Annotated in this window: 92 protein-coding genes and 1 riboswitch (1 of these 93 running past the window's edge); of the genes, 60 read left to right on the plus strand and 32 right to left on the minus strand. The window is 61.7% G+C overall.

The features are described from left to right. Positions 1-92: 92 nt before the first annotated feature. Both BM346_RS15190 and BM346_RS15195 read right to left on the minus strand, forming a co-directional pair. A complete protein-coding gene (locus BM346_RS15190) occupies positions 93-977 on the minus strand; it encodes a hypothetical protein (RefSeq protein ID WP_092015105.1) in 885 nt (294 codons plus the stop codon). A gap of 122 nt (positions 978-1,099) precedes the next feature. Next, positions 1,100-2,443 carry a hypothetical protein gene (locus tag BM346_RS15195; RefSeq protein WP_092015108.1) on the minus strand — a complete coding sequence of 448 codons (1,344 nt, stop codon included), beginning with the start codon at positions 2,441-2,443 and terminating at the stop codon, positions 1,100-1,102. A 944-nt stretch (positions 2,444-3,387) separates the two neighbouring features. On the opposite strand from BM346_RS15195, the gene BM346_RS15200 reads away from it, so the two are divergent. The 7 genes from BM346_RS15200 (at position 3,388) to BM346_RS15230 (ending at position 12,394) form a co-directional block, all read left to right on the plus strand. Further along, entirely contained in the window at positions 3,388-4,212 is an 825-nt protein-coding gene (locus BM346_RS15200; protein ID WP_092015111.1) for an IclR family transcriptional regulator, read from the plus strand. Between the two features lie 439 nt (positions 4,213-4,651). Then, a complete protein-coding gene (locus tag BM346_RS15205; protein ID WP_092015114.1) occupies positions 4,652-6,748 on the plus strand; it encodes a 3-hydroxyacyl-CoA dehydrogenase NAD-binding domain-containing protein in 2,097 nt (698 codons plus the stop codon). Positions 6,749-6,871: 123 nt separating this feature from the next. Continuing rightward, positions 6,872-8,056, plus strand: a complete 1,185-nt coding sequence (locus BM346_RS15210) for an acetyl-CoA C-acyltransferase (protein WP_092015995.1) — start codon at positions 6,872-6,874, stop codon at positions 8,054-8,056. Positions 8,057-8,289: 233 nt separating this feature from the next. Continuing rightward, positions 8,290-9,399: a Zn-dependent alcohol dehydrogenase gene (locus tag BM346_RS15215; protein WP_092015117.1), complete on the plus strand. Its 1,110-nt coding sequence runs from the start codon at positions 8,290-8,292 to the stop codon at positions 9,397-9,399. Between the two features lie 26 nt (positions 9,400-9,425). Further along, a complete protein-coding gene (locus tag BM346_RS15220) occupies positions 9,426-10,841 on the plus strand; it encodes an aldehyde dehydrogenase family protein (RefSeq protein ID WP_092015120.1) in 1,416 nt (471 codons plus the stop codon). Between the two features lie 182 nt (positions 10,842-11,023). Next, positions 11,024-11,410: a hotdog fold thioesterase gene (locus BM346_RS15225; protein ID WP_092015998.1), complete on the plus strand. Its 387-nt coding sequence runs from the start codon at positions 11,024-11,026 to the stop codon at positions 11,408-11,410. Between the two features lie 234 nt (positions 11,411-11,644). Then, the gene (locus tag BM346_RS15230; protein ID WP_227662913.1) at positions 11,645-12,394 is read left to right on the plus strand and encodes an SDR family NAD(P)-dependent oxidoreductase; all 750 of its coding nucleotides are present in this window, start codon (positions 11,645-11,647) and stop codon (positions 12,392-12,394) included. 248 nt (positions 12,395-12,642) lie between these two features. On the opposite strand, the gene BM346_RS15235 is transcribed toward BM346_RS15230, so the two are convergent. Beyond that, the gene (locus tag BM346_RS15235; protein WP_227662800.1) at positions 12,643-13,266 is read right to left on the minus strand and encodes a QsdR family transcriptional regulator; all 624 of its coding nucleotides are present in this window, start codon (positions 13,264-13,266) and stop codon (positions 12,643-12,645) included. Positions 13,267-13,505: 239 nt separating this feature from the next. Here BM346_RS15235 and BM346_RS15240 point away from each other — a divergent pair, with 239 nt between their 5' ends. After that, on the plus strand, positions 13,506-15,095 hold the full coding sequence (locus BM346_RS15240; protein ID WP_092015126.1) for a diguanylate cyclase: 1,590 nt from the start codon (positions 13,506-13,508) through the stop codon (positions 15,093-15,095). Positions 15,096-15,111: 16 nt separating this feature from the next. Here the strand turns inward: BM346_RS15240 and BM346_RS15245 are convergent, their stop codons facing one another. Further along, entirely contained in the window at positions 15,112-16,797 is a 1,686-nt protein-coding gene (locus tag BM346_RS15245) for a methyl-accepting chemotaxis protein (RefSeq protein WP_092015128.1), read from the minus strand. Between the two features lie 374 nt (positions 16,798-17,171). Between BM346_RS15245 and BM346_RS15250 the strand changes: the two genes are divergently transcribed. The 5 genes from BM346_RS15250 (at position 17,172) to msrB (ending at position 24,051) form a co-directional block, all read left to right on the plus strand. After that, positions 17,172-18,554, plus strand: a complete 1,383-nt coding sequence (locus tag BM346_RS15250; protein WP_092016005.1) for a DUF1329 domain-containing protein — start codon at positions 17,172-17,174, stop codon at positions 18,552-18,554. Positions 18,555-18,961: 407 nt separating this feature from the next. Then, complete coding sequence (locus BM346_RS15255) at positions 18,962-20,593, plus strand: carboxylesterase/lipase family protein (RefSeq protein ID WP_092015131.1); 1,632 nt, start codon at positions 18,962-18,964, stop codon at positions 20,591-20,593. A 143-nt stretch (positions 20,594-20,736) separates the two neighbouring features. After that, on the plus strand, positions 20,737-21,711 hold the full coding sequence (locus tag BM346_RS15260) for an NAD(P)H-dependent flavin oxidoreductase (RefSeq protein WP_092015134.1): 975 nt from the start codon (positions 20,737-20,739) through the stop codon (positions 21,709-21,711). 12 nt (positions 21,712-21,723) lie between these two features. Beyond that, positions 21,724-22,620 (plus strand): SMP-30/gluconolactonase/LRE family protein, encoded by an 897-nt coding sequence (locus tag BM346_RS15265; RefSeq protein WP_092015137.1) that lies wholly within the window; start codon positions 21,724-21,726, stop codon positions 22,618-22,620. A 201-nt stretch (positions 22,621-22,821) separates the two neighbouring features. Beyond that, positions 22,822-24,051, plus strand: coding sequence for a peptide-methionine (R)-S-oxide reductase MsrB (gene msrB, locus BM346_RS15270; RefSeq protein ID WP_227662798.1), 1,230 nt, complete (start codon positions 22,822-22,824; stop codon positions 24,049-24,051). Positions 24,052-24,085: 34 nt separating this feature from the next. On the opposite strand, the gene BM346_RS15275 is transcribed toward msrB, so the two are convergent. Continuing rightward, positions 24,086-24,814 carry a 3'-5' exonuclease gene (locus BM346_RS15275; RefSeq protein WP_092015144.1) on the minus strand — a complete coding sequence of 243 codons (729 nt, stop codon included), beginning with the start codon at positions 24,812-24,814 and terminating at the stop codon, positions 24,086-24,088. Positions 24,815-24,824: 10 nt separating this feature from the next. Further along, positions 24,825-26,705, minus strand: coding sequence for a putative nucleotidyltransferase substrate binding domain-containing protein (locus BM346_RS15280; RefSeq protein WP_092015147.1), 1,881 nt, complete (start codon positions 26,703-26,705; stop codon positions 24,825-24,827). Between the two features lie 88 nt (positions 26,706-26,793). Between BM346_RS15280 and cobU the strand changes: the two genes are divergently transcribed. Beyond that, positions 26,794-27,321, plus strand: coding sequence for a bifunctional adenosylcobinamide kinase/adenosylcobinamide-phosphate guanylyltransferase (cobU, locus tag BM346_RS15285; RefSeq protein ID WP_092015150.1), 528 nt, complete (start codon positions 26,794-26,796; stop codon positions 27,319-27,321). 1 nt (position 27,322) lies between these two features. On the opposite strand, the gene BM346_RS15290 is transcribed toward cobU, so the two are convergent. Both BM346_RS15290 and cobT read right to left on the minus strand, forming a co-directional pair. After that, complete coding sequence (locus BM346_RS15290; protein ID WP_092015153.1) at positions 27,323-27,946, minus strand: histidine phosphatase family protein; 624 nt, start codon at positions 27,944-27,946, stop codon at positions 27,323-27,325. Beyond that, entirely contained in the window at positions 27,943-28,998 is a 1,056-nt protein-coding gene (gene cobT, locus BM346_RS15295; RefSeq protein WP_092015156.1) for a nicotinate-nucleotide--dimethylbenzimidazole phosphoribosyltransferase, read from the minus strand. Before cobT ends, BM346_RS15290 begins: the two co-directional genes overlap by 4 nt. A 137-nt stretch (positions 28,999-29,135) precedes the next feature. On the opposite strand from cobT, the gene cbiB reads away from it, so the two are divergent. The 12 genes from cbiB to BM346_RS15355 all read left to right on the plus strand — a co-directional run bounded on the left by cbiB (position 29,136) and on the right by BM346_RS15355 (position 47,136). After that, complete coding sequence (cbiB, locus tag BM346_RS15300; RefSeq protein WP_092015159.1) at positions 29,136-30,104, plus strand: adenosylcobinamide-phosphate synthase CbiB; 969 nt, start codon at positions 29,136-29,138, stop codon at positions 30,102-30,104. Continuing rightward, entirely contained in the window at positions 30,101-31,138 is a 1,038-nt protein-coding gene (gene cobD / locus BM346_RS15305) for a threonine-phosphate decarboxylase CobD (RefSeq protein ID WP_092015164.1), read from the plus strand. Before cbiB ends, cobD begins: the two co-directional genes overlap by 4 nt. Beyond that, positions 31,139-31,377: riboswitch (cobalamin riboswitch) on the plus strand. 153 nt (positions 31,378-31,530) lie between these two features. After that, complete coding sequence (locus tag BM346_RS15310; protein WP_227662797.1) at positions 31,531-33,381, plus strand: TonB-dependent receptor domain-containing protein; 1,851 nt, start codon at positions 31,531-31,533, stop codon at positions 33,379-33,381. A 13-nt stretch (positions 33,382-33,394) separates the two neighbouring features. Then, positions 33,395-37,594 carry a cobaltochelatase subunit CobN gene (locus tag BM346_RS15315; protein ID WP_092015168.1) on the plus strand — a complete coding sequence of 1,400 codons (4,200 nt, stop codon included), beginning with the start codon at positions 33,395-33,397 and terminating at the stop codon, positions 37,592-37,594. Further along, positions 37,588-38,487, plus strand: a complete 900-nt coding sequence (locus tag BM346_RS15320) for a cobalamin-binding protein (RefSeq protein ID WP_092015171.1) — start codon at positions 37,588-37,590, stop codon at positions 38,485-38,487. The genes BM346_RS15315 and BM346_RS15320 overlap by 7 nt, the downstream gene beginning before the upstream one ends. Positions 38,488-38,767: 280 nt before the next feature. Next, entirely contained in the window at positions 38,768-39,745 is a 978-nt protein-coding gene (locus BM346_RS15325) for a FecCD family ABC transporter permease (protein ID WP_092015174.1), read from the plus strand. Continuing rightward, positions 39,745-40,515 (plus strand): ABC transporter ATP-binding protein, encoded by a 771-nt coding sequence (locus tag BM346_RS15330; RefSeq protein ID WP_092015177.1) that lies wholly within the window; start codon positions 39,745-39,747, stop codon positions 40,513-40,515. Before BM346_RS15325 ends, BM346_RS15330 begins: the two co-directional genes overlap by 1 nt. Positions 40,516-40,674: 159 nt before the next feature. Continuing rightward, entirely contained in the window at positions 40,675-41,997 is a 1,323-nt protein-coding gene (locus BM346_RS15335) for a cobyrinate a,c-diamide synthase (RefSeq protein ID WP_228704342.1), read from the plus strand. Next, complete coding sequence (cobO, locus tag BM346_RS15340; RefSeq protein ID WP_092015183.1) at positions 41,990-42,601, plus strand: cob(I)yrinic acid a,c-diamide adenosyltransferase; 612 nt, start codon at positions 41,990-41,992, stop codon at positions 42,599-42,601. Before BM346_RS15335 ends, cobO begins: the two co-directional genes overlap by 8 nt. A 184-nt stretch (positions 42,602-42,785) precedes the next feature. Then, on the plus strand, positions 42,786-44,240 hold the full coding sequence (locus BM346_RS15345; protein ID WP_092016011.1) for a cobyric acid synthase: 1,455 nt from the start codon (positions 42,786-42,788) through the stop codon (positions 44,238-44,240). 434 nt (positions 44,241-44,674) lie between these two features. Further along, a complete protein-coding gene (locus BM346_RS15350) occupies positions 44,675-46,000 on the plus strand; it encodes an SAM-dependent methyltransferase (RefSeq protein WP_092015186.1) in 1,326 nt (441 codons plus the stop codon). Continuing rightward, a complete protein-coding gene (locus tag BM346_RS15355; protein WP_092015189.1) occupies positions 46,000-47,136 on the plus strand; it encodes an NAD(P)/FAD-dependent oxidoreductase in 1,137 nt (378 codons plus the stop codon). The genes BM346_RS15350 and BM346_RS15355 overlap by 1 nt, the downstream gene beginning before the upstream one ends. Here BM346_RS15355 and BM346_RS15360 read toward each other — a convergent pair. Beyond that, the gene (locus BM346_RS15360; RefSeq protein ID WP_092015191.1) at positions 47,130-47,939 is read right to left on the minus strand and encodes an alpha/beta fold hydrolase; all 810 of its coding nucleotides are present in this window, start codon (positions 47,937-47,939) and stop codon (positions 47,130-47,132) included. The genes BM346_RS15355 and BM346_RS15360 overlap by 7 nt on opposite strands. Position 47,940: 1 nt before the next feature. Continuing rightward, entirely contained in the window at positions 47,941-49,713 is a 1,773-nt protein-coding gene (locus BM346_RS15365; protein WP_092015194.1) for a putative bifunctional diguanylate cyclase/phosphodiesterase, read from the minus strand. Between the two features lie 258 nt (positions 49,714-49,971). On the opposite strand from BM346_RS15365, the gene BM346_RS15370 reads away from it, so the two are divergent. The 6 genes from BM346_RS15370 (at position 49,972) to BM346_RS15395 (ending at position 54,993) form a co-directional block, all read left to right on the plus strand. Further along, a complete protein-coding gene (locus BM346_RS15370; protein ID WP_092015197.1) occupies positions 49,972-50,226 on the plus strand; it encodes a TFIIB-type zinc ribbon-containing protein in 255 nt (84 codons plus the stop codon). Between the two features lie 22 nt (positions 50,227-50,248). Continuing rightward, a complete protein-coding gene (locus tag BM346_RS15375; protein ID WP_206675659.1) occupies positions 50,249-51,493 on the plus strand; it encodes a lipase family alpha/beta hydrolase in 1,245 nt (414 codons plus the stop codon). 160 nt (positions 51,494-51,653) lie between these two features. Beyond that, entirely contained in the window at positions 51,654-52,778 is a 1,125-nt protein-coding gene (locus BM346_RS15380; RefSeq protein WP_092015203.1) for an App1 family protein, read from the plus strand. 76 nt (positions 52,779-52,854) lie between these two features. Further along, positions 52,855-53,754: a DUF1853 family protein gene (locus BM346_RS15385; protein ID WP_227662796.1), complete on the plus strand. Its 900-nt coding sequence runs from the start codon at positions 52,855-52,857 to the stop codon at positions 53,752-53,754. A gap of 122 nt (positions 53,755-53,876) precedes the next feature. Further along, positions 53,877-54,128, plus strand: coding sequence for a YkoF family thiamine/hydroxymethylpyrimidine-binding protein (locus BM346_RS15390; RefSeq protein WP_092015208.1), 252 nt, complete (start codon positions 53,877-53,879; stop codon positions 54,126-54,128). A 262-nt stretch (positions 54,129-54,390) separates the two neighbouring features. Next, on the plus strand, positions 54,391-54,993 hold the full coding sequence (locus tag BM346_RS15395) for a methyltransferase family protein (protein WP_092015211.1): 603 nt from the start codon (positions 54,391-54,393) through the stop codon (positions 54,991-54,993). Positions 54,994-55,030: 37 nt separating this feature from the next. Here the strand turns inward: BM346_RS15395 and BM346_RS15400 are convergent, their stop codons facing one another. From BM346_RS15400 to wrbA, 3 genes are all read right to left on the minus strand, one after another. Further along, a complete protein-coding gene (locus tag BM346_RS15400; protein ID WP_092015214.1) occupies positions 55,031-55,687 on the minus strand; it encodes a DUF6064 family protein in 657 nt (218 codons plus the stop codon). 24 nt (positions 55,688-55,711) lie between these two features. Beyond that, entirely contained in the window at positions 55,712-56,653 is a 942-nt protein-coding gene (locus BM346_RS15405; RefSeq protein WP_092015217.1) for an aldo/keto reductase, read from the minus strand. 68 nt (positions 56,654-56,721) lie between these two features. After that, positions 56,722-57,321, minus strand: coding sequence for an NAD(P)H:quinone oxidoreductase (wrbA, locus tag BM346_RS15410; protein ID WP_092015220.1), 600 nt, complete (start codon positions 57,319-57,321; stop codon positions 56,722-56,724). Between the two features lie 207 nt (positions 57,322-57,528). Here wrbA and BM346_RS15415 point away from each other — a divergent pair, with 207 nt between their 5' ends. Continuing rightward, positions 57,529-57,969, plus strand: coding sequence for a VOC family protein (locus BM346_RS15415; RefSeq protein ID WP_092015223.1), 441 nt, complete (start codon positions 57,529-57,531; stop codon positions 57,967-57,969). 37 nt (positions 57,970-58,006) lie between these two features. Next, positions 58,007-58,246, plus strand: coding sequence for a hypothetical protein (locus BM346_RS15420; protein ID WP_092015226.1), 240 nt, complete (start codon positions 58,007-58,009; stop codon positions 58,244-58,246). Here the strand turns inward: BM346_RS15420 and trxC are convergent. Then, positions 58,236-58,682: a thioredoxin TrxC gene (gene trxC / locus BM346_RS15425; RefSeq protein ID WP_092015229.1), complete on the minus strand. Its 447-nt coding sequence runs from the start codon at positions 58,680-58,682 to the stop codon at positions 58,236-58,238. The genes BM346_RS15420 and trxC overlap by 11 nt on opposite strands. Before the next feature lie 132 nt (positions 58,683-58,814). On the opposite strand from trxC, the gene BM346_RS15430 reads away from it, so the two are divergent. Both BM346_RS15430 and BM346_RS15435 read left to right on the plus strand, forming a co-directional pair. Beyond that, on the plus strand, positions 58,815-59,549 hold the full coding sequence (locus tag BM346_RS15430; RefSeq protein WP_092015232.1) for a polyamine aminopropyltransferase: 735 nt from the start codon (positions 58,815-58,817) through the stop codon (positions 59,547-59,549). Continuing rightward, positions 59,546-60,319 carry an ATP-binding protein gene (locus BM346_RS15435; protein WP_092015235.1) on the plus strand — a complete coding sequence of 258 codons (774 nt, stop codon included), beginning with the start codon at positions 59,546-59,548 and terminating at the stop codon, positions 60,317-60,319. The genes BM346_RS15430 and BM346_RS15435 overlap by 4 nt, the downstream gene beginning before the upstream one ends. Before the next feature lie 4 nt (positions 60,320-60,323). Here BM346_RS15435 and BM346_RS15440 read toward each other — a convergent pair whose 3' ends face one another. Together BM346_RS15440 and pdsR are read right to left on the minus strand one after the other, a co-directional pair. Continuing rightward, positions 60,324-62,324: an ATP-binding protein gene (locus BM346_RS15440; protein ID WP_092015238.1), complete on the minus strand. Its 2,001-nt coding sequence runs from the start codon at positions 62,322-62,324 to the stop codon at positions 60,324-60,326. Between the two features lie 3 nt (positions 62,325-62,327). After that, complete coding sequence (pdsR, locus tag BM346_RS15445; protein ID WP_092015241.1) at positions 62,328-63,029, minus strand: proteobacterial dedicated sortase system response regulator; 702 nt, start codon at positions 63,027-63,029, stop codon at positions 62,328-62,330. 212 nt (positions 63,030-63,241) lie between these two features. Between pdsR and BM346_RS15450 the strand changes: the two genes are divergently transcribed. The 3 genes from BM346_RS15450 (at position 63,242) to BM346_RS15460 (ending at position 64,505) form a co-directional block, all read left to right on the plus strand. Beyond that, positions 63,242-63,550, plus strand: a complete 309-nt coding sequence (locus tag BM346_RS15450; RefSeq protein ID WP_092015245.1) for a hypothetical protein — start codon at positions 63,242-63,244, stop codon at positions 63,548-63,550. A gap of 306 nt (positions 63,551-63,856) precedes the next feature. Then, the gene (locus BM346_RS15455; RefSeq protein WP_092015248.1) at positions 63,857-64,099 is read left to right on the plus strand and encodes a GlsB/YeaQ/YmgE family stress response membrane protein; all 243 of its coding nucleotides are present in this window, start codon (positions 63,857-63,859) and stop codon (positions 64,097-64,099) included. Between the two features lie 4 nt (positions 64,100-64,103). Continuing rightward, the gene (locus BM346_RS15460; protein WP_092015251.1) at positions 64,104-64,505 is read left to right on the plus strand and encodes an MAPEG family protein; all 402 of its coding nucleotides are present in this window, start codon (positions 64,104-64,106) and stop codon (positions 64,503-64,505) included. Between the two features lie 66 nt (positions 64,506-64,571). Here the strand turns inward: BM346_RS15460 and BM346_RS15465 are convergent, their stop codons facing one another. Further along, entirely contained in the window at positions 64,572-64,775 is a 204-nt protein-coding gene (locus tag BM346_RS15465; RefSeq protein ID WP_092015254.1) for a hypothetical protein, read from the minus strand. Positions 64,776-65,042: 267 nt separating this feature from the next. Here BM346_RS15465 and BM346_RS15470 point away from each other — a divergent pair, with 267 nt between their 5' ends. The 3 genes from BM346_RS15470 to BM346_RS15480 all read left to right on the plus strand — a co-directional run bounded on the left by BM346_RS15470 (position 65,043) and on the right by BM346_RS15480 (position 69,158). Then, positions 65,043-66,491 (plus strand): rhomboid family intramembrane serine protease, encoded by a 1,449-nt coding sequence (locus tag BM346_RS15470; RefSeq protein WP_092015257.1) that lies wholly within the window; start codon positions 65,043-65,045, stop codon positions 66,489-66,491. Between the two features lie 334 nt (positions 66,492-66,825). Then, on the plus strand, positions 66,826-68,004 hold the full coding sequence (locus BM346_RS15475; protein ID WP_092015260.1) for an acyl-CoA dehydrogenase family protein: 1,179 nt from the start codon (positions 66,826-66,828) through the stop codon (positions 68,002-68,004). 14 nt (positions 68,005-68,018) lie between these two features. Further along, complete coding sequence (locus BM346_RS15480) at positions 68,019-69,158, plus strand: acyl-CoA dehydrogenase family protein (RefSeq protein WP_092015262.1); 1,140 nt, start codon at positions 68,019-68,021, stop codon at positions 69,156-69,158. Between the two features lie 48 nt (positions 69,159-69,206). Here BM346_RS15480 and BM346_RS15485 read toward each other — a convergent pair whose 3' ends face one another. Continuing rightward, on the minus strand, positions 69,207-70,685 hold the full coding sequence (locus BM346_RS15485) for a hypothetical protein (RefSeq protein ID WP_092015265.1): 1,479 nt from the start codon (positions 70,683-70,685) through the stop codon (positions 69,207-69,209). Positions 70,686-70,905: 220 nt separating this feature from the next. Here BM346_RS15485 and BM346_RS15490 point away from each other — a divergent pair, with 220 nt between their 5' ends. Together BM346_RS15490 and BM346_RS15495 are read left to right on the plus strand one after the other, a co-directional pair. After that, on the plus strand, positions 70,906-72,732 hold the full coding sequence (locus BM346_RS15490; RefSeq protein ID WP_092015268.1) for an ABC transporter ATP-binding protein: 1,827 nt from the start codon (positions 70,906-70,908) through the stop codon (positions 72,730-72,732). Between the two features lie 111 nt (positions 72,733-72,843). Continuing rightward, positions 72,844-74,913: a TonB-dependent receptor family protein gene (locus tag BM346_RS15495; RefSeq protein ID WP_092015271.1), complete on the plus strand. Its 2,070-nt coding sequence runs from the start codon at positions 72,844-72,846 to the stop codon at positions 74,911-74,913. 197 nt (positions 74,914-75,110) lie between these two features. Here the strand turns inward: BM346_RS15495 and BM346_RS15500 are convergent, their stop codons facing one another. Continuing rightward, entirely contained in the window at positions 75,111-80,096 is a 4,986-nt protein-coding gene (locus BM346_RS15500) for a diguanylate cyclase (protein ID WP_092015273.1), read from the minus strand. A 317-nt stretch (positions 80,097-80,413) separates the two neighbouring features. Between BM346_RS15500 and acnA the strand changes: the two genes are divergently transcribed. The 7 genes from acnA (at position 80,414) to BM346_RS15535 (ending at position 88,656) form a co-directional block, all read left to right on the plus strand. Beyond that, positions 80,414-83,173, plus strand: coding sequence for an aconitate hydratase AcnA (acnA, locus tag BM346_RS15505; protein ID WP_092015277.1), 2,760 nt, complete (start codon positions 80,414-80,416; stop codon positions 83,171-83,173). A gap of 218 nt (positions 83,174-83,391) precedes the next feature. Then, on the plus strand, positions 83,392-83,712 hold the full coding sequence (locus BM346_RS15510; RefSeq protein WP_092015280.1) for a DUF2288 domain-containing protein: 321 nt from the start codon (positions 83,392-83,394) through the stop codon (positions 83,710-83,712). 7 nt (positions 83,713-83,719) lie between these two features. Beyond that, positions 83,720-84,091, plus strand: a complete 372-nt coding sequence (locus BM346_RS15515; protein ID WP_092015283.1) for a PA4575 family protein — start codon at positions 83,720-83,722, stop codon at positions 84,089-84,091. A 37-nt stretch (positions 84,092-84,128) separates the two neighbouring features. Continuing rightward, positions 84,129-85,055: a LysO family transporter gene (locus tag BM346_RS15520; RefSeq protein ID WP_092015286.1), complete on the plus strand. Its 927-nt coding sequence runs from the start codon at positions 84,129-84,131 to the stop codon at positions 85,053-85,055. Positions 85,056-85,238: 183 nt separating this feature from the next. Next, positions 85,239-85,886, plus strand: coding sequence for an SCO family protein (locus BM346_RS15525; protein ID WP_092015289.1), 648 nt, complete (start codon positions 85,239-85,241; stop codon positions 85,884-85,886). Beyond that, positions 85,876-87,384 carry a methyl-accepting chemotaxis protein gene (locus BM346_RS15530; RefSeq protein WP_092015291.1) on the plus strand — a complete coding sequence of 503 codons (1,509 nt, stop codon included), beginning with the start codon at positions 85,876-85,878 and terminating at the stop codon, positions 87,382-87,384. The genes BM346_RS15525 and BM346_RS15530 overlap by 11 nt, the downstream gene beginning before the upstream one ends. Positions 87,385-87,522: 138 nt before the next feature. Further along, positions 87,523-88,656 carry an HDOD domain-containing protein gene (locus BM346_RS15535; protein WP_092015294.1) on the plus strand — a complete coding sequence of 378 codons (1,134 nt, stop codon included), beginning with the start codon at positions 87,523-87,525 and terminating at the stop codon, positions 88,654-88,656. Positions 88,657-88,669: 13 nt separating this feature from the next. Here BM346_RS15535 and BM346_RS15540 read toward each other — a convergent pair whose 3' ends face one another. After that, entirely contained in the window at positions 88,670-89,878 is a 1,209-nt protein-coding gene (locus BM346_RS15540; protein WP_092015297.1) for an HD-GYP domain-containing protein, read from the minus strand. 30 nt (positions 89,879-89,908) lie between these two features. Further along, positions 89,909-90,718 carry a TatD family hydrolase gene (locus BM346_RS15545; protein WP_092015300.1) on the minus strand — a complete coding sequence of 270 codons (810 nt, stop codon included), beginning with the start codon at positions 90,716-90,718 and terminating at the stop codon, positions 89,909-89,911. Between the two features lie 119 nt (positions 90,719-90,837). On the opposite strand from BM346_RS15545, the gene BM346_RS15550 reads away from it, so the two are divergent. After that, a complete protein-coding gene (locus tag BM346_RS15550) occupies positions 90,838-91,662 on the plus strand; it encodes a polyphosphate kinase 2 family protein (RefSeq protein WP_092015303.1) in 825 nt (274 codons plus the stop codon). A gap of 39 nt (positions 91,663-91,701) precedes the next feature. On the opposite strand, the gene BM346_RS15555 is transcribed toward BM346_RS15550, so the two are convergent. The 3 genes from BM346_RS15555 to BM346_RS15565 all read right to left on the minus strand — a co-directional run bounded on the left by BM346_RS15555 (position 91,702) and on the right by BM346_RS15565 (position 95,783). Then, a complete protein-coding gene (locus BM346_RS15555) occupies positions 91,702-93,699 on the minus strand; it encodes a TRAP transporter permease (RefSeq protein WP_092015305.1) in 1,998 nt (665 codons plus the stop codon). Between the two features lie 79 nt (positions 93,700-93,778). Then, positions 93,779-94,939, minus strand: coding sequence for a TAXI family TRAP transporter solute-binding subunit (locus tag BM346_RS15560; RefSeq protein WP_092015308.1), 1,161 nt, complete (start codon positions 94,937-94,939; stop codon positions 93,779-93,781). 148 nt (positions 94,940-95,087) lie between these two features. Next, complete coding sequence (locus BM346_RS15565) at positions 95,088-95,783, minus strand: tRNA/rRNA methyltransferase (protein ID WP_092015309.1); 696 nt, start codon at positions 95,781-95,783, stop codon at positions 95,088-95,090. Between BM346_RS15565 and BM346_RS15570 the strand changes: the two genes are divergently transcribed. Further along, positions 95,782-97,029, plus strand: coding sequence for a methyltransferase (locus BM346_RS15570; RefSeq protein WP_092015312.1), 1,248 nt, complete (start codon positions 95,782-95,784; stop codon positions 97,027-97,029). The genes BM346_RS15565 and BM346_RS15570 overlap by 2 nt on opposite strands. A gap of 49 nt (positions 97,030-97,078) precedes the next feature. Here the strand turns inward: BM346_RS15570 and BM346_RS15575 are convergent, their stop codons facing one another. From BM346_RS15575 to BM346_RS15585, 3 genes are all read right to left on the minus strand, one after another. Next, positions 97,079-98,203: an OmpA family protein gene (locus tag BM346_RS15575; RefSeq protein ID WP_092015313.1), complete on the minus strand. Its 1,125-nt coding sequence runs from the start codon at positions 98,201-98,203 to the stop codon at positions 97,079-97,081. A gap of 183 nt (positions 98,204-98,386) precedes the next feature. Next, on the minus strand, positions 98,387-98,911 hold the full coding sequence (locus BM346_RS15580) for a DUF4124 domain-containing protein (RefSeq protein ID WP_227662795.1): 525 nt from the start codon (positions 98,909-98,911) through the stop codon (positions 98,387-98,389). A 51-nt stretch (positions 98,912-98,962) separates the two neighbouring features. Continuing rightward, the gene (locus BM346_RS15585; protein WP_092016018.1) at positions 98,963-101,251 is read right to left on the minus strand and encodes an ATP-dependent helicase; all 2,289 of its coding nucleotides are present in this window, start codon (positions 101,249-101,251) and stop codon (positions 98,963-98,965) included. A 90-nt stretch (positions 101,252-101,341) separates the two neighbouring features. On the opposite strand from BM346_RS15585, the gene BM346_RS15590 reads away from it, so the two are divergent. Continuing rightward, the gene (locus BM346_RS15590; RefSeq protein ID WP_092015316.1) at positions 101,342-101,725 is read left to right on the plus strand and encodes a DUF2237 family protein; all 384 of its coding nucleotides are present in this window, start codon (positions 101,342-101,344) and stop codon (positions 101,723-101,725) included. After that, positions 101,725-103,836: a tRNA(Met) cytidine acetyltransferase TmcA gene (locus tag BM346_RS15595; protein ID WP_092015319.1), complete on the plus strand. Its 2,112-nt coding sequence runs from the start codon at positions 101,725-101,727 to the stop codon at positions 103,834-103,836. Before BM346_RS15590 ends, BM346_RS15595 begins: the two co-directional genes overlap by 1 nt. A 4-nt stretch (positions 103,837-103,840) precedes the next feature. Here BM346_RS15595 and BM346_RS15600 read toward each other — a convergent pair whose 3' ends face one another. After that, positions 103,841-104,944 (minus strand): enoyl-CoA hydratase/isomerase family protein, encoded by a 1,104-nt coding sequence (locus BM346_RS15600; RefSeq protein WP_092015322.1) that lies wholly within the window; start codon positions 104,942-104,944, stop codon positions 103,841-103,843. 203 nt (positions 104,945-105,147) lie between these two features. On the opposite strand from BM346_RS15600, the gene BM346_RS15605 reads away from it, so the two are divergent. Further along, positions 105,148-105,483: a c-type cytochrome gene (locus BM346_RS15605; protein ID WP_092015325.1), complete on the plus strand. Its 336-nt coding sequence runs from the start codon at positions 105,148-105,150 to the stop codon at positions 105,481-105,483. Between the two features lie 67 nt (positions 105,484-105,550). On the opposite strand, the gene ppnN is transcribed toward BM346_RS15605, so the two are convergent. Further along, complete coding sequence (gene ppnN, locus BM346_RS15610) at positions 105,551-106,927, minus strand: nucleotide 5'-monophosphate nucleosidase PpnN (RefSeq protein ID WP_092015328.1); 1,377 nt, start codon at positions 106,925-106,927, stop codon at positions 105,551-105,553. Between the two features lie 143 nt (positions 106,928-107,070). Between ppnN and thiI the strand changes: the two genes are divergently transcribed. Continuing rightward, positions 107,071-108,525, plus strand: a complete 1,455-nt coding sequence (thiI, locus tag BM346_RS15615; protein WP_092015331.1) for a tRNA uracil 4-sulfurtransferase ThiI — start codon at positions 107,071-107,073, stop codon at positions 108,523-108,525. A 31-nt stretch (positions 108,526-108,556) separates the two neighbouring features. Further along, positions 108,557-109,306 carry a YdcF family protein gene (locus tag BM346_RS15620; RefSeq protein ID WP_092015334.1) on the plus strand — a complete coding sequence of 250 codons (750 nt, stop codon included), beginning with the start codon at positions 108,557-108,559 and terminating at the stop codon, positions 109,304-109,306. 8 nt (positions 109,307-109,314) lie between these two features. Here BM346_RS15620 and BM346_RS15625 read toward each other — a convergent pair whose 3' ends face one another. Then, a complete protein-coding gene (locus BM346_RS15625; protein WP_092015337.1) occupies positions 109,315-110,331 on the minus strand; it encodes a histone deacetylase family protein in 1,017 nt (338 codons plus the stop codon). 207 nt (positions 110,332-110,538) lie between these two features. Between BM346_RS15625 and BM346_RS15630 the strand changes: the two genes are divergently transcribed. Continuing rightward, positions 110,539-111,990, plus strand: a complete 1,452-nt coding sequence (locus tag BM346_RS15630; protein ID WP_092015340.1) for an NAD-dependent succinate-semialdehyde dehydrogenase — start codon at positions 110,539-110,541, stop codon at positions 111,988-111,990. A gap of 116 nt (positions 111,991-112,106) precedes the next feature. Further along, on the plus strand, positions 112,107-114,272 hold the full coding sequence (gene uvrD, locus BM346_RS15635; protein ID WP_092015343.1) for a DNA helicase II: 2,166 nt from the start codon (positions 112,107-112,109) through the stop codon (positions 114,270-114,272). 22 nt (positions 114,273-114,294) lie between these two features. Here uvrD and BM346_RS15640 read toward each other — a convergent pair whose 3' ends face one another. Further along, on the minus strand, positions 114,295-115,305 hold the full coding sequence (locus BM346_RS15640) for a c-type cytochrome (protein WP_092015345.1): 1,011 nt from the start codon (positions 115,303-115,305) through the stop codon (positions 114,295-114,297). Beyond that, positions 115,302-115,343 carry the 3' portion of a c-type cytochrome gene (locus tag BM346_RS15645; RefSeq protein WP_092015348.1) on the minus strand. The gene runs 633 nt beyond the window's last position, so the window shows 42 of its 675 coding nt (coding positions 634-675); its start codon lies beyond the right edge, outside the window; its stop codon occupies positions 115,302-115,304. Before BM346_RS15645 ends, BM346_RS15640 begins: the two co-directional genes overlap by 4 nt.

Raw genomic sequence — 115,343 nt, forward strand, 5'->3', positions numbered from 1 at the left:
CCCAGCTATCGGCCCCTTCTCACCATCAGAACCGGAATCCAGGCACCACATTCCTCGCTGGCAGGCCGGCTCCTACAGTTATGGCGAAGAGGCTACTCTTCAATCAGGATCAGATCATGTTCCGGGGTGGGTCGTTGGCCCTGAACGGGTGCCAGTGACGCCAGGTCACTGCCATACAGCTCTCCGATTCGTACTGTTCCGATTCGCTCACCCTTGCGCCAGGTGACTGGCTGGCCGTTGGGGGAGCGCACCAGGGTGCCGGGCTCGTGGACAGCGAATTCCATTCCGGGCTCGACGCCATTGGCGCGGCCGGCGGAGAGGTACAGGCGGCCATCGTCGGCGAGGAACGGTTTCATGGCCCAGGGAGCAATTTCGGTTCTGGCGACGGCCATATCCAGGATTTCTCCGGCCAAATCCGGGCCGTCCAGGGGGATATTGCCCCAACTCGCGCCGCTGGCGGCATCCACAATGGTGGCCTGCTCATTGTTGCTGACGGTGATTACCAGGCGTGCCCCCGGATAGGCCGCCATGGCTTCGGCACAGGCCAGGCTGGTAGTGTCGCCGCAGGCTTCTATGCGGTTCAGCGCCTCGCTGGTATCCGCCGGGGGAATGATCCGGAAACCATAGTCGGGGGCGGCGCGGCCCATGTTCCGGACCACGGAGCTGGGTGCCCCGATAACCGCGATATTCTCCAGAAGGATGCCCGCGGGAACCTCGTAGGTCCGGTTTCTGGCCTCACGGATCGCGGACTCCAGCGGTTCGGATCGGCTCTCCTCTTCATCCTGTTCTCTGCGCGGGGAATCGGTTTCCCAGAAAGGACGCTCCCAGTTGGAGGCCTCCCGGTTCAGGAGCGCATCCGAGTCGACAGTGGCAATCTGTTCAGCGGCCTGCTCTGAAGAGACGCAGCTAGTGACGGTGACGGCTGCCATCAGGGCGAGCATTGCGGACTTACTGGTGGCGGTAAAGGCTCGGGACATTGCGGAGCTACCTTGGTTGTTCGTTGTGGAGTAGGTGAGGGCTATCAAAACAAAAAGGGCGGGTCAGGGCAATGCCCTGACCCGCCCGAGGGGTCGCTAAATTACCTGTTTAACTAAAAGTCTTAGAACTTCACATCCAGGTTGATGCTGGCAGCCATGATGTCGTCATTTGCAAGGCTGACACCCTGGGAACCTGCAATCAGGCTGTTACCGGCAGTGGCGAGAACGTCACTTTTGGTCACCATGCCCCAGGTGGCAGAAGTGGTAACGGCATCGTTGATCTTGTAGCTGGCGCCCAAGTCGTAAACCATGGAGTCATCATCGGCGGTGCCGGTGTCGATCATCAGGGTGCCGATAGAGCCGTGAATCATCAGCTGCGGGCTGACATTGAAGCCGGCCTTCGCGATGAACAGGTTCTCTTCGTAGTCCTCAAGACCGGAAGCGCCACCCATGCGAATCACGCTGGTGGGATTGGCAGTGGATTCGGGATTGTTGTTCACCAGGCTGGAGTAGGTGTCGAAACCCGGAGACACCAGACCACCGTCCTGCGTGCCAACCCACTGGGCGTTCAGCTGGATTGCACCCAGGTTGGTGCCCAGACGGACGTATTCGGAAGTGGCAGCGTCGGCGAAGATCTGGCCGTTGCCGAAGTCAATGGCGTTGCCGTCAAAGTAGTTCAAGCCAGCGGTCAGGGTTACCGCATCACCCAGCTTGCCGCTGATGTATGGGGAGAACAGGTGGGTGCCCTGCAGGGCGTACTGGCCACCCGGTGCGCCGTCAGAGTTTTCCATCCAATAAACATACAGCAGGCCGGTGGTGAAGCCACCCAGACGGGTAACCAGGCCGGCGTTGACCATGTCACCATTGTCCGGGTTGCGGAAGCTGGTGCTGTCCTGACGACGGTCGTAGCCAACAATCACGGTGCCCAGTGAGGTCGGGGTGATGGTGATGATACGGTCGCGACGGTCGTCACAGACCAGGAAGCAATTGCTCCAGTTGGCTTCCTGACGGCCAACCCGCAGGATGGTGCCGTTGGCGAACGGTACCTGAACGTAGCCCAGGTCCAGGCGCACGTTGGAGCCCAGGTTGCCGTTGTTGTAGGCGCCGGTAATGCCGCCACCGCCGCCAGTGCCGCCAGCCGGGGTGTTACGGCCGCCGTCACCGGTCCAGCGATCGCCAGCCAGCTCGGTACGGGTGTGAACGGAAACGCCGGTGCCCTCGTGCTTGAAGTCGGCCTTTACGCGCAGCAGATTGGCGAAACCGGTGTCAGTGGCGCTGTCGCGGCCAGCGGCTTCATAGGCGTCGGAATCTACGGCAAATGCAGAAGACTGGAAATCAACACCAAAATCAGTCTGGATCGCGTTCGCCATGTTGGCGCCGGCGATGGCCAGACCCAGGATGGAAGCAGTACCCAGTGCCTTGGTCAGCGGGCGGGAAGTCAGAGCAGTTTTGCTTTGTTGTGCCATGGTTTTAAACCCTTTTATTGTCTTATCGACTCGATTGTTGGACTCAGTGACGCTTTACTACGTGCTTTGTTTTTTAACGTGCCTGTTCTTCGTTGCTTGATCAAACCTCCGGTTGTTATCCCTGTGGCCAGTTGGTGCCAGGCCATGGAAAGCCTGCAGTTGTTCTGGTCGACTGCCGCCGGGTGGTTGCAAAGTGCAGTCCAATCAAGGCGGTTATAGGCGAAAGATCAAGTATAGTCTTAGCAGAGAATCCAGCAAAGGCAAGAGCCTTGACGGCTGGGACACACTTTTTTTCTGTGTGTCTGATGAGAGTCACACTTCCGTGATGCTTTTCTTGTTCTCTGCTCCGACCGCAGCCGATCATCTCTCAGCCATGTCAGTCAGGATGCCTTCCTTAAAGCAGTCCACCGGATAGTAGGAATAAATTTTTTGTCATGCAATAGCCACATGGACTTTTTTGCGTGAATTTTCATGAAATCATGCTGCACAGTGAAACCGGAAACCTTTTTCCGGAACGACGGGCTCATCGCTGCCAGCCCCTGGCGGGGCGGATCCGTCAAGAGACGCCCTGCGTGAAACCCATGATGACAATCTTTTCTCCGTACGCCCTTGATAACCGACAAATGTCGTTGGCATCCGCTTCTGAAATTGACTAAGCTGTTTCGCAAAGCAGAATTCCATACCGAAAATGTGTAGCAAGCTGCGATTTTTTGCTCGTGGGTGTGCAGTTAACGGTTGGGTGTCTTACCTGCCCGAAGGCGGTTCCGCCATGGCGTGTATAATAGGCCAAATCTGGAACTGGCGATGGCCGTAGGCCGAAAGTGCAAGTAAACTGCCAGGTATTCTGACTTTCTACATTCATTGTTTTTAGCGCCCTGCGGGCCCTGCCTGACCCGGTGGAATACGGGGGGCGGCCTCGGGGCTTTTTTGAGGCACCGGAAACCATGACCTTAACCACTAAAACAAAAGCAGATCTGGTCGAAGCGTCCGCCGATGCACCTGACAAGCCGGAAAAGGACCGCAAGTTTGTCGAAGCCCTCTCCCGGGGGCTGGATGTGTTGCGGGCTTTCAGCCAGGGCTCTGTGATCCTGGGCAACCAGGACATTGCCCGCCTGACCGGCTTACCCAAACCCACTGTATCCCGGATGACCTATACCCTCACCAAACTGGGCTACCTGAGTTACAACCCGGTGCTGGAAAAGTACCAGCTCAGTTCCGGTGTGCTGGCCCTGGGCTATGCCTACGTGTCCAATCTCAAGGTGCGCCAGCTGGCCAAGCCTTACATGGACGAGTTCGCCCGGCGGAACAACATGTCCGTCGGTCTGACCTGCCGCGACCGCCTCCATATGATCTATGTGGAAAACCGAATGCCGCCGGAAGCTTCGCTGCTGCGAATGGAAATCGGCCTGAAGCTGCCCATGGGCACCACCGCCGCCGGTCGCGCCTACTGCTCATCCCTCACAGAAGACGGTCGCAAGATCCTGATGGAAGCCCTGGCCGAGAAATACGGTCCGGAAGCCTGGCCGGAAAAGAAGAAAGGCATGGAGCAGGCTCTTGAGGACTACCGCGAGCACGGCTTCTGCCTCTCCCTGGGCGAATGGGATCGCAACATCAACGCCGCCGGTGTCCCGGTACGCCTGCAGGATGGCACCACCATGGCCCTGACCTGCGCGGCTCCGTCCTATCTGGTGTCAGGCGACAAGCTACGTAGCTCCATTGCCCACCAGCTGGCAATGCTGGCGAGCGATATCGAGTCGCTCGGGGTCTGATTTTTTGCCGCGGAACCGTCGGAGAGACGCGGAAGAAAAGACTGTTTAGCCACGGAATCCACGGAAGGGCACGGAAAGGAAAAGATGGTCACGGATGAAAACAAAGGCAGTATTTAGGTCTTTGTTCGTGTGCGTCCGTGAGTGTCCGTGGCAAACCTCTTCTTCGTCGTTTCCTTTCGCGTCCTTTCGCGGATTCCGCGGCAAAAATTATGTTTTTCTTCCGTGTCCTTCCGTGGATTCCGTGGCTAAAAACGCTTTCCACTGTCCCCCAGATCCCAGGTTTTCCCCTCCCGCCCCATGAGGCGTACAATTATTGGCCCTGGCTTGAGTGAGCAGCGTTTAGCCAACCGAAGGTTGAAACATTCCACAAACTTGTATTAAATCACCGGACTGTTTCGCTTAATAAAACTCTATTCCATGTTTGCCGCAAGGAGGATCTATGTCCGACGTCGTAACCTATAACCGCGAAGGCGCCATTGGCGTTATCACCGTTAACTACCCACCGGTGAATGCGCTCAGCCATGCCGTGCGTTCCGGTCTCCAGGATGCCATCCAGCAGGGTCGTGATGATGCGGACGCAAAGGCCCTCCTCATCGTTTGTGAAGGTCGCACTTTTATCGCCGGCGCGGACATCCGTGAATTCGGCAAGCCCATGCAGGAGCCGGGCCTGCCGGACGTGGTCAATTTCATTGAAGCCACCGACAAGCCAGTCGTTGCCGCGATTCACGGCACTGCCCTCGGTGGTGGTCTGGAAGTGGCTCTGGGCTGCCATTACCGCGTAGCGGTAGCCAGCGCCAAGGTGGGCCTGCCGGAAGTGAAGCTTGGTCTGCTGCCCGGTGCCGGTGGTACCCAGCGCCTGCCGCGCCTGACCGGTGCCCAGACCGCACTGGAAATGATCACCACCGGTGATTTTGTCGGCGCCCAAAAAGCCGCTGATCTGGGCATCGTTGATGAAGTGGCGGAAGGTGGCGACGTCAAGGCCGCTGGCCTGGCCTTCGCACAGAAGGTGGTTGACGAAGGCAAGCCGGTCCGTCGGGTCAGCGAGATGAACGAGAAGCTGGAAGCCGAGAAGGGCAGCGACGTGTTCGACAAGTTCCGCGAAGGCCTGAAGAAGAAGGCCCGTGGTATGATTGCTCCGTTCAAGTGCACCGACGCTGTGGAAGCGGCATTCACGTCCTCCTCCTTTGAGGAAGGCATGAAGCGTGAGCGGGAACTGTTCGGCGAGCTGATGCAGTCCGACCAGCGTGCGGGCCTGATCCACGCCTTCTTCGCCGAGCGTGAGGTTTCCAAGGTTCCGGGCCTGCCCAAGGACACCCCCACCCGTGACATCAAGACAGTGGGCGTTATCGGCGCCGGCACCATGGGTGGCGGCATTGCCATGAACTTCGCCAACGTTGGCATCCCGGTCACCATCGCTGAGGTCAAGCAGGAAGCCCTGGACAAGGGTCTGGCAGTAATCCGCAAGAATTACGAGAACACGGCCAAGAAGGGCCGCATTACCCAGGAGCAGGTCGAGGAGCGCATGGGCCTTATCAGCGGCACCCTGACCTACGACGACTTCAAGGACGTTGACCTGGTTATCGAGGCGGTCTTCGAAAGCATGGACCTGAAGAAGAAGATCTTCAGCGAGCTGGATCAGAAGTGTAAGCCCGGAGCCATCCTGGCATCCAATACGTCCACCCTGGACATCGACGAGATTGCCTCTTCCACCAAGCGTCCGGACGACGTGATCGGTCTGCATTTCTTCAGCCCGGCCAACGTCATGAGGCTGCTGGAAATCGTCCGTGGCGAGAAGACTTCCGATGAAGTGAAGGCCACCGGCATGGAGCTGGCCAAGCGGATCAAGAAAGTGGGTGTCCTGGTGGGCAACTGCCACGGATTCGTCGGCAACCGCATGCTGCACAAACGTGGTGCCGAGGCCATGGCACTGGTCAACGAAGGCGCCAGCCCGCAGCAGGTGGACAAGGTGCTGACCGACTTCGGTTTCCCCATGGGGCAGTTTGCCATGGGTGACCTGGCCGGTATCGACATTGGCTACAGCATCCGCGAAGAGCGCCGCAAGGCAGGCGAGGACGTACCGCCGAGCTGGATGGACAAGCTGGTGGAGAAGGGCCGCCTGGGTCAGAAGACCATGGCCGGCACTTACCGCTACGAGGAAGGCAACCGCAAGCCGATCCCGGATCCGGAAGTGGACCAGCTCATTGCCGAGTTCCGCAAGGAGCAGGGTATTGAACCCCGCGAAATCTCCGACCAGGAGATTCTCGAGCGGTGCCTGTACGTGATGATCAACGAAGGTTCCAAGATCCTCGAGGAAGGCATCGCCGACCGTTCCCTGGATATCGACGTGGTCTGGATCTACGGCTACGGCTTCCCGTCCTACCGCGGTGGCCCCATGTTCTGGGCGGATCAGGTGGGCCTGAGCAAGATCCTGGACGCGGTGAAGAAGTACAGCCAGGAGGTCGGTGGCGAGCAGTGGAAGCCGTCTTCACTGCTGGAGAAGCTGGTTGCCGAGAACAAGAAGTTCGGCGACCTGTAACTACGATTTTTTAGCCACGGAAACCACGGAACGACACGGAAAGGAAAGATAAAAGATGTTTTTGTTTATTCCGTGTTCTTCCGTGGATTCCGTGGCAATCCCATCTTTAGAGAGGGCAACACAATGTCTGATGCAGTTATCGTCTCCACCGCCCGTACCGGGCTGGGCAAGTCCTACCGCGGTGCGCTGAACAACACCCACAGTGTCGACCTGGCCGGTCACGTCATCAAGCATGCCGTTGAGCGTGCCGGTCTCGATCCCAACGTTGTTGAGGACGTGATCCTCGGCGCCACGTTCCACGAAGGCGCCCAGGGCAAGAACATGGCGCGCCTGGCGGCCATCCGGGCTGGCCTGCCGGTGACCACCGCGGGTCTGTCCATCAACCGTTTCTGCTCCTCCGGCCTGCAGTCCATCGCCATCGCCTCCCAGCGTGTCGTGTCCGAGAAGATTCCGGCTATCGTTGCCGGTGGTGTTGAGTCCATTTCCCTGGTGCAGAACGACAAGCTCAACCAGTTCCGCGCCACCAACGAATGGATCATGAAGAACAAGCCCGAGCTGTACCTGTCCATGATCGAAACGGCGGACATCGTGGCCCAGCGCTACAACGTCAGCCGGGAAGCCCAGGACGAGTACGCCCTGATCTCCCAGCAGCGCACCGCCGCTGGCCAGGAGTCCGGCAAGTTCGACGACGAGATCGTTCCTTACGACGCCACCATGCTGGTGAAGAACAAGGAAACCGGTGAAGTCAGCGAGAAGCAGGTAACCCTGACCAAGGACGAGTGCAACCGTCCGAACACAACCCTGGAAGGCCTCTCCGGTCTCGACCCGGTTCGTGGACCGGACCAGTTCGTCACCGCCGGTAACGCCTCCCAGCTGTCTGATGGCGCCTCTGTATGCACCGTGATGAACAGCACCTACGCCGAAAAGAACAACATTGAGCCCATGGGTATCTTCCGCGGTTTCGCCGTGGCCGGCTGTGAGCCGGACGAGATGGGTATCGGCCCGGTCTTCGCCATCCCGCGTCTGCTGGAGCGCAACGGCCTGACCATGGACGATATCGACTTGTGGGAACTCAATGAAGCCTTCGCTTCCCAGGTCGTATATTGCCGTGATCGCCTGGGTATTCCCATGGAGAAGCTGAACGTCAACGGCGGCTCCATCGCCGTGGGCCACCCCTACGGTGTCACCGGCTCTCGCCTGACCGGCCACGCCCTGATCGAGGGTAAGCGCCGCGGCGCCAAGTACGTGGTGGTGACCATGTGCATCGGCGGCGGCCAGGGGGCTGCCGGCCTGTTCGAGGTGGTGTAAGCCACGGACAGACGAAGGGGGACGGGCGAGAGTTCGTCCCCTTTTTTGTTTTTTAGCCGCGGAATCCGCGGAAGGACGCGGAAAGAACGAGGATTAGCCACGGAAACCACGGAAACCACGGAAAGACACGGAAAAAAGATAAAGGACAAAAAAGTCTTTTTAGGGTTTTTAATTTTTTCGTCCGTGCATTTCCGTGGCAAACATTCCCAATAACGAGAAACAAGGAGAGCATCATGAGTCGTCAGGCAAAAGCCGTCGTCTGTCGTGAGTGGGGCCAGCCCGTTCAGGTGGAGACCATAACCATTGACCCGCCAAAGCGGGGTGAAGTCACCATCAAGGTGGCCGCCTGTGGTGTGTGCCACAGTGATCATTCCGCCACTACCGGTAAGATCCAGTACCCGCCACCTCTCGTACTCGGCCATGAAGGCGCCGGTGTCGTGGTGGAAGTGGGGGAAGGCGTGACCGAGCTGAAGGAAGGGGACTATGTGGTCAGCACTTTCATCACCATGTGCGGCAAGTGCCGCAACTGCGTCCGTGGTCGCCCCGTATTGTGTGAGAACGCCCGCAAGTCCATGGTCACCCTGCCGGACGGCACCGTTCGCACCCATGGCAAGGACGGCGAGGACCTGTACGTGTTCGGCGCCTGCGGGGTGATGGCAGAATACGCCACCATGCACGTGGATAACTGCGTAAAGATCGACGATGACGTGCCCATGTCCAGTGCCGCACTGGTGGGCTGCGCCGTGATCACCGGCGTGGGTTCGGTCTTCAACACGGCACAACTGGAGCCGGGCTCCCGGGCCGCGGTGTTCGGTATCGGCGGCGTCGGTCTGAACGCCATCCAGGGCTGTGTCACCGCCGGCGCGGAAATGGTCATAGCGGTGGACACCAACGAGAAGAAGCTGGAAATGGCGAAGGCGTTCGGTGCCACCCACACCATCAACACCAACGAGGTGGAAGACGTCAGCAAGGCCATCAAGAAACTCAGCGCCGGCGGCGTTGACTACGCCTTTGAATGCGTGGGCAATGGCAAGGTGGTCGAGCAGGCCTACAAGGCCCTGGGGCGTGCAGGAACGGTGGTGGTGGTCGGTGTCGCCGACATGAAGGACAAGACCTCCATCAGCACCTTTGCGTTGCCAGCGGACGAGCGTACCCTCAAGGGCAGCTGGCTGGGCTCCGCCCGTCCACAGTATGATTTCCCGAAGATTCTCAACCTCTACAAGGCAAACCGCCTCAAGCTGGATGAGCTGATTACCAAGACCTATAGCATCGACGAGGCGCCACAGGCCTTTGAGGACATGATTGCCGGCAAGAACGCCCGCGGCGTGATTGTATTCGAATAACACGGATTCCGATCAGGAGCACAACAATGAACGATCTGAGCAAGAACTACATCAACGGCCAGTGGGTTGACTGGTCCGGTGACACCATTGAGGTACACGAAGGCACCAATGGCGAAGTCATCGCCCGGGTCCCTTCCTCCGACCGTGCCACCATGGAGCAGGCCATCGACGCCGCCGACGCGGCCTTTGAAAGCTGGAGCGAGACCACCCTTGACGATCGCATCAAGGTCATCAGGCAGTTGCATGCCGGTCTCAAGGGGCGCGCGCCGGAAATCGCCCAGACCGTGGCCCGGGAAGTGGGTATGCCCATCAAGCTGGCGGGCATGATCCAGGCCGGTATGCCCATCAAGGTCACCGAGACCTATCTGGACATGCTGCCGGACTACCCCTTCAGCGAGCAGTCCGGCAATTCCGAAGTGCAGTACGCGCCGGTTGGCGTCGTGGGCTGCATCACTCCCTGGAACTACCCGTTGCACCAGGTCATCCTGAAGGTGGTGCCGGCACTGGCTGCGGGTTGCACCATTGTCCTCAAGCCCAGTGAGGTTTCCCCCCAGACCGCCTATATCCTGGCGGAGATCCTGGACGGCACCGACCTGCCGAAGGGCGTCTTCAACGTGGTTTGTGGCCATGGCCAGGAAGTGGGTGACACCCTGATCAAGCACCCGAAAGTGCGCATGGTGTCCTTCACCGGCTCCACCCGTACCGGCCACCTCATCGCCCACGCGGCGGCGGATGATTTCAAACGCATTGCCCTGGAAATGGGCGGCAAGTCCGCCTCCATCATCCTGCCGGATGCCGACCTCGAGGCTTCCGTGAAAGGTACCTTCACCAACTGCGTGATGAACAGCGGCCAGACCTGCACCGCCCTGACCCGGATGCTGGTCCACAAGGATCACCACGACCAGGCCTGCGAGATTGCCGGCGCCATTGCCAACGGCCTCAAGCTGGGCGACCCCCTGGACGAGAACACCCGCCTGGGTCCGCTGGCCTCCGCCGATCAGCGGGATATCGTGGTGAAGTACATCAAGCTGGGTATCGAGGAAGGCGCCCGACTGGTTGCCGGCGGCCCGGACGCGCCGGAAGGCCTCGACAAGGGCTACTTCGTCAAGCCGACAGTGTTCGGCAACGTGGACCCCAGCAGCCGCATCGCCCAGGAGGAAATCTTCGGACCGGTGATGTGCGTGATCCCTTACGAAACCGAGGAGGAAGCCATCCGCATTGCCAACGGCACGGCCTACGGCCTGTCCGGTGCGGTGTTCTCCAGCGACCAGGAGCGGGCGAAGAAAGTCGCTGGCAAGATGCGCACCGGCCAGGTGTTCGTCAACGGCGGCGCCTTCAACCCCCTGGCACCCTTCGGTGGTTTTGGCCACTCCGGCATTGGCCGCGAGTTCGGCAAGTGGGGCCTGGAGGAGTTCCTCGAGGTTCGCGCACTGCAGTTGTAATGGCCGCCCCCTATGGGGTAAATATAGAAGGCTAACGGAAAACGGGCACCCTCCGCCGGAGGTTGCCCGTTTCCTTTTTGAGGGGAGTGTTCCCCCATGGCTGTTAACTCGTCGACAATCATAAAAACTCAGAGGGCAACGCTTTGAGCAGCATCTGGACCACAACCCCCACCGTCGAAAGCATGCAGGAGCGGGTGAAAAACACCGCGGTTGATAATCTGGGCATCGAGTTCGTTGAAGTCGGCGACGACTACATCAAGGCGCGGATGCCGGTGGATGACCGCACCGTCCAGCCCTATCGGATTCTCCACGGCGGCGCCTCCGTGGTGCTGGCGGAAACCCTCGGTAGCGTGGCAACCAACCACTGCCTGAAAAAAGAAGGAACAGCCGGGGTAGGACTGGAGGTCAATGCCAACCACATCCGCTCCGTCAAATCCGGCTGGGTGTACGGCACAACCCGCCCCCTCCATCTGGGCGGCTCCACCCAGGTATGGGAAATCCGTATCGAGACTGAAGACGGCAAGCTGGTGTGTGTGTCCCGCATCACCATGGCTGTTATAAATCTTTAAGAACTAGCCGCGGAAACCGCGGAAGAGCGCGGAAAGAAAAGACCAGGGAACAGATTGGCCACGGAATCCACGGAAGGACACGGAAAAAAGATAAAGATAGAAATCTCTTTGGTATTTGTCTTTTACTTTCCCTTCCGCGTCCTTTCGCGGCAAAAAAGTCTGTTTTCTTTTATTCCGTGTTGTTCCGTGGTTTCCGTGGCTAACGATCTTTTATAGGAGGGTATAACCGTGGAAATGGGTCTGAAAGGCAAGAACGCCGTGGTAACCGGCGGCAGCAAGGGCATTGGCCGGTCCATCGCCCTGGCGCTGGCCGCCGAGGGTGTGAACGTGGCGATTTGTGCCCGTAGTGAGGGGCCGCTGGATGATACCCTGAAGGAGATTGAAGCCCTGGGTGTGAAAGGTTACCGGGAGGCCTGCGATGTGGGTGACAAGGACAGCCTGGATGGCTTTCTGGACAATGTGAAAAGGACGTTTGGCAGTGTCGATATCCTGGTGTGCAACGTCTCCGCCCTGGGGGCCGGCAACGACCTGAAAGGGTGGGATGCCAATATCACCCTGGATCTGCTGTCCACCGTCCGGGCCGTGGACAGGGTGCTGCCCTGGATGAAGGAAGCCGGAGCCGGCAACATCATTATCCTCTCGTCCATTTCCGGTATCGAGGTGGGAACCACCCAGCCCTATGCCGCCACCAAGGCCGCGCTGATCAGTTACGCCAAGTCCCTGGCGGTCGATCATGGTCCCGATGGCATCCGGGTCAACAGCATTGCCCCGGGCTCGATAAAGTTCCCCGGTGGTGTCTGGGACAAGGCAGAGAAAGCCAACTCACCCCGCTACCACAGCACTCTTGAGCGAATCCCCTGGGGGCGTTTCGGCCGCCCGGAGGAAGTGGCCAACGTGGCGGTCTTCCTGGCTTCCGACGCCGCCAGTTGGGTCACCGGCGCCTGTATCCCCGTGGACGGCGCCCAGCACCGGTCCAATATGTAGGAATGTGGCATTTGCCGCGGAATCCGCGGAAAGAAAAGAAGATTTAGCCACGGAATCCACGGAAGGGCACGGAAAAAAGATTAAGATAGAAATCTCTTTGGTTTTCGTCTTTTACTTTCCTTCCGCGGTTTCCGCGGCAAAAAAGTCTGTTTTCTTTTTTTCCGTGTCCTTCCGTGGTTTCCGTGGCCAATCTGTTCCCTGGTCTTTTCTTTCCGCGTTCTTCCGCGGATTCCGCGGCTAAAAGTCAGTCAGGGCTTGCCGCCAAGCAGGATTTTCACCGCCAGGCAGGCCTCCTCCACCTCTTCTACATTGGGCTCGCGACCGATGATGACGTCGGAGTACAGGCAGGACTCCGCCAGGCGGACCATGAAGTACGAGAGGCTTTCCACCCGCATAGGGGGCTTTTCCAGGTGACCCTTGTCGATCTGGTCCTGGATCATCACCGTGTTGGCCTCGACAACCCGGCCATGCATGGTTGAGGCGGATGAGGTGAGCACCCTCAGGGCATGTTCCGGATCCTGTTTGATGAAATCCCGAAGGGGCTTGGCGCTGATCAGCTCAATGGTGATGCGGCGGTAGACCTCAACGATGAAATCCACCCCGGTGCCGGGGGTTGAGGCGACGACGGAAGCCCGGATGGGAGCGTAGAGAGACCAGAGAATATCCCCTAGCAGGAGATCCTTGTTGCCCACCCAGCGGAAGAGGGTCGCCCGGCCGATTCCCAGGTCCTCGGCCAGTTCGGCCAGGTGAAGGCGCTCGCCGTTCAGCCAGGTCCGACGGGCCCGGTTGAAGGCATCAGCCGGGGTTGAGCCCGATGATCGTTTGCGTGTCTTCTGCAGTTCTTTCTGCAGCGGAGAATGCGTTGTTGCCACGGAGGTCTCACTTCTAGCACTGAAAAGGCATTGAGTGCGTCCCTGTCACGCCTTTTTTGACATTGTTTTTGTTACAAACTCCATGTATTTCTGTTGGAATATCCGACATAGGCGTACCTATGTGGGTAATGTCTCTCAGATGGATAGGACTTTCCAACAGTTTTGTCATAAAAATAACGGCCAGATTGGTTTAAAGCCGCCAGATTGGTTTAAAGCCGATAGTATCGGGGATTCCGTGAATGCTGTTTATTACGGCGCTCTTCATTTCCTGCCTGCTGACCTTGATACTCGGTATTTATGCCTGGCGCCGACGAGAGGTTCCCACTGCTGGAACTATAGCGGTAATGATGGGCGGGCTCAGCTGGTGGACTTTTTTCTATGCCCTGCAGATCCTTCATGTCCGTTTCCCTGAGCTGATTCCGACATTTTTTGGTGATTCGCTGTTCTGGTTCCGGGTAATGTTCGCCGGCGTTGTTCTTCAGCCCGCTGCCTTTTTGATATTCGTGCTTCAGTACACAGGTTATCGTCATCGTATTGGCGCCCGACTGATACTCCTTCTCTCTTTCATGCCTTTTCTCACGCTGCTGGCCATTTTCAGCGATGGCCATGGGCATCAGCTGTTCATGGGTGGCTTCGAACCGGGCGCCAAGCAGGCTTTCCGGGGCGGACCGGCTTTCTGGCTGCATTCGCTTTACTCTTACCTCATCATGCTCATGGGCTTGGTATTACTGATCCGTTTCGCTTTCCAGAATCGCCCCTACCGACGCCAGGCACTGATCTTTATCTCTGGCTACATGGCTGTGGTGGCCTCCAACCTCATGACGATCTTCAATTTGGTTCCGCAATCCTTGGAAAGGCTGGACCTGAGCCCATTCGGCTTCCTGGTTGCAGGATTTGTGATGAGCCTGAATATCCGCCGCGAAGGGTTTCTGGATCTGATGCCAGTTGCCCGTTCCTTGGTGTTTGAGCGTATGGCTGATGCAGTTCTGGTGACCGATCGACAGAACCGGTTGCTGGATCGCAATCCCGCGGCTCAGCAGTTGTTCGGCCACGCTGGCGTGGATATCGGCCGGGGTGTCCAGCTCCAGCAGGTACTGCCGGAACTGTTTGAGAACGGTGAGCCGGCGGAAGAGCTTACTTTGAAAAAACGCCATAACGGGAACCAGGACAGTTGGTGTCTTGACGTCCGCCGCACTGAGATAAAAAACGGAAATGAGACGGTCAGGGGGTATGTTTACGGGTTCCGGGATGTCACTGACCTGAAGCAGGTGGAGGAGTCGCTTCGACAGCAACTCTCCAATAATGAACAACTGCGGCAGGCCCTCAAGGAAGAGTCCATTCGCGACCCTCTCACGGGCCTGTTCAACCGGCGCTGGCTCGATGAGGTGCTTGAGCTGGAAATTCCCCGGGCGATTCGGGAGGAGAGTGAGCTGAGCCTGTGCGTCATCGATCTGGACCACTTCAAGCGGGTCAATGACGGCTGGGGTCATGATATGGGTGACCGGATTCTGGTTTCGCTGGCGCAACTGCTCCAGGATGAAAGCCGCAAGCACGATGTGGTGGCGCGCTTTGGTGGCGAGGAGTTCGTCCTGGTGCTGCCGGGTATCGGGGCCGACCAAGCCCGGGAAGTGATCGAGCGGATGCAGGACCGCTTTCGGGCCATGAGCTTCGGACCTGACGGACCAACGAACCTGACCTTCTCGGCCGGGCTGGCGGTGATCCCCGGGCACGCCAGGGATCGGGAGACCCTGTTCAGGCTGGCGGACCGGGGTCTTTACCGCGCCAAGGAGGAAGGTCGCGACCGCTTGGTGATTGGGGGCCGCACCTGAGTGCTCTGGCTGGTCACTACACCCGGAACTGGCTGATCTGAGCCCTGAGGTTCTCTCCGAGCCGCGCCAGCTCCCGACTGGCATCGTCGGTCTGGCTCACGCCGGCATCACTGCTCTGGGCCGCTTCCACAATACGGGTCACATTTCTGTTGATCTCTTCGGCCACCTGACTCTGCTGTTCCGATGCCGTTGCGATCTGGGTGACCTGATCGTGGATGTGTTCCACCGATTGCTCAATGGTATTCAGGGCCGAACTCGCATGGTTGATGCGCTCGACGGTCTGCTCCGAAAGCCCCTGGGACGACCGCATGCGGTCCACGGCGCCACGGGATTCGCTGATGAAGCCGTCAATCATCTCCCGGATCTGACCGGCGGACTCGCCGCTGCGCCTGGCAAGCTGACGGACCTCGTCTGCCACCACGGCGAAACCACGACCGTGCTCGCCGGCCCGGGCCGCCTCGATGGCGGCGTTCAGGGCCAGCAGGTTGGTCTGGTCCGTCACTTCATGGATGACGTCGAGGACCTTCTGGATCTCATCGCTGCGAGCCGCCAAAGCCTCAATGGCCCCGGCGCTCTCTGATATATTCCGCGACAGCTCATCCACTGACTTCTGGGACGCCTGCATGGTCCGGCCGCCGTCCTTGGCAAGCCGGTCGGCGTCGGATCCCGCCTGCTGGACTTCGTTGGCATTCTTTGAAATCTGGTGAATGGTGGCCGCCATCTCGTTGATGGCGGAGGCGATCTGATCCGTCTCGGAGCTCTGGGTCCGCACCGAGGCCCGGGTTTTCCCGGCAATCTGGCTCAACTGCTCCGCAGCGGACGCCAGCTGGTTGGTGGTATCGCCCACCTTCCTGATCGTGGTGTGGATCTTGCCAACGAAGGCATTGAACTGACGGCCCAGGTCAGCCAGTTCGTCATTGCCGCTGTCCGGCAGTCGGCGGGTCAGGTCGCCTTCGCCTTCGGCGATATCCTGCATGGTGCGGGTAATGCGGCGAAGCGGCACAGTAACGGTACGACCCATGGACAGGCCAAAGCCAATGGCGATCGCCACGATAACGAGTGTCACGAGCAGTATGGTCGACAGTGTCTGGGCGATGTTCTGTTCGATAACGGCACGGGCCGCAGCGACGGTTTCATCGACGCCGGTAACATAGATGCCCGAGCCCATGACCCAGTTCCACTTGTCCAGACTGACGGAGTAGGAAATCTTTGGTTCGACCTTGCCTGTCGCCGGATTTTTCCACTCATAATTATGGAAGCCATCACCGGATTTGCCGGCTTCGAACAGGTTCTTGAGCAGAGCCTTGGACTCGGGAGTGCTGTTCTTGACGTAGCCCTCGACCGACGGCTTGGGACGGAAAGCCAGGTTAAAGGAGTCGTGGGTGTAGGCAAAAATATAATTGTTGTTGCCGAACCCCATTGATCGAATGGTATCGCGAACTCTGGCTTTGGCCTCTTCTTCAGTCAGCGAGGGATCTGTGTAGTCGTCCTCAACCGCAGTCCTGGCAGCCTGAACGATGTGTTTGAGGCCCTCCTTGTGAGCTTCAAGCAGATTTTCCCGGAGGCGCTCCACTTCAGCCTCGCCATTTACCCGCAGTTGGTGGGCGGTAACCCAGGCCGTCGCGCCGGCGGTGAGAAGAACCGGCACCAGCACCGCAATCAGCAGACGTGAACGGATGCGCAGTTGCTCGAGAAAATTCATGTTAGAACTCCAGTATCGGAAGAAAGCTCGGCATGGGGGCGGGGAAGATCGTCCGGGGGATTATCCGGTTTTGCGGAAGCAATGCCGTTCCAAAGTGTAACTTTATATGCATCTTTCTTTGTCCTTTGCCTCAGCGGTCGTTGCCCAGGCTGCCGGTATACGTTGTAAATTGTTGTGAAATTAACGTGATGTGGCTCGTAACAATGAGCCTGAGGCTGTGACAGGGATGGCGCCCGGTGGCAAGCTCAGCAGAAATAGTGAAGAATCAGACGAAATCCCATACTGTCCCGGATATAAGCGCGACAGGAATGATGACTCACGGATTCCTGTCCGGAGTCAAAACAATAAGATGGTCGGCCGAGATGTACGAGACAATGCAGAAAAAACTTATCCCCGCCCTTTGCTTTTCGCTGCTGGTCATGACCGGCGTATCCTCCACCCAGGCTGCTGTCTCACAGGCAGAGGCCAATAAGCTCGGCAATAGCCTGACGCCGTTTGGAGCCATCCGCGCCGGAAACTCGTCGGGAACCATACCCCGCTGGACCGGTGGCGACACCACCGCTCCTGAGGGCTACCAAGGCACCGGCGATCACCATATCAATCCTTACCCGGACGATAAGCCGCGCTATGTGGTGACAGCGGAGAACCTGGAAAAATATCGCGATGTAGTGCCCGACGGCGCCGCCGCGATGATCCAAAAGTACCCGGAGACCTTCCGGCTGCGTGTATTGCCGACACGAAGGCCCCATACCGCACCGGATCACATCGTCGAGAACACCCGTAAGAATGCTACCCGCTCCAGTCTCGTGGATGGCGGCAATGGCGTGCAGAATGCGTTTGGTGGCTACCCCTTCCCGATCCTCCATGGCTCCAGCGAAGAAAAGGCCATGCAGGCCATGTGGAATCACCTTTTGCGCTGGCGCGGCCGCTGGGCGGAACGTGAATACACCGAAGTGGTTGTGGTCGGCGGCAAGTACCGGGGTGTGACCATGCGTCAGGAAGTGTTCTTCAACTGGAACCGCGAGGGCGGCAGCCCGGAAACTCTGGACAACATCGTCAACTATTACCTGTCGACGGTAATTGCGCCGAAAGAGTACGCGGGTGGCGGCATCCTGGTGCATGAAACCCTGGATCAGGTAAAAGAACCCCGCAAGGCCTGGGGCTTCAGCGCCGGCGAGGTGCGTCGCGCGCCCAGTCTTGGCTACGATGCTCCGATCCGGTCTTCCGGCAACCTGCGCACGGTGGACGACACCGATGTGTTCAACGGCGCCCTGGACCGCTTCAACTGGGAATACAAGGGGCTCAAGGAAAAACTGATCCCCTACAACAACTTTGAAATCACCAGTGACAAGTACACCTACGACGACGTGCTGGACAATCAGCACCTGAATCCGGATCTGACGCGCTGGGAACTTCATCGGGTACACGTGATCGAGGCGACTCTGCGTGAAGATGCCCGCCACCTCTATCACAAGCGGGTGTTCTACATCGACGAGGACAGCTGGAACGTGGCCCTGGTGGACCAGTACGATGACGAGGGCAACCTCTGGCGGGTCACCATGGCGATGCTCAAGAACTTCTACGATCTGCCCGGCGTATGGACCGATCTTGAAGCGTACCATGACCTGAAACTTGGCATTTACCATGTCACCGGCCTGATCAACGAGACAGAAGGTACCCGTATCTTCAAGGACGAGTTCCCGGGTAAGCGTTATTTCTCGCCGTTCACACTGCGCCGTCGCCTTTCCAACTACTGATCCCCAGCAAGCAACGGCAACTCGTGTCACAAGGATGTGGCACGTAATTCCTTGAAAGCTTCGCTTCCTTGATCCCTCCCTGGTCTTTTCTCAACACTGATCCGTCTGTAAAACGGGCCTCCGGCCCCCGCAGTCACGGGATTTGTGTTCGCCGGATCCGTATCCCTCTCAGGCTCTCGTTTCCAGTTCTCTGCCCTTCTTCCAAATAGTCGACCAGGTACGGGGAAAGAGACTTCAGTTACCAAGTGGCTGTCATCATTGGCCTATCCCGCTCCAGACAGGCTCCAGCGAGCTCTTTAACCTTAATGGACGTTCATTAAGGCTGTGCTCTTTGGTGAATTCCCCCAATAGCGACGGCAGGTGAACTCCAAGAATCGACTGTCCCACAATAACAACGAGGCATCTTCATGCAACATAAATACAACAAACCCTGGCAACTGGCTCTGTGCGCCGTCCTGGGCTCGGTCATACTTTCCGGCTGTGGTTCGTCCGACTCCGATGACGAATCTACGGCGCCCGTTCGGGAAACCCAGGCCGGTGCGGTTCAGGGGGTCGAGGTAACCTACGGCTATGCTTTCAAGGGCATCCCGTATGCCCAGCCACCGGTGGGTGAGCTGCGCTATGCCGATCCGGTGCCAGCGGAGGCCTGGGAAGATACGCTTATCGCGAACGAATTTGGTGGGGCCTGTATCCAGCCGGCCAGCACCTTCGGGACTGCGGAGTCTTTTGAAGACTGCCTCTATCTTAATGTTTATACCCCGAAAGACGCCGAAAACCGGCCGGTGATGGTCTGGATCCATGGAGGTGCCTTCGAGACCGGGTCAGGCGGTGCGAGTTACACCCCCTCAGGACTCCTTGAGCAGGATACGGTCGTAGTCACCCTTAACTACCGCATGGGGGTACTGGGCTTTCTGTCTCATCCGGATTTGGCTGCAGATGGTCCATCCGGCAGTTATGGCATCATGGATCAACAACTGGCTCTGCAATGGGTTCAGGATAATATTGCCAACTTCGGCGGCGACCCGAATAACATAACGATCTTTGGTGAGTCAGCAGGCGGCGCCAGTGTCATGACTCACGTTGCCTCGCCGGCAGCCACTAATCTGTTCCATAAAGCCATTGTCCAGAGCGGCGCCTATATCGGTGTGGTAGATCAGCCAACGGAAGCAGAAATCGCAGCTCTTGGCGAGGCTTTCTATACTGCGCTTGGCTGTGAGGATATCGCCTGTATCCGGGGCCTCAGTGCCGAAGATATCCTGGCAGCACAACAGGCATCAGGATTCAGTTATGTACCCAGCCTGCGATCTGATATTTTGCCCAGTGATGTGAAAACCACTCTGGCTGAGGGAAGTTACAATAAGGTTCCTGTTCTGGCAGGCAGCAATCTGGATGAAGGTCGGTTGTTTGTTGGAATTGCGGAGCTGGGCCGTATTAATGCTGCACTGGAGGAGGATAAGACTTACGAGGAGGCTGCCGCCGAAGCTGCGCTGAAACCTGAGGACTACCGGGATCAAGTGGCTGCGCTGGTGCCCTCGAGCCTTGTTGATACCGTCATTTCCCTGTATCCACTTTCCAACTACGAGAATACCAGCGTGGCTGTAAGCGCTATTAACACCGACTCGCGCTTTGCCTGCCCGTCCCTGCCTCAGGTTCAGCAGCTAGCAACCGGCGGCCAGATGGTATATGCCTACGAATTTACTGACAGGGATGCTCCATCCATTATCCCCGAGGGCAATACCTTTGACCTGGGTGCTGCCCACGCCTTCGAGATCCAGTATATCTTCGGATCCCGAGCAAGTCGCGAGGCCCGCGGTATGAATGCGGCGTCCCTTGATCTGGCGGATGCCATGACCGCCTATTGGGCGCGGTTCGCTGAAAATGGCAACCCCAATAGCTCCGATGGTACGGGGACGCTCTGGGAGAATCTCCAGGCGAACGGCAATATGCTGGAGCTTGATCCTGAGCAGATCGATAACCTGTCGGCTGCCGATTTTGCCCAGCGGCACGTCTGTGCTCTGTGGAATCAGTCTGGCTCGTAAGCCTGTTATAGGTGAAGCACGCTAATCAAAGGGACGCCGGCAGGCGTCCCTTTTTTGTAAATCTCCCGCCCCTGATGAATAATGGAATCCGACTTCAATAACCAGTACAAATGCGCACATCTGTCTCTACTCAGGGGAGTTCCATGAAGACAAGAATCACCGAGCTGTTTGGTATCGAGCATCCGATCATTCAGGGTGGCATGCACTGGGTTGGCTACGCCGAGCTGGCCGCCGCCGTCTCCAACGCGGGTGGACTGGGCATCCTCACTGCGCTGACCCAGCCCACACCGGAAGATCTGGCGAAAGAAATCGCCCGCTGCCGTGAAATGACCGACAAGCCATTTGGTGTCAACCTCACCTTCCTGCCTTCCTTCCAGGAGCCTCCCTATCCCGAGTACATCCAGGCCATTATCGAAGGTGGCGTTAAGGTGGTGGAAACTGCCGGCCGCAGCCCCGAAAAATACATGCCGACTCTCAAGGACGCCGGCATCAAGGTCATCCACAAATGCACCTCGGTCCGTCACGCCCTGAAGGCGGAGAAGATCGGCTGCGATGCAGTCAGCGTGGACGGCTTCGAGTGCGGTGGTCACCCGGGCGAGGATGACATCCCCAACTTCATCCTGCTGCCGCGGGCGGCGGAAGAGCTGAAGATTCCGTTTGTGGCCTCCGGTGGTATGGCAGACGCCCGCAGCCTGGTGGCGGCCATGGCCATGGGTGCGGATGGTATGAATATGGGTACCCGGTTCCTGGCCACAAAGGAAGCGCCGGTCCACGAGACCGTGAAGCAGACCATTGTGGAATCGGATGAGCTGCAGACACGGCTGGTCATGCGGGGCTTGCGGAACACCGAGCGGGTCCTCAATAACAGGGCGGTGGAGGAAATTCTCCGCATCGAGAAGGAAAAGGGGCCGGACATCCAGATCGACGATATCCGTCACCTGGTCACCGGTGCCAAGGGCAAGATGGTGCTCCACGAGGGCAAGATGGACGAGGCGGCATGGAGCTGCGGCATGGTGGCGGGTCTGATCCATGATGTGCCATCCTGTGAGGAACTCATCAACCGCATCATGCGCGAGGCGGAAGGGCTTATTCGGGATCGCCTTACCGGCATGCTGTAAGGAGACAGGCTCATGGCAGAACTCAACCTTTTGACCGACGGCGGCAGTTTCTTCGAAGGGCCCCGCTGGCGGGACGACCGCTGGTGGGTGTCGGATTTCTACCGCCATGGCGTATTCACTGTTACCCCCTCGGGTCTGATGGAGAAGGTGCTGGACGCTCCCCATCAGTCATCGGGGCTGGGCTGGCTGCCGGACGGCTCGCTGCTTTATGTATCCATGCTGGACAGGAAGGTGATGCGCCGCTCTCCCGAGGGCGATATCACGGAGTATGCCGATCTCAGCCAGCACGCCACGGGTCACGTCAATGATATGGTGGTGGCCAACGATGGCAATGCCTGGGTAGGGAATTTCGGCTTTGACCTCATGGAAGGCGCGGACCTCACGCCGGCGAAACTGATGCGCATCGATCCGGCCGGCAAACTCAGTGTGGCGGCCGAGGATCTTTACTTCCCCAACGGCATGGTGATCACGCCGGACCAGAAAACCCTGGTGGTGGGGGAGACCTTTGGCAACCGCATGACAGCCTTTACCATCGCCGATGACGGTGAACTGTACGACCGCCGCGACTGGGCCGAATTCGGCCCCCGGCCCGAGCCGGGTCCCCGTGCCGATATGCTGAAACAGCTCAGCGTCGGTCCCGACGGCTGCGGTATGGATGCCGAGGGCCAGATCTGGATCGCCGATGCCTTCAACCGACGCTGCATCCGTGTGGCCGAGGGTGGTGAGATCACCGATGAGGTTCCGGCGCCCGAAGGCCTGGGGGTATTCGCCTGCATACTGGGGGATTCCGACGGCCGGACACTGCTGATGTGCTGCGCTCCGGACTCCTCCGCCAAGCGCCGCAAACAGGCCAATGAGGCCAGCCTGTACACGGCCCGAGTCGCCGTTCCCCACGCCGGCAATCCTTGAGTTCAGCCTGCCACACTGTTCCCTTCCGGTTCAGTGTGGCAATCCTCCCTGCCTGATCCATAGCCCCCACCGCTGTTTCCGGGATCTTTTACCGGTGGCCGCCAATCCACATGGCCGGACATTCGTAGTTCCCTGCAGGAGAGGAACCAATTCCCGTCTGTGCCCTCATACCGCCATGGCACTGTTATGGAGACAGGCATTATGAAGAGATTTGTTGCGACCGCATTGCTGGCCACATCCCTTGGCCTGGCCGCCCTCGCGTCCATCGCGATGGCCGATAAGGCCGGGGAGTCATCCTTCGCGCCCGACGATCCGGACCTCGCGGTGGCGACCTTCGCCGGTGGCTGCTTCTGGTGTGTGGAAGAGGGGTTCGAAAAGATCCCCGGCGTCGTGGAGGCGGTCTCCGGCTATGCCGGCGGCTCCGAAAAAGACCCTACCTATGATGAAGTGGCATCGGGCCAGACCGGCCACACCGAGGCCGTACAGGTATATTACGACCCGGAAAAGATGACCTACGAAGGCCTGCTCCAGGGCTTCTGGCGCATGATGGATCCGACCGATGCTGACGGACAGTTCGTGGATCGGGGCCAGCAGTATCGCCCCGAGATCTTCTACCACGACCAGGAACAGAAACGCCTGGCGGAGGCCTCGAAGGAGGCTCTGGCGGAATCCGGCCGTTACGATGAACCGGTGGTCATCGACATCACTCCTCTGGAGACGTTCTACGAGGCGGAGCAGTACCACCAGGATTATTACAAGAAAAATCCGATCCGCTACAAGGTCTATACCTTCAACAGCGGCCGCTACCAGTTCATCGACAAGGTGTGGGGCGATGACCAGGACATTGATTTCTCCCGGTTCAGGCCCGAGCCCGGGAACCAGGACGCCAGCGAACAGAGCAGCGATGGCACAGCAAGCGGGAACCGTTCGGAGGACGGGAATGGCGAGAGTCGTGAGATCGTCACCGGCGAGGGCTTTGACCCCGACACCTTCAGCAAGCCCTCCGATGAGGTCCTGCGCAAGCAGCTGACGGAAATGCAGTATGAGATCACCCAGGAAGATGGCACTGAGCCGGCATTCAATAACCGCTACTGGGACAACAAGGAACCCGGGCTGTACGTGGATATCGTTTCCGGAGAACCCCTGTTCTCCTCCCGGGACAAGTACAAGTCCGGCACCGGCTGGCCGAGCTTCACCCGCCCCATCCATGAAGATGCGGTGGTGGAAAAGGAAGACAGGAAACTGTTCATGGTCCGTACCGAAATCCGTAGCCGGTACGCGGACTCCCACCTGGGTCATGTGTTTGATGACGGACCCCAGCCCACCGGACTTCGTTACTGCATGAATTCCGCGGCGATGCACTTCATCCCTCTGGAGGAAATGGAATCCGCCGGCTACGGGGCCTACGTGGATGCGGTAAAGTCGAAGTAGCCCTTTCCGGGCGCTTGCCTGGCCGCCCCCGGCATCAGAGCCAGAGGTCGTCCACTGGCGTTTCCGGGCCGAAATGGTGCCAGATCTGCGCCTGCAGTAACTCAGCCGTGGCAATAGCGTCAATCAGGGCGTTGTGGCCCGGGTAGTGGGGCAGATGGTAGCGCTGGCGGCTGTCCGCCAGGCGGATTGAGACCGGTTTTTTGCCCCGCCACCTCTGCCAGCGGGTGGGATTACGGTCCGGGTGGAGGTGGGCTTCGATCGCCATGGTGTCGAGTACCGGGAAATCGATGCCCTCCTTCAGCCGCCACTGCAGTGCCCGCTCAAAGAACGGGCGCTCGATGGCGCGGTAGTGAACCACGACAACGCGTCCCGCCAGCGCCGGTAACAGTTCGTCAAGGATATCCGCCAGGTCCGGCGCCTCCTGGATATCCGAATGGGTAATCCCGTGAATAACCACCGAGGTCTGCTCCAGGGGGAGGACGGGCCGGACAATCCAGTGGCGGGCACCAGGCAGCTGGATCCGGCCAAGGGTGAAAGGCACCAGACCAATGCTGACGATGGAGTGCTGATTCGGATCCAGGCCGGTGGTCTCGAAGTCCAGGGCCACCATGGGCACTTCGGACAGGGGCGTGGCGGGACTGACGCAACCGGCCTCATAGAATTGCCTGAGGCCCGGATAGCGCGCTTCCTCCGCCAGGCGAGCCATGCGTTCTGGCCAGTTCCTGGCTGGCGGGGGAGACTGGCGGATCGTCGGTGTGGCCATGGGACTCCTGTTACTGAAACTGACGGCCTACCTGCGCATGATAGCGGAACCTCAGGAATTTCTGGGCCTGACTGACCACCTGGAATGCTTCCTTCAGGTGACTGCGTTCAAAGGAGGACAGTTCTTCCGGCCGGACGCTGTTGTCCGGCTCCCGCCCCTCCTCCATGGCAAGCGCCTGGTGGCGGATGCGTACAATGGCAATGAATTCAAGCGCATCCCTGAGGTTTTCCACGCTGTCCGCGGGTATCAGCTTGGTGGCGGCGATGTCCTGCAGCCGGAGAAACGAATTCTGCGAGCGGGAGCCGCAGGCCAGTGCGTGGACCCGGATGAGGTCTGACACCGGTGCTGTGCCCCGTCGCTTGAGGTTGAAGGTCTTTGCCTGCTGACCACTCTCCTCCATGACGAACTGGCGGAAGAACCCCAGCGGCGGCGTCCGGTTGAGGGCATTGCGTGCCAGCAGGGCCAGGAATCGCTGACTGCTGCGGGCCTTGGTGGCGATCAGTGTTTTCAGCTGCTCCGCGAAGTCGGTCTTGCCATGGACCCCGTCCAGGTCGAAGAAGATGTTGCTGTTCAGCAATGCCTCCGCCTTGGGGTTCTCGATCCAGTCCGTGAAATAGTCCTTCCAGACACTCAGCGGCTGGCGCCACTTGGTGTTGGTGGCCATGATATCGCCGGTGCAATAGGTGTAGCCGCACTCCGCCAGCCCGTCACTGACGAATTTGGCCAGGGCCAGGAAATAGGCATCGTGCTTCTCGGGGTCGAAGCTGTTGTCCAGTACCATGGCGTTGTCCTGGTCGGTGACGATCAGTTGTTCGTCCCGGGCCATGGACCCCAGTGCCAGGAAACAGTAGGGCACCGGGGCGGGCCCCAGTTTTTCCTCCCCTATCTCCAGCAGGCGCTGGGTGAAGCTGCGGCCGATGCCCGCCATGGCACTGCCGATCATGTGGGAGTTGGCATCCTCGTTCACCATGCGGATGAAGCTGGCGCGCACGTCCTTGCTCACCGTCTTGAGTCCCTCGACGGTCTGCTGGCGGTGGATGTTGCCCACCACGTACAGACTGTTCTGGGACTCATATTTCATGATGTCCGACAGGGCGATTACGCCCCTGGGCTTGCCCCGCTCGATGACCGGCAGGTGATGCACGTTGTTGTGCAGCATCTTCAGCATGGCTTCGAAAATGTAGGCATCGGAGCGAATGGTGATCAGGCCGTCCGACATGATGTCGGCAATGGGCGTTTCCGAGGGGAGGGCGTCTGTCAGGGCCCGGGTGCGGAGGTCCCGGTCGGTGATAATTCCCACCAGGTCGCCCTCGAGATCTCCTGATCCCTCCACCAGCAGCAGGGATGAGACCCGCTGTTCGGTCATTATCCTGGCGGCCTCCTGCAGGCGGACGGTGGACGGGGCGGTCACCGGAGCGCGCACGATCAGTCGTGAGACCCGCGACGTCATCAGCTCATTGGCCTGCGTCGATCGGGAAACGGCACTCCTCAGCCGACTCTTGTCCTCCACCTCCACAAAGTCCGCGAATACATCCTGGGTTTCGAACAGGTGCTGGAACATATCGTCGGGAATCAGGTAAACCAGGGTGTCTTCCAGGGCCTTGGCGGGAAAACGGACCTGTTTGCCCATCAGAAGACCGATCTGTCCGAAAATCTCTCCTTCCCCCAGGCGATTGTAGAGTTCGCCGGATCGCCGGTATATTTCCACCGCACCGCTGCGAATGTAATGCAGCCAGGTGTTTCTCTCGCCGCCCTCGAGGATCGGTGACCCGGCCCGGAAGTAGGCGATCTCGATACTGCCGGCGACTTCGTCCAGGAGCGATTCGGGCAGCTCGTCAAAGGGCGCGTGCTGCTGCAGGTGGTTACGGATGTCGATCAGTTCCGCTTGCATGGGGCGCCTGTCGTCCTCTTGATCGATGCGTGGGTGGCCGGGCGGTCACGTTTATCGCAATATAGCAGCCAACACGGGGAGGGGGCGAATGAGCAAAACGGCTAAGCATACTCTGGTGCTGGGTGGTATCCGTTCCGGCAAGTCGGCGCTGGCGGAACGGCTGGCGGCGGACGCGGGGCCAAGGGTGGTCTATCTCGCCACCGCGACCGCCGGCGATGGGGAGATGGCGAAGCGTATCGCCCGACACCGCGAACAGCGTCCTCGGGAGTGGGGGCTGGTCGAGGAACCGCTGGACCTCGCCGGGGCGATAGGAGCGCAGGGCGGGCAGTCCCCGGCACCCTGCCTGCTGGTTGACTGCATGAGTCTGTGGCTGAGCAACCTGCTCCATGAAGGGGAGGCGGTGTTCGCCAGTCATCGCAAGGCCTTTCTGGAATCCCTGCTGGAATACCCGGGGCCGATGGTCATCGTCAGCAACGAAGTGGGGCTGGGCACCATCGGCATGGATCCGCTGACCCGGCGCTTCTGTGATGAACTGGGCTGGCTCAATCAGACACTGGCCCGCCAGTGCGACAGGGTTCTGATGAGTGTGGCGGGCTTGCCGCTCACACTGAAATAGCTCAGAGAAGCCTTCCGGGTCCCGGTCCATGACTGATCAGGCAGGCCAGGCGCCCGTGGGACGAGGTATCAAGGCGTATGCGGCTGTGGCAGGCGTAGGGAACCGCCAGACCCTGGAAGGCGGAGTTCAGGGGAATACCCATCACCCGGGCCAGGATCATCCGTATCACCCCGCCATGGCAGATAACCAGGATGCGCTGACCCGCCAGCTCCTCGCACCAGTGGTTCCATGCCTCGATAACCCGGTCCTGGAAAGCTTCCACCTGCTCCCCGCCCGGCGGGGGATTGGCCACCGGATCGCTCCAGAACCGGGTGAGGGCCTGGCCCCAGGAGGCCTCGACCTGCTCGATGGTCTTGCCTTCCCAGGCACCGAAGCCGATTTCCCGAAGTCGCGGTTCCCGGTGCACCGGCAGGCTGTGTTCCCGGGCCAGCACCTCAGCGAAGCCGGCGCAGCGGATCAGCGGTGAGGTGACAACGGCATCCCAGGGCGCCCCCTCTCCCAGGGTGTCAAGCATCTGCTGCCAGCCGGTCTTGCTGAGCGGATCATCAATGTCGCCGCGAAACCCTGGCCCGCCCTCGGGTTCCCCATGGCGAAGCAGGTCAACCAGGGTGGTGGCAGGGTTCATGAGCGGTTACTCACACCGGCATCCTCGAAACTGGCCATGTCATTGTGGAGATCGCATGCCAGCCGCATCAGGGGCACGGCCACCGCGGCACCGCTGCCCTCTCCGAGCCTCATGCCGAGATCCAGCAATGGCTGCGCGTCCAGGGCTGCCAGCACCCTCTGATGACCAGGCTCGGCGGAACGATGGGCGAAGAAGAGCCAGTCCCGCAGGGCGGGCTGCTGACGGACCGCCACCAGTGCCGCCACGGAAACGATAAAGCCATCCACCAGGACCGGAATCCGGCGACTGGCGGCACCCAGTATGGCGCCGGTCAGGGCCGCGATCTCAAGCCCTCCCAGTGAGGCCAGCACCGACAGTGGCTCCCGGCCCGTACCGTGGCGCTCCAGGGCCCGTTCCACCACTCGCGCCTTGTGGCTCACGCCCTCGCTGTCGAGCCCCGTCCCCGGCCCGACCAGATTCCGCGGATCCTCATCCAGCAGGGCACAGGCAAGGGCTGCCGCCGCGGTGGTGTTGCCAATGCCCATGTCCCCGCCGATAAACAGCTGCCCATGGTTCTCTGCTGCCCGCGCAGCAGCAGTGTCGCCGACCCTCAGTGCAGCCACTGCCTGGTCATCGGTCATGGCGGGCTGCCGCGCCAGGTTGGCAGTTCCCGCCGACACCATTTCGTGACGGACTCCCGGTAGTTGGTGATCCGGGGGTGTCACGGTTCCCACATTGACCACATCCAGGCTGGCACCGAGGTGATTTGCCAGTACGCTGATGGCAGCTCCGCCAGAGGCGAAGTTGGCGATCATCTGGGCGGTGACTTCCTGCGGGAAGGCCGAGATGCCTTCGGTGCATACCCCGTGGTCGCCGGCGAACACGCTGATGGCGACCCGCTCAACGGAGGGCCTGTCCGTTGCCTGGAGTGCGCACAGAGTGATGGCAAGCTGCTCCAGTCGTCCCAGGGAGCCCCGGGGCTTGGTCAGCCCATTCTGGCGTTCTCGGGCGCGCTCACGGGCGGCGGGATCGGGGGCGGGGGGTTTTACAGTCCAGGCGGATGGGGCATTCATGGCGTATATCCCTGATGGCGGCAAGGAGCAGGATACTCCGATGTGTGTCCGGCAGTGTCAAGACGGCGGCCCGGTGGCGTAGACTATATCGCTTCCTGTCACTGTAACGACGCCATGGCTTTTGAGGATTGATCGGATTGGACTGGCTCCCTGTGCCGGCCGCGGTCTGCGCTGCCGCTTTACTGCTTGATTATGGTCTGGGGGAGCCACGGCGCTGGCATCCCCTGGTGGGATTCGGCCGGCTGGCGTCGGCTCTGGAAGCGCGGCTCAATTCCTCGCCCTCGCCCTCGCCCTCGCCCTCGCCCTCGCCCTCGCCGGGTGTCGGCCGGGGTTTGCTGGCGGTACTGGTGTTGACCGCCCCCCTCACCGGCCTCGCCTGGCTGACCGTCAGTCTGGCGCCGGCCTGGCTGGCGCTGGTGCTGGAGGTTACGGGTCTTTGGCTGGCGCTGTCCCTGCGGGGGCTGAAGGAGCATGGTCTGGCCGTGGCCGAACCACTTCGGGCCGGTGAGCTGGACGCGGCGCGAAGTTCGGTAGGTCGCATCGTCAGCCGTGACACGAAGGCTCTGGATGAGACGGAGGTGGCTGCGGCGGCAACGGAATCGATGCTGGAGAACGGTGCCGACGCGGTATTCGCCAGCCTGTTCTGGTACCTGCTGGCAGGACTGCCAGGGGTACTGTTGCACCGTATGATCAACACCCTGGACGCCATGTGGGGATACCGTACCGAGCGGTTCCTCACCTTTGGCCGGGTGGCGGCAAGGCTGGACGATGCCATGAACTGGTTTCCGGCACGGCTCACCGCTCTCACCTACGCGGTGCTGGGCAGGACCCGGCAGGCTCTCAGGTGCTGGCGGACCCAGGGGCCGACCTGGGAGAGCCCGAATGCGGGCCCGGTCATGGCGGCGGGCGCCGGCGCACTGGGTGTCACGCTGGGCGGGCCGGCACCCTATCACGGTGGCCTGAAGCAGCGGCCTGTCCTGGGTGTCGGCCCGCGCGCTTCAGCGGACAGCATCGCGGCGGCCCTGGTTCTGGTGGAGCGCGGTGCCTGGGTGTGGGTGGTGTTGTATGCAATGGGCATATTGATCATGACAGGAGGACACGGATGAATCCGTCGACGATCCATGGCGGTCGCCTGATCGAGGCCGCCCGGCGCTGGGGGATCCCCCCGGACCACTGGCTGGACCTCTCCACCGGCATCAACCGCAAGGGTTGGAAGGTGCCGCCTTTGCCGCCTCATGTCTGGCAGCACCTGCCCGAGGAGGACGATGGTCTCGACCAGGTGCTGCGGGAATGGGGCGGCGCCCCCGGCAGCGCCGGCTGCCTGCCCGTACCTGGCACCCAGGCGGCGATCCAGGCCTTGCCGCTGCTGCGCTCGCCCTGTCGGGTGGGTGTGCCCCGGCCCGGCTTTTCCGAGCATGCCCGCTGCTGGGCCCTCGCTGGCCATGAAGTGGTGCCGGTGCCACTGGAGCAGCTGGCCGGGGATGACGGCTGGCTGGATGAGCTGGACGTACTGGTATGGATCAACCCCAACAACCCCACCGGCATCACCGTTGGACGGGACCGCCTGTTGGACTGGCATGCCCGGCTGGTGGCGAAGGGCGGCTGGCTGGTGGTGGACGAGGCTTTTGCCGATGGCTATGGCGGCATCAGCCTGGTGCCCATGTCCTCCGCCCCGGGGCTGGTGGTGCTCCGTTCCCTGGGCAAGTTTTTCGGTCTGGCCGGAATAAGGGCCGGGGCGGTGTACGGGGAAGCAGCCATAACGGGAGCCCTGCAAAGCACGCTCGGGCCCTGGGCCCTGAGCCATCCGGCCCGTTACCTGATGGCCCGGGCGCTCAAGGACAAGCGCTGGCAGTCTCACACCGCCGAACGTCTGCAACTGGACAGCGAGCGCCTTGACCAGTGCCTGCGACAGGCGGGACTGCCCCCGACGGCAGGTACGCTGCTGTTTCGCTACCTGCCCCATCCCAATGCCCGGCTGATGGCGGAATCCCTGGCCCGTCAGGGCGTACTGGTTCGCTACTTCGAGACGCCATCGGCCCTGAGGTTCGGTTTGCCAGGTGACGCCTTTGAGTGGGAACGCCTGGAGCGAACCCTAGGATATATGAGAAATGTCATTGACCGGCGATTGGTCGATTGCTAGCCTGTCGCCTCGTTTTCAGGTGCCCCTGGCCAAAGCTGGTCCGGGGTGAAACGGGAAGTCGGTGCGCCTGGTACGTCCAGGTCAGTCCGACGCTGCCCCCGCAACGGTAAATGAGTCAAGCGTGACCGAATGCGCCACTGTGCCAATCGAATCCCAATCGGGGCGAGGCATGGGAAGGCGGTCACGCCGGTGAATCACCACTCATGAGCCCGGAGACCGGCCTGTCAACACACCGAGCGCTGCGGAGGGCAGTGCTGGTGGGTGAATCCTGCCCGGCTCCCGGCCGCGCCCCTCCGCCCACCTTGCCCTCAGGGTTTTCCGACTCACTGACTTCCGCAGCAGTATGAAGCGACGCCGTGCGGGTGCGCACGGTCTGCCAGTGAGAACGAATAATGCGTGTTACCCGTATTCCCGGTGTCCGGTTTCTGGCCGGTCCGGTTTTTACCCTCCTTCCCCTGTCCGCAGCGATTGCCGCTACCAGCGATGCCCCTGATAACGCCACTCCGCTGATGGAGCCCATCGTGGTTACCGCCACTGTCGGCCCCAGGACGGTGGGTGAGAGTCTTTCCTCGGTTACCGTGCTGGATGAGGATGACCTTGACCGGCAGAACCCGTCCTCCGTTGCCGAAGCGCTGCGGGGCCAGCCGGGTATCGATGTGGTGACCAATGGCTCGTTTGGCAAGAGCACCAGCGTCTTCACCCGCGGTACCGGTGCCGAGTCCACCGTTTTGCTGGTGGATGGGGTGCGGCTGAGATCGGCAACCAATGGCAGCCCACCCTGGCAATTCGTGCCCATGGAGCTGGTGGAGCGTATGGAGTTGGTTCGTGGCCCCCGTAGCGCACTTTATGGCGCCGACGCGGTCGGCGGTGTCGTGCAGGCGTTCACCCTGGACCCCGAGGCGGGGCGTAAAGGCTGGATTGAGGCCGGCGCCGGTAACTTTGACAATCAGAAGGTCAGCGGCGGAGCCTCCGCAACCGCCGGTGACACCCGCGTGAGCCTCAGTGGCCTGCATCAGGACACCGACGGCACGGCGATTGTCGAGGATGGGGAGGACAAGGGTTTCCGCAACACCGCCGGCGTCGGCCGTGTGGTCCATACGCTGCCCAACGGTGGCGAGGCCAGCCTGGTGATGATGCAGTCCGAGGGCAACACTGAGTACACCGGCGGCGACACGGATTTCATGATCCGCACAGTGGGGGTCGCCCTTGAAGCACCCGTGAGTGACTACTGGTACAGCCGGGTTCAGCTTTCGGAGGCGCGGGACGAACAGAAAAGCCATTCCTCCGGCAGCACAAGCGTATTCGATACCAGCACCCGCACCGCACGCTGGGAAAACACCCTCACTGCCGGTGTCCATGAGCTGGCACTGGGGGCCGAGCTGCAATCCGACGAAGTGGAAAGTACCACCCCGTTCGATGAAGACAGCCGCAACAACGCCGCCATCTTCTCGCAACTGCGGCTGAATTTCGGGCCCACCGACCTGCAGCTGGCCTTGCGTGGCGACGACAACGAGGCCTTCGGCCGGCAGGAAACGGGCGCGATCGCCCTGGGCCATCAGTTTGACCGTTCTCACCGGATGCGCATGAGCTATGGCACCTCGTTCAGGGCCCCCACCTTTAACGATCTCTATTTCCCGAGCACCGACTACGGTTTCTTCGTTTACGAGGGTAACCCGGACCTGGCGCCGGAAAAGGGCAGCTCGGTTGAAGTTGGTTTCAGTGGGCATTACCCCTCCTGGTACTGGGACGTCGCCCTGTACCAGCTGGACGTGGACAATCTGATCCAGACCGAGCAGGGAGCCGTCTGGCGCCCGGTCAACGTCGCCGAGGCCCGTGTCCGGGGTATCGAGCTGGCCTCGGGTTATGAAGCCAACTACTGGCACCTGGCCGTAAAGGCGTCACTGATGGATCCCCGTGACCGGGCCACCGACAATCGCCTGCCACGACGCACTCACCAGTCCCTGCGGGTTGACCTGGACCGGGAGCTGGGTAACTGGACTCTTGGCGGGAGTGCCATCGCCAAGGGCTATCGGTACAACGACGCCGACAACACCCAGCGTCTGCCCGGTTACGTGACCTTTGATGCCCGCGCGGCCTGGCGGTTCGCTCCGGACTGGACCGCGCAGTTCACCATTGAGAACGTGACTGACAAGAAGTATTCAACTGCCAGGGCTTCTCGCACCACGGACTACATCGCCGCCGGAACCACGGCCTTTGCGTCGGTGCGTTACGACTTCAACTGACCGGAAACAGGGCATGGTCGCGCGGGCAATTCACTATGCATCCGTTCTGATTGTCTGTCTCTCCCTCGGAGTGACCGGTCGGTTATCGCTGGCCGCCACCGTGGTGGGCATTGTCTCCGAACGCTCCGCCGCGGAAATGGCCGCCGGTGCCGAGCGGCTTCTGCAGGCCCACCCGGAGCATCGGGTGATCCTGCGGACCCCGGAGCAGGTGGCGGAACTGGGCGACAGGGCGCTGGAAAAACTGCTTGGCCAGGCCGATGGGGTGGTCCTGGCGGCGGTGTTCGGTGACCAGGTGGGGCGCCTGGCCCGTGCGCTGGAGCGGTCAATGGGCGACCGTGCCTTCCCGGTTCTGGCAGTCAATGGTGACCGGACCCTGACCCGGCTTTCGCGCCTGGACGGCGAGGCTCCGCTACAGGGCCTGGACGACCAGACCCTGAACGAACTGATGGCCGCTCCGGAGCCGGGCGCGGATGTGGCGGAGTACAACGACGCGCTCAAGTCCCGGTTCCCTGCCCAGATGTCCTGGCTGGAAGGGCGCATTCTCTATCAGGGCCGGACCCCCGCCCATCTGGATGCGCTGCTGCGCTGGATGCTGCTGCGGGCAGGGCAGGAGCTTACGGTGCCGGAACTGGAACCCCGGCCGCTGATCCGCTACTACCGCCATGGCGATGCGACAACGGATGCCTCGGCCCTGGCACTGGAACCGGGCCCGGTAGTGGTGCTGCTGGATCTCGACAGTGGCGACCGTCCGGGGGACCGGGACCTCCTTGATGCAACCTGTCAGGTCCTTGAAGAGCGTGGCACCCAGTGCTTCGCCATTCTCTCCCGCTGGGGCGGTGCCAGCCTCGAGGCCCTGCGTGATCTGGATCAGACCGTCGGTGCGGCCACTCTCTCCGGCATCATCAGCCTGCAGGATTTCACGGTGGGCGGCGGTGAAGGCCGGCGGCGGGTCACCGCCGCGCTGGCCGAACTGGATGTACCGGTGATCAAGGGCGTACGCCTGGCTTCCCGCACTTACGGCCAGTGGCGGCTCTCCATCGACGGCATTCCCGCCGACAAGGTGCACTACAAGCTGGCGATGCCGGAACTGCAGGGTATCAGCCAGCCCCTGGTGCTGGCGGTGGCGGAGCCTGAGCGAATCCACGAGCCCACCGGCGTGGCCCTCACCCTGACCCGACCGGTGCCGGAGCGGGTCAACGCCCTGGTGGAGCGAATGCAGCGCTGGCAAGCCCTGCAGACACGGCCCAACCGGGACAAGCGTGTCGCGATCCTTTACTACAACCATCCGCCGGGACGCCAGAACGTCGGCGCCGATAACCTGGATGTGCCTGCTTCTCTGTTCGGGATACTCCAGTGGTTGCAAGCCGAAGGCTATGACACCGGCCCCCTGCCGGAGAGTGCCGAAGCCCTGAACGACCGGATTCAGCAACAGGGGGTCAACCTGACGGACGATCCTCTCTCCCTGGCCCGGATGGCGGACCGGGTGCCTCACCTGCACGCTGGGGATTACAGCAACTACCTGAAGACCTTGCCTGTGGTGGTGCAGGAAGAGATGGTCCACGGCCCCCTGGGTTACCTCCATGAGCGACTGGAGCAGGCCCACGGGCTGGGCGAGCAGGACATTGCCCTGGCCCTGCTGGACCGGGGCGCCGGCGACCTCAGGCACCTGATCGAACACCTCCAGCATCCCAACCGATCCCGGGCACTGGAAGAGCTGGATAGGTACGAAGCCCTGTGGCGCAAGCGCCTGACCGAAGGCGGCCAGCAGCAGGCTCTGCTCGCCCGCCGGCAACGCCTGGCGCAAACCGGCATCCCGGGCCTGAAGGGATGGGGCGAGGCGCCCGGAAAATCCATGGTGGTGGACGATCGCATGGTCTTTCCGGGCCTGCGTTTCGGCAACATCTTCGTCGGACCGCAACCACCCCGGGGATGGGAAGTGGACGAGGAGCTGCTCCACGCCAACACCACCTTTCCGCCCACCCATCAGTACGTGGGTTTCTACCACTGGCTGAAGGATCACCATAAAGCCGATGCCCTGGTGTACCTGGGTCGTCACTCCACCCGGGAGTTCCTGCCCCGGCGCCGGGCCGGCCTGACGGAGGACGACTACCCGGACCTGCTGGGCGGCAACCTGCCCCTCATCTACCCCTACATCGTCGACGGCGTGGGTGAGGGCATCCAGGCCAAGCGAAGGGCCCTGGCAGTGATGATCAGCCACCTTACGCCACCGCTGGCGGCCACCGAGCTTTACGATGAGCTGCTGGGGCTGCGTCAGCTGGTGGAAACCTGGGAGTCCGCTGCCGAGCCGGACAGCCCCACCCGCCAACGGGCCGTGCAGCTGCTGCGGGGAAAAATTGCGGAACTGGACATTGGCGACGACCTGGAGCGGGAAATCGCCGCTGAAATGGGCCTGGCCCGGGAGGAGGTCTCCGTGGACGAGCTGTCGCCGGACCTGCTGGTGCATGAAGCCGGGCATTATGTCACGGACATGCAGGAGCATTTCATGCCCCTGGGGCTGCACGTGTTCGGCCGGGACTGGACCCCGGAACAACTGGACATTATGCTCACCTCCATGGCCGGAAAGTCGGGCCGCTCCGAGCCTGAATGGCGGCAGGAACTGGAGCGCTCTCCAGCAGAAGAGAAGCGCAGCCTGCTGGCGGCCCTGGAAGGACGCTTCGTGGCGCCGGGGCAGGGCAACGACCCCTTGCGCGCACCCGCCGTGCTGCCGACCGGCCGTAATTTCCATGCCCTGTCCGACGACCTGATCCCCACCCGCGTAGCCTGGTCCCTGGCCAGCGAGCTGACCCCGGAAGCGCTCAACGAACGCACAGGTGAAGAAGGCAGCGACGCCCTGGTGTTGTGGGCATCGGATACAGTGCGGGACGAGGGCGTGATGATCGCTTTCGGCATGAAACTGCTGGGTGTGCGCCCCGTGTGGAACAGCCGGGGCATCGTCAAGGGGCTGGAGCGGCTGCCGGTGGGGCCCGAGACTGATATCCCCTTCCGTCGCAACGTGGTCTTCACCACCTCCGGGCTGTTCCGTGATCTCTACGGCAGCCAGCTGGAGTGGCTGGACCAGGCGGTGCTCCTGGCCCTGGATGCCTCGGCGGAAACCATCCGTACCCACCAACCCCGCCTCACCTCGGCCCTGGACCAGGCCCTGTCAGCGCTGCCGCCGGAAATGCGCCGGCCGGGTACCGAGCCCCTGGCGGTCAATGGTGTCGCGGCCCGCTGGGTCGAGGATACCCATGCCTTGCTGGCACAGGGACTGTCTTCGGCGGATGCAGGAACCCAGGCTGCCTGGCGTGTGTTTGGCGCGGCGCCGGGGGCATATGGTGCCGGCGTCAATCGACTTGCCTCCCGCTCGGGGGCCTGGAGTGATCGCGGTCAGCTGGGTGAGGCCTACCGCCGCCGCATGGGACACGTTTATGGAGTGGGTCGATCCGGGGAGGCCTCCCACCAGGCCTTTGACAGGCAGCTGAAGACCGTCAATCACACCTATCTGGGCCGGGCCAGCCACCTGTATGGGCTGCTGGACAACGACGACGGCTTTGATTTCCAGGGTGGCCTGTCCAATGCGGTGGAACACCTGAGGGGAGAGCCTCCCCAGAACCGGGTGCTTCAGTACGCCGACCCTGACAACCCGAAAATGAACTCCCTGCAGCGGGCGTTGGATGTGGAGTTGCGGGCCAGGAATCTCAACCCCCAGTGGCTGGCGCCGCTGATGGGGCACGGCTACGCCGGCGCCCGAACCATGGGCAACGATTTTCTGGACAACCTGTGGGGCTGGCAGGTCACCAGCCCGCAAGTGGTGCGGTCCGGCGTCTGGGATGATGTCTACGATGTCTATTTCCTGGACCGCCACGGCCTGGGGCTGGATGACTTCCTGAGCGAGAAGCATAACGTCCACGTCAAGACCCACATGCAGGCCATTGCCCTGCTGGCGGCGAAGCGGGGCTTCTGGGATGCGGATTCCTTCATCCTGGATACCCTGGCCCGTGAATTCGCCGCCAATATCATGGATCATGGCCTGCCGGGCAGTGGCCACACCCGACCGGACCATCCGCTGATGGACTGGGTGGCGGACCGGCTGGACCCGGAGCAACGGGAAGGCTTCAACGTGGCCCGCAAGGGCGGCGCACCGGATGAATCGGAACGGTCGGGAGCGGGCCGGAAATGCCAGGATCGGGAGAGTGTGATATCACCATGCTGAGAAGGTTACAGACGCTGGCCGCCACCCTTGTGGTCGGGCTTGTGACAGCACCGCTGGTGCATGCCGGAGTCTGCGCCACCGACGCCACCGGCCGCGAGGTCTGCCTGGATCAGCCCGCCACTCGTATCGCAGCCCTGTCCCCCGGCGCCACCGAGCTGGTATGGGCGGCCGGGGCCGGTGAGCAGGTGGTGGCGGTGGTCTCCTTCAGTGACTACCCCCCGGGGGCCACCGAGGTCACCTCCGTGGGCAGCCATACCCGGCTGGATCTGGAAAAGCTGCTGTCGCTGGAGCCGGACCTGGTGATTGGCTGGGTCACCGGAAATCCGCCGGAGCAGCTGGAAACCCTGTGGGAGCTGGGGCTGCCAGTATTCTCCATCGAGCCAAGAAACTTCGAGGCGGTATCCACCACCATCGAGCAGCTGGCCACTCTGGCGGGTACCGAAGAAGCCGGTTTTGCCGAGGCGGAGCGATTCCGCCAGGGCATCGCCGAGCTGACCAGCGAGTACCGCGATGCCGAGCCGGTGTCGGTATTCTATCAGGTCTGGGATGAACCCCTGATGACCGTGAATGACGACCACCTGATCGGCAAGATGGTCACTCTCTGTGGCGGTGTCAACGTATTCGGTGATCTGGACCGGCTGGTGCCCCGGATCAGCGCCGAAGCGGTGATCGCTGCCGATCCCGAAGCGATACTGGCTGGCGGCATGGGGGAGGAGAATCGCCAGTGGCTGACCCGCTGGGAGAGTTTCCCCGGCCTGACCGCCAGTAAGCGGGGCAACCTGTTCTTTATTCCTCCCTCGCTGGTTCAGCGGCCCACGCCCCGGATGCTGGAAGGCAGTCGCCTGTTCTGCGACAAACTCGATATCGCACGCACGAGGAGTGAGGATCGCTAGTGTCCCTTAACAAAAGTTCGCAGCATTTCAGAGCCTGTATCAGGCGCTACGACAAGGCGCGTTCCGCCGGGAATAGTGGTTCTATTTCCAAGGGGCGCAACACCGTCGTTGCGCCTGATACAGGCTCCCGAAGGGCGCGCCATACGAAGCCCCTGGCGGTGTTGCGACTCTTGGCAAGGGCTATCCGCATGCGGCCCAGACCCTTCCCGGCGAGCCGCGCCTTGCCAGAGGCTTCGTATGGCACGCTGAAACGCTGCGAACTTTTGTTAAGGGACACTAGATGCCCCTGAGCCGCTCGCTGACCCTGCCCCTGCTGACTCTGGCCCTGGTCGGTCTGCTGGCCATGGTGCTGTCGGTGGGCGTGGGCAGCGTTGCCCTGTCACCGGTCCAGGTGGGGGCGGCATTGTTGGGAGAGGGCAGCAACCTTCATCAGACCCTGGTGCTGGAGCTGCGCCTGCCCCGGACCCTGGCGGCCTTTGCCACCGGTGGCCTGCTGGCGGTGGCCGGCGCCCTGATGCAGGTGCTGCTGCGCAATCCCCTGGCGGACCCCTATGTACTGGGGCTGTCCGGGGGTGCCGCGGTAGGGGCGTTGCTGGCCATGCTGGCCGGGCTGGGCGGCGTCATTGTTTCGGGTTCCGCGTTTGCCGGGGCTCTGCTCGCTACCCTGATGGTGTTCGGCCTGGCCCATGGCACCGGCAGCTGGACGCCTTCCCGCCTGCTGCTCACCGGGGTGGTGGTGGCCGCCGGCTGGGGCGCGGTCATCACGCTGATCCTGGCCATCAGCCCCACCCAGCGGTTACCGGGCATGCTGTACTGGCTGATGGGGGATGTGTCCTATGCGCGCACGCCCTGGCCGGCGCTGATTCTGCTGGTGCTGGCCTGCCTGCTGGTGCTGCCCCTGGGCCGGAGCCTGAACGTGCTGGCCCGGGGGCCCATGCAGGCGGCGGCCCTGGGGGTCTCGGTCCGCCCCCTGGAATGGCTGATCTATGTGCTGGCGAGCCTGCTGACCGCGGCGGCGGTTACTACCGCTGGCAGCATCGGGTTCGTGGGTCTGGTGGTGCCCCACATGCTGCGGCTGATGCTGGGCAATGACCAGCGCCTGATTCTGCCGGCCTGTGCCCTGGCCGGCGGCACCCTGCTGGTGCTGGCGGACACCCTGGCCCGGGTGGTGATTGCGCCGGAACAGTTGCCGGTGGGGGTGATCACGGCCCTTCTCGGGGTGCCCACCTTCCTCTACCTGCTGTACCGGAGCCGCTGATGAATCCGCTGCAGGTGAGACAGCTCGTAATCGACATTCCCGGCCGGGCCAGCGGCCAGGCCCTGGACTTTACCGTGGAACCGGGCCAGATCTGGGGCGTGCTGGGCCCCAACGGCGCCGGCAAGACCACGCTGTTGCATACCCTGGCCGGATTGCGGGCGCCCCGCAGTGGCGACATCCTGCTGGGCGCCGAGTCCCTGGCGGGCCTGAAACGCCGAACCGTCTCCCGTCAGCTGGGACTGGTGTTCCAGGATCGCCAGGACGGCTTTCCGGCCACCGTGATGGAGACGGCACTCATCGGCCGGCATCCCTGGCTGTCACCCTGGCAGATGGAAGGCGGCGAGGACCTGGCCATGGCCGAAAAGGCCCTGGCGGTCATGGACGTGAGCCATCTCGCGGACCGCCTGGTCAACACCCTGTCTGGCGGCGAGCGCCAGCGGGTTGCCATTGCCACGGTGCTGACCCAGAACCCCGGCACCTGGCTGCTGGACGAGCCCACCAATCACCTGGATCTTCATCACCAGGTGGCGGTGATGAATCTGTTGAAGCAGCAGGCCTCCGAGGGGCGGGCGGTGTTCATGTGCCTGCACGACCTGAACCTGGCGGCCCGCTGGTGCGATCATCTTTTGCTGCTGTATCCCAGCGGCGATGCCTGCTGGGGCCCGGCGGGGCGGATGCTGGTGCCCAGTGCGCTGGAAAGCCTCTATGGCCAGAGACTGATAACAACGGAACTGGACGGGGCGCCGGTTTTTGTCCCGGTCAGATCATAATGATGCAGATTGATCGAGGCGAGTGGGGGACCTTTTTCCGGGACCGTCAAAAACAGGGATGTTTTTGTCGAGCCTACACCGAGGTATCTACGGCGTCTCCCGGAAGAAGGTTCCCCGCTTGCCGCTGCCCCATGGAAGATAGGAAGAGGAAACTGCTACTTGCCTGAAGCAACAATACCAGCCGCCATGATCACCGCCCCGGGCTCCGGTCAGGGCAAATCCATGGTCACCGCCGCCCTGGCTCGCCTGCACCGTAACGCCGGCCGCAAGGTGCGGGTGTTCAAGCATGGCCCGGACTACCTGGACCCGATGGTGCTGGAAGTCGCGTCCGGCCAGCCGGTATACCAGCTCCATCCCTGGATGACAGGGGAGGAGGAGTGCCGCTGGCGCCTGACCGAAGCCGCCCGGGACGCCGACCTGATTCTGGTGGAGGGTTCCATGGGCCTGTTCGATGGCGACCCCTCCACGGCGGACCTGGCGAAACTGATGGGCCTGCCGGCACTCCCCGTGATCGACGCCCGGGGCATGGCCCAGACCTTTGGTGCCGTCGCCCTCGGGCTGGCCAGCTTCGACCCGCAACTGCCGGTCCGCCAGGTGATTGCCAACCGCATTGGCAGTGCACGTCATGGAGAAATGCTCCGGGCGAGCCTGCCGGAGTGTATCAGCCTGCTGGGCGCCATTCCCCGCCATGAGGCCATGGACGTACCTGACCGGCACCTGGGGCTGGTACAGGCCGGTGAAATGGCGGATCTGGATCGTCGCCTGGATGCGGCGGCCGGGGTATTACTGGAAGCAGGCCTGGGCGAGTTGCCGGTGCCGGTCACCCTGACAGGCGAACCACCACGGCCAGTGCCAGCGCTGCTGGAAAGCGTGACCATCGCCATCGCCCGGGACGCCGCCTTCAGCTTTCTCTACCGGGCCAACCTGGACCTGCTCCGGGCCATGGGGGCGGAACTGATCTTTTTCTCGCCGCTGGCGGACAGCCGGTTGCCGGGAGCGGATGCACTGTGGCTGCCCGGTGGCTACCCGGAGCTCCATGGCGCGACACTTGCTGGCAATCGGCCCATGGCCGAAGCCATTCGTCAGCATCATGCCGCCGGTAAACCCATCCTGGCCGAGTGCGGCGGCCTGATGGCCTGCATGGACTCCCTGGTGGACCGGGAAGGCCATACGCACACCCTGTTCGGCCTGATGCCGGGCCAGACTGTAATGGCAGACCGGCTGCAGGCCCTGGGCCTGCAGGGCCTGAAAACAGACCTGGGCGAGCTGCGGGGCCATACCTATCACCATTCCCGCCTGGACACCCCCTGGCAGCCGGCGGTCCGTACCCGCAGGGTGACGGGGGCCGAAGGCGAGCCGGTGTTCTCTCACAACGGCCTGTTCGCCAGCTATTTTCACGGTTATTTCCCCTCCGCGCCGGAACTGGTGGCCGCCATGTTCCGGGGCGAGGCCATTTTCCAGAAGGAGACTTCCCATGCGTGAACGCGCCAAGGACCCCGAACGTCATGCCCGACGCATGGCGGCCAAGCAGAAGATCATGCAGGAGCGCATTGCCCGGGCACAGAAGGAGCAGGGCGTGCTGCTGGTACTCACCGGCCCCGGCAAGGGCAAGAGTAGCTCCGGCTTCGGCATGGTGGCCCGGGCTCTGGGCCACGGCATGAAGGTGGGTATCGTGCAGTTCATCAAGGGAGCCTTCAGCACTGGCGAGGAGGCCTTTTTCCGGGATCTGCCCAATGTGGACTACCACGTCATGGGCCAGGGCTATACTTGGGAAACCAGGGACCGCGAACAGGATGTTGCCGCCGCGAATGCGGCCTGGAACGTGGCGGCCAGCATGCTCGGCGATGACAGCTATGACCTGGTGCTGCTGGACGAACTGAACATTGCCCTGAAGTACGACTACATCGACCTGGACCGGGTGTTGGATGACCTGCAGGCCCGGCCGGAGATGCAGCATGTGGTGGTGACCGGTCGCAACGCGCCACCGGAGCTGATCGAGCTGGCGGATACGGTCACCGAAATGGGTGTGGTCAAGCATGCCTTCAAGGATCAGGGCGTCAAGGCGCAGAAAGGCGTCGAACTCTGATGAAAGGCGTGCGGTTGCTGGTGTTCGCCGGGGCATCTCAGGGGCTGGGGGCATCTTCTTCCGCCGTAATTTACAGCACGTCCCTGTGCTGTAAATTCCTCCGCGGCGTCCCTGCCGCTGCTCCAGAAGACACCCCCACCCCCTTTACGTGGCCGCAGGCTCGGCGATCGTGCGGGAGCAGTTTGTGACGACACTGATGGTTCAGGGTACTACTTCTGACGCTGGCAAGACCACGGTGGTGGCGGCTCTTTGCCGCTGGCTGGCCAGGCAAGGGGTGTCGGTAGCGCCATTCAAGCCCCAGAACATGGCACTGAACAGTGCGGTAACCGTGGATGGTGGCGAGATCGGTCGCTCCACCGCACTCCAGGCCCTGGCCTGTGGCCTGGAACCTCACAGTGACATGAACCCGGTACTGCTCAAGCCACAGAGCGACCGGGGTGCCCAGGTGATCCTGCGGGGCAGGGTCCATGGCAACATGGATGCGCTGGACTACCACGCCTACAAGGCCGAGGCCATGAAGTCAGTACTGGCAGCCTGGCGGGATCTCAGTCAGCGATACGACGTGATCATCGCCGAAGGCGCCGGCAGCCCGGCGGAGGTCAATCTGCGCACCGACGACATCGCCAACATGGGCTTCGCCGAAGCAGCGGACTGTCCGGTGCTGCTGGTGGGGGATATCGATAAGGGCGGTGTGTTCGCCCAACTGGTGGGTACGCTGGAGCTGCTTTCGGCGAGTGAGCGCGAACGCACGGTGGGTTTCATCATCAACCGGTTCAGGGGGGACATGGCACTTCTGGAGCCAGGGCTGGACTGGCTTACCTCACGCACCAGCCGGCCCGTCATCGGCGTGCTGCCCTACCTGCACGGCCTGATCGTAGACGCCGAAGACAGTGTCGGCACCAGTGGCGCCAGCGAAGCCGGCGCCCTCAATGTCGTGGTCCCGCTGTTGCCACGCATCAGCAACCACAACGACTTCGACCCGTTGCGCCTGCACCCCGGCGTGAACCTCCGGTTTATCGCGCCGGACCAGGCCATCCCACCAGCGGATCTGATCATCCTGCCCGGCAGCAAGAGCACCCGCCACGACCTGCAGTGGCTGGAACGGCAGGGCTGGTCTGCAGCCGTCCGTAAACACCTTCGCTACGGCGGCAAGGTCTTAGGCATCTGCGGCGGTTTCCAGATGCTTGGCAGGGAAGTCACCGACCCGGATGGCCTGGAAGGCGAGCCCGGTTCCACCGGGGCCCTTGGTCTTCTGGATATGACCACGCGGATGGTGGCGGGCAAGCAACTGAAGAACGTCAGCGGGACTCTTGTGTTCGACCAGGAGGCCACGTCCTTCACAGGCTACGAGATGCACAATGGCGTCACCACCGGCCTGGCTCTCGATCGTCCGATGGCCCTGCTGGGGGAGCAGCCGGACGGCGCGATAAGCGACGATGGCCAGATCTTGGGCACCTACGTTCACGGCATCTTCGACCAGCCCGCCGCCTGCCAGGCCATACTGGGCTGGGCGGGGGCGAGGGGAGAGCACACCGCCGTCAGCTACGACCAGCACCGCCAGAACCAGCTGGACCGGCTCGCGGATAAGGTGGAACAACACCTGGACACCGCCTGGCTACGAAAGCAGTTGGCCCTCTGAATACGCTTTAAAACGCTGCGTCCACCGGACGTCTGACGCCAAAACGGCCCTCGTGAACCACATGGATATAAATCTCCGTTGTGCCGACATCGGAATGGCCGAGCAATTTCTGAATGGTCTGGACGCGCCTGCGCTGACGCTTCGGCACGCCGCAAGGCCAAGGCATTAAATCATCTTTGGTTCCAAAGCAGCGAAGTGAATAGGAAAGCCAGGGAGGCAGGAACCGAGTAACCTCCCCCGCTTTATCCTTTTACCCCCTGATCAGCAGCCTCATTACGACCGGGGTGACAACGCCTGGTTGTTTTCTATACTTGATTGGCGTCGGGCTGGTTCCCGGTCATGCAGTGGGGATGAGCCTTTTTAGCTGATGACGCAACCGTTCCACACCAAGACGGACTCATGCACGACAGCCACGATAAAGGATTAGAGTCGCCATGAATAACAACACCGCAAGGGATACCGAACAAACGCCGACTCAGCCCACCGATACGGGCGGACATGTGTTGTCCCTTCCTTTGGGAGAACTGCAGGTCGACCGGGAGCCCCACAGTTACGAGCGCTGGATGATTGGCAAGCTGCTTAGAATGGCAGGCTCTCCTCCGGTAAGGTTCCGGCTGTGGAATGGAGAGGCCATAGAGCCGGATCAGGGGAAGGCGGATTTCACCCTCCAGGTAACCGATCCCAAGGCGTTACGGTCACTGGCTGCCAACCCCAATCTTGCGTTCGGAGACCTGTACAGCGCCGGTCGGCTGCAGTTGATCGATGGCGACCTGCCGGATCTGCTGGAAACGCTCTACCGCCATGTCCACCGGGCGATGCAGAACTGGCCGAGATGGCTTGAAACGCTGTGGAGGAATCATGCCCCACGTGCCACCGGCATCGACGAGGCAAGAGAGAATATCCATCACCACTACGACCTGGGCAATGAGTTCTACCGCCTGTGGCTCGACCAGGCTGAAATGCAGTACACCTGTGCCTATTTCGAAACGCCGGATGCAACCCTTGAGCAGGCCCAGCTGGCCAAGCTGGAACATGTCTGCCGTAAACTCCGCCTGGGGCCGGGCATGACGGTGGTTGAGGCCGGCTGTGGCTGGGGAGGGCTGGCCCGTTACATGGCCCGTCATTACGGTGTGAAGGTGCATGCCTACAACATTTCCCGGGAACAGATCGCCTTCGCCCGGGAAGAAGCGGGACGCCAGCAACTGGATCACCTGATCGAGTACGTGGAGGACGATTACCGCAATATCAAAGGCGAATACGACGCCTTTGTCTCCATCGGCATGCTGGAGCACGTTGGCAAGGAAAACTACCAGGCCCTGTCCGACCTTATCAAGCGCAGCCTCAAACCGGACGGGCTTGCTCTGTTACACAGTATCGGGCGCAACCGGCCCATGCTGATGAATGCGTGGATCGAAAAGCGGATTTTTCCGGGTGCCTACCCTCCCAGCATCGGAGAATTCATGGGCATCTGCGAGGCCAATGACTTCTCGGTGCTGGATGTTGAAAACCTGCGACTGCATTACGCCCAGACCCTGACCCACTGGAAGGAACGCTTCGACCAGAACGAGGACAAGGTCACCGCCATGTACGACGAACATTTCACCCGGGCCTGGCGGATGTACCTTTCAGGCTCCATCGGTGCCTTCCGGGCAAGCTCCCTGCAGCTGTTCCAGGTGGTATTCAGCCACGGGGAAAACAACAACATCCCCCGAAGCCGACAGGATCTGTACACCTCACCCGCCACGCCAGAGGAAGCCTGATGGACCACTACGATCTGATCATCATCGGCGCAGGCCCGGCAGGCTCAACACTCGCGACCGCCCTTGAAGGCAGTGGCAAGCGGGTTCTGGTGATCGACAAACAGGAGTTCCCCCGTGACAAGACCTGTGCCGGCTGGGTAACACCTGCGGTCATGGAAAGCCTTTCCATCGACCCGCAGCATTACGGCGAGGGCCGCACCCTGCAACCGATACGTTGCTTCCGTATCGGCATGATGGGGCAGGCGCCGGTGGAAAACGACCATGGCGACATCGTCAGTTACGGCATCCGCCGGTGCGAATTCGACTATTACCTGCTGGAGCGGGCCCGGTGCGACAAAGCCCTGGGGGAGCCGGTCAGGTCCATCGAGCGGGACGGTGAAAACTGGGTGGTCAACGAGCGCTGGCAGGCGCCCCTTTTGGTCGGGGCGGGTGGTCATTTCTGTCCCGTTGCCCGCCTGCTGGGCGATGGCCCCGGCAGTCACGAGACCGTTGTGGCGGCAAAGGAAGTGGAGTTCAGGATGACACCCGAGCAGGCCGAGGCCTGCAGGGCCAGCGGCGACACGCCGGAACTCTGGTTCTGCCGCGACCTCAAGGGCTATGCCTGGATCTTCCGTAAGGACAACTACCTGAATATCGGGCTGGGGCGGGAAGACAATCACAAACTGTCGGATCACCTGAACCACTTCCTCGACGAAATGAAGCAGACGGGTCGCATTCCCTCCGATCTGCCCGGCCGCTTCAAGGGCCACGCCTACCTGCTCTATAACCACGCCCACCGCCCCCTGGTGGACGATGGTGTGCTTCTGCTCGGCGACGCCGCCGGGCTTGCCTACACCCAGAGCGGAGAAGGCATACGCCCGGCCATCGAGTCCGCGTTGCTCGCCGCGGAGGTTATCCGGTCTGCGGGAAATACCTCAGCAGACTCTCTCCAGCCGTACGGCGAAGCCATTGCCGAACGCTTTGGCAACCGTGCGGAGCAGCCCGATAACGGCTGGCAGCTACCCCAGTGGGTCAAGACACCCCTGGCCGGCACATTGATGCGCTCCCACTGGTTTACCCGCAGGGTGGTGACGGAGAAGTGGTTCCTGCACCAGGAAGTGCCGCCCCTGAAAGCGGCTCTGGAAGCAGCCTACTGATCCAGGTACGCCCGGATCTCCTTTCCGACCAGGTCCGGGTGCGTCATGTGAATACAGTGTCCTTCGGTTGGCAGTATCCGCAGGGTGCTCCGGGGCATGCGGGCGTGCATGTACTTGCCCACGTTCTCGTCGGCCAGGGCATCCGTCCCGCTCTGTAATAACAGCGCGGGATGTTTTGCAGCAGGCAGCAGGTGCCGGTAGTCGGCGAAGAAGGTGGCCTGGGCGAAGGTCTTCGCCACCAGTGGATCGGTGGAGCAGAAACTGTCTGCGAGCTCGCCGATCAGCGCATCGGAACTGTGTGTGCCCATCACCAGCGGGGCGAGGTAACTGGCCCAGCCGATGTAGTTCCTGTCCATCAGTTCAACCAGTTCTTCCAGGTCCGCCCGCTTGAACCCGCCGTGGTAATCCGGCGGGTCGTTCAGGAAGCAGGGGGAAGGGCAGACCATGATATGGCTGGCGAAGCGCCCGGGCTCGCTGAGGGATGCCAGCAGGCCGATGGTGCCACTTACGGAATGGCCGACAAAGTGGACGTCGGTAAGGTCCAGCGCCTGGCAGATCTCGACAACATCGCGGGCATAGCCTTCAAGAGAGGCGTAACGCGAGGGACTGAACGCTGACAGCTGGGATTTGCCGGAGCCCACGTGATCAAACAGAACCAGGGTGTAATGGGCACTCAGCTCAGGGGTAAGGTAGTGCCACATATTCTGGTCGCAGCCAAAACCGTGGGCAAGCATGAGGGTCTTTTGTCCCGAGCCGATGATCCTGACGTTGTTTCGTGCTGCGATCTGCTCTTTTGTCGGCATGCTAACTCCCCTCCTCCAGGTCGACTCTGTCGTGGCTGTCAGCCTTGAGGAACTTGTCGTGAAATCCATGCTCTCGCCAATCCCTTACCCAGGTCTCAAGAGCCCCGGCAGGCATTGGCCTGGCGATATAGAACCCCTGCCCCCATTCGCAGCCAAGGTCGATAAGACGCTGGCTGTGCTGCCAGGTCTCGACGCCTTCGGCGATGACATTGCACTCGAAGGCGCGGGCAAAACCGATGACTCCCTTGAGGATGGCCAGATCACCCGCATTTGTCAGCATATCCTTGACGAAACTGCGATCTATTTTGAGGGTGTCCACGGTCAGGTCCCGGAGGTGACCGAGTGTCGAGTATCCTGTGCCGAAGTCGTCGAGGGACACCTGGATGCCGAGGGACTTGCAGGCGGTGATTACCGAGGAAATCTGATCAACGTCTTCAATGGTGCTGGTTTCGAGCACTTCAAGCTCAAGCAGCTGCTTGGGCAGTTCCGAAACGTCAGCCAGCATACGGCTCAGATCGGCGAGAAAATCCGGGTGCTGAAGATGGTATCCGGCGATGTTGATGCTGACGGGCAACTCCAGACCCTGCCGGTGCCAGTCCTGAAGCTGTGCCAGGGCATTGGCGATCACCCACCGCCCCATTTCCAGTCCCACCGGGGTGTCGTTGACAGCAGCCAGGAAGGTTGCGGGTCCCGTCAGGCCGAGGACGGGGTGGTTCCACCGCAGCAATGCCTCCGCACCCAGTACCTGGCCCGTCAGCATGTTGATCTTGGGCTGGTAATAGAGCTCGAATTCGCCGGCTGCAAGGCCGGAACGAATCGCCGCGAGCTCCTCGTTCCTGTCCCTCTGGATTTTTTCACGGTCCGCATTGAACAGGCAGAGCTGGTTACGGCCGGCGAGCTTGGCCTGGTACATGGCCTGGTCGGCCTGGCGGATCAGCTGGTCGGGGTCGATTTCTTCCGACTGGGGGTACAGGGTCACCCCCACACTTGCGGAGATCTCCAGGGGTTCTGAATCCACCTCAAAAGGCTCGGCCAGCTGCTGAACCAGACGGTTGAGCGACTCCTCCGCCGTGCCGGTGCTGAAATCGCCGTGCATCAGGATGACGAATTCATCGCCTCCGAAGCGGGCGATCAGGTCGTCACTCCTGAGATTGCTGGCCATGCGCCTGGCCACCCGTCGCAGCAGTTTGTCACCCATCTGGTGGCCATGCTGGTCGTTCACTTTCTTGAAGCCGTCCAGATCGATAAAGGCAAGGGCGAAAGCGGACTGCCCGGCTCTCACGTTGCTCATCTGCTGGCTCAGGTGGCGTGTCATGGCGGTGCGGTTGGCGAGGCCTGTCAGCTGGTCGGTATCGGACAGGGTATGAAGCTGGGCCACTTTCTGCTGAAGGAGTTCCCTGGCCTCGGCCAGCTCCTGGAACATCCGCTCCGCCCGGCTGGCGCTCGACAGGCTCCAGTAGATCCGCCCGCCGCCGGTATCGTCACGCCAGATGTTGGCCACCACGGGCAGAGCATCCCCCGCGCGACTCACCAGGCTGAGGCGAATTTCGTCGCAAGAACCTTCCCGCAGCAACAGCGGTACGATATAGCTGTCGTAGATAATCTGGGATGCCCGGGTCAGCAACGTGAACAGGTCGGCCCCGGCCAGGTCGTGGGCGGCATGGCCGAAGCGCTTCTCGAAGAACACATTGCTATAGAGAATCTGACGCTTCAGGTCAGAGACGAGACAGCCCACCGGAAAGTCGTCGAGGGAGAAAAGGTCCGGCCGGCTCATAGAGTATTCCGGAGTGGTGCCAGCATGGACTCGAACCTCGGGAATGAATGGTAGGTTTCTAGCCTATTCTCACCGTAAACGTGCGGGGTTGCGATGGTGAAAGTGTAACCATATTTTAACGGTTGACCAGAATGTCCTTTACCGCGGGTGGAGGCACCGGCAGGGCCGGAGCCGGCGGCCGGTAGCACCTCAGGAAAACCGGCGGCCCCCGGCAACTGTGATAGAGTGAATCCAATACGGCAGTAAAAGGAGACTGTAATGAAATGTCCGATCTGTAGTGACGAGAACCTGGTTATGGCTGATCGCCAGGGTATTGAGATTGACTATTGTCCGAAATGCCGGGGGGTGTGGCTGGACCGTGGTGAGCTGGACAAGATCATCGAGCGCTCCGGTCAGACGGCCGCGCCGGCCCAGCCCAGGCAGGACTCCCGTGAGCCCTCCAGACAGTCCGGCGATTACGGCTATCGCAAGAAGAAGAAAGGCGGCCTGCTGGGTGAGCTGTTTGACTTCTGACATGGCCGGAGGGTCCCGGCCCGTGTCGGGCCCGACAGGGAGCACCCAGCGCGGCCGGGAAGGTACGGCCCGGGCCCTGTCTTCGGATCTGCGGGGCGCCGGTCAGCTGGTTACGGATGCTGTTGGCGGTGTGGTGGACGTGGTCGAGTCCATGCATCGCAATATCTCGGGCCTGGCGCCAATTGTCGGTCCTTCGCGGCAGGGCCCCACCCGGGGCATTACCGGCCTGGTCTACCGCAGCGTGCGGGGCATATCCCGCGTCGCCGGCAGGGGTATTGATAGTGCCCTGAGGCAGCTCGGACCCCTGCTGGAATACCGGGGGGTCTCCGATAAGCGCGAGAACATGCTGGCGACCCTCAATGGCGTGTTGGGTGACTACCTGGTTGCCACCGGGAACCCCTTGGCGATTCCCATGAGCTTCCGTAAAGACGGCCAGGCCCTGAATCTGGACAAGGAGTCGCTCGAAGGCGCATTCCCTGCTCCTTCACCAAGAGTCCTGGTCATGGTCCACGGCCTGTGCATGAACGATCTGCGCTGGCAGCGCAAGGGTCACGATCACGGGGCCGAACTGGCCCGTTCCCTTGGCTATACGCCCCTGTACCTCCATTACAACAGTGGCCTGCACATCTCCACCAATGGCCGCGAGTTCGCCGGGCTGCTTGAACAGCTGGTCCGGGCATGGCCGGTGCCGGTGGAAGAGCTGGTTATTCTCGGGCACAGCATGGGAGGCCTGGTTGCGCGCAGCGCATGCCACTACGGGCGGATTGCGGGCCACTCCTGGCCTGATCGGCTGAACAGGCTGATATTCCTCGGGGCGCCCCATCACGGCTCACCCCTGGAGCGGGTTGGCAACCGCGTGGACGCACTTGCCGGCGTGAGCCCTTACGTCGCGCCCATTGGCCGGTTGGGAAAAATCCGCAGCGCCGGTGTAAAGGACCTACGGTACGGCAACCTGGTTGATGAAGACTGGGCGGGGCTTGAGCCGGAGCATCCCCATGATGCCAGAGCAATTGTTGCGCTACCCGCCGATACCGAATGCCTTGCCATAGCGGCGACAATGCAGTCCGAGCCGGATGACACCGGCGCCTTTACCCGGGGAGACGGCCTGGTACCTGTCACCAGTGCCCTGGGGCTGCACGACGATGCCGAGCGGGTGTTGCCCATTCCGGTTCACCACCAGAGCGTCTTCTCCCGACTCGGGCACTTCGACCTGCTCGACAGTCAGGAGGTCTACGAGCGGATCCGCAGTTGGCTGGCCAGGGACTGACGGCACGGCTGCGTGGCTTTTTCATCGGTGCGCGTCTGGGTCAATACCGGCAATGAAATCAAGCACGTTATAACAGGATGGCATTGATTGACGTTATCCTTGCCGTCAGCGCCGCCGGATAGCGGCTGACATCTGCAGGTTCGTACCAGAAGAGGGTTGAATGTCGTTTCAGAGTCACTTTCACCGATACGCCCGCTCCTTCCGTCGGGGGCTCCACGTGCTGGCCGCCCCTGTGAAAGGTGACAGTGGCCGTGGAGGCCTGTTTATCCAGGCTTACCGGGGCTTCGGTTCCCGCAACCGACTGTTCCTGATGGGGCGGGTTTTCCGGCAGCCGGGTTTCGGAGCCTCGCTGAGGGAGGACCGGCTGCGCCGGGATCTCATCGACCTGGTGCGCCGGCTGTTGCGCAAGCCCATAACGGGAGCCCGTGTGCGGGTGCGCTACAAGGACACCGATACCATCGTTGAAACGGACCGGCACGGCTTTTTCCGGGTCGACATGGAGCTGGGTTCGATGCCATCGGATGTTTCCTGGCATGAGATGGAGCTTTCCCTGGACAAGCCGTCCGACGACCGGGCCTCCACCAGCGGCGAATTCTTCACCCCACTTTCCCATGCCCGTTACGGCGTCATAAGCGATATCGACGATACGGTCGTCTACACCGGCGTCGCCAATACCGCCATGATGATGTGGCGCCTCTTTGCCCAGGGTGCTGAGAGTCGCGTGGTGTTCCCGGGGGTGCCCGCACTGTACCAGGCATTCCACCAGGGTTGCGAAGGGCGGGAGGGAAACCCGCTGTTCTACGTTTCCCGGGGGCCCTGGAGCATCTATGAAGTGCTGGTGGAGGTTTTCCGCCGGAACCGGATACCCCATGGGCCGATCCTTATACTGCGGGAATGGGGCATGAAGCGTGGTAGCCTGATGCCCCGGAGGGCAAAGGATCACAAGCTGGACTCGATACGTCATCTCCTTGAAATGTACCAGGATATGCGCTTTGTCCTCGTTGGCGACTCTGGCCAGCGTGACCCCGAGATATACAGCGACGTCCTGCGGGAGTATCCCGACCGTATCCTGGGTATCTACATCCGTGATGTCAGCAACACACCAGAGCGATCAGAAGCCATCGCCGAGCTGGCAAGGGAAGCCCGGGAGACGGGGTGCGACCTGATACTGGCGGCGGACAACGTGGCCATGGCCGAACACGCGGCCGACCAGGGGCTGATCGATCCCGGCGCTGTGGACGCGGTGCGGGAGGAACAGCGTCGCTCCGGGCAGGAAGACGACTGATGCTTCCATCGCGGCATGGCTTGAGGTCCTCCAGGGCCGGCTCCGGCGCCACGGCACGTTTCCGGACGAGGTGATCGTGACGCCCACTGATGCGGAGACCGCGACACATCACCTGGCCTGGATCTGCCGGGCGCCCCAGCTGCTGTCCGCCGGAACCAGTTTCGACCTGTCGGCCTACTTGCCGGCTGATGCCTTTTCCCGCCTTCGTCAGTGGCAAGAGCACCCGGACATGCGCCCGGCGGTGCTGGACGAGCCAGCGAACCCCCGCCTGGGGCATTACTTCGAGCGGCTCTACCAATGCCTTCTCACCGACCTGCTGCGCTGGCAACTGCTGGCCAGCAATGTCCAGGTGCGTGATGACCAGGGCAGGACCATCGGCGAGCTGGACTTTCTGGTGCGTAATCCCTCCACCGGCAACGTGGAACATCATGAGGTTGCGGTGAAGTTCTACCTGGGCTATCCGGCCCGCGCCGGCGGCGGGACGTTATGGTACGGACCCAACAGCCAGGACCGGCTGGACCTGAAGAGCCGGCGCCTGCTGGATCACCAGAGCCGCCTGACCGGGCGGCCGGAGACCCGGGCCCTGCTGATGGATCTGGGTATCCACGGGCCCGTGGTGCCGCGGATCTTCATGCCCGGCTACCTGTTCTACCCCTCTGGCGCGGTGGTCAGCCTCCCGGATACCGTGCCCCGGAATCACCTGCGGGGACACTGGCTTTATCATCACGACACCGGAGCCATGGATACCCGCCACTGGGTGCCCCTGCGCAAGCCCCACTGGCTGGGCCCCTGGTGGCAGGCGCAGCCGCCGGACGAGTCAGCATCGGCCGCTGCACTGGCAAGTGTAAAGGAGCAGTATCGTCCACGCCTGTTTGCCGCCCTGGAGCATTCCCCCAAAACAGGACTATGGCAGGAGACGGCGCGCACATTTGTGGTGCCAGCCCGCTGGCCGGACGGGTCACCGGCCCCCAGGTGAATTTTTGACCAGGGCCGCTTCCTGAGATCCCGGGGCCAACTTCCGGGAAGAGAACTTTGCTGGCTGAGGTTCTGTGCTAGGCTCACTGATACACCAGAAACCGAGCACAGAAGGAGATGGCCATGTACCTGTCCGTTGAACTGAGCTTTTATCCGATGACGGAGAATTTCAAACCGCCTATCAAGGATGTAGTCGATCGCCTGAAGAAGAGTGGCCTGGAAGTTTACGCCGATCGCATCAGCTCTGAGGTATTTGGTGAGTACGACCAGGTCATGAGGGTCCTGTCCGACACCATGAAATGGTCCTTCGAGCAGTATGGTGAAGCCGTCTTCGTGGCCAAGTTCATTAACGGCGACCGCCGACCGGAAGAGTAACGGACCGTCACCAGGGCTTCATCACTCTGTCACCGGCATATGATCCGGGAATACATCGAGGCCGAAGTGCACCCGGTGGAAGGTGTGGCCCCAGAGATTTCTGCTGGAGGACATAATGGTCCGGGATGTGGGCACAATCGGGATTTTTCCCGACTGGCCAGCTGCGCTTCGGCCCGTACTCTCTCAGAAAACTGAACTTCCCTGAAAGGGCACGGTCCGCTACTCTTGAAGCATCTTTGATGTATCAAATTGAACCGGATCCATGTCTGTCGAACTTTTTACCCGCCACTTTCTCGGCACATTCTTTCTGTTGATCGGAGTCCTTTTTGCCACCCGTGCAATGGGTCTCTCTGCGCGCCTTGGCTTCTCCCACATCCAGTATGGCCGTTCCGGCTCCGCCGCCTGGTGGAACCGACAACTGTTCAATATCTTTCGGGCGGCAATCCTCGGTGTCTGCCTGGTACGGATGTTCGCAGACATTGATCCCTGGCTTGGCGTCTTCAGCTGGCTATACCAGCCGCCGGTGCTGCTGCTGGGCGTGTTTATGCTGCTGTGCTCCTTCGGCCTGGCCAGTTACCTGCAGGCGTACATGCATGAGGACTGGCGGTCCGGAATCGCGGTGGAAAACAGACCCGGGCTGGTCACATCGGGGCCCTATGCCCGCAGCCGCAACCCGTTGTTCCTTGCCGTGATACTGGGCCAGCTGGGATTCTTCCTTGCGCTGCCCAGTGTGTTCTCACTGGCGTGCCTGGTGGTGGGGGTGTGGGTGATCCGCCGTCAGGCACTGGCGGAAGAGTCGGCCCTGGCCGAAAGCTACGGCGAGCCGTACAGGCAATACCGTCAGCGGGTTCCCCGCTGGCTATGACACCCCGGAAGGTCGGCGTTTTAACCTGACGGGCCCATCAGCGGGTCAGGGGCAGCAAGGCTGTAATGGCCACCAGCGGCGCCAGTAACACTCCCCAGCCAAAGGGGGATTCCAGCCCCAGCAGGGTGGCGCCACCGATGACGCACCACACCATGGGGATGGGCAGCAGCAGGGCGCACCGCCAGCCTCTGGTCAGACCCAGTACAAGGCCAAGGGTCGCGACCGCCAGGGGCTCCGGGTACAGCAGCCAGGTGTCCGCCGCTGCCCAGTTCCTCTGGTCCACCAATACCCCCAGGGGATGGATCAGCCCGCCCCAGGCAACCAGCATTAATGACAGACCCTTGCGGTGAGGCTGGGCAGGGGGCTGTGGCGGTCTTGCTGCTGTCAGCAGGAGAGCGCCTCCCTGAAACAGGAAGGGGGCGATCGTCCAGGTCACCCAGGGATTAATGGTGCGGTACTCGAGCCAGAGGAAAGACAGGCAGACAAAGGCCCAGGCCACTGCGGTCAGGGCCAGGCTGGTGCGAATGAACGCGGGCGCCTGCCGGTACAGGGCCCATAACAGCACCAGTGCCATCAGTGGCGCCAGCAGGGGCAGGGGCCAGAAAGCATCGTTATTGCCGGCCACCAGCTGCCAGTAGACCCGGGGCGAGAACAGCAACAGGTCCCCGGGGCGGTAGCTAAACAGGGTTTCCACGGCAATGCCTTATGGTCAGGTGCACTAGTATAAAGACCGGATGGTGTCCGAGATCCGCTCCCGGAAGTCATGGTCAGGCAACGGTCCGGTAGCGGCGGCGAGGTTCTCCCGGACATGGTCAACGCGGGTTGTGGCCGGGATGGCGCAGGTGACAGCGGGGTTGCTGAGAATGAACTTCAGAATCAGCTGGGCCCAGGAGCTGGCGTCCACCTCGCCTGCCCACTCCGGCAGCGGATCACCGGCCAGGCTTTCGGTCAGTGCGCCCCGGCGGAAGGGGCGGTTCACGATAACGCCTATGCCTTTTTCCCGGGCCAGTGGCAGCAATCTGTCCTCTGCCTCCCGGTCAACCGGATTGTAGGTCAGCTGAATAAAGTCGATGGGTTCGGAGCGCATGATCCGTTCCATCTCGTCGTGACGGCGGCCGTGGGAGGTGGTGATGCCGATATAGCGAACGGTGCCTTCCTCCTTCATGGCCCGAAGGGTTTTCATGTGAGCCTGCCAGCTGACCAGATTGTGGACCTGCAGCAGGTCGAATCCCTCGATCCGCCAGAGGTCGGCGGATTCCCGGCTCTGGGGCCTGCCCTCGTCACCATCCCGGGTCCAGATCTTGTCTGCGGAAAAGACCTCATCCCGGGCGTTCAGCCTGTCGAGACCATAGCCCACGGTATTCTGGGAGGAGCCGTACATCGGGGAGGAGTCGATCATGGCGCCGCCACCGTCAAAAAAGGCGGCCATTACGTCGGCGCAGCTGTCCAGGAGGCGCTGGTTGTCACCCACGTTAAAGGTGATCCAGGTGCCAAGCCCTACAGAGGGAACAGCCTCCCCGCTGGAAGGGATGGTGCGTTCAAGCGCCAATGGTTGCCGCCCCTGGGCCAGTGACAGCGGTAAGGGCAGGGCGGAGAGTGCGGTGCCGGCGGCAAGCATCTGCAGCAGCCGGCGGCGGTGTATCGACCACTGGTGGTCCATGGGGAACCTCCGTTCAGGTGGCGGCAGGAGCGCCTTCCTGCCATTACCCGGACGGGACACTGTTTGGGTCAGCCGAACAGCTTCACGGCCAGCTCGGCCACGTGCTTGCCCTGGAAGCGGGCGATTGCCCGTTCACGGTCGTCCGGCTGCCGTGACCCGTCACTGCCGGCAAGTGTAGTCGCACCGTAGGGTGTGCCGCCACTGACCTGGGAGATATCGAACAGCTCAGGTGTCCCATAGCCAATGGGCACGAGGATCATGCCGTGATGGGACAAGGTTACCCAGGTCGTGGTGATGGTCTGCTCCTCGCCGCCACCAGTTCCGGTGGAGGCAAAGACGCTGGCCAGTTTGCCGAACAGTTTGCCTTTGGCCCAGAGGCCACCGGTCTGGTCAAAGAAGTTGCGCATCTGCCCCGCCATGTTGCCGAAACGGGTGGGGGTGCCCACGAGAATCGCATCGTAGTCCGCAAGATCCTCGGGCCTGGCCACATCAAACTTCTGATCGGTCTTGCCGCCGGCATCGCGGAAGGCCTCGGCATCCATCGTCTCGGGTACCCGCCTGACCGTCACCTCTGCACCGGATACCGCCCGGGCTCCCTCTGCCACGGCCTCTGCCATGGTTTCCATATGACCGTACATTGAGTAGTAAAGAACCAGAACCTTCGCCATGGGTAACCTCCTGGGATTCACAGTTGGGCGGCCGCTAACCGCTATACGGCCATCATCCTAGTTCAGGTTACCCTTGGACCAAAAACGGAATATTTCGACCCCTTTCTTCAAAAGAACTGATGGTTACCGGTCCGTTCCGCCGGCTTCATCTGTTTCCGGCGAGGACTATACTGGACGGAACCTTCACAACACGCTCTGGAGTCCTTTATGCAATACCTGCACACCATGGTTCGAGTCAGCAACCTCGATGAATCCCTTCATTTTTACTGTGATCTGCTGGGTCTGAAGGAGGTCAGCCGCAAGGATGTGGAGAAGGGCCGCTTCAGCCTCGTTTTCCTGGCGGCCCCGGAGGATGAAAAGAGGGCCCTGGAAGAGCGGGCGCCGATGATTGAGCTCACCTGGAACTGGGACCCGGAGGAGTATTCCGGGGGGCGTAACTTTGGCCACCTGGCCTACCGGGTAAGCGACATCTATGCCCTCTGCCAGCGGCTCATGGATGGCGGCGTCACAATCAATCGGCCCCCGAGGGATGGCCGGATGGCGTTCGTGCGGTCTCCCGACGGGATCTCCGTCGAGCTCCTTCAGAAAGATGATCCCCTGCCGATAAAAGAGCCATGGGCCAGCATGGATAACACAGGCAGCTGGTAAGGCCCTCTGGGTTTTTTAAGGCGCCAGCGCCCCGCCCATGACCGGTGATCCCCGTGTGGATGCGGCCAGGAGTGTGCACAAGCGAATCACGGTTTCGGGCCAGGAGCCGGAAAACCTGCGCACGTGCACCTACCTGAGCATGGGCACCTTCATACTCCCCGGCACCACCAGCGTCATCATCGTTATCTATGTGCCTCTCTTCGTGAACGGCAGGCAGTGGGGAGTCATGACGTCGGGCATTGTTCCCGGGGCACTTGGCGTCGACCTCAACCAGTAGCCGGGGCATTCCTCTGCAGCCAGGCTCCCAGCTGGGCCGCCGACATGGCACCGCTCTGGCGGCTCACTTCCTTGCCATTGCGGAACAGGATCAGGGTGGGGATGCTGCGGATACCGTAGCGCCCCGCGCTCTGCTGGGCCTGCTCCGTATTGACCTTGGCGAACGCGACCTTTCCTGCCCATTGCCGCGCTGCGGATTCGAACGCCGGTGCCATGGCCTTGCACGGTCCGCACCAGCTGGCCCAGAAGTCCACCAGCACCGGCAGGTCCGACCTGGCGATGAAGGCCGGCATGCCGCTGTCAGTCAGCTCGGCGATGTCGCCGCTGGCCAGGGGTTGTTTGCAGGCGCCACAGTTTGGCTGCTCCCCCAGGCGGGCCGGGGGTACGCGATTGGTTTTCTGGCAATGGGGGCAGATCACGTGGGTAATGTCGCTCATGGGTTCCTCTCCGGTGTTTCTGGTTGATGTGGGGCAGTCCCGGGCCGGATTCAAGCCGTTGTTGGTGCTGGTGGTTGCATGGGGATTTGTCACGGGTGGTAAGATGCCCCTTTTCACCACTGGAACCACATCATGGGTCTTCTATTCGAGCAGATTGACAGCAAGCCCTCGCCCCTGGGAGAGATCACCCTCCGCCGCCGCAGGATCCCGGCCATTGGTGATCGGGATATCTATGAGGTGAAGCTGGGGGACGAGTTCCTGATGTCCAGCATGTTCGTGGAAGCGGAGGTCGCCCTGGCGGACCTGGCCCTGGATCTGACCACCGGAGACAACCTGGCGGTGGTGGTTGGCGGACTGGGGCTCGGGTATACCGCCGAGGCTGCCCTCAAGCACGACCGCGTGAATGAGTTGCTTGTGGTGGATGCCCTGGAGACGGTTATCCAGTGGCACCGGGACGAGAAGGTCCCCCTCGGCCAGGTGCTTAACGACGACCCCCGCTGCCGCTACGTGCATGGCAGTTTCTTCGAGTTGTCGGACCCGGCGGAAGGCTTCGATCCCGCCCGTCCCGGCCGTCTGTTCGATGCCATTTTGCTGGATATTGACCATTCGCCCCGGGCGCTCCTTAATGAGACCAACGCCAGCTTCTACAACGCCGACTCACTCGGTCGAATGGCGCGACAGCTGAAGCCGGGGGGTATGTTCGGCATGTGGTCGAACGACCCGCCCGATGAGGATTTTCTGGCGGTTCTGAAGGAGGTCTTCCTTGTTCCGGAGGCGCGGGTGGTGTCTTTCTACAACCCGTTCCAGAACCGGGAGGCCACCAACACGGTTTATCTGGCCCGGGCCCGCGGCGAGGCACGGTCGTGACGGAAGTCACTGTGGACTGGTCCTCTGCCCTTGCTGCCGTCTGGCGCAGGCACCGCCAGGGTCTGCGGCCCATCAGGCGGCTTGACCCCATTCGCTGGGATCAGCTCCGGGGTGTGGGGCGTCAGCAGGACGCCCTGGCCCGCAACACCGAGCGCTTTATTGCCGGCGAGCCGTCCAACAATGTATTGCTCTGGGGTTCCCGGGGCACCGGAAAGTCCTCCCTGATCAAGGCGCTGCTTAACCGTTACGGGGATCAGGGGCTGCGTATGATCCAGGTGGACAAGGACGACCTGGTGGACCTGCCGGAGATTGTCGATGACATCGCCGGGCAGCCCTACCGCTTCGTGATTTTCTGCGACGATCTTTCCTTCGAGGCGGGGGAGTCCTCCTACAAGGCTCTCAAGAGCGTACTGGAAGGCTCCCTGGAGCTGCCGCCCGAGAACGTGCGGGTATACGCCACCTCCAACCGGCGCCACCTGATGCCGGAGTTCATGGCGGACAATCTCAGGAGCGAGGTCCGGGACGGCGAACTGCATCCGGCCGAGGCCATTGAGGAGCAGGTGTCCCTCGCGGACCGATTCGGTCTGCAGCTGTCGTTCTATCCCTTTCCCCAGGACACCTACCTGGAGGCTGTCGACGCGCTGTTCCCGGGGGTCAGGGACCGTGAGGCGCTCCACCGGCACGCCCTCCGCTTCGCAACCAGTAGGGGCGTTCGCAGTGGCCGGACGGCCCAGCAGTTCTACCGCCAGTTCAGCGGCGATTTCGAGTAGCGGGTCAGGGCGCTGCCGGCAGGTCAATCCGGAAGCGCGCGCCTTCCAGGCCATCCGAGCAATGGTTGTCGGCCCGAACCCGGCCGCCGTGGTGCTCGGCGATCAACCTCACGATCAGTAATCCCTGGCCCAGGTGGCCCTCGGCATTGCCGCCGCGAATGGAAACGAAGGGGTTGAAGATATCCCTGGCGAGAGCCTCCGGCAGGGCGGAGCCTTCGTTGAAGACCGTCAGTTGCAGCTGGTCACCCTGGCGGGAGAGCGTTATCAGGATGAGTCCTCCTTCCGGGGTGAAATCCCGGGCATTGTCCACCAGCTTGTCCAGCATCTGAACCATCAGTTCCGGTGAGCCGGTGAGGGGGGCCCCATGATCTGGCCCCTGGTAGCGGATCCGGTGCTCCGGTGCCAGAGCCTGGTAGGCCCCGGCAGTTTCCCTCAGCACCGGGTCGAGGTCGAAAGTTTCCTTCTCGGCATGGTCGAAGCTCTGCTCCAGCCGCGCCGCCTCGCTCATGCCCTGGAGGATCTGGCTGAGGCGGTCGGTGGCGGCACGGGCCCGGTCACGGTAGTTCCGCCGCTCCTTGTCGCTGGAGGCGTGATCCAGGTTGTCCAGAGAGGAGCGAATGACGGCCACCGGCGTTTTCAGCTCATGGGACAGTCGGCGGGAAAAACTCTCCAGGTAGTCGGTATACCCCTGCAACCGTTCGACCATCTGGCTGAACTGGCGGCTGAGTTCCCCGAGTTCGTCCTTCGCACTGCTGGCGGGCACCCCGGCGAGAATGCGACCGTCCGGGTCCACACTGGCCCTGACCGCCTTCTGGAGCCGCGCAATGCGCCAGGACAGCCAGCTGGCATAACCCAGCAGCACCAGCATCAGGGCGACGATCAGCAATGCGCTGCGGGCAATGACCGATCCCAGGGTACTGCCGGACAGGGCAAGAATGCGGTCAAGAGTCTGTTCAAGCACCAGCAGACGGCCATCCTCGAGGGGCTCGGTCACCATCAGCAGACGTTCCCCGTCCGGATGTTCCACCAGGCCGGGCCCGGGTCGGTCGGCGAGGTATTCGCTGCTGGCGTCAAAGGCCGCTGGCTCAGGCTGGTTGAGGCGCACCAGTGCACGAAGGCCATTGAGGACGATTCGTTCGAGAATTTCCAGGGGGCCGAGGTCGTCCAGGTCGGTAGTGGCATCTGCGAGCGGGCGGTGACCATGACCAGTCACCCAGCCGGCGGGCTCACGTACCAGGACCCGCTGCCCCACCGCCAGCAGGTCGTCGAGCCGGGCTTCCAGTTCCGGAAGGCGGCCCCCCAGGGTCGACGGTGGCTGTTGGGATGTCCCCAGGCTGTGGCTGATTTCCGGGTTATCCGGGTCCGGCCAGACAACTTCGAAACCCAGGCGCTCCCCGAATCCGGGGCGGGGCAGACGCAACTCCAGCTGATAGCCATCACTCCGGCTTTCCCAGTGACCGGTTACCCGGTGATCCTGTCGGCGGGCAGTGTCCGGTACCTGGCCGACCACCCGCCCCGGCGCGGCGGTGCGTACCAGGCGTTCCCTGATTTTACCTTCGTCCTGCCATCGAAGCCGCAGGAATTCATGGGGCTGGCCGGGAGCGGCTGGGTTGAAGTAAACGGGGCGTCCCCAGTTGGTACGGATCAGCAGGTAGAGATGACGCCCATGAACTGACGCCTGCCAGGACAGCTCAGTCGAATCGCCGTGGACGGTCTGCCAGGGCTGGTCGTCATATTCGTAGCCGGGCCAGTCATCTGCGTAGCCGTCCAGGTTTGGCGGCCCCGACAGCTGGCTGGCGTAGATGATGTCGTTGCGATGCTCCACCGGCGGAACGGAGGAGAGCTCGGTTTCAGCCAGGCTGGCCATCCGTCGCGCCTGGGTGCCGAGCTGCTCGGCGGCCTGGTCACGCAGGGCTTCATCCAGCTCAAGCACGAACTGCAGTCCCGCCCACGGGATCATCAGCATGAGCAGGCTGGCCAGCAATAACTGACGCTTGAGGGTCACTTCCTAGATCTCACGGGCATTCCAGCGATACCCCATGCCATAGGCGGTCTGGATGCCGTCGAACTCTGGCGCTATCTGCTGGAACTTGCGGCGAATCCGTTTTATGTGGGAGGTGACGGTATTGTCGTCCAGTACTGTGCTGGCTGCCTGCATCAGCTGATCGCGATTGCGGATGTGGCCGGGGTGCTGGACGAGGGCGTGCAGCATCCAGAATTCTGTGACCGTCAGTTCCAGCGGTGTGCCGTTCCAGGCAACGGTCATGCGATCAACATTCAGGGTAAGCCGCCCCCGCTCCAGCACTTCGTCCGGGCGCTGGAGTGCTTCGGCCCAGGCATCCGCCCGGCGCAGCAGGGCGGTGATGCGGGCCAGCAGGTGATCCAGACTCATGTCCTTGGTGACATAGTCGTCCGCTCCCAGGCGCAGGCCGTGAACCGAGTCGATATCGCTGTCGCGGGCGGTCAGGAAGATGATTGGCAGAGTGGCGGACTGCCGACGCAGATCCTGGCACAGGTCGAAGCCTCCTTCTGGCTCGTCGCCCAGTCCCACATCGATGACGGCCAGGTCCGGCAGACTGGTCCTGAGCCCCGACAGCGCAGCGTGACGGTCACCGTAGACCGACACCCTGTACCCCCGACGCTCGAAAGCATCCCGATAGTTTTCCCGGATGGCGGGCTCGTCCTCCACCAGAACAATGTGTCGTTTCATGGCTCTCCAGCTTCGGTGATCGTCAGCGTGAGCCCAATGTAACCAGCCCCCCTGCACGGTAACAAGCGTGAGGGAGCGGTTTTTGCCGGTTTGCCACAATTCATCATTTTCCGACCCGTTCCCGGACAGGTTGATGCACAGGATGGTCGTTTCGTTCCGTTTCAATGGTGCGCAGCTAAGGCACCGCACCCATTGATCACAGGAACCGAGTCATGCCGCAGATAATGCTATTGCCCCTCTATCCCCGTCCGGCCCTTCGTCGCCTCTCAGCAAACCCGGAACACCAGAACCTTACCCGGCGGCGGCGATGGGAGGGCGCCAGCCTGTGGCTGGCCATGTTGATGCTGCTACTGGTGCAGCCGCTGTTCGTGGAGGCGGAAGCGCATGACAGTCGCCTTCCACAGGGCCCCGGGGAGTTTTGCTCACCGAAGCAGAGCCGAGAGGCGCCGTCCCGGACATTGGCAGGCGGAGTTGAACCGGAGCTCGCCCGGGCAGCTGGCCCTGATCGTGTGGGAGCGTAATGATGGGCCGTATCCTTCTGCTTGCATTTTCGATGTCCGCCACGGTGCTGGTCGCCGGACTGTGGATTCCCCTGAAGGCCGTGGTCGCCCAGGAGGTGCTCACCCTGGCCTGGGCCCGCAGCCAGGCGGCCCGCTTGGAAAACCGGCCCTGGTCAGGGGAAGATGCCGGGCCGGCCCCTGCCACCAACGACGGGCCAGGGCTGAGAGCTTGCATGCGCCCGCAAATCCCGGCAATCTCGGGGTCATTCTCAACCGATGGCCGGGCTCATACCCGGCCATCCTGTCCTGACCAGGGAGTATGCGCGGATGAACCTGATTCTGTTTCTGATTATCGGTGGCGTGGCCGGCTGGCTGGCCGGACTGATTATGAAAGGCCGCGGTTTCGGTGTTCTTGCTAATGTCGGTATCGGTATCGTCGGTTCATTTCTTGGCGGATTCGTATTCAGGCTGCTGCAGCTTTCTCCCCAGGGAGCCATCGGTGAGCTTGTGACGGCGACCGTTGGCGCGGTGCTTTTGCTGGCTATTGTCGGCGCGATCAAGAAGGATTGAATAGATGTTGATGCCGGTTACTGCCATTTTCGCCGCTGTGACAGCGGTTTTACTGCTGCTTCTTTCCCTTCGGGTGTCGATGTTTCGCCTCAAATATGGCCAGGGTCTCGGAGTGAACGACGATCGTGGCTTTGAGGTGGCGGTCAGAACCCAGGGTAACCTGGTGGAATACGCCCCCATGGCACTTATCCTGATGGCGGTGGGGGAGCTCAACGGTGTCGGGGCCCAGTGGATTTACTGGGTCGGAATGGCATTTGTCGGCGGCCGCCTCCTGCATGTCTTCGGCATGTTCAACGGCAACGGTGGCCCCCATAAGGCCCGGCTGGTGGGTACTCTGCTTACCTGGCTGAGCATTCTCGTCATGGCTGTTCTGGTGGTCTGGAACGTCATTCAGGTCCGGCCCTGACAATGGGGCTCCGCTAAACGGGAAACGCCTCCCGAAGGAGGCGTTGTCGAGCCCTGATCCGCAGGGTTACACCATCAGCGCAAGCCCCGACGATTCCCGCTCCAAAAGTTCCTCGCTCCGTTCCAGCCGGGGCTGTGTTTCGGCTGGGATCCTGTTTTCGGGTTGCATTACCCTGGCCTGTTCCACTGGCACCTCCCTGTTGGCCTGGGCCGCTTCGAGAGCTGCTGCGCGGGCAATCAGCTCCGGCCTATCCAGTACTAGTACGGTCATGTCACGTTCCTTATATTATTGGGTCAGGCTATTGTTCTTATGCCCGCATACTATCGTTTGTCCCCGGGGGCTTGGCAACACCTTGTTGCCATTCGGGAAGGTGCGCCCCCACCGCTCTGCTGATTGAATGGCATTGCCGTGACATCTGTATGACATGCGCTGTTCCTCGTTCTCGTGGGTTCATGCTTATTACAGCGGGAAAAGCTGGCCCTGCTGTGTTAAAACCCGATCAGGAAACCGATCAATTGTGCGCAATAGTGGCCGCCGATGCTGATTATCCCCGCTGAAAAAAGCCTGGACTGGAAGAACCCGCCCTGGATGACCCTGGCGCTGATGCTGGCTTGCCTGGTTATTTTTGTGTTCTACCAGGGCAAGGACCCCAGGCTCCTGCACACGGCCGTCCAGCACTATCTGGATCAGGGGCTTGACCGGTTGGAAGCGCCGATCTACGAGACTTACCTGGAGCGGGAAATCCGGCTGGAAGGAGAGGCGGATCGGAGGACGGACCTCGAGGCCTTCCGTGAGACTGTGGCGGCTGGCGAGCGGGCCAGTCTTGCAGTGACCATGCTGATGGATCGACCGTTCTTCGACTACCTGCTGGCCAACCGCGACCTGCTGATGAATGGGCGGCAACGGCAGTACTGGACCGAGGCTCGTGTTCCCATCCAGCAAAACCTGATCAATGAGATCAGTGCCTATGAGGCGGGGCTGGTGCCCGCGGAGCCAAGTCTCTACACCCTGGTGTCGTACCAGTTCCTCCACGGGGGCTGGGGCCATCTGATCGGCAACCTGGTCTTCCTGTTCCTGTTGGGATTCACGGTGGAGAAGGCTCTCGGGCCCGGGCGTTATCTGTTGGCCTATCTGATGTGCGGGGTCTTCTCGGCGCTGATCTACACGGGATTTTCCTGGGGCAGCAAGATTCCGCTGGTGGGCGCGTCCGGGTCGATCTCAGGACTGATGGGAATGTACGTCGCCTTCTTTGGAATGCGCCGGATCCGGTTCTTCTATTTCCTGGGGGTGTATTTCAACTACTTCCGGGCGCCGGCCCTTGCCATCCTGCCAGTGTGGATCGGCAAGGAGCTCTACGATTACTGGGCGGCCGGGTCCACGGGTATTGCCTACATGGCCCATGCCGGCGGCCTGGTGGCTGGTGCAGGGCTGATCCTGCTGCTGGGCAAGGGCTGGTTCCAGGCCCGGGAGGCCTTCCATGAACCGGAGCAGGAGGAGCAGGACCGGCAGTTTACCCATGACTACGCCGATGCCATGGAGGCCCTGGCGCGAATGGATTTCACTCTTGCCAGGAAACGGTTCGAAGCCCTCTGGCGGGACTATCCCGACCGGCCGGTCGTCCTGGAGCATCTTTACCAACTCGCCAAGCTGCGTCCGGACCTGGCGGAGTACCGACAGCGGACCCGTGAGCTGCTTAACCAGTATCTGAAGCTGCAACAGCCCGACAACCTCCTGCGCACCTGGCAGGAATATCTGGAACTGGGCGAAGCTATCCATCCCCTGGAGGCCGAGGAACATAACCGGGTACTGTTCGCGGCTTTGCGCCAGGATGACCTGAAGGTCGCTGAAAAAGCCTTTGCCCGGGTAAGGGATACCGGCCACCGGGAGCTTGTTCGGGAGGCAGGCAGGCTCCTGGCGGACGAATTCGGTAAACGGCGAATGGAACCCAAGGCCAACGAGTACCGGCTGCTGCTCAAAACACTGTAAGCCGACGTGGGGGCGGTTTCATCAGCCGGTTCATTTCCCCTGGATCGTCCGTCCCCTGAACCGGTCAGTTCCGCTTTCCGTACATTGGTGTATTGTCGCTTTTATTTACAAATTATTGAAATTGTTGAATAAAAGTATTTTCGGCCGAATTTTGTTTCGATGGGGGCATGACAGACGCGCACTGAATAAGGCATTATTTCTGACGATTTTCCGCTCGCTGGTTTCTGCTGGGCGGAACCGTATTCCACAACCGTGACACTGGCAGCACAGTAACTCCTCGACAACATGCCTGATCGATATCTCGCAGGCCGGTGCTGCCCCAAGGAGAGCAAGCATGACTGATCTGGATACCTTCCGTCAGGAAACCCGGGCATGGCTTGAAGAGAACTGCCCCCAGAGCATGCGTTCCCCCTTCGGCAGCGAAAAAGAAGTCTGCTGGGGTGGCCGCAATTTCAAGTTCTACAGCGAAGACCAGCGCCTGTGGCTGGAGCGTATGGCGGAGAAAGGCTGGACAGCGCCGGACTGGCCCACGGAATACGGCGGTGGCGGTCTGAGCCGTGCCGAGCACAAGATTCTGCTGGAAGAAATGGCCCGCATCCAGGCTCGCCCCCCACTGAACAGCTTCGGTATCTGGATGATCGGTCCGGCCATTCTCAAGTTCGGTTCCGAGGCCCTCAAGCAGCAGCATCTGCCGCCCATCGTGCGCGGAGAGATCCGCTGGTGTCAGGGTTATTCCGAGCCAGGTGCCGGCTCTGATCTTGCCGGTCTGCAGACCAAAGCCGAGGACAGGGGCGACCACTTCATCGTCAATGGTCAGAAGATCTGGACCTCCTATGCCGACAGGGCCGACTGGATGTTCGCCCTTGTGCGGACCAATCCGGACGTCAAGAAACAGGAAGGCATCAGCCTGGTGCTGTTCGACATGGAGACTCCCGGAGTTTCCACCCGTCCCATCAAGCTGATCTCCGGCGAATCCCCCTTCTGTGAAACCTTCCTGGATGATGTCCGGGTCGAGAAGGACCAGGTGGTGGGTGAAGTGGACAAGGGCTGGACCATTGCCAAGTACCTGTTGACCCACGAGCGCAGCATGATCGGCAACATGGGCAGCACCGCCGCCGGCCAGAAGACCCTGCCACAGCTGGCGGCCAGTGCCGTTGGTCTGCAGGACGGCAAGCTGGCGGACACGATGCTCCGTGCTGAAGTGGCATCCTGGACCATCGACTCCATCGGCTACGAGCTGACGGCAGAGCGGGCAAGGGACGAAGCCAAGGCTGGCCAGGGCGTGGGTAATGTTTCCGCCATGCTGAAATACGCCGGTACCGAACTGAACAAGCGTCGTTACGAGTTGCTGGTTGCCGCTTATGGCAGCGAAGGCCTGATCTGGGAGGGTGACAGCCGCCCCGCCGGCGCACTGCCCCAGCAATGGCTGCGCACGAAGGGCAACTCCATCGAAGGCGGTACCTCTGAGGTTCAGCTGAACATCATCGCCAAAAACATTCTCGGACTTGGCTAAGGGCGGAGAGAGACATGCAAAAGCTTGTACTGACTGAAGAACAACAGATGCTCAAGGATGCCGCCCAGGGTCTGTTCAGCGACCAGGCGCCGGTGTCCCAGTTGCGCAAACTGCGGGACGAGAAAGATCCTCTGGGCTACGTGCCCGAGTTCTGGAACCAGGCGGTTGAACTGGGCCTGGCCGGGACCCTGATTCCCGAAGCCTACGGTGGCTCGGAATTCGGCCACGTTGGTATGGGCCAGGTCATGGAGGAAGGGGGTCGCACCCTGGCGGCCTCACCGCTGTTTGCCTCTGGTGTTCTTGGGGCCTGCGCCCTGATGCTGGCAGGCCACGGCAGCCAGAAGGATATCCTCAAGGATATTGCCGCGGGCACCCACCTGATGGCCCTTGCCATCGATGAAACCGGCCGTCACCAGCCTGCCCGGGTGGCTACAAAGGCAGAGGCCCAGGGCGACGGTTTCGTGCTGAACGGTAACAAGACCTTCGTGGTTGATGGCCATATTGCCAACACCCTCATCGTATCCGCTCGCACCAGCGGTGGCGAGCGGGACGAGCAGGGCATCACCCTGTTCCTGGTGGACGCCAATGCGGAAGGCGTCTCCGTCGAGCGCACCATCTTTCCGGATGGTCGTAACTACGCCAAGGTTGAGCTGCAGAACGTGGCTGTCGGTGCTGATGCCGTTCTAGGCCCGAAGGATCAGGGCTATGAGTCGCTACAGAAGGTGCTCGATATCGGCAACGCCCATCTGGCGGCGGAGCTGCTGGGCCTGTCCAGTGAGGCTTTCGAGCGGACCGTGGCCTACATGAAGGAGCGTAAGCAGTTCGGCGTTTACATCTCCTCCTTCCAGGCGCTGCAACACCGCGCCGCCCACATGTGGAGCGAGCTGGAACAGGTGAAGTCCATGGTGCTGAAGGCCCTGATGGCGCTGGATGCCAGTGATGACCAGGCCTCCCTCCTGGTCAGTGCCGCCAAGGCCAAGGCCAGCCAGGTGGCAGAGCTGGTCACCAACGAGGGTGTGCAGCTCCACGGCGGTATGGGCATGACCGATGAATTCGATATCGGCCTGTTCATGAAGCGGGCCCGTCCGGTCCAGCTGCTGCTGGGGGATTTCCGCTATCACGCCGACCGGGTGGCCACCCTGAAGGGCTTCTGACGGACCGATCCCGACCGTTGTAACAACGGACGTATCAGGCAGGCCGGCTCAGAATGAGCCGGCCTGTTTCGTTTCTGCCGCCGGGCCAAAGCTTGCCCTGGGGCCCTTCAGTGGTTCCTGCCGTTTTGCCTGCTCAAGGTAAGTATTGATCGCCTGCAGCCGTTGCTCATCCGTCGTGCTTTTGCCCGCGAATCTGAGGAAGCTGATGGCCTTTTCCCATTGCTCGAAGCCATTGGCCAGGGTGCGCGCCACAAGGATGTAGGCCGGTGCAATCTGCTCGCTACCAGGGAACCGCTTGTGGAAGTCCTTCAGCAGGCGCAGTGCCTGGCGATAATCCTGCTGGTGGAACAATAGGTCTGCGGCGTCCACCACCAGTTCCGGGTCCTGGATCCGGAAATCCGGGTCATGGCGGGCGAGCACTGTCAGGAGGGTTCTCACTTCCTGGTGTTTGCGGTGGGCGATCATCCATCGCAACAGTTTGACGTGATGCCTGGCCAGGTCCTGAACGTCGTTTCGTGCCAGGGCCAGTTGATACAGTTGCGACAGCCGGATCGGATTGTGGGTGTCCCTCTTCAGGGCCTCCTCCAGTATGCCGGCGACCAAGTTGTAGTTTCCTTCCTTGAGGTTCATGTCGATATCGGCATCGACACGGCGGGTGCGGTCCCGCTGGCTGGATTCCGTTGTCGGCAGATCTTCCTGGAAGTCACTGGCGAAGCCCAGCTCCTCCTGATACTGGAACAGCAGGTATCCCAGCATGTGGAACAGCATCAGGGTGTAGGTGCTGTTGAGAAAACCCGCGAGGGGCTGGGCAATGGCAGGGTCAAGGTGACTGGCGGCGAACTCCTGGGCGGCACCGGAGGCCAGGGTGAGGAGAATCAGGAAGCCGTACAACAGGAAGTAGGGCCAGCCGATGCGGGAGATCAGGGTGGCCAGGTTCAGGGGATTGATGGCCGCAACCACCGAATGTTCCATGGCCAGCACCATGATGGAGGCCGGCAGCGCCAGAATCGCAAAGGCGGCCACCACCATGGCCGGCAGCGGGCCCAGGAAAATGCCGGAGGCCACCACCAGAGCAACCATGGCAACAAAGACAAGAAGCTGCTGTATGACAATGGCGAAACCCTCACCGGTATAGGCGGTGGCCACCGGCGGCGGCTTCATATGACCTTCCGCGGTGTGGCGGATAACCGCGTAGGTGTACTTGAACAGCGCCAGCAGCAGCACGAAGGAGATCACCACCCCCAGGATGTCCTGCTGCAGGAACAGGGGGACAAAGGTACAGACCGCGATCACAATCAGTGGGTCCGCATGGAAGGGATAGCGGAAAAAACGGGACAGGCGCAGCCAGAACGGCTCAACCTCCGTTGCCGCCCCAAGATAACGCATCGTCCGCCCACAATGGGGACAGAGCCCGTGCTGGCGTCGGGCATCCGCGTCCGGCATGCAGGCACTGCAGTAATGCAGCTGGCATTCGCGGCAGTGCCACTTGGCGGGGTCGCCCGGGTGGTAATGGCAGTCGTTTTTCACGGGTCGCGTCTTCCATAAGGCAGTTAGCGGTATGATTGCAGATACGGCAAGATCGAGCCAGGTCAGGCATCATACGGTGGGGAAAAAGCAGTTTATCCGACTGTGCCGGCCAAACTGATCGCCTTGAGCAACCCAGACCGCTGAAATCTACGTAAGCTTCAGGTAGCCTGCGCGGGAATCGTGGCATCCCGCCGATTCTCTGTCCCAGCCCGGAGCTGCCTTGAACGCACCTGCACCAACACCCGACCAGTCGTCGCAGTCCGCGGACCAGCGCCACTACACCTGGAGCACCATTTTCAGGCTGGCCCTGAAGCACCGGCCACGGCTGGCGCGTGCCAATCTGCTGGCCATCTGCGCCACCCTGGTCAGTGTACCCATCCCGCTGTTGCTGCCGGTACTGGTGGACGAGGTTCTGCTGGACGAGCCCGGTCCGGTATTGCCGGTGATGAACCAGGTATTGCCTGCGGGGTGGGAGACACCGGTGGTCTACATCGGGCTGATGGTGCTGGTGGCGTTCCTGCTGCGGATTGCCGCCCTGGGTTTCAACGTCCTGCAGTCCCGGGAGTTCTCCAAAATTTCCAAGGACATCATCTTCCGCATGCGCAGCCGGCTGCTGGAGCGGGTGCAGCGGGTGTCCATGTCGGAATACGAGACCATGGGCTCGGGGGCGGTGAGCAGTCATTTCATCACCGACATGGACACCATTGACGAATTCCTCGGCACCACTATCAGCCGCTTCATCGTCGCCAGCCTGACCGTGATCGGCGTCGCCTGCGTGTTGCTGTGGGTCCACTGGCAACTGGCGCTGGTGATCATGCTGTTCAATCCGGTGGTGATCTACATGACCATGGTGATCGGCAAGCAGGTGAAGGACCTCAAGCGCCGGGAGAACAAGGCCTACGAGGAATTCCAGGGCGACCTGACCGAGACCCTGGACGCCATTCACCAGCTGCGGGCCGCCAACCGGGAGGGACACTATATCCGCCAGCTGGTGGAGCGGGCCCGCAGTGTCCGGGACTATGCCATCACCTTCCAGTGGCGCAGCGATGCCGCCGGGCGGGCAAGTTTTGCCCTGTTCCAGTTCGGTGTGGACAGCTTTCGTGCCGCCGCCATGGTGGCGGTGCTGTTCAGCGACCTCAGTATCGGCATGATGTTCGCCATCTTCGGCTACCTCTGGTTCATGCTGACGCCGGTGCAGGAAATGCTGAACATGCAGTACGCATGGTATGCAGCCAATGCCGCGCTGGCCAGGATCAACCGGCTTCTGGACCTCAGGGAAGAGCCCCGTTACCCGGCCCTGCAGAACCCGTTTCGAAACAGGCATACGGTCAGCCTGACCCTGCGGGACGTTCATTTCCGTTATGCCGACGACGAGCAGGTGCTGGCGGGTATCAACCTGCATATAGAACCGGGAGAAAAAGTGGCGGTGGTAGGTGCCAGTGGCGGCGGAAAATCCACTCTGGTGCAGGTCATTCTTGGCATGTACACGCCGCAACAGGGAGAGGTATTGGTGGATGATGTGCCTGTCCAGCAGATCGGATTACCCTGCCTGCGAGAGCATGTGGCCACCGTGCTCCAGCACCCGGCGCTGTTCAACGCCACCATCCGCCAGAATCTCACCCTGGGGCGGGACAAGGCCGATGACGAACTATGGCAGGCCCTTGCCATCGCCCAGATGGACCACACCGTTGCCGAGATGCCCCGGCAGCTGGATACCATGGTGGGACGGCAGGGCATCCGGCTCTCCGGGGGGCAACGGCAGCGACTGGCCATCGCCCGGATGATCCTCACCGATCCGTCCCTGGTGATCCTGGATGAGGCCACCTCGGCACTGGATGCGGAAACCGAGTTCCAGCTCCACAAGGCGCTGGAGACATTCCTGGAAAAACGCACCACGCTGATCATTGCCCACCGCCTCAGTGCCGTTAAGCAGGCGGACCGCGCGGTGGTCTTCGAAGACGGGAAAATCATCGAGGAGGGGCAGCACGACGAGCTGATCGCCCAGCGTGGCCTCTATGCCCAGTTGTATGGTGAGCGGCAGGCGTAGCAGGCCGCCTGCTTCCGGTTTGGCGGATCCTGCCCTTTTCCCGCTACCTGCTATTCTTGAAGCTGTCTGTTTTTAAGAACAGTCATGAAAGCTCTGTGGATGGAAGAGGTTATGGGAACAAGGAAAAGGCCTGGGCTGAATCCGGCGGCATTGCTGCCATTGGTGTTCGCTGGTGCGGTAAACGCGCAGGAGGAAGGCAGGGAAACTTTGGACACCCTTCCCGACATCACTGTCTCCGCTCCCCGCCTGGAGCGGGACATCTACGCTACCCCGGCGGCGGTTTCCACCCTGAACCAGCGGGAGATCCGCCGGGGCGAGCAGGGCGTCCGGCTGGATGAGTCGCTGGAAACGGTACCGGGCCTGTATATCCAGAACCGAAACAACTTCGCCCAGGGGCAGCGCATCTCCATCCGGGGCTTCGGGGCACGGGCGCCCTTCGGGATCCGTGGGCTGCACATCCGCGTGGATGGCATCCCCTACACTCTGCCGGATGGCCAGGCCCAGATCGACTCGGTCGACCTGGCCGGCGCGAGGCAGATCGAGGTGATCCGGGGGCCTTCGTCGGTGCTTTACGGCAATGCCGCCGGCGGTGTCATCGACATCACCACCACCGATGGCCGCTATATCCGTCAGTCGCCGGTTATCGGATTGCAGGCTGGCAGTCATGGTCTGCGGCAGGTCAACCTGCAGGCCGGGGGCGAACAGGGTGACTGGCATTATTACGCCAGCGGAACCGCGCTCCATTCCGATGGCTACCGGGACCAGAGCGAGGTGGAGAAGTACCTGCTCAACAGCAAGCTCGGTTACCGCCTGGATAATGATCGGTCCGTGTCGGTGCTGTTGAATCTGCTGGACACCCCCAAGGCCGAGGATCCCGGCGGCCTGACCCGGGAGGCCGCCGAGGAGGATCCGAGCCAGGCCTGGCGGTTCTCCCGGTTACTGGATGCCGGCCAGAGCGTGGAACAACAGCTGGTGGGCGCCCACTACCGTGACGGGGACTTCGCCGCTGGCGCCGTTGATGTCAGGGCATTCTACAGTTGGCGGGACTTTGAGCAGCAGCTGCCGTTCCCGGGACCGAGCCTGATCAACTATCAGCGGGACTATTTTGGTGGGGGCCTTGAATACAGCCGGGACACCGAACTGGCAGGCCGTCCACTGACCTGGGTGACCGGGCTGGATCTGGGCTGGCAGCAGGATGATCGCGGTCGCCGGTCCGTGGATGCCGATGGCAACATCACCGGTGTCACCGCTGACGAGTACCAGCAGGCCCAGAGTACCGGTGTCTTCCTGCAGGGCGAGTGGTTACTGACTAACGCTGTCGCACTGAGTGGGGGCGTCCGCCATGACCGGGTCGCGCTCGAAATCGATGACGATTTCCTGGCCGATGGCAGCGAAGACAACGGTGAGCGCACCTTCCGGGAGTGGTCCGGCAGCATCGGCCTGAGCTTTCGCTACCGGCCCAGCCACCAACTCTATGCCACCGTTGGCAACGCCTTTGAGACGCCCACCTTCACCGAGTTCGCGCGCCCGGATGGCGGCGGCGGTTTCAACCCGAATCTCGAACCCCAGCAGGCCTGGAACTACGAAGTGGGTGCCCGGGGGCTCTTCGATAATGGCGTGGAGTACGAGCTGGCCCTGTTCTCGGCGAACGTCGAAGACGAGCTCGTACCCTTTGAAAACTCCGATGGCCGAACTTTTTTTGAGAACGCGGGGCGCACCTCCCGGGATGGCATAGAGGCCGGTATCCGGTGGCCGTTCCACAGCGCCTGGACCGCAACCAGCAGCGTGACCTGGGCGCGGTACCGGTTCGACCGTTTTGAGGAGGAGGGCGATGACCTCTCCGGTAACGAGCTGCCCGGCCTGCCGGGTGTTCTCTGGCACGGCGGTCTCGCCTGGCAGGGGCTGGGGGGCCGCTTTGCGGAGGTTGGTGCACACTATGAGGGAGACTTCTACGCCGACAATGCCAATACCGAGTCGGTGGACAGCCACTGGCGCTTCGACTTCAAGGTTGGCGATAGCTGGCGCCTGGGAGGGGATAACAGTCTCGACCTGTACGCCGGTGTCCGCAACCTGCTGGATGAGGAATACTTCGAGAACGTCCGGGTCAACGCCAACTTCGATCGGTATTACGAACCGGCGGCGGGCCGAACGTTCTATGCAGGCATCGAACTGGGCTTTTAGGCACTCCAGTCAGGCCGTTGCACAAAAGTCTGACGGCTTGAGGGGTGGCGGGGGTTTTCGCAGCAGGGCCAGGGATGGCCCGGAGCAAGGCGGGCGCCAGGGAAGGCCCCTGAATTGCGGCGAAGAAAGCCCCCGCCACCCCTCAAGCCAGCCCCCAAGCTTCAGCTACACTCCCCGTAACCCAGTCAGCCCCGAATTCAGGCCGCCACCGTCAGCTGGTTCCGTCCGTTCGCCTTGGACTTGTACAATGCCTTGTCAGCCCGCCTGATCAGCTTCTCGGGATCCACGTGGGAGGCGTCCGCGGTAACCAGACCAAGACTGACGGTGACCCCGAGGATCTCGTCATCAACCCGCACCTGATGTCGTTCAATGGCCTTGCGGATCCGCTCCGCCACCATGGCCGCTTCCTCCTTCCCGGCGCCGGGAAGAATGAGTACCATTTCCTCCCCGCCATAACGGGCGGCCGTATCGTTCTCCCGGGAGTTCGCCTTGATCAGGTCAGCCACTTCACGCAGCACCTGGTCTCCGAGCTGGTGACCCCAGGTGTCATTGAACTGCTTGAAATGGTCGATATCCAGCAGCACCAGGGACATCTCCCGGTCATAGCGGGCCACGCTCGCCAGTTCCTGCCGCAGCATATTCTGGAAGTAGTCGTGGTTGAAAAGGTTGGTCAGCCCATCCACCGCCGCCTTCCGGGACAGCTCCAGACGACCGGCCGCCGCCACGGCGATGATCTCCAGTGCGCCTATTCTCGCCTCCGTGAAACAGTTGCTGATGTGATTGTTTTCCAGGTACAGCAGGCCAGTGAGGGCCCTGTCCTTGCCCTTGCCGATGGCAATGGGCAGGCAGAGAATCGAGCGCACCCGCTCCCGCAGGATATATTCCTCGCGGTCGAGTCCGGGCACGCCGCTGTTGACGGCCAGGGCGTCGGCAACCACAACGCTCTCCATGGTCCGGCTGACGTAATTGATGGTGGCCTGGGAGACGGATTCGCACTGTTCGAGCGGGGAAGACTGCAGGATGACGGTTTCCTGGAGGTCCACGGAAGCCTCCGCCTCGATGCGTAGCCTGCCGTCGCCGTCCCGCAGTGCGAGGACTCCCCGCTGCGCACCAGCGAACTCCATGGCAATGTCGATGATGGCCGCCACCATCCGGCTGTGGATCTGCTCGTCGGCGATGGCCCTCAGGGCCTTCATCAGCGACGTCATGTCCACCTCAGCCATGGCCATGGCCCGGGTGCCGGCCAGGGTTACGGAGCGCCGTTCGCCGGCCTGGTCGGGATAGAGCTGTTCCAGTTGTCGCACCTTGGCGATCGCGCCCCATCGCTGGTAGAGATCCCGCGCCTTTGCGAGGTAGGGCATGGCGATGGTGATGCGGCCTGCGTTCATGTGCATCCGACCACACAGTTCACTGGCCAGAGCCTGCTCACTCAGGAAGCCGTGTTCACGTGACAGCTCGATAGACCTGTCGAACGCCTCGTGGGCTTCAAACTCCCTGCCCTCGACCCTGAGCAGCTCCGCCTTGCATAACTCGTGCTTGTTAGGCGTATTGAACGGGTCCGTCTTTCGTCGCCGGGCCATGGCCCGGAGCTCCTTCCGGACCCCCTTGACCAGCTTCCGGGCCTGCCGGGAACCCTTGCTGTTGCCTGCACTGCGCAGGTACACGAGTACCGCTATAAAGGATGTCCAGCGCCCCCCGTAGAAACCCTGAACGCCGGACACCGTGGACCCCATGTGCTCGGCGATTTCCTGTGCCCGGTGGGTTCCGGTGTCGTCACCGAACAGGTAGCTCAGGTACATACTCCTGGCAAGCACCTGGTCTGAAAGGGCGAAGTCCTTGGCGGCCTGATGCCGGGGCAGCATCTCATCGATGTTGTAATGTTCGCCCACCAGCCTGGCGGGATTCCGGGACAGGCCCCGGAGGTTTTGCAGCATCTGAAGCCGGGAATCCTGGTGGTACAGCATGGCCCCCATATGAAGTGCCCGGAACTCGGCAAGATGATGGCTGGTGAGGTTTTCAATTCGCGACAGCTCCTCACCAGCGGCGAACATGGACTCTTCCAGGATGTTGGAGGCATGCACGGCATACTCGAAATCGCCATTGTCCATGCAGTACCGGGCCCCCAGCCGGAGACTCTCGTAGGTGTTCTGGAGGGGTTCCTTCCAGTGCTGGATCACGGACCCGTAAAGATGCTGGGCGCGCCCCCGGCGGCTGTTGAACCGGTCGCTCAGCTCAATGCCCAATCTGCCCAGCGCAACCCCGGTATCGGGATCGTTCATGGACTCGGCAAACATCATGCCGATAATGGAAAAGGCGGTGGTGGTTTCCGGGCTGTGGCCATGATCCAGGGAGATCTCGGCACCTTTGAGGCACAGCAATGGCAACAGCATCGGCTCCGCGAACATAGCCGCGCTGCCGATACTGGCCCCGATACGACAGGCGGCCCGGTGCTCGGGAGACGTCATGTCCGGCAGATCCTTCACCGTTGCCAGGTTCAGTGTCTTCAGGCGGCTCCTGAACTTCAGGAAACGGAGCACAACCTGGAACTTCTTCGGATGACGGTTGTAACGATGACCCAGTTTGTTCAGCAGCGGCAGCGCGATATCGATCGCCTTTTCCAGTTCTCCCTGGGTGATGCAATGGCCGATCTCGATTTCATGGAAGGTGACCCGGCTGAGGAGGTCGCGGGCGTTCGCCAGGCCGGAATCAACAAAAATTCTCAGGGCCCGGTGATCGCCAATGTGGGCGGCGGCCTCCGCGGCGGCCCCGAAGGCGCTCAGGGCCAGGGCATAGTCATTCTCCCAGGGACGGTCGCCAAGCAGCAGGATGGCGCGCTGGAAATGACTGTAGGCAATGGGATAAGACGCGGCCTGCCTGGCCCGGTGACCGGCTTCCAGGTTGAGGCGGCAGAGCTCGCGTTTTTCTTCCGGGTCGTCAATGAGTGCGGACGCCGTATTCAGGTGTGTGACAATGGAGAACAGGCCGTCCTTGCGGTCCGCCGCATTGAGGTTGCGCAGCATTTGTCGGCCGATCTCGAGATGCGCCGCCAGACGTGTGCGCTCGTCCACCAGGTTGTAGGCGGTCTCCTGGATCCGGTCGTGGTTGAAGGCAAACTGGACCGTGATCCTGCCGGCATCCGTGCTCTGTTCCACCTCGGTAAGCTGGTAGGCATCACGGATGGGTGTTATCAGCCCCTCAAGAATCGGCTCATGGAGCGCCTCGGCCACTTTGGCGGGCGACATCTCCGCAATCAGCGACAGAACTGACAGGGAAAAGCGGTTACCGGCGCAGGAGGCGAGTCGCAGGAGTCTCAGGCTCGTTTCCGGTAACCGTTCCAGTTTGCGGGTCATCAGCTGGGCGACATTGTCTGTTATCTGCTGCTGGGTCAGGGTGGCAATGTCCCAGACCCAGCGGCCCTGCATCGGGTCGAAAGTGATGTTGCCCCGGCTGTGCTGGTCCTTGAGAAATTCCTCCACAAAAAAAGGATTTCCCTCCGTTTTCTGATGGATTATCCGGGCCAGGGGCTCCACCTCGGTATGGCTGGTCATCAGGGTATCCGCCAGCAGCCGGCAGATATCCGGTACGGCAAGCGGTCCGAGGTCAATGTGGGTCAGGAAGACATCGGCGTCCTGCATCTGCTGGAGGGCTTTGAGCAGGGGGTGGTCCGGCGTTACCTCGTTGTCCCGGTAGGCGCCGACCACCAACAGACGGTCCCCTTCGATCTGGTCCACCAGCAGGTCAGCCAGCCGCATGGTACTGCTGTCGGCCCACTGCAGGTCATCCAGTACCAGTACCAGGGGGTGATCCGCCTGGCTGAACACCCGGATAAAGTTGAACAGGGTCAGGCGAAAGCGTTGTTCAGCCTCGGTTGCTCCCGCCGGGGAAACGGGCGGCTGAGGCCCCATGATCAGCTCCAGCTCCGGCAGCAGTTCAGTCATCAGGGCGCCGTTGGGCCCAAGGGCGTCCTCCAGCCTGCCTTTCCAGTAGGCGAGCCGGTCATTGCTCTCCGTGAGTATCTGTTGCACCAGGTCTCTCAGGGCCACCACCAGGCCGCTGTAGGGAATGTCCCGCTGTACCAGGTCGAACTTTCCCGAAATAAAGTAGCCCCGCCGCGCAGTGACGGGCTTGTGCAGCTCATTGATCAGGCTGCTTTTGCCAATCCCGGAACGGCCGGCCACCAGGGCCAGGGATACCTGGTCGTAGGCGGCTTCAAAGGCCGCGAGCAGTTCCGCAACCTGTTTTTCCCGACCATAGAGGCGCTGGGGAATCCGGAAATGATCAGGAATATCCCGGCGTGCCAGGGGAAAGTCCGCTATGGCGGCGGTGGCGTTGAGCTGTCGATAGCACTCCCTCAGGTCGTGGAGCAGCCCGGTGGCACTCTGGTAGCGCTGTTCCGCGGTCTTCGAGAGGAGTTTCATGATCAGGTCGGACAGGACCCGGGGGATGTTGCTGTTCAGGTCCGCGGGCGCCACGGGTGTTCGGGCAATGTGGCAGTGGAACCACTCGATGGGGGACTCGGCGGTAAACAGCGGACGTCCGGTTACCAGTTCGTAGAGGGTCGCTCCCAGGGAGTAGAAGTCTGACCGGGAGTCCACGGAGCGGTTCATGCGCCCGGTCTGCTCAGGCGACATGTATCCAGGCGTACCAGGCACCGATGTGGCGGCCATCATGGTCGCCTGTTCGGTGGTGTAGCGGGAGGCAATGCCGAAATCCACCAGGCGAATGGCACTGGTTTTGGGGTTGACGATGATATTGGCCGGATTGACGTCCTTGTGGATGATGCCGGCCCTGTGAACATTCCTCAGGGCCGTGGTGATGGCAACGGCAACGCCCACGCAGGCCTTCAGGGCCGGTCGCCGGTGGGCAAACAGGTGATCCAGGGACTGGCCGCCAATGTCCTCCAGGACCAGGGCCGGCAGGTCCTGGATACGGGTCTGCTGGTGGAGAGCAATGATATTGTCCCCCGCCAGCTCCGCGAGCACCTCGGCTTCATGGAGCAGCATGGCGATGTTTTCACGGCTGGCCTGGTCCGGCCTCAGGGTCTTGATGATGACCGGCTGCTGGTCGGACTCGCGGGTTGCCCGGTAGATCCGGGTGGCGCCGCCGTCGGCAATCTGCTCCCCCAGGCGGTAGCCAGCCGGAGAGTCGATGGGGGTGTGGGAGGCCTTGGTGCTCACCGCCATGGTGTGCGCTCTCCTGTACTGTTCCGGGTTTGCTGATATGTGTGATTATTATGTTCTTTTGTGGTGGGCAAACCTGTAAAGAAAAGTAACATATAACTTGGTAACTAAACTGTCTACCAGCCCACGAATCCGGCATTTCGGGCCATGGGGTTGAAGTCCCGCCAATCGGTGCAATAGTTAATGAGGATTTCCCCGAAACAGACTTACCGGGCACCCTTCCGTACATCATAGACAGTTTCTTCGGTTCGGGAGGCCATGTACCGGCGGCCGGTTTCGAGCCTGCATGCATCCGACGATCACTCAGAAGGAGGCAACCCATGTCGAATGACGGAAGCAGTAACGACAGTTACAACACCCTTTCCAGCCTGGACGTGGATGGCAAGACCTACCACTACTACAGCCTGCCCAAGGCCCAGGAAGGATTGGGTGACCTCAACAGGATGCCCTTCTCACTCAAGGTGCTCACCGAGAACCTGCTACGTTTTGAAGACGGCGAGACGGTGGAGAAAAAGCACCTGGAGGCCATGGCGCAATGGCTGAAGGATCGCCGGTCCGACACCGAGATCCAGTTCCGGCCGGCCCGCGTCCTGATGCAGGACTTCACCGGCGTGCCCGGCGTGGTGGACCTCGCGGCAATGCGCGAAGCCGTCGAGAAGGCAGGCAAGGACCCGGCCATTATCAATCCCCTCTCCCCCGTGGACCTGGTTATCGACCACTCGGTGATGGTGGACAACTTCGGCGACTCGTCCGCATTCAGGGACAATGTCACCATCGAGATGGAGCGCAACCAGGAGCGCTACGAGTTTCTGCGTTGGGGGCAGCAGGCCTTCGACAATTTCAGTGTGGTGCCACCGGGTACCGGCATCTGTCACCAGGTGAACCTGGAGTACCTCGGCCGGACGGTCTGGAGCAAGGAGCAGGGGGGTAAAACCTTCGCCTACCCCGATACGCTGGTGGGTACTGATTCCCATACCACCATGATCAATGGGCTGGGTATCCTCGGCTGGGGCGTGGGCGGCATTGAGGCCGAGGCCGCCATGCTCGGCCAGCCCGTCTCCATGCTGATCCCCGAGGTGGTGGGCTTCAAGGTCACCGGCAAGCTCCGGGAGGGCATCACCGCCACCGACCTGGTCCTCACCGTTACCGAAATGCTCCGCAAGAAAGGGGTCGTGGGGAAGTTCGTGGAATTCTATGGCGACGGCCTCAAGGACATGCCAGTGGCGGACCGGGCCACCATCGCCAACATGGCGCCCGAATACGGCGCAACCTGTGGCTTCTTCCCGGTGGACGAACAGACCATCAGGTACATGCGCCTGACCGGTCGTGAGGAGCACCAGCTCGAGCTGGTGGAAGCCTATGCCAGAGCCCAGGGACTATGGCGTGAACCGGGCCACGAACCGATCTATAGCGACACCCTGGAACTGGATATGGGTGAGGTGGAAGCCAGCCTCGCCGGGCCCAAGCGGCCCCAGGACCGGGTCGCCCTGAGGAACATGAAGTCCTCTTTTGAGCTGCTGATGGAGACCGCCGAGGGCCCCAACGGCCAGCGCAAGGACAAACTGGAGTCCGAAGGCGGACAAACGGCAGTGGGGATCGACGACAGCTTCGAGCACCATGCCAGCCAGCACGGAGAGCTTGAAGGCGAGAAATTCCGCCTGGATCCCGGCGCGGTGGTGATCGCCGCCATCACGTCCTGCACCAACACCTCCAACCCCAGCGTGATGATGGCCGCCGGCCTCATCGCCCGCAAGGCGGTTGAAAAGGGACTGACCACCAAGCCCTGGGTAAAGACCTCTCTGGCGCCTGGTTCCAAGGTGGTAACCGACTACCTGAAAGTGGCCGGTCTTGACGATGATCTGGACAAGCTGGGCTTCAACCTGGTGGGCTACGGCTGCACCACCTGTATCGGCAACTCCGGCCCGCTGCCGGAAGCGGTGGAAAAGGCCATTTCCGAGGGGGATCTCACGGTAGCCTCGGTACTCTCCGGCAACCGCAACTTCGAGGGCCGGGTTCACCCGATGGTGAAAACCAACTGGCTGGCCTCGCCGCCTCTGGTGGTGGCTTTCGCCCTGGCGGGCAACGTCCGTCTGGATCTCACCAAAGAGCCACTGGGCAAGGATAAAGATGGCAACCCGGTCTACCTGAAGGACCTGTGGCCTTCCCAGGCCGAAATCGCCGAGGCGGTGGAAAAGGTCAAGACGGACATGTTCCGCAAGGAATATGCCGAAGTCTTCGACGGCGATGAGACCTGGCAGGCTATCAAGGTGCCCCAGAGCAAGGTATACGAGTGGTCCGACAAGTCCACCTACATCCAGCATCCGCCCTTCTTCGAGGGCCTCGGACCGGAGCCGGACGACATCAGCGATATCAGGGACGCCCATATCCTGGCCCTGCTGGGGGACTCGGTAACCACTGACCATATTTCCCCGGCCGGCTCCTTCAAGGCCGACACCCCCGCCGGCAAGTACCTGCAGGAGCACGGTGTCGAGCCGAAGGATTTCAATTCCTATGGCTCCCGTCGGGGCAACCACGAGGTCATGATGCGGGGCACCTTTGCCAATGTGCGCATCAGGAACGAGATGCTGGATGGTGTCGAGGGTGGCTTTACCCGGCATGTGCCTTCCGGAGAACAGATGCCCATCTATGATGCCGCCATGAAGTACCAGAAGGATGACACGCCGCTGGTGGTCATCGCCGGCAAGGAATACGGCACCGGTTCAAGCCGGGACTGGGCCGCCAAGGGCACCCGCCTGCTGGGGGTGAAAGCCGTGGTGGCGGAATCCTACGAGCGGATCCACCGCTCCAACCTGATCGGCATGGGGGTCATGCCCCTGCAGTTCCCGGAGGGCGTGGATCGCAAGAGCCTGAAGCTTACCGGCGAGGAAACCATCAGCATTGAGGGGCTCTCCGGCGATATCCAGCCGGGGCAGACCCTGAAAATGACGGTCACCTACAAGGATGGCAGCACCGAAACCTGCGACCTGAAGTCACGGATCGATACCGCCAACGAGGCGGTCTACTACCGCCACGGCGGCATCCTGCACTACGTGGTGCGGGAGATGATCAAGGCGGCCTGAGGCCGCTTGTGCCGTCGGCAGCTGTTCAGGGCTTTCGGCCAGGCCCTGAACAGCCCAGTCTATTAATGCATCACCAGACGGGAGATCAGTCCGGAGCGTCACCGCTTCGGGCGTTCCCGGGCCCTTCCATCGCAATCGGGTCGGACCGGTTTTCACTGGCGCCCACTATCGCGTAAGCTTGGGGATAACTTTGTGATTGGATCCCGAGTCGAAGCCCGATGTCGTCAATCAAGTCCCGCGATGAAATCAAGACCAGACTGAACCTGGAGACCTCCCGTATTGCCTGGCGGGAGCTGCAGACCTATTACGCCCGTGGCAATGTGGTCCGGGTGGCGCCCGAACTGGACCTGCTGAACGTGGCGGCGGAGCTGGCTGCTGACAACAAGGCCCAGTTCCAGCACTGGCTGAGCCAGGGGCAGGTAGGTGATGTCAGTCCGGATCTGGCGCGGGCATGGTACGATCGTCAGGCAGAGGTGTGGGCCGTGGTTGTGGCGCCTTGGGTCCTGGTCCAGGACCGTAACGATCCGGGGCTGCATTGAGAGCATTATGAAACTTCACTATTTCCACGGTCGTAGCCCCCTCAGATCCCTGGTGTTGACGCTGGACCATCGGCGTGTAGAGCTCCATGTCAAGAAAGTGGACTCGGACGTCTGGTCACTGGTGGCCATGATCGGGAGCGAACAGGGCCACCCGGACACCTCCCGCTGTCAGGGGCCCTACCGCAGCCAGGAAAAAGCGGAAGCGGCCCTGCGCAGTGCCACCGGCAGTCTTCTGGAGAAAGGCTACGAGCCCCGCCGCGATATGACGCCACAGTGGTCGGTCTGCGCCCAGCGGATGGCCAGGGATATCCGGGAGCAGGGCAAAGCGAATTCAGGCCAGTATGTGTTTGACTCGGGTCTGTTTGAACCCTCCTCCTGAAACCTTTCCTTTCGTCACAGTCTGACACGAGGTTTTCATGCTCGCCGGTGCCCTGCTGATCCTGGTGCCCCTGTTCCTGGGTTTTGCCATTCCGCTGTACTATCGCCCTCTGGTAACGGTCGTTCATCACAGCGTCGAGGTGCTGGTGTATTTTATCCTGGCACTACTGGGCATCGGCCTTGGCCAGATGCCGGGGCTGGGCCAGCAACTGGCCGCCATGGCGGGCCAGGTGGCCATTCTGGTGACGGGATTGCTGGCGTTGAACATGATGGGTCTGTGGCTGTGGCACCGCTGGCAACCGATGAGCGCTGATATCGCCGCCACAGCAAGTACCTCCAGCTACCGTCGTCTGTTCCTGGCGGCTGCCAGACCCCTCGCTGCGGTTCTTGCCGGGCTGCTGGCGGGTTATTTTCTGCTACCGGATCTTGCCTGGGTGGAAGATCTTGCCACCTGGTCACTGATGCTGCTGCTGTTCCTTATCGGGCTGCAGCTGCGCAACGCCGGGCTGTCGTTGCGGCGTCTGTTGCTGAACCGGCAGGGCCTGGGTATCGCCCTGGCACTCGGGGCCAGCTCTCTGGTCGCGGGCGTTCTGCTGACACCGTTACTCGGCGTTCCACTGTTTCAGTCCCTGGCCCTGGCTTCCGGTTTTGGCTGGTACTCGCTGTCGGGCATTGTGATTGGTGATGCCCTCGGTCCGGCCTGGGGCGGGGTGGCGTTCCTCAACGATGTCATTCGCGAAATCATTGCCCTGGCAATCATTCCCATGGTGATCAGCCGGCGCCCGGCAATGGCCATCGGCTATGGTGGTGCCACGGCCATGGACTTCACCCTGCCTGTGATCCGCAGCAGTGGTGGACTCAACTGTGTGCCGGTGGCCATTGCCTCCGGCTTTATCCTCTCCTTTCTGTCGCCGGTGCTGATGGGGCTTTTTCTGGCGCTGGCTGGGGGCACGATTCCGTCCTGACTTTCCGTAGTCCTGCTACTGATGATCGGCTTCCATCGCTGCCTTCCTGAGCCAGACCCGTCGCAACAATTCTTCACCATCAGTAACGATCCATTGCTGCAAGTTTTCGTAAAAGCGTGACATCTTATTGGAAAGGCAGCCGTTAAACGGTGGGTCTTGCTGTTACCGGGTGGATGCTGACGATTGAATACCCATACCCTGAAGTTCTCCCTGCCACGGCGGCTGCTGGCGACGGCCTTCGTGCTGCTGATAGCGGCTGCGGTCCTGGCACTGCCCTGGCTGCCAGCGGTGATGGATCGTGACGATTTTTACGGCCTTCGGGTCGATCTTCCCGCCGAACCGTTGCCGGGTCCCGGCGGCGAGCCGCTGACTACGCCCGAGGGCAGTCTGGATGTGGTGTTTTTTGGCTTCCAGCACTGCAACTCGGTCTGTCCCGCCCGGATGCTCAATCTGATGACCCTTCATCGCCGACTATCCTCTGCTCCGGTGCGGTTCGTGTTTGTTTCCCTGGACCCGGAGCGGGATAGTGGCGAGTCGCTCGAAAATGCCATGGCCACAATGGGGCCCACCTTCCTGGCGGTGCGTCCGGAAACCGGGCAGCAGGCCAGGCAGCTGGCCAGTCGTTATCACGATTACAGCAGCCGCAACGGCATGGGGGACGGATATGACATCGAGCATTCCGGCCACCTGCATGTTGTCTCCAGCCGGGGGCGGCGGGAGTTGCTCTATACCTCCAGGGAGCTTGATCTCGACCGGGTTGTGGCGGATTTGCGCCAGCTATTGTCATCCGTCCCTGCGGGGACATCGGAGATTGCACTGAATGACCACTGAAAACAATCACGCACACAAGGACGCCTTGCGCACGGATCGCCAGATGTTGTGGATTCTGCTGGCCCATGTGCCGGTGGTTGCCTTCCTGGTGCCATTGGGATTCGGGACCCACGGTTTTGCGATCCTTGCCTCCCTTGTTGTGGGTGGAATCGTGCTTGGCGCCTACCTGTCACTTCGCGGTAGCCGCGGATTCTCACTGGTGGCCGCAGCCGCGCTGATGGGATTTTCCGCGATTATGATCCAGTCCCAGATGGGACGGATCGAGATGCATTTTCACATTTTCAGCGCCCTGGCCCTGGTAATCATCTATCGCGACTGGCTGCCGATACTGGTGGGTGCGGGTGTGATCGCGGTGCATCACCTGGCCCTGACCGGTCTCCAGTTATCCGGCGCTACGCTTGGCGACATGCCCGTAATGATCTACAACTATGGCTGCAGCTGGCCCATCGCTTTCCTTCACGCTGCGTTTGTCGTGTTCGAAGCCGGCATCCTGGTGTTTTTCGCGGTCCGGCTCGGGCGTGAGCGCAGGATAAGCTACGACATGATGGATCTGGTGGGCCGTTTCCGTGATCAGCAGGATCTCAGCGGAAGGATTTCCGATAGCTCGGATGAGAGCGCACAGGCGTTCAACACCATGTTCGGTCAGTTCTCCGTGCTGATCCGGGAGGTGGCGGAGCTTTCCGCCCGCTTGAAAGACAGCGCCGGTTCCCTGAGCCACATGAGTGACACCACCCGGAGTATCCTCGATCAGCAGAGCAGCCAGCTTGATCAGGCCGCATCGGCAACGGAGCAGATGTCCGCCACGGTCCATGAGGTGGCGAGGAATGCCCAGCAGGCCTCGGAGTCTTCCGGTTCAGCCGCTGATGCGGCGCGTCTTGGCCAGCAGCGGGTCAAAGAAGCCGTGACGCTGACTGAGGCAACCGACACATCGATGGAAGAGTCTGCCGGAGCCGTCCAGCAGCTGATGGACAAAGTGAGCTCCATCAGTCGGGTGGTGGGCTCCATCGACGACATTTCCGAGCAGACCAATCTGCTGGCCCTCAACGCAGCCATCGAGGCAGCACGGGCCGGCGAGCACGGCCGTGGTTTCGCGGTGGTGGCGGACGAGGTGCGCAACCTGTCCCGCCGCACCCAGGACTTCACCCGGGAAATCCGGGCCACCGTCGACGCGCTTGCTCAGGGGTCGGAGGGGGCTCTGGCGGCCATTGAGACCGGTCGGACCCGCTCGCGGCGTAACACCGAGGCCATACGAGAGACCGGCGAAGCCATCATTACCATTGAGCGGGCCATCGCGGAAGCGACGGACATGAGTTACCAGATCGCCTCGGCGGCGGAGGAACAGGCGGCGGCCTCGTCCCAGATCAATGCCAGTGTCCAGGGCGTGGCCGGTCAGAATGGCGAGGTACTCCGTGAAGCCAATCAGGTCCGGGAGCTGGCGGTTGGGCTTGAGTCCCTGGTGGAAAGCATGAACCGGCTGGTGGCTGGTTACCGGATCTGAGAGACCCCGGAAGCCGGCAAGAACGTGATACTATCGCGGTCAGATCGGTTGGCAGCCAGGCAGAGTGTTTCTGAGGCCTGGCCGTCGACGCCCGACAATGTGCCTTCACCATCCTGTAACTGACGGTCAGATGAAGCAATGGAAGTACTGATTCTGGATGCGGACGTTCCGATTTCCGAATTGATGGAAACCCTGGTGTCCGGCCTGTTTTCCCGTCCGCGTATCCACAGTTATCGCAGTGTTGCCGATGCCCGCGCCAGCCTGGACGGGATCCGGCCAGACCTGGTCATTACAGAGTGGGACCTGCCTGATGGTCAGGGACTGGATCTTGTGCGGGCGGTCCGTCGCCTTGACCGCGACGTGCCGGTGCTGATGCTGTCCCATCGGGCCGATCGCGACCGTGTAGTGATGGCGGCGAAGTATCGTATCCAGGGTTTTGTGCCAAAGCCGTTCAGCGCCAATGCCATGCAGCAGCGCCTGCAGGCCCTGTTGCCTCAACACCGCGCTGCCGGCCCCGAGCAGAGCTTCGAGGCCATGTTGCGCAAGGCCAGCGAGACCCAGGTCTACCTGCCCATGGAGATGGATCCCGCCAGTGTCATGGCGCTGATCGAGCAGGCGGATTTCCTGTCGGCGGCCGATCTGTTCCGGGAGTGGCGCAACGAAGCCGCGCTGACCGCCCGCCTGCTTGATGTGGCCAACAGCAGTGCCTTCCGTCGCTCGGGGGAGCCCTGTGGCAGCCTGCAGGAAGCAGTGCGCCTGCTGGGGGTGCGCATGAGCCTGAACCACGCCCTGGCCCTCTCCCTTGATATTACCCACCGCTTATCCGATCCCTACCTGCGGAAGCTTTCTGAAGAACATACCGGGAAATGCTATGAGCTGGCGGAACTGGCCGCCAGCATGGCGGCCAAGACCGGAGTTGAACCCGTTCCCTGTTATACCGCGGGCCTGCTGCACCGCATCGGTGAACTGGCGGTGATCAGCACCGCCCAGCAATTCATTGCGGCGAACGGTGCTCTGGAGAATGACGATGTGGACCTGGCCCTGCATCAGTGGAGCGGGCCCTTGGGCAACGTACTCAAGGTGGCCTGGCGTTTGCCGCTGCCGCTGCGCAACCTCATTGGCGCCGCCTACCTGTTACCCCGGGGGAGTAGTGAGCGGGATCGGGTACTGATGCGTACCGCCTGGCTGCTGTGCAACAATCTGGAAACTGGCGAAGAGTGCTCACGCCTGTTGGCGCGGCTTGGGCTGGACGCAGCCGGCGCCCGGGCATAACGTTGTCGCAGTATCAGGCCAGGAACCTGCGGGTGTCCAGCCGGTAGTCGTCAGGGTCCACGGCCCGCAGGATCCGGTCCTGCACACCGGGTTTCGAGAGGTCGATGGTCTCCACGGTGATCGGCATTCGGAAGCGGGTGTGGTACATCACCCGCACCACCGGCAGACGCTGGTCGTCTTCATTCCCTTCCACCACGACGCCGAGTCGCCCGCTTTCCAACAAGACCATGGACCCAACCGGGTACATTCCCAGGCAGCGGATGAACTGCCGCACCAGTTTCGGGTCCAGATGGTCGCCACTCCATTCCAGAAGCTTCTTGAGGCCCTGGGTCGGAGTCATGCCCTTGTGGTATACGCGGTCACTGGTGATGGCATCGTACACATCGGCAATGGCGACCATTCGCCCGTAGACGGAAATCTCCTCCCCCTTCAGCCCCTTGGGATAACCGGTTCCATCCATCCGCTCATGATGCTCCGCCGCCGTCAGCACGGAGAGCTCGCCGATGCCATGGGTGGTGGCAAGAATGCTGTGGGAGTGAGCCGCGTGCTGTTTCATGACCTCGAACTCCTCTGCCGTCAGACGCCCGGGCTTGTGGAGGACGTTGTCGGGAGTGAGAATCTTGCCGATGTCGTGGAGCAGGGCGCCGACAATGGTCTGGTGCAGTACGTCGTTGGAGTGCCCGACGGACTTCCCGAAGATTGACATGAGCACACTCAGGTTCACTGAGTGCTCCAGCAGGTAGTTGTCTTTTTCCCGGATGCGACCGAGACAGGCCAGGGCATTGTGATTCCTGAAAATGGAACCCTGCAGGCTGGCGGCCAGCTCGTGGACCGGCGCCAGGTCAATGGCCTTGCCCAGCTTCACGTTCTGCATGACATTGCCCACCAGTCCCTGGGCCTGCTGGTGAATGGCAATGGCGGCGTCCATTTCCTCGCTCATGGCGGCGCGGCGGAACGGTTCCGGCGGCTCTTCGGCTACCCTGCTGAGCCTCTCCTCATTGGCCTGGTCAATGGCCGTCGCAGGCACGCCCTCGGGCGAGTCCAGCCCGCGGGATGTGTCGATATAGACCGTCTGCACGCCCAGGCGACCGATCTTCTCCAGGGTTTCCTCGTTGCGGATGAATCCCTTGCGGCGGTTATTGTTGTGGGGAATCCAGTCGTTGTTGAGGTCGGAGATATACATTCCCACACGCAGGGCGGACAGCGGAATGCGTTTGATCATGGCTACCGGTTCCAGGCAGTGCCGGCGGCGTCAGCCGGCAGGGAAAAAGGTGCGCAGGCTGTTCCGGTAGGTGTGCGACAGCACACTTTCCAGAGGCAGTGCCTTCACCTCGGCAATCTTTTCGGCCACGAAAGGCAGATAGAAGGGCGCGTTCTCACGGCCCCGGTAGGGCACCGGTGTCAGAAAGGGCGAGTCGGTCTCCAGGAGGATCTGCCCGATCGGCGCCATGCGGACAATATCCCGCACATTTTCCGCCTTGTTGAACGTGGTAATACCGTTGAAGCCCAGGCACCAGCCCTGGTCAAGGGCATAGCGAGCCAGGCCGGGGCCGGAGGTGAAGCTGTGGATGACGCCACGCCGCTTGAGGCTGCCTTCGAACTCGGAGAGGATTTCTATGGTGTCCTCGTCGGCCTCGCGGCTGTGGATCACCACGGGCCTGTCCAGATCGGCAGCCACCTGTAACTGGCGGCGGAACACCTCGCGCTGAACGGTCCGGTCCGCATTGTCGTAGAAATAGTCGAGGCCGATCTCCCCGATGGCGACAATCTTGTCGTCGCCGCCATGACTGCGGATCTCGTCCTCGCAGGGATCCGTGTAGGATTCGGCATCGTGGGGATGGATGCCCTGGGTACCGTACAGCCAGGGCTTTTGCTGGCTCAGTTCCCGCACCGTGGCGAGGTTGGCCGGTGACACGGCGATGGTGATCACCCGCTCGATATTGACGCCGCGGGTCGCCGCCAGGGTTTCTTCCAGTGGCCGCTCCTTGAGGTAATCAAGGTGACAATGGGTTTCGATCAGTGGCTGATCAAATACCGGAATGTCGCGCTTCTTTCGACTCATAACTGCTAACCTGAACCTAAAGGCTGTTACTTTAACATCACCGGACCCCGGCCTGATATGGAATCGGGCAATCGCCTCGAAAGTCCGGGCCAATGGTTTCATGGGGGAAAACGACAACAATGGTCGATACGGATGACGCAAAGACCTGGTTCTTCGAGCCCGAGCGCAGGAGTCTGGCAGACTACCCCTGCAAAGTGAACGACAGGCAGGAAGTGCCACCCCTGAAGCCGAGCCTCAAGCGCATAGGAGAGTATCAGCGAAGACTATGGGCCAACGGCCAAAAGGCGGTCCTGCTGATCGTTCACGGTCCCGACGCCTGCGGTAAGGACAGCCTCATACGGACGCTCGCCGCCTACATGGATCCCGCCGGCTTTCGTTCCTGGTCATTCAGTCGTCCCACCGGGCTTGAGGCCGCCCACGACTTCCTGTGGCGCGTGGTGCCTTCCCTGCCGGCGCTGGGTGAGCTGGTGGCGTTCAACCGCAGTCATCACGAAGCCGTGATGGCGGAGAAGCTCTGGCCAGTCAGGGAAGAGTCCCATTATGACTGGCCGGCCCGATACGCGGCGATCCGGGCCTTTGAGCGGCACCTGGTTCAGGAGGGGACCACCATCATCAAGGTGTGGCTCAATGTGTCTCCGGAGAAGCACCGGCACCGCCTGCTGAAGCGACTCGACAAACCCCGTAAACGCTGGAAATTCGACCGCTCGGATGTGGAAGGCTGGGAACGCAGGCACGAGTACCTTTCCGCGGTGGAAGAGGCCATCGCCGCCACTCACACTCCGGAAGCGCCCTGGCTGATTATCCCCGACGACAAAAAGAAGGTGGCACGGGCCCTGATAGCCAGCATCCTGGCGGAACAACTGGAACTGCTTGCCCCGGACTATCCCCCTGAGGATGACGAAGTGCTCGAGCGTTATCGCAAGCTGCTGGAGGTGGACACCTGAATCGCCGACCGGAGCATCCCTGCTCCGGTATTCCGGCGCTCAGACCGCCCGTGCGGCCGCGGCTCCCTGGCGTCGCACAGCCAGCCAGGCCAGTACTACCGCCGGAATGATCAACGCGGCGCTGATCAGTGACAGTTGCAGGTTGCTCAGGGGAACCGGACCGCCCCCCGGGATGGCCAGTAGCAGGCCGCCGATGATCAGGGCCAGGCGGATGGGCCACTGGAACAGCCGGCTGGCGGAGAGGTTGCCTACCCCCAGCAGCCATCCCTGCATGGCGCCGGCGATGAGCAGGACGCCCACCAGCGCCTGGCCAATCACTACAACCACTTCATTCCAGGTGCCCTGGAAGATCAGTGCGGGGTTGAGTACGAACAGGAACGGAATAAAGTAGATCACGCTGCCCAGGCGCATCGCCTGCACACCGGTTTCCATCGGCCGGGAGCCGGCCACGGTGGCGGCGGCAAAGGCCCCCAGTGCCACCGGTGGCGTGATGAAACTCAGCATGCCCCAGTAGAGGATGAACAGATGGACCGCCAGCGGGTCCATGCCGCCGCCGTTGATCAGTGCCGGGGCCAGGGCCACTGCCAGGAAAATGTAGGCGGCGGTGACGGTCATGCCGATGCCCAGGATGAAACTGGTCAGCGCCCCCATCATCAACAGTATCAGGGTATTGCCCCCCGCAAGGAAAATCAGGTCATTGGCAATGGTGCCGGACAGGCCGGTTACCGACAGAGCCCCCACCAGCAGGCCCACACCCGTCAGGATGGCAATCAGCTCCGCGAACAGTTTGCCGGATGCCGAGAAGAAGTCTTTTACCTGCTGCCAGCCCCAGCGCTGATAGGGCAGGATCTGGTTGATTATCAGCAGCAGGGCCGTGGCGTAGAAGGGCGCCGTGGCCTCCCGGCGCAGGAAGAACAGCAGCCAGATCAGCAGCACGAAGACAAAGATGAAGTACCAACCCTCTTTCAGGGTCTGCTTCAGGGAGGGCAGTTCCTCCGCCGGCAGGCCCTTGAGATTGTGTCGTGCCGCGTAGGCATCGATCTGGATGAACAGGCCGAGAAAATAGAGGAAGGACGGAACCACAGCGGCCATGGCGATGGTGCTGTAGGGAATGTTCAGGAATGAGGCCATGATGAAGGCGGTGGCACCCATCACCGGTGGCATCAGAACGCCGCCGGTGGAGGCGCAGGCTTCAACCCCTGCGGCGTAGGACTTGCCGAAACCGACCCGGCGCATGGCGGGAATCGACAGCACACCGGTGGTCAGTACATTGGTGATAACGCTGCCGCTCATGGAACCCATCAGGCCACTGGAAAACACCGCGACCTTGGCGGGCCCGCCACGAACGTGCCCGAGCAGCGCAAAGGCCAGGTTGATGAAGAACTTGCCGCCGCCTGTCTGCTGCAGGGCCACACCGAACAGCAGGAAGCCAATCACCAGGTTGGCGAAGGCCTGCAGCGGGATGCCCATGACACTTTCGCGACTCATGGCGTGGTAGATCGCGGTCTGCTCGGGAGAGGACGGAAAGCCCTGGATCGGCCCCGGCACCATGTCCGCGAAAATCGGGTAGATACTGGCGAGGCCGACGATCACCATTATTGGAAGGCCGCCGGCCCGGCGCACCGCCTCAAGAATCGTGAACCACAGCAGGAAACTCATTACCATGGCGTAATCCGGCGCGGCGTACTCCCAGCCCCGGTCCAGGATCTGCTCGGCGTTGTAGACAAAGAAGCCGCAGATGCCAGTGGTAGCCAGGAACAGGATAATGTCGTACCAGGGAACCCGGTTCCGGGGAGCGGAACGGTTCATGGGCCAGAGGATATAGACAAGTGGCAGCATGAGAGCGACCACGGTATAGAAGAACTGGCTCTCCACCTGGGTAATGAAATTGATGAGCTGGAGGTTGAACAGGTAATCCAGGGTGAGCAGTGTCAGCACCATGGTGGCGACACGGGGCACCCAGAGCCAGAACCCGGAAAGCTGGCGGATGCCGGCAATGTTTTCCCGGGAAGGGGCGTTTTCCTTGGGGGCGGTCATGGAATGTGTGGCTCCGAAATCAGGACAGGGCTCGGAAGAGGGAGGGGCGAACCCCTCCCGTTTTGCTAAGGTATCCCGATCAACGGAAGACCGGGTTCATGCCAGCCGCCTCGAGGGCCTTGGCCCGGGCGTCCATCCAGCCTTTCTTGAAAGCCTCCTCGTCCGACGGCGGGTTGCTGCCGGTGAATTGCTTCCAGGTGTCCGTCAGAACCTGCTGGCGCTCCACCAGCTGGTCCTGATGGGCCTGCATCTCATCGGTCCAGTGGCCGATGTCCTTGTAGTACTCGACCACCTCGTCATGGAACGGAATGACCCATTTCATGTTCTGGTTTTCCAGACTGTAGCCGGCGTTGCCTGGAGCCGCATCCTTGTACTTGTCATAGTCTTCGATAAAGACACGGACCAGGCTGCTGGCGATCTTCGGATCAGCATCGGCGTTCATGACCAGAATCGGGTACGGATAGCTGGCACCAATCCAGGGGTTATCCTTGCCGTAGTCATCGCCGGCGGCGGAGGTGACCTTGTGGGGCTGGAAGTAGGGCGCGACGCTCTGCAGGCGCTCCCAGCCTTCCTTGTCGTCAGGGTCGAGCCGGGGCCAGACGATTCCCCTGGGACTGGCGGCCAGCTGCTGCGCCGGTGGCGCCACGCTCATGGTGAAGCCGGTATCGCTCTGGTCGGCAATGACCCCTTCGAAGGCGCGACCGTAGCCCGGGAACTCAACCCGCTCGACGTCGTCCCAGGTCAGCCCGCCAAAAGCCAAGAACGCTTCCGTACCGATATTCAGGGCATCGTCACCGCGAATCCAGGAAACCCGCTTGCCTTTCAGGTCGGCGGGTGTCTCAACCCCGATGTCGCCGGCAACGGCAACGCCCAGGCCAAAAGAAGCTGTGGAGGTGACGATCACCCGAATGGGTTGTGGTCCCCAGTCGGGACTGGCGAACATCAGCACCCCTTCAGATCCGTAGTAACTCGCTATGCCGCAGGCACATAGTGGTACCCGGCCCGTCTTCAGCGGGGTCATCCGGGAAACGTCATTTTCACCGGGCAGGATTCGAACGGAGGTGCCGTATTCGTTCTGCAACAGGTTGCCAATGGAAACCATCTGGCTATAGCCGGCGGAGCCGGTGCCGTAGGCGGTCATGGCGAGGGTATCGGGAAGGTCCACGCCCTCGGCACTGAACGCCAGGGTGGGGGTAGCGGCTATGGCGACAGCCAGCAGGTGCTGTTTCAGCTTGTGCATCGATCTTATCCTCTTGTTGTCTTTATGATTTGGATATTTTGCCAGGCGAAATATTATTTTGTTTCGCTTTATGAACATTAGCCATCAGCCTCCCGGACTGTCAACGGGCTGAACGGATAAGTTCGCGACCGTGAAGTGTGGCTTCGGCTCAACGGTTTCCGATTTTGCGGGCAAGATTGGTGCAGAGTGTATGAACAAATCCGATGTCCCGGTTGCTGAGCAGGGGCAGGCGCTCAAAAACCCACCGGGAGAGCGTGCTGTCAGGCGGTGTGTCCAGTTCTGGCAATAACTGTTCAAGCCGGTTTCTGAGGGCTGAAAGCCGGGCAGTATCGGTCGTCCCGGCGGGTTTTTGCTGACCAATGTTGTCCTTGAGGCCGGAGAGCTCCCAGGCATAGAGCATTGCCGCCTGTGAAAGGTTCAGGGAGGGGTAACTGACTGCCATGGGGATGCCCGTCAGCAGATCGCAAAGCGCCAGTTCTTCGTTGGACAGCCCACGGTCTTCCCGGCCGAACACCAGTGCCGCCGTCGTCACCGAGTCACCCTTGTTGGCGAGGACCTTTCCCAGGCTGCCGGGGGGATGCCAATCCTGACGATTATGGCGGGGCTTGGCGGAGGTACCGATGAGCAGATCTGCGGAGTTTCTTACCGCGGCAAGATCCGGGAAAATGCGCGCATTGTCGAGGATGTGGTCGCTACCATGGGCCAGCCAGTGGGCCTCCGGACGCTGGTGCAGTTCCGAGTTGACCAGCCACAGCTCACTGAAGCCCATGGCGCACAGGGCGCGGGCGGTCGCACCGACATTTTCCGGTACCTTGGGTTCAACCAGTACAAAGGCCAGTTGCATGACGTTACCTCCGCGGCGGAGTTTACACGACTCCGGGTCACCATTTCACCGTCAGTGGCGGCAGCTCGATGAATGGCTGCGCCAGCACCGGTCTTTCTGGCAGCCGGCGCCGTTCATGGATCCGGAGCCGGCGTGGACCAGGGATCTGCCCGGGATGCAGCAATGGCTGGAGCAGCTGGATGAGCGGGCCTGTGCCCGCTATGAAGACGATCCTGGCGCCCTGGTGGCCGCGCTTGAGGAATGGCTTCCGGGGCTGGTGGATCGTGAGCGACTTATCGCCGTGCCTGACTGGCGTTCGGATGCTGAGGCCAGCCTGGCGTTCACCCTGCCGGAAACCCGGGCCACCGACATGCCGGGGCGAAAACGGCTGCAGTCGGGTGCCTTCGCCGCGGCGCTGGCACCACTCCAGGTGCCGGTACTGGACTGGTGCTGTGGCAAGGGGCATCTGGCCCGTACCCTGGCGCCCCATTGCCCGGGTCCGGTCACAGGCCTGGAGTGGAATGCCGGCCTGGTGGCGGACGGAAACCGGTTGGCGACCCGTTTTGGAGATGCGGTGACGCTTCGTTGCGAGGATGTGATGGTTGCGGATCCCGGCTGGCCCGATCGCGTCCATGGAGTTGCCCTCCATGCCTGCGGCGATCTCCACCGCAAGCTGATGCGGGATGCGGTGGCCCGGACCCAGCCCCGGGTAAGCTTCTCACCCTGCTGCTATCACCTTACGGGGGCTCTTCCCTACCGGCCCCTGTCCAGCCTCGTATCCGGTGACCCGGGCAGGCTCGAACTGGAAAGCAATGACCTGAGACTGGCTGTACAGGAAACCGTCACGGCACCGGCGCGGGTCAGAGCCCAGACAGCGCTGGTCAGTCAGTGGCGTCTCGCCTTTGACGGCCTGCAGCGTCAGGTCCGGCGGGTGAATGAGTACCTGCCGCTGCCCTCTCATCCCAAACATCTGGTGAATGAAGGCTTTGCCGCTTTTTGCCGCTGGGCGGCCAGGCAAAAGGGTATCGAGCTTCCGGGGAACGTGTCACTGGAAGAGTGGCTCGACCATGGCGCCCGGAGGCTGCAGGAGGTCCGGCAGCAGGAGCTTGTGCGCCACCTGTTCCGTCGTCCAATGGAGCTCTGGCTGGTGCTGGATTATGCCATTTACCTGGAGGAGGCAGGCTATGAGGTGCGACTGGGAACGTTTTGCGACCGGGAGCTGACGCCACGCAACCTCTTGCTGGATGCCACCAGGGGCGGGAACTGAAAAAGGCGCCCGAGGGCGCCTTCTGGTTGGACTGAGGGTTGGGTCCGGTTTAGCGACGAACCTGGATGCGGGCTTCCACCCGACGGTTCTGCGCCCTCGCTTCTGCGGTCTCGTTGCTGGCGATGGGATCGGTTTCCCCATAGCCTACCGGCGTGACGCGGTCATCATCGATGCCGTAGATACTGATCAGGCGCTGGGCAACCGCCTCGGCACGACGCTGGGAAAGTGCCTCATTGTACTCGGCCGGCCCCGTGCTATCCGTGTGACCCGCGATCTCCACCGTCACCTCAGGATTGGCCTGAAGAACCTCGGCAACCTCGCGGATGTCCTCATCGTACCGGTCGCCAATCTCGGAACTGTCCACCGGGAAGCTGATGTACAGAGTGAAGGTTTCCACCGTCACAACTTCGCAACCGGTCTCATCCACTTCGGTACCCCGGAGCGTGCCCGGGCACTGGTCGAGGCGGTCCACCACGCCGTCACCGTCGCTGTCCCGTTCACAGCCGTTCTGGTCCACGGGTGCACCTGCTACGGTGCCGGGGCACTGGTCACGGCGATCGGGGACGCCGTCATTATCGCTGTCGGGTTCCGGCGCTGGTGCAGGGGCCGGTGCTGGCGCGGGAGCCGGCTCCGAAACATCGCGGCTGAAGGCCAGGCTGATACCGAGGGAAGCCTGGGCGTCGGTGGTGCTTTCATCCACACCGTGGAAGGCGCGCAGGTCCCCTCGCAGGGAGACCCTGTCGGTCATGTTGTAGCGAACACCGCCGCCCAGGTTGAAGCGGGTTTCATCATGCATGGTGCCCGGGGTGCTGGTGGTGCCGCCGTCAAAGTCAGCGTGGCCCACACCCGCTGCCAGGTAGGGGTTTATCGCATCGCTCTGACTGCCGAAGTAGTAAAGGCCGTCCACCCGGACCTCCTCGAAGGTCACCTCTCCGCCAACGTACTTCCGGTCGGGTTCGGATCGGGAGTACACCGCCTCGACTGCCCACTGTGGGAGGAAGCGGTATTCGATGCCGCCACCGTAAGTCACGGACTCATCAAGATCCCGCTTGTCGTCGAAGTACTGGTAGCCGACAAATGGATTCAGGTAGATGGTCTGGATATCCTCGGCCAGGGCCGGGGTGCTGATGGCTGCTGCAAGTACTGCAGCGCCAAGGGGGCGTAATGTTGTCATATGGCATCCTCTTTCCGTGGTCCGGGGCGCCTTTTGTTCGGGCGCTCTGTCGCAAGTTAAGTTTTGTAACCTGCGACTTACAAGAAAAAACTCAGAACCTCTCGGAATCTACTGAGTAATAGAAGGATACGAGACGGTTGCCATCGGGGCCTGCTAAATTAATGAAAATATAATGAAAAATTGTTAAGGGTCCCGATATTCGACTTCCGTGACGCACCCGTTCCGGAAATAGACGTAGGTCAGTTCATAAAGGGCACCATAGTAACGGGTCTGGTAAACCCAGGTTTCCACAGGGTGCTGATACTTCTCGGGGGGCTTGCCGAAGGCCCTCTCCACATGGTCCCGGGTCATGCCGGGTACTACCTGCTCACGGGCCAGGTACGTTCTGAGCCGGGTGGAGTTGATGTAGCGGCAGGAATTGTCCTCTTCTTCCGCTTTCGGCGGATCGTCTGGCGCGGCTTCCCTCGGGTCAGCGTCGAACTCCGGAAGGTTGTGGTTGAGGCTGCCGCCAATACGGTTGTCCGGAATGGTGATGGTCTCCGGATCAGGGCCACAGGGGCGGTCCGAGAAACGGATGCCCTCGGGCCCCTCGCAGCGATAGACCTCCGCTGCCAGAGCAGGGCCGGGGAACAGCTCCATCAGAGCCAATAGCGCAGCGCCTGGCAGGAGGAGCCATGGGAATGGGGTGTTACGCCTTTGTGGGTTCATGGGGTTGTCCTGAACGAGCTCCGGAGGGTGTGGCTGTATAGCAGGAGGCCATCAATGGCCGCCGCTGCCCTCACTGGCCAGTATCCGGAAATACAGGTGTGCGCTTTTCTTGCTGAAGTTCAGGGTCCTGCCTTCGTCAAAGCGCACTTCAAAGGCACTTTCCTCCTCCCGGACCACAGTGCCGGGGCCAAAGATGGCATGGCTCAGCCTGTTGTGGCTCCAGAGGAGCGCACCGTTCCTGGACGTGGTTGCCGTCTCGCCCTCCAGATTGATCCCGGCCCGTCCGGCATAACGCAGGCTGACGGGGGTCAGAGCCATGTCTGCGTGGAAAGTGCGGTTTTCTGGGTCTTCGCCGTTGCCATGGTCGAGCCAGCGGCCAAACTGGTCACTCAGTTCAAAGCAGAGCTCACCGACAAAACGGCTTTGAGCCAGGTCGGCATCCACTGCCGGACGTGGGCCTCCTGGCCGGGTGATCAGGTGCAGTTCGTCACGGGTTCTGGTGACTGCCACATACAGCAGGCGCCGTTCACTCTCGACAAAAGCCCGCAGGTCATCCTGTTGCCGGGGGCTGTAGGGCAGGTATTTTTCCTGAAGCCCGGGGATGATCACCCGCGGCCACTCCAGTCCCTTGGTGCGGTGAATGGTGGACAGCAGAACCCCCGCGGACTGTTCGTCCCCCCGGCGTTCCGCCGCCTGGCGCCGGAGCGTCTGCAGGTGTCGCAGGGCATCCGCCGGCGGAATGTCCAGGCTGGCGAGATAGGCCCTGAAACCCTGCACGGTATCGATGCGCTCATTGGCCGTATCGTGGGTCAGTGCCAGGCTGCGAATCCCCTCGAACAGCTCCGTGTGTTCGGCATAACGATCAAGCAGGGCGGCGACAGGGCCGTGGAAGTCCCGCAATGAGATCAGCGCCTCCCCAAGACGTTTGAGCTTGCGGGCCGCCATGGGCGCCAGGGCTCTATGGTCCAGGCTCAGCAGAGAGTTGCCCCAGTCACTCTCGAACCCCGCCAGCATCCGAGCAAGATGGCCCAGCTCCTGCTCCCTGAGCCCGACATGGGGGAACCGGAGCAGGTTACGGGCAATGTCCAGCCGGTCGCTTTCACTGATGTGGGGGAGCTGTCCGGTAAGCACCTGCAGCAGGCCCGTAATGGCCTCCACTTCACGGCTGAACAGTGCCCCCTTGCCGGCGTCGATGCGGTAGGGAATCTGCCGGGCAAGCAGTCTCAGCTCAATGGGAACGCTCTGGCTCCAGACCCGGAACAGAATCGCACTCCGGCATTGCTCCTCCGCCGGCAGACCTTCGAGGAGCTTCAGTGCAACGCCGCTGTCGCTCTCGCTCTGATGGAGCTGGATACGGGTCGGCGGGGTCGACGGATGGGCATGGCACAGCACATCGTTACGGCCCAGGTTGTTGGTGATCAGGTGGTTGGCCAGCAGGGCGACCCGGTGGCCATAGCGAAAGCTGTAGCTCAGGGTCTGTTGCAGGGGGTCGTCGAATTCCTCCCGGAAGCGGTGAAGGATGAACTCGGGCCTGGCGCCCCGGAACTCGTAGATGGTCTGGTCGGGATCTCCCACTACGGTCACCCGGGCTCGGTCACCGGCGACGTAACGCAACAGCAGGTGCTGGATCTCGTTGGTATCCTGATATTCGTCCACCACCACCAGGTCCATCTTGTTGGCCACGAGTCGCTGCAACGCCGGGTTCTGGTGAATCGCCATCACCGGCTCGTAGAGCATATCGGCATAGGTGATCTGACTGCGCTCCTTGCGCCACTGCTCAAAGCCGTGGAACAGGTCGATGAGATAGCGATGCCGGTCGCTGTAACCCTGCTCCTCGAACACCACCTCCACCGGTGTCAGGGTGGTTTTCACCAGGTCGATGAAGGCGGTGGCGGTTTCCACGTAATCCTTCTTGTTTCGCCGGATCTCGTCGGCGAGGTCCTCCGGCGCCAGCCGCCGGGTCAGCAGCCAGGCCTGGTAACTGATTTCCTGCTCGCCGAGGATCTGCTCGGAGAAGGCCGGCAGATACCCTTCCTGCACGAAGCGCCGATAAAGACGCAGTCCCATGGCGTGATAGGTCCGCACTTCCGGCAGGGCCACGCCCAGACCCCGGGTCACCTCCCGCAGCTTGCGCTCGAAATCCAGTCGGGCACTGCGGTTGAACATCAGTACCAGCATCCGGCGCGGATCATGGCCCTGCTGCAACAACCAGCGCAGACGCCAGGCGAGGGTGGTGGTCTTGCCACTGCCCGCCACGGCGGTGATCAGCGCGTGCTCGTGGCCCGCGGTGATGATCTCGCGCTGCTCGTCGGTCAGGAAGTCGGGGAGTTGGCTGGTCATGCCCCCATTGTAAAGGGCCCCTGACACCGGGTCACCCATCCCGCATAATGGCGGCCATCGACAACACTGAATCCTTCATAGGAGGCATGTATGGCAACCGCAACCAAGGAACCGGTCAACGTACTGGGTGAGACTCTGGAAACCTGTGGCAACGACCCGGTGACCGGGTTCTACCGGGACGGCTGTTGTAATACCGGCCCTGACGACCTCGGCAGTCACACCGTCTGTGCCGTGGTGACCGACGACTTTCTGGCCTTTTCCAGGGCCACGGGGAATGATCTGAGCACGCCCCGTCCGGAGTTTGGATTTCCGGGTCTCAGGGGCGGCGATGGCTGGTGCCTGTGCGCGGCACGGTGGCAGGAGGCTTTCGAGGCGGGCCACGCACCCCGGGTCAGGCTGCGCGCCACCCATCGCTCCGCTCTGGAGTACTGTGACCTGGCGGACCTGAAAAAGCACTCCATGGACCTGAGTTAGTGTCAGGGTCGGGCTGGAGGGCTTTCGCGCAACGACTCCGCGAGCGGGGCGAGCGTCGGCTGGTGGTGGTTGAAGGCAGCCGAGAGCAGGCCCTGCAGGCAGTCGGAATTATCCTTTCGTCACTGTCACCGAGCGGAGGGCTGTGGAGCGGTCCCGCGGAGGATTCGCCGCATCCGGCGCTCGCTCCCATCAAGGCCACGTCGGCCCGTCATTACCTCGGTACTGAAACGTCGCTTCTGGTCTGGGATGGGTGGCAGGGCAATCCGCCCGACAGCCTCGCCGCCCTTGCGGGCACACTGAGCGCAGGAGGGTTGTGGGTCTGGTTGATGCCGCCCATGAAGACCTGGAGGGACTTCCCGGACCCGGATTACGACCGGGTGGGGTTGGCCCATAACAGAGCTCACCCGTTCCTGGCGCGCGCGGGGCGACTGATCGCGGCCGATGGGAATGCTATCCGGCTCACCGCCGGTCAGTTACCGGCGTCACCGGCTCTGCCACCACCACCGGATGCGGGGGTGTTCAGGCCAGCCAGCACCGACGATCAGGCCCGCGCGGTTTCCGCGATTACCGGTGCGGGCCTGGGCCGGCGGCGCCGGCCGCTGGTGATTACCGCGGATCGGGGTCGGGGCAAGTCGGCGGCACTGGGGATAGCCGCCGCGCGGCTGCTGAAGGGAGGCCGGCGCCGCATCGCCGTGGTTTCGGGGCGGCGCGACAGCGTCACCACCCTGTTCCGCCACGCCGCCGAAGAGGCAGGCGTGCCCGATGCCGGTGAGAATACCCTGTGGGTGGCCGGGGACGCCTGCCTGAGCTGGTATCCGGTGGATGATATGCTGGATCGTCATCCCGAAGCTGAGCTGGTGATCGTGGATGAGGCAGCAGCGATACCGGCGGCGCTTTTGCGCCAGGTTCTGCTGGGTTGGCCAAGAGTGGTATTTGCCACCACGGTACACGGTTACGAGGGCTCGGGGCGTGGTTTCAACCTCCGTTTCCGCGAGGTGCTGGCCAGGGAGACGCCGCAATGGCAGGCCATCACCCTGGAACAGCCCATTCGCTGGTCATCCTCGGACCCCCTGGAGCCCCTGGTGAATCGCCTGTTCCTGCTGGATGCGGAGGCACCCGGGGGCAGAGAAGAGGGTGCGGTTACCCTGGACCTCTGGCACCCCGCTGATGCCAGTGAGGACGAATTGAGCCAGGCTTTCGGCCTGTTGGTGGATGCCCATTACCGGACCACCCCCGGAGACCTTCGCCAGTGGCTGGACGACCCTGATGGCGTCAGCGTGGTTGCCAAGTGCCAGGGACGGATCGTTGGCGTGCTCTGGGCGACAACCGAGGGTGGCCTTTCACCTGGGCTCGCGGAAAAGGTTTCCCTTGGCCAGCGACGTCTGAGAGGCCATCTCCTGCCCCAGTCCCTGGCCAATCACGGTGGCCTCCCGGCCGCTGCGACCTTGCGTCTGTTACGGGTTGTCCGGATCGCTGTGAGCGAGGCACACCGCCGTTCCGGAATAGGTCATGAGCTGTTGGCCATGGTGTGCCAGAAGGCCCGGAGCCTGGCACTGGATGCCGTGGGCACCAGCTACGGGGGGGCGCCTGATCTGCTGGCGTTCTGGCGCTCGGCGGGGTTTGCGGTGGTGCGCCTGGGGATCCGCCATGAGGCCAGTTCCGGGGAGTATGGGGTGCAGATGATGAAGGGACTGAGTGAGAAAGGTGGCGACATCCAGCAGCGCCTCGCGTCCAGGTTCTCCGAGCAATGGTCGGTATTGCTGCCGGTGGTCTGGCCGACCCTGGCTGCCGACCTGGTGCTGGCCATCAGCGCCGACCTGCCGCCGGCACCGCGCCTGACAGCGCAGGAAATGATGGAGCTGGAGGCCTTCGCCCACGGCCACCGGGGGTTTGAGCTGACCCTGCCGGCTCTGAAGAGACTGAGTGGTCAGCCCGGGATTGCGCTTGCGATGGAAGGCCTGGCGTCGGGACAGGAACTCTGGGTGGCGGCCGTATTGCAGAACAGGGACTGGCAGACGTTGCGAGGGACCCGGTTGTGCCTGGGTCGCGGTGACGGTGAGCAGCGCCTTCGGGCCGAGGCCGCCACAATGCTGGCGGCGCTGTCGTCCTGACCGGTCAGAGGTCGGCCAGTGGGTCCTGTTCGGCGGGCCAGGGCGGCTGGAAGTGGCTTTCGACGTACTCCTCGGGCACCTCGCTCAGAGTGGGAAAAGACCATTTTGGCTCATTGTCCCGGTCGATTATCCTCGCGCGGATACCTTCCGCCAGGTCCGGCCGGCTACCGCAGTTGGCAACCATGGCCAGCTCCATGCGGAAGATGTCCTTGAGGGACATCTGCAGGCCATGGCTCAGTTGCCGTTCCAGCAGCCACAGGGAAACCGGGCAGGCGCTGCGAAGGGAGCTGATACACCGGTTCCACCAGTCATCGGCGGTGTTACTGTCAAGCAAGCGTTCCACCACCCGAGGCAATTCATCCCGCCGGCACAGTTTCGCAATGGTCTGTTCGTGAAGCTCCAGTTCGCTGGGGGGGAGGGCCTCCGGAGTGGGTTCGGGCATCTGGTTCAGTAACCGGTAAAGCCGGTTGTCGTCGGCGGCCGTTTCGCCGCTCCAGTACTGGTCGATGATCCGGTTGACCAGCTCATCCAGGCTGTTTCGCTCAATCACCTTGTCGGCGAGGCCGATTCTCATGGTGTCAGAGGCATTGAGACGGGCGCCGGTGAGTCCCATGAACAGGCCGATGCGGCCGGGTAGCCGATTCAGGAACCAGCTCGCGCCGACGTCTGGAAACAGCCCGATTGACGCCTCCGGCATCGCCAGCTGGGCGTTCGGCGTGACCAGCCGATAGCGGCTGGCCTGCAGCAGGCCCATGCCGCCGCCCATGGTGATGCCGTGGGCAAGGGTGGCTACGGGTTTGGGAAAGGTGTGCAGGGTGTAATCCACCCGGTATTCCCGAGCGAATATACTGGTAACGGTTTCCGCCCCGGGGTTTTTGCGAAGGCTCTCGTACAGCTCGCGAATGTCGCCGCCGGCGGAAAACCCCCTTGATCCGTTGGCGTTGAGCAGTACCAGACAGAGGTCGTCGTCCTGTGCCCACTGGTCAAGCTGCACCTGCATGGCGGTAAACATGCTTGCAGACAGGGCGTTCAGGGTGTCTGGTGAGTCCAGGGTGATGATGCCCAGTTTGCCACCGCGGCAGGGAAGTTCCTGAGTCTGGATGCTCATGGTTTATTGTGGGGTCCTGAGGTTTGCGGAGATGTCGACACCTGCTACTGTGGAATTAACTGTAACAGAAATAAAGCCTCCAAAGGTCGGAGGCCGGGGCGCCCCTGGGATCATTCCGGCGCCTTGACCTATCTCATGAGGGCCTTGAGAGCCCGTGTGATATAAAGATGTCCAATGATGTCAAATAACTGGTGGAGAGACCTATGAGCTTCAAGAAACTGTTGATGGCAGCCGCACTGACCTCAGTCGCAATTGCCCCGGCCCTGGTATCGGCGGCTGATGTTGAGGCGGGCAAAAAGAAATCGGCTGTGTGTGCGGCCTGTCACGGACAGAATGGTATCGCCCAAATCCCGGGTTATCCCAACCTGGCTGGCCAGAACGCGGCTTATCTTGTCTCGGCATTGACAGCCTACAAGAACAAGCAGCGCATGGGTGGCCAGGCAGTTGTGATGCAGGGACAGGCCGCTGGCCTAAGTGATGAGGACATGGCAAACCTGGCGGCTTACTATGCCAGCCTGCCGGCGGATGGCGGCAAATAATCTTCACCCGTAACAAAAAACCGGCCTCAAGGAGGCCGGTTTTTTTTGTGCCAGCGATCCCCCGGGATCACTTGACGATCCGGTAGCTCGGCCGGTAGGCGGAGTCCCCCGGCAGTTTCATCCGGTTCTGGGCGACGAATGCCGCCAGCATTTCCTCCAGCGGTGTCAGCAGCAAGGGGTCACCTGAGATCTCGAATGGCCCCTTCTCTTCAACCTGCCGGATACCCTCTGCTTTCACATTACCGGCGACGATGCCACTGAAAGCCTTGCGCAGATTGGCGGCAATCATGTGTACCGGCTGGCTGGTATGGAGTTCGAGCGCCTGCATGCTCTCGTGGGTCGGCTCGAACGGCATCTGGAAAACCGGGTCGATCTTCAGCATCCAGTTGAAGTGATAGGCATCCTGCATTGCCCGGCGGAACGCTTCCACGTCATGGATGCCTTTCTTCATGGTCTGGGCCACCCGGGCCGGGTCATCGATAATGATCTCGTACTTCTCGGCAGCCTTGTCGCCCAGGGCATTGCGGATAAAGCGGTCGATCATTTCGAAGTATTCGGCATTCTCCTTGAGGCCGGTGAAGATCACCGGGAAGGGGAGATCGGCATTGTCCGGGTGGAGTAACAGCCCCAGCAGGTAAAGGATTTCCTCGGCGGTGCCCACCCCGCCCGGGAAGACGATGATGCCGTGGCCTGCCCGCACGAAAGCTTCCAGGCGCTTTTCAATGTCCGGCATGATAACCAGCTCATTGACGATGGGGTTTGGCGCTTCCGCACCGATAATCCCGGGCTCGGTGATGCCAATGTAACGACCGTTCTTGACCCGCTGCTTGGCGTGGCCGATGGTGGCTCCCTTCATGGGGCCTTTCATGGCGCCCGGGCCGCAGCCGGTGCAGATGCTCAGGCCCCGGAGGCCGAGCTGGTGCCCGACTTCCTTGCTGTAGCTGTACTCCTCGCGGCTGATGGAGTGACCACCCCAGCAGACCACCAGATCCGGCTGACGGCCGGCCTGCAGGGTGCGGGCATTGCGAAGGATCTGGAAAATCAGGTTGGTGAGATCCTCCGGATTGTCACGGCGGAAGCCCGCCCCCGGGGTCACGAGGGTGTTGGAGTAGACGATGTCCCGCAGTACCGCGAACAGGTGCTCCCGGATCGCGCGCATCATCTGCCCGTCCACGAAGGCGATGGCCGGAGCGTTGACGACCTCCAGCTTCAGGCCGCGGGGCTGGGGCACCAGCCGGATGTCAAAATCCGAGTAGGCCTCCATCAGATCCTTGCAGTCGTCGGTTTCCGCGCCGGTATTCAGAACCGCCAGTGCACACTGCCGAAACAGACGATACAGGCCTCCCTCGCTCCGGTCCTTCAGGCGGTTAACCTCATGGTTAGAGAGTATTTCCAGGCTGCCCTCGGGGGAAATCAGGGCGTTGACCGTCGGCTGTTTCTGCATGAATTCCTCTGCTCCTGAACGAAGGTTTTGCGCTGGCAGGACGTGCGCTCCCGGCGAGGCCGGATTTTGAGGCACGTCAGGAACCGGGTAGACTAAGGCCTTTGGAATCTTTACGCCAGTCAAACCAGCCCGGCCATTGTCCCATGAAGTTACTGATCCGTCCGGCCCCGGAAGTGGCCATCAAGAGTAAACCCGTTCGCCGCCAGCAGATGAAGCACCTGCGCCAGAACATCAGGAAGCTGTTGGCGAGGCTCGACCATGATATCACCGTGGAGGGAAGTTGGGACCGTGTCGATGTTCACCTGCCCGATGATCGCGGGCTTCTGAGCCCGGCCCTTGACGAGTTGGGTCGTATTCCAGGCATTTCCACGATCCAGGAAATCTCGGTCTACCCCCTGGTCAGCCTGGAGGATGTGGCGGAAAAGGCGCTGGCCGCGTTTGGGAGACGGGTGGAGGGAAAGACATTCGCGGTTCGGGCCAGGCGGATCGGCAGCCACGATTTCACCTCCAATGATGTGCAACGGCTCGTGGGCAGTGTTCTCATGGCCAACACCGGTGCCTCGGGCGTCCGTCTCAAGGACCCGGATGTAGAGGTGCGCATCGACGTTCGCGAGGACCAGTACCACCTTTCCCATCGCAAGCACCAGGGCGCAGGGGGCTATCCCCTGGGCAGCGTCGAGTCGGTAATGACACTGATCTCCGGTGGCTACGATTCCTCCGTGGCAGCCTACCTGATGATGCGCAGGGGCCTGCGGAGCCATTTCCTGTTCTTCAGCCTGGGCGGTCAGGCCCACGAGGTGGGAGTGCGGCAGGTGGTGAGTCATCTCTGGAACCGCTACGGCTCCTCCCATTCCGCCAAGTTCATTTCGGTGCCCTTCGAGGGTGTGGTGGCCGAGATCATGCGTTCGGTAAATCACCGACACTGGGGGGTGGTGCTCAAGCGGCAGATGCTCAAGGCGGCGTCCGAGATTGGCGCCGTGAACAACGTCGCGGGCCTGGTCACCGGCGATGCCGTTGCCCAGGTTTCCAGCCAGACCATGACCAACCTGAATGTGGTGGATCGGGCCAGCAATGAAGTCGTCCTGAGACCGTTGATTGCCATGGACAAGCAGCAGATCATCCGCATCGCGGCGGAGATCGGCACCGAATCTTACGCCCGCAATATGCCGGAATACTGTGGCGTGATTTCCCAGAAGCCCGCCACCCGGGCGAAACTCGACCGGGTCGAGGCCGATGAGGCATTGATGGATCCCACGGCCCTTCGACGTGCCATCGACGAGCGCAGGGAAACGCCGGTGGCTGATCTGATGAACACCGAGCTGACGCCTGATGCGGTGGAGCTGGTGTCCACTCCCGACGTGGATGATGTGATCATCGACGTGCGTCATCCGGATGAGGAGGAGCGTTCGCCGCTGGTCCTGACCAACAACGAGGTCATTAACATCCCCTTCTACGAGCTCAACCAGCAGGTTGAGGCCCTGTCCCAGGATCGCCAGTACCTGCTCTATTGTGCCAGGGGCACCATGAGTCGCATGCATGCGGGGCACCTGAAGGCGGAAGGGCACGACAACATCAAGGTATATGCGCCGGGACACTGACCGGCGGTAGCCCCAGGGAAGACAGAAACCCATGCTTCAGTTGATAAAGCTGGCGATAATGCCTCCCTTCCTGAACATCCTGCTTCTGGCGGCAGGCTTGCTGTTAATGGGGTCCTTGCCACGGATGGGCAGGACGCTGATCCTGCTCGGGCTGGTATCGCTTTATCTCTTTTCCATTCCGCCAGCGCAGCAGGTACTGAGCCTTGGCCTGGAGGACCACCCGGTTCCAACGGTTGAGGAGGCGTCCCGGGCCGGTGCCATTGTGGTCCTTGGTGGTGGCCGTGAAGTATCGGCGCCCCACTGGTCCGGGCAGGATGTGGTGGCGGAGGCACCCCTGGCCCGGCTGGCGGAAGCGGCCCGCTGGCACCGCAGGACCGGATTGCCGATGCTGCTGACCGGTGGCCGCAACGGCATGCCGGAGGCGGAATCCGAAGCGCAGATCATGAACCGGATGCTTGAGGAGGCCTTTGGAGTGCAGGCACGCTGGCTGGAACATGAAAGCCGCACCACCCGGGAAAATGCCGAACTGAGCGTGCCCATTCTCAGGACCGCCGGCGTCGACACCATCCTGCTGGTCACCCACGCGGCCCACCTGACCCGCGCCATCCCCGAGTTCGAGCGCCGCGGCCTGGACGTGATCCCCGCCCCCATGGGATTTACCCACAGCAATGAGGAGCAGGCCTTCAATTTCCTGCCGCGAACCTATTACCTGTTGGAGAGTACCCGCCTGCTCCATGAGCAGGTCGGGCGGCTTTACTACTGGCTGACGCGGTCCGGCTGAGGGCGCCTTCAGACCGCTCCAAGGCCCCGGAAAAACCGCTGAACATTCTCACTCAGTGACTCCAGGTCATACCCCCCTTCCTGCACCACCAGTGTCGGCAGGTGAGTGTCGGCAATGCGCTTGCCCAGCCGTGAGAAACCATCCGAGGTGACCGCCACCTTGGCCTGGGGGTCGTCCTTGTAGATATCGAAGCCCAGGCACAGCACCAGTACGTCGGGATCGTAGAGTTTGATGTCGGTCAGGGCCTGGTCCAGGGTGTCGAAGAAGTGCTCTTCACTGGAGCCGTGGGGCATGGGGTAGTTGATGTTGTAGCCATGGCCGTCGCCTTCACCGCGTTCGTTCTGGAAACCGGTCACCACCGGATAGAAGTTGGTGGGATCGCCGTGGATGGAAACGTAGAGAACGTCACTGCGGTCGTAGAAGATCTCCTGCACCCCCTGGCCGTGATGCATGTCGGTATCGAGGATGGCTACCCGCGCAAAACGGTCCTGCAGGTGCTGGGCCGCTATGGCGGCATTGTTCAGGTAGCAGAAGCCGCCGGCGGCATCCCGGCGGGCATGGTGCCCGGGCGGGCGGCATACCGCGTAGGAGACCCGGTCGCCTGCCTTGACTGCATCGGCCGCGCCCAGGGCTGCCTGGGCCGACCAGTAGGCCGCCTCCCAGGTTCTGGCGCCGATGGGCGAGCTGCCGTCGGCCTGGTAGCGGGCGGCTTCGGCGAGAACGCCCTGGAGGTGGTTGGGCGAGCGCACGAAGATGTTGGACATGACTTCATCGCCCCAGTCCTCCTGTTCCATCCAGCGGCGGTGGGCGGACTCCAGAAAGCGCAGGTAGCCAAGGTCGTGGATATCCGAGATCGGCCCGGCGCCCTGGTCCGCCGGCTGCAGAACCTCGACTCCCATCTCTTTCAGGCCTTCCAGCATCTGGCCGGTCCGATCGGCTACCTCCTGGGGCTGGCGCATCCGGCCCTTGGTGAAATAGGTCTTCGGTTCGTGCAGATCCTGGGAAGGATGGAAGAACGCTTTCATGTTCCGGACTCCTTAAGTCTGTGCGTATTTGGGACCAGTATAGATGTCGGCTGAGCTATTGCCCGAGAAGAAAGCTTGCTGCCTTTACACCCGGCCAAAACGCAGCCAATATGACTCAGTAGTCTCACTCCCGGACATTCTCGTCAATACCCTAGACAGCCCAGAAGAACAAGCAAGAAATACTGTCCCTGAAACAGAGGAGCCACAATGATCAAGTCAGACCTGCTCAAGAACATGAAAGGTTACATTGGCGGCCAGTGGAAGGCGTCGGGCGACCAGACCTTCGACGTCTACAATCCGGCCACCGGCCAGGTGATCGCGAAAGCACCGTCAATGCCGGCCGAGGACGTGAAAGCCGCGATCGAGTCAGGGCAGTCGGCCCTGAAGTTGACCAAGCCCTATGCCATCGAGACCCGGCGCCAGTGGCTTGAGCAGATCCGGGATGCCCTCAAGGCCAACCGGGAAGAGATTGGCCGAATCCTGTGCATGGAGCATGGCAAGCCTCTGAACGAAGCCCAGGGCGAAGTGGATTACGCGGCCGGATTCTTCGACTACTTCTCGAAGACCATCGGCGAGTTGAATTCCCGCACCCTGGAAGAAAAGCCCAAGGACTGTACCTGGACCGTCCACTACCGTCCCGTTGGCGTGGTGGGTCTGATTACACCCTGGAACTTCCCCATCGGCATGATCGCCAAGAAGCTGTCCGCCGCTCTGGCAGCAGGCTGTCCCTCGGTGATCAAACCGGCCAGCGAGACACCCCTGACCATGATTGCCCTGTTCACCATCATCGACGAGGAAGTGGACCTGCCCGATGGCATGGTCAACCTGGTGATGGGTAAGGCCAGTGTGATCGGCAAGGTGCTGTGTGAACATCCGGACGTGCCCATGCTCAGCTTTACCGGTTCCACCGAGGTGGGACGCAAGCTCATCGAGGATACGACGGAACACGTCAAGAAGCTGGCACTGGAGCTGGGTGGCAATGCGCCCTATATCATTTTCGAGGACGCCGACCTGGACAAGGCGGCGGACAACCTCATCGCCAACAAATTCCGTGGTGGCGGTCAGACCTGCGTGTGTGCCAACCGGATCTTTGTTCACGAGAAGGTCATGGACAGCTTCAGTCAGAAGCTGGCGGACCGGGTCAACAAAATGACCGTGGGCGATGGCATCAACGGTGATGTGGATATTGGCCCGCTGATCAACAAGGCCGGCTTCAACAAGGTGAAAGACCACCTGGAAGATGCCCTGGACAAGGGCGCGACCCTGGTGGCCGGCACCAGACCGGACGATCTCCCCAGCGACACCCTGTTTTTCCCGCCCACCGTCGTTTCCGGCATCAAGCGTGATATGGCCTGCTTCCGCGAGGAAACTTTCGGTCCGCTGGTGCCGATGGTGTCCTTCAGCTCCGAGGAGGAAGCCGTCGAGATGGGCAACGACACCGAGTTCGGCCTGGCGTCGTACCTGTTCACCGCCGACGAAGAGCGTGCCATGCGGGTGGCAGGCGCCCTGCGCTTCGGCCACGTGGGCTGGAACACCGGCACCGGCCCGACTCCGGAAGCCCCCTTCGGCGGCATGAAGGCCTCCGGTATTGGTCGGGAAGGCGGCCTTGAGGGTCTGTTCGAGTTTGTTGAGCCGCAGACGGTACCCCGCGGTTTTTAAGCCTGAATCAGCGTCGGCCAGTGATGGCCGACGCTGGTCCCTCCAATAACCCAACCCCTTCCCATGGGTGATATACTCGTGCCTCATTTTCAACCAGGCAGCAACGGCAGAATCCCATGGACGTCTCCCCCATCATCGACCCCCTGAACGACGCCCAGCGCGAAGCGGTCACCGCCCAGAATGACCACCTGCTGGTGCTCGCTGGTGCCGGCAGTGGCAAGACGCGGGTGCTGGTGCACCGCATGGCCTGGTTGATGCAGGTCGACCAGGTGCCGCCGACGGGCATCCTCGCCGTTACCTTCACCAACAAGGCGGCGAAGGAGATGCGCTATCGCATCGAGCAGATGATGAACATCCCCTCCAGGGGCATGTGGTTCGGCACCTTCCATGGCATCGCTCACCGTCTGCTGCGCTCCCACTGGCAGGACGCCGGTCTGCCGGAAAACTTCCAGGTGCTGGACAGCGACGACCAGTTGCGGCTGATCAAGCGGGTGATGCGGGAGGCACAGATCGACGAGAGCCGCTGGCCACCGAAACAGGCCCAGTGGTTCATCAACAGCCAGAAAGACGAAGGCCTGCGGGCGGACCACATCCAGGAAAACCCTGGTGACCATTTCACCAGCACCATGCTGCAGATCTATCGCCAGTACGAGAAGCTCTGCAACCAGGGAGGACTGGTGGACTTCGGCGAACTGTTGCTGCGCTCCCACGAACTCTGGCTGCACCGGCCGGAGTTGTTGACCCACTACCAGCGCCGGTTCAAGCACATCCTGGTGGACGAGTTCCAGGACACCAACACCATCCAGTACGCCTGGCTGCAGGTGCTGGCCAGCAATCGGGTGCCCATTACCGTGGTGGGTGATGACGACCAGTCCATCTATGGCTGGCGGGGCGCGAAGATCGAGAATATCCAGCAGTATCAGCGGGACTTTCCCAACGCCCGCCTGGTCCGGCTCGAACAGAATTACCGCTCAACACAGACCATCCTCAAGGCTGCCAACTCGGTGATCGCCAACAATCAGGGCCGGCTGGGCAAGGAGCTCTGGACCGATGGCCCCGAAGGGGAGCCCATCAGCCTGTATGCGGCCTTCAACGAGATGGACGAGGCCAACTACATCGCCGATACCATCAGCACCTGGGTGAGCGAAGGCAGCCTGCGTAGCGAGAGCGCCATCCTCTATCGATCCAACGCCCAGTCCAGGGTGCTGGAAGAGGCCCTGATGCGTCAGGGTATTCCGTACCGGGTCTATGGTGGCCTGCGGTTCTACGACCGCCAGGAAATCCGCAATGCCATCGCCTACCTGCGGCTGGTTCATTACCGGCGGGATGATGCGGCGTTTGAGCGGGTGGTCAACGTGCCCACCCGGGGGATCGGCGCCAAGAGCCTGGCTGACCTTCGCGCCCATGCCACCGAGCAGGGTATCTCCCTCTGGGAGGCATCGCAGCGGATGCTGGACGCGGGCGCGGTCAAGGGCAAGGCCCGCACCGGGCTGCAGCAGTTCATCGATATCATCCAGGCGCTGTCGGAAAAGGTCGATCAGTCCTCCCTGCAGGGTCTGATGAAGGAAACCCTCCAGGTCAGCGGTCTCAAGGATTACCACGCCAACGAGAAAGGGGAGAAGGGCCAGGCCCGGGTTGAAAACCTGGAGGAACTGATCAATGCCCTGTCGGATTTCGAGGTGGACGACGGCGAGGACGCCCTGGCGGAATTCATCGCTCAGGCGGCTCTGGACGCCGGCGAGGCCCAGGCGGATTCCCATGAAGACAGCGTCCAGCTGATGACCCTGCACTCCGCCAAGGGCCTGGAATTTCCGCTGGTGTTCCTGGCGGGTGTGGAAGAGGGCCTGTTCCCCCACAGTATGTCCCTGGAGGAACCCGGGCGCATGGAAGAGGAGCGCCGGCTGGCCTATGTGGGTATCACCCGGGCCATGAAGCGGCTGATCCTCACTTACGCCGAGTCTCGTCGCCTCTACGGCCAGGAGAAATTCCACGCCCTGTCACGATTCGTGCGGGAGATCCCGGCGGACTGCATCCAGGAAGTGCGCCTGCGCAATACCGTCACCCGTCCGGCCATGGTGTCCCGGCCCAATGAAAGCCTGTTCAGTCAGGCCCCCGACGCCGGTACCGGCTTCACTTTGGGGCAACGGGTACGCCATCCCAAGTTTGGGGAAGGTATCGTGATGAACAGCGAGGGTAGCGGCCATCACACCCGGATTCAGGTGAATTTTGATGAAGGTGCCAAATGGCTTGTGTTGGCCTATGCGCCCCTGGAGGCTTGCTGAGGCGCCGGGACACCAGACACTGCTACTCGAAGGTTCGTGGCCGGACAGTATCCGGCTTCAGGAAATCCTTGTTTCCCGTGTTCGAGTGGTCGCCCAGCACCTTGCCGTCCGATTCCCGCTTCTGGCCGTAGAGGGAGTGTTTGTGAAAGGTAGGGCCGTACTTTTCCAGGGTTTCTGCCACGTCACCGGTATAGCGAGGGTCCTGGGGACGCTCCTGACTGTTCATGAAGTGGGCGACGTCCCAGGCCTCCTGGTCGGTCAGAGACAGTGGCTGGCCGAGGGGCATGTTGTTCTTTACGAAGCCTGCCGCGGAAGACACTCTTACCATGCCTGCTCCCCAGTTGTACGAGTTGTTCCCCCAGGGAGCCGGAAATACCGTTGTGTCTCTTATCCGCAAGCCTTCACCATTGTCGCCGTGGCATATGGCGCATTTTTCCTTGTAGAGCTGTTCGCCACGTTGGTAGCTCACTTCCTCCGGGCGTTCCGGTGCCGGAAAACCGCGCCCATAGATGGGTTGCTCGGGATACATCGTTACGCCCCTGGCCAGCCAATGATGATAGGCGGCCAGGGCCAGCATGTTGTCACTCCCATAGTCGGGCGGCTTGCCGTTCATGGAGTAGGTGAAGCAACCGGCAATACGCTCCTCAAGGCTATTGACATGATCGTTCTTGCCCCGGTAGTTGGGCAGGGTGACAGCCGCGGGCCAGACCGGGGCACTGAATGGCATCCGTCCATCGCCGAGGTGACAGCTGGAGCAGTTCATGTTGTTGAAAACATTCTCGCCCCTGAGCTGCTGGGTATCGGTGAAGAGATCGTGGCCCCGCCGGATCACGCGCTTGAGCTCAGGGTGCATGCTCGACTGCTCGAGATCTTTCAGGGTAGGAGGAATATGCACCAGCTGGTTATCCGCTGGTGCCGGATATCCGAGCTCGGTCAGGGTAGTGAGGTAATCGTCTGTCTGGTCACCGGCAAACACCAGGGCGGCGAAAAAAGCAGAGCCCGCTATCACTGAGCGGGAGAAGGTCAATTTCATGGCTGGATCTCCTCCAGTTCGGCTGCGGGGGGCTGGTT

The sequence above is a fragment of the Marinobacter daqiaonensis genome, from assembly GCF_900115285.1.
In the GTDB taxonomy this organism is placed as follows: Bacteria; Pseudomonadota; Gammaproteobacteria; order Pseudomonadales; family Oleiphilaceae; genus Marinobacter; species Marinobacter daqiaonensis.

Coding starts and splice junctions, on each gene's coding strand:
- BM346_RS15190 (WP_092015105.1), bottom strand. CDS start 977: ATGTCCCGAGCCTTTACCGCCACCAGTAAGTCCGCAATGCTCGCCCTG.
- BM346_RS15195 (WP_092015108.1), bottom strand. CDS start 2,443: ATGGCACAACAAAGCAAAACTGCTCTGACTTCCCGCCCGCTGACCAAG.
- BM346_RS15200 (WP_092015111.1), top strand. CDS start 3,388: ATGACCTTAACCACTAAAACAAAAGCAGATCTGGTCGAAGCGTCCGCC.
- BM346_RS15205 (WP_092015114.1), top strand. CDS start 4,652: ATGTCCGACGTCGTAACCTATAACCGCGAAGGCGCCATTGGCGTTATC.
- BM346_RS15210 (WP_092015995.1), top strand. CDS start 6,872: ATGTCTGATGCAGTTATCGTCTCCACCGCCCGTACCGGGCTGGGCAAG.
- BM346_RS15215 (WP_092015117.1), top strand. CDS start 8,290: ATGAGTCGTCAGGCAAAAGCCGTCGTCTGTCGTGAGTGGGGCCAGCCC.
- BM346_RS15220 (WP_092015120.1), top strand. CDS start 9,426: ATGAACGATCTGAGCAAGAACTACATCAACGGCCAGTGGGTTGACTGG.
- BM346_RS15225 (WP_092015998.1), top strand. CDS start 11,024: ATGCAGGAGCGGGTGAAAAACACCGCGGTTGATAATCTGGGCATCGAG.
- BM346_RS15230 (WP_227662913.1), top strand. CDS start 11,645: ATGGGTCTGAAAGGCAAGAACGCCGTGGTAACCGGCGGCAGCAAGGGC.
- BM346_RS15240 (WP_092015126.1), top strand. CDS start 13,506: ATGCTGTTTATTACGGCGCTCTTCATTTCCTGCCTGCTGACCTTGATA.
- BM346_RS15245 (WP_092015128.1), bottom strand. CDS start 16,797: ATGAATTTTCTCGAGCAACTGCGCATCCGTTCACGTCTGCTGATTGCG.
- BM346_RS15250 (WP_092016005.1), top strand. CDS start 17,172: ATGCAGAAAAAACTTATCCCCGCCCTTTGCTTTTCGCTGCTGGTCATG.
- BM346_RS15255 (WP_092015131.1), top strand. CDS start 18,962: ATGCAACATAAATACAACAAACCCTGGCAACTGGCTCTGTGCGCCGTC.
- BM346_RS15260 (WP_092015134.1), top strand. CDS start 20,737: ATGAAGACAAGAATCACCGAGCTGTTTGGTATCGAGCATCCGATCATT.
- BM346_RS15265 (WP_092015137.1), top strand. CDS start 21,724: ATGGCAGAACTCAACCTTTTGACCGACGGCGGCAGTTTCTTCGAAGGG.
- msrB (WP_227662798.1), top strand. CDS start 22,822: ATGAAGAGATTTGTTGCGACCGCATTGCTGGCCACATCCCTTGGCCTG.
- BM346_RS15275 (WP_092015144.1), bottom strand. CDS start 24,814: ATGGCCACACCGACGATCCGCCAGTCTCCCCCGCCAGCCAGGAACTGG.
- BM346_RS15280 (WP_092015147.1), bottom strand. CDS start 26,705: ATGCAAGCGGAACTGATCGACATCCGTAACCACCTGCAGCAGCACGCG.
- cobU (WP_092015150.1), top strand. CDS start 26,794: ATGAGCAAAACGGCTAAGCATACTCTGGTGCTGGGTGGTATCCGTTCC.
- BM346_RS15290 (WP_092015153.1), bottom strand. CDS start 27,946: ATGAACCCTGCCACCACCCTGGTTGACCTGCTTCGCCATGGGGAACCC.
- cobT (WP_092015156.1), bottom strand. CDS start 28,998: ATGAATGCCCCATCCGCCTGGACTGTAAAACCCCCCGCCCCCGATCCC.
- cobD (WP_092015164.1), top strand. CDS start 30,101: ATGAATCCGTCGACGATCCATGGCGGTCGCCTGATCGAGGCCGCCCGG.
- BM346_RS15310 (WP_227662797.1), top strand. CDS start 31,531: ATGCGTGTTACCCGTATTCCCGGTGTCCGGTTTCTGGCCGGTCCGGTT.
- BM346_RS15315 (WP_092015168.1), top strand. CDS start 33,395: ATGGTCGCGCGGGCAATTCACTATGCATCCGTTCTGATTGTCTGTCTC.
- BM346_RS15320 (WP_092015171.1), top strand. CDS start 37,588: ATGCTGAGAAGGTTACAGACGCTGGCCGCCACCCTTGTGGTCGGGCTT.
- BM346_RS15325 (WP_092015174.1), top strand. CDS start 38,768: ATGCCCCTGAGCCGCTCGCTGACCCTGCCCCTGCTGACTCTGGCCCTG.
- BM346_RS15330 (WP_092015177.1), top strand. CDS start 39,745: ATGAATCCGCTGCAGGTGAGACAGCTCGTAATCGACATTCCCGGCCGG.
- cobO (WP_092015183.1), top strand. CDS start 41,990: ATGCGTGAACGCGCCAAGGACCCCGAACGTCATGCCCGACGCATGGCG.
- BM346_RS15350 (WP_092015186.1), top strand. CDS start 44,675: ATGAATAACAACACCGCAAGGGATACCGAACAAACGCCGACTCAGCCC.
- BM346_RS15355 (WP_092015189.1), top strand. CDS start 46,000: ATGGACCACTACGATCTGATCATCATCGGCGCAGGCCCGGCAGGCTCA.
- BM346_RS15360 (WP_092015191.1), bottom strand. CDS start 47,939: ATGCCGACAAAAGAGCAGATCGCAGCACGAAACAACGTCAGGATCATC.
- BM346_RS15365 (WP_092015194.1), bottom strand. CDS start 49,713: ATGAGCCGGCCGGACCTTTTCTCCCTCGACGACTTTCCGGTGGGCTGT.
- BM346_RS15370 (WP_092015197.1), top strand. CDS start 49,972: ATGAAATGTCCGATCTGTAGTGACGAGAACCTGGTTATGGCTGATCGC.
- BM346_RS15380 (WP_092015203.1), top strand. CDS start 51,654: ATGTCGTTTCAGAGTCACTTTCACCGATACGCCCGCTCCTTCCGTCGG.
- BM346_RS15390 (WP_092015208.1), top strand. CDS start 53,877: ATGTACCTGTCCGTTGAACTGAGCTTTTATCCGATGACGGAGAATTTC.
- BM346_RS15395 (WP_092015211.1), top strand. CDS start 54,391: ATGTCTGTCGAACTTTTTACCCGCCACTTTCTCGGCACATTCTTTCTG.
- BM346_RS15405 (WP_092015217.1), bottom strand. CDS start 56,653: ATGGACCACCAGTGGTCGATACACCGCCGCCGGCTGCTGCAGATGCTT.
- wrbA (WP_092015220.1), bottom strand. CDS start 57,321: ATGGCGAAGGTTCTGGTTCTTTACTACTCAATGTACGGTCATATGGAA.
- BM346_RS15415 (WP_092015223.1), top strand. CDS start 57,529: ATGCAATACCTGCACACCATGGTTCGAGTCAGCAACCTCGATGAATCC.
- BM346_RS15420 (WP_092015226.1), top strand. CDS start 58,007: ATGACCGGTGATCCCCGTGTGGATGCGGCCAGGAGTGTGCACAAGCGA.
- trxC (WP_092015229.1), bottom strand. CDS start 58,682: ATGAGCGACATTACCCACGTGATCTGCCCCCATTGCCAGAAAACCAAT.
- BM346_RS15430 (WP_092015232.1), top strand. CDS start 58,815: ATGGGTCTTCTATTCGAGCAGATTGACAGCAAGCCCTCGCCCCTGGGA.
- pdsR (WP_092015241.1), bottom strand. CDS start 63,029: ATGAAACGACACATTGTTCTGGTGGAGGACGAGCCCGCCATCCGGGAA.
- BM346_RS15450 (WP_092015245.1), top strand. CDS start 63,242: ATGCCGCAGATAATGCTATTGCCCCTCTATCCCCGTCCGGCCCTTCGT.
- BM346_RS15455 (WP_092015248.1), top strand. CDS start 63,857: ATGAACCTGATTCTGTTTCTGATTATCGGTGGCGTGGCCGGCTGGCTG.
- BM346_RS15460 (WP_092015251.1), top strand. CDS start 64,104: ATGTTGATGCCGGTTACTGCCATTTTCGCCGCTGTGACAGCGGTTTTA.
- BM346_RS15465 (WP_092015254.1), bottom strand. CDS start 64,775: ATGACCGTACTAGTACTGGATAGGCCGGAGCTGATTGCCCGCGCAGCA.
- BM346_RS15470 (WP_092015257.1), top strand. CDS start 65,043: ATGCTGATTATCCCCGCTGAAAAAAGCCTGGACTGGAAGAACCCGCCC.
- BM346_RS15475 (WP_092015260.1), top strand. CDS start 66,826: ATGACTGATCTGGATACCTTCCGTCAGGAAACCCGGGCATGGCTTGAA.
- BM346_RS15480 (WP_092015262.1), top strand. CDS start 68,019: ATGCAAAAGCTTGTACTGACTGAAGAACAACAGATGCTCAAGGATGCC.
- BM346_RS15495 (WP_092015271.1), top strand. CDS start 72,844: ATGGGAACAAGGAAAAGGCCTGGGCTGAATCCGGCGGCATTGCTGCCA.
- BM346_RS15500 (WP_092015273.1), bottom strand. CDS start 80,096: ATGGCGGTGAGCACCAAGGCCTCCCACACCCCCATCGACTCTCCGGCT.
- acnA (WP_092015277.1), top strand. CDS start 80,414: ATGTCGAATGACGGAAGCAGTAACGACAGTTACAACACCCTTTCCAGC.
- BM346_RS15510 (WP_092015280.1), top strand. CDS start 83,392: ATGTCGTCAATCAAGTCCCGCGATGAAATCAAGACCAGACTGAACCTG.
- BM346_RS15515 (WP_092015283.1), top strand. CDS start 83,720: ATGAAACTTCACTATTTCCACGGTCGTAGCCCCCTCAGATCCCTGGTG.
- BM346_RS15520 (WP_092015286.1), top strand. CDS start 84,129: ATGCTCGCCGGTGCCCTGCTGATCCTGGTGCCCCTGTTCCTGGGTTTT.
- BM346_RS15530 (WP_092015291.1), top strand. CDS start 85,876: ATGACCACTGAAAACAATCACGCACACAAGGACGCCTTGCGCACGGAT.
- BM346_RS15535 (WP_092015294.1), top strand. CDS start 87,523: ATGGAAGTACTGATTCTGGATGCGGACGTTCCGATTTCCGAATTGATG.
- BM346_RS15540 (WP_092015297.1), bottom strand. CDS start 89,878: ATGATCAAACGCATTCCGCTGTCCGCCCTGCGTGTGGGAATGTATATC.
- BM346_RS15545 (WP_092015300.1), bottom strand. CDS start 90,718: ATGAGTCGAAAGAAGCGCGACATTCCGGTATTTGATCAGCCACTGATC.
- BM346_RS15550 (WP_092015303.1), top strand. CDS start 90,838: ATGGTCGATACGGATGACGCAAAGACCTGGTTCTTCGAGCCCGAGCGC.
- BM346_RS15555 (WP_092015305.1), bottom strand. CDS start 93,699: ATGACCGCCCCCAAGGAAAACGCCCCTTCCCGGGAAAACATTGCCGGC.
- BM346_RS15560 (WP_092015308.1), bottom strand. CDS start 94,939: ATGCACAAGCTGAAACAGCACCTGCTGGCTGTCGCCATAGCCGCTACC.
- BM346_RS15570 (WP_092015312.1), top strand. CDS start 95,782: ATGACGTTACCTCCGCGGCGGAGTTTACACGACTCCGGGTCACCATTT.
- BM346_RS15565 (WP_092015309.1), bottom strand. CDS start 95,783: ATGCAACTGGCCTTTGTACTGGTTGAACCCAAGGTACCGGAAAATGTC.
- BM346_RS15575 (WP_092015313.1), bottom strand. CDS start 98,203: ATGACAACATTACGCCCCCTTGGCGCTGCAGTACTTGCAGCAGCCATC.
- BM346_RS15580 (WP_227662795.1), bottom strand. CDS start 98,911: ATGAACCCACAAAGGCGTAACACCCCATTCCCATGGCTCCTCCTGCCA.
- BM346_RS15585 (WP_092016018.1), bottom strand. CDS start 101,251: ATGACCAGCCAACTCCCCGACTTCCTGACCGACGAGCAGCGCGAGATC.
- BM346_RS15590 (WP_092015316.1), top strand. CDS start 101,342: ATGGCAACCGCAACCAAGGAACCGGTCAACGTACTGGGTGAGACTCTG.
- BM346_RS15600 (WP_092015322.1), bottom strand. CDS start 104,944: ATGAGCATCCAGACTCAGGAACTTCCCTGCCGCGGTGGCAAACTGGGC.
- BM346_RS15605 (WP_092015325.1), top strand. CDS start 105,148: ATGAGCTTCAAGAAACTGTTGATGGCAGCCGCACTGACCTCAGTCGCA.
- ppnN (WP_092015328.1), bottom strand. CDS start 106,927: ATGCAGAAACAGCCGACGGTCAACGCCCTGATTTCCCCCGAGGGCAGC.
- thiI (WP_092015331.1), top strand. CDS start 107,071: ATGAAGTTACTGATCCGTCCGGCCCCGGAAGTGGCCATCAAGAGTAAA.
- BM346_RS15620 (WP_092015334.1), top strand. CDS start 108,557: ATGCTTCAGTTGATAAAGCTGGCGATAATGCCTCCCTTCCTGAACATC.
- BM346_RS15625 (WP_092015337.1), bottom strand. CDS start 110,331: ATGAAAGCGTTCTTCCATCCTTCCCAGGATCTGCACGAACCGAAGACC.
- BM346_RS15630 (WP_092015340.1), top strand. CDS start 110,539: ATGATCAAGTCAGACCTGCTCAAGAACATGAAAGGTTACATTGGCGGC.
- uvrD (WP_092015343.1), top strand. CDS start 112,107: ATGGACGTCTCCCCCATCATCGACCCCCTGAACGACGCCCAGCGCGAA.
- BM346_RS15640 (WP_092015345.1), bottom strand. CDS start 115,305: ATGAAATTGACCTTCTCCCGCTCAGTGATAGCGGGCTCTGCTTTTTTC.